This is a genomic window from uncultured Slackia sp., from assembly GCF_934630525.1.
Taxonomy (GTDB): Bacteria; Actinomycetota; Coriobacteriia; order Coriobacteriales; family Eggerthellaceae; genus Slackia.
The window spans coordinates 1-115,343 of the sequence record NZ_CAKTVX010000008.1 but is presented as its reverse complement, the minus strand read 5'-3'; the positions used below and the strand labels follow the sequence as shown (position 1 = coordinate 115,343).

General features: G+C 57.6%; 82 protein-coding genes, 11 tRNA genes, 2 pseudogenes and 1 riboswitch (1 of these 96 running past the window's edge). Of the genes and pseudogenes, 65 read left to right on the top strand and 30 right to left on the bottom strand.

Features of this window, described 5'->3' with window-relative positions:
• Positions 1–493, bottom strand: partial view of a CoA transferase gene (locus Q0D41_RS07670; RefSeq protein WP_294377490.1) — the start only. 746 nt of this gene lie to the left of the window's left edge; the window shows 493 of its 1,239 coding nt (coding positions 1–493); it begins with the start codon at positions 491–493; the stop codon falls past the left edge of the window.
• Between the two features lie 55 nt (positions 494–548).
• Positions 549–1,934, bottom strand: coding sequence for an SLC13 family permease (locus Q0D41_RS07665; RefSeq protein ID WP_294377489.1), 1,386 nt, complete (start codon positions 1,932–1,934; stop codon positions 549–551).
• A 288-nt stretch (positions 1,935–2,222) separates the two neighbouring features.
• Between Q0D41_RS07665 and Q0D41_RS07660 the strand changes: the two genes are divergently transcribed.
• Positions 2,223–5,195, top strand: a complete 2,973-nt coding sequence (locus tag Q0D41_RS07660) for a BTAD domain-containing putative transcriptional regulator (RefSeq protein WP_294377487.1) — start codon at positions 2,223–2,225, stop codon at positions 5,193–5,195.
• A gap of 159 nt (positions 5,196–5,354) precedes the next feature.
• Here the strand turns inward: Q0D41_RS07660 and whiA are convergent.
• A pseudogene (gene whiA / locus Q0D41_RS07655) lies at positions 5,355–5,513 on the bottom strand (DNA-binding protein WhiA); the annotation flags it as partial.
• Positions 5,508–6,028, bottom strand: a pseudogene (locus Q0D41_RS07650) (2-phospho-L-lactate transferase CofD family protein); the annotation flags it as partial. The pseudogenes Q0D41_RS07650 and whiA, both read right to left, overlap by 6 nt.
• A gap of 262 nt (positions 6,029–6,290) precedes the next feature.
• Here Q0D41_RS07650 and Q0D41_RS07645 point away from each other — a divergent pair.
• Complete coding sequence (locus Q0D41_RS07645; RefSeq protein ID WP_294377485.1) at positions 6,291–7,058, top strand: Abi family protein; 768 nt, start codon at positions 6,291–6,293, stop codon at positions 7,056–7,058.
• Positions 7,059–7,229: 171 nt separating this feature from the next.
• Positions 7,230–7,631, top strand: coding sequence for a Fic family protein (locus Q0D41_RS07640; protein ID WP_367113828.1), 402 nt, complete (start codon positions 7,230–7,232; stop codon positions 7,629–7,631).
• 211 nt (positions 7,632–7,842) lie between these two features.
• On the opposite strand, the gene Q0D41_RS07635 is transcribed toward Q0D41_RS07640, so the two are convergent.
• Together Q0D41_RS07635 and Q0D41_RS07630 are read right to left on the bottom strand one after the other, a co-directional pair.
• Positions 7,843–9,552 (bottom strand): FAD-dependent oxidoreductase, encoded by a 1,710-nt coding sequence (locus Q0D41_RS07635; RefSeq protein WP_294377483.1) that lies wholly within the window; start codon positions 9,550–9,552, stop codon positions 7,843–7,845.
• Positions 9,553–9,677: 125 nt separating this feature from the next.
• Positions 9,678–11,150 (bottom strand): helix-turn-helix transcriptional regulator, encoded by a 1,473-nt coding sequence (locus Q0D41_RS07630; protein ID WP_294377481.1) that lies wholly within the window; start codon positions 11,148–11,150, stop codon positions 9,678–9,680.
• 436 nt (positions 11,151–11,586) lie between these two features.
• Here Q0D41_RS07630 and Q0D41_RS07625 point away from each other — a divergent pair.
• Positions 11,587–11,660: transfer RNA gene (locus Q0D41_RS07625), tRNA-Gly, on the top strand.
• A 164-nt stretch (positions 11,661–11,824) separates the two neighbouring features.
• On the opposite strand, the gene Q0D41_RS07620 is transcribed toward Q0D41_RS07625, so the two are convergent.
• From Q0D41_RS07620 to Q0D41_RS07605, 4 genes are all read right to left on the bottom strand, one after another.
• Positions 11,825–11,974, bottom strand: a complete 150-nt coding sequence (locus Q0D41_RS07620; RefSeq protein ID WP_170151664.1) for a DUF5679 domain-containing protein — start codon at positions 11,972–11,974, stop codon at positions 11,825–11,827.
• 193 nt (positions 11,975–12,167) lie between these two features.
• Entirely contained in the window at positions 12,168–15,353 is a 3,186-nt protein-coding gene (locus tag Q0D41_RS07615) for a hypothetical protein (protein WP_294377479.1), read from the bottom strand.
• 63 nt (positions 15,354–15,416) lie between these two features.
• Entirely contained in the window at positions 15,417–16,691 is a 1,275-nt protein-coding gene (locus tag Q0D41_RS07610; RefSeq protein WP_294377477.1) for a hypothetical protein, read from the bottom strand.
• A gap of 4 nt (positions 16,692–16,695) precedes the next feature.
• Entirely contained in the window at positions 16,696–19,719 is a 3,024-nt protein-coding gene (locus tag Q0D41_RS07605; protein WP_294377475.1) for a helicase C-terminal domain-containing protein, read from the bottom strand.
• Positions 19,720–19,786: 67 nt separating this feature from the next.
• Here Q0D41_RS07605 and Q0D41_RS07600 point away from each other — a divergent pair, with 67 nt between their 5' ends.
• Positions 19,787–20,446: a hypothetical protein gene (locus Q0D41_RS07600; protein WP_294377473.1), complete on the top strand. Its 660-nt coding sequence runs from the start codon at positions 19,787–19,789 to the stop codon at positions 20,444–20,446.
• 99 nt (positions 20,447–20,545) lie between these two features.
• Here the strand turns inward: Q0D41_RS07600 and Q0D41_RS07595 are convergent, their stop codons facing one another.
• From Q0D41_RS07595 to rpmH, 10 genes are all read right to left on the bottom strand, one after another.
• Positions 20,546–21,499 (bottom strand): D-alanine--D-alanine ligase, encoded by a 954-nt coding sequence (locus tag Q0D41_RS07595; RefSeq protein ID WP_294377471.1) that lies wholly within the window; start codon positions 21,497–21,499, stop codon positions 20,546–20,548.
• Positions 21,500–21,701: 202 nt separating this feature from the next.
• Positions 21,702–22,733 carry a 23S rRNA (adenine(2503)-C(2))-methyltransferase RlmN gene (gene rlmN, locus Q0D41_RS07590; protein WP_294377469.1) on the bottom strand — a complete coding sequence of 344 codons (1,032 nt, stop codon included), beginning with the start codon at positions 22,731–22,733 and terminating at the stop codon, positions 21,702–21,704.
• Between the two features lie 68 nt (positions 22,734–22,801).
• Positions 22,802–24,166 (bottom strand): ParB/RepB/Spo0J family partition protein, encoded by a 1,365-nt coding sequence (locus tag Q0D41_RS07585; protein WP_294377467.1) that lies wholly within the window; start codon positions 24,164–24,166, stop codon positions 22,802–22,804.
• Positions 24,159–25,196, bottom strand: a complete 1,038-nt coding sequence (locus Q0D41_RS07580; RefSeq protein ID WP_367113824.1) for a ParA family protein — start codon at positions 25,194–25,196, stop codon at positions 24,159–24,161. Before Q0D41_RS07580 ends, Q0D41_RS07585 begins: the two co-directional genes overlap by 8 nt.
• A gap of 381 nt (positions 25,197–25,577) precedes the next feature.
• Positions 25,578–26,330 carry a 16S rRNA (guanine(527)-N(7))-methyltransferase RsmG gene (locus tag Q0D41_RS07575; RefSeq protein ID WP_294377465.1) on the bottom strand — a complete coding sequence of 251 codons (753 nt, stop codon included), beginning with the start codon at positions 26,328–26,330 and terminating at the stop codon, positions 25,578–25,580.
• A 129-nt stretch (positions 26,331–26,459) separates the two neighbouring features.
• Positions 26,460–27,032, bottom strand: a complete 573-nt coding sequence (locus Q0D41_RS07570; RefSeq protein ID WP_294377463.1) for a R3H domain-containing nucleic acid-binding protein — start codon at positions 27,030–27,032, stop codon at positions 26,460–26,462.
• A 63-nt stretch (positions 27,033–27,095) separates the two neighbouring features.
• A complete protein-coding gene (locus tag Q0D41_RS07565; RefSeq protein ID WP_294377460.1) occupies positions 27,096–27,866 on the bottom strand; it encodes a YidC/Oxa1 family membrane protein insertase in 771 nt (256 codons plus the stop codon).
• 14 nt (positions 27,867–27,880) lie between these two features.
• Entirely contained in the window at positions 27,881–28,132 is a 252-nt protein-coding gene (yidD, locus tag Q0D41_RS07560) for a membrane protein insertion efficiency factor YidD (protein WP_123218858.1), read from the bottom strand.
• 37 nt (positions 28,133–28,169) lie between these two features.
• Complete coding sequence (rnpA, locus tag Q0D41_RS07555) at positions 28,170–28,523, bottom strand: ribonuclease P protein component (protein WP_294377457.1); 354 nt, start codon at positions 28,521–28,523, stop codon at positions 28,170–28,172.
• Between the two features lie 17 nt (positions 28,524–28,540).
• Positions 28,541–28,675 carry a 50S ribosomal protein L34 gene (gene rpmH, locus Q0D41_RS07550; protein WP_114615639.1) on the bottom strand — a complete coding sequence of 45 codons (135 nt, stop codon included), beginning with the start codon at positions 28,673–28,675 and terminating at the stop codon, positions 28,541–28,543.
• A gap of 992 nt (positions 28,676–29,667) precedes the next feature.
• Here rpmH and Q0D41_RS07545 point away from each other — a divergent pair.
• The 17 genes from Q0D41_RS07545 to Q0D41_RS07465 all read left to right on the top strand — a co-directional run bounded on the left by Q0D41_RS07545 (position 29,668) and on the right by Q0D41_RS07465 (position 52,518).
• Entirely contained in the window at positions 29,668–30,336 is a 669-nt protein-coding gene (locus Q0D41_RS07545; RefSeq protein ID WP_367113822.1) for an ATP-binding protein, read from the top strand.
• Positions 30,337–30,425: 89 nt separating this feature from the next.
• A complete protein-coding gene (gene dnaA / locus Q0D41_RS07540; protein WP_294377451.1) occupies positions 30,426–32,033 on the top strand; it encodes a chromosomal replication initiator protein DnaA in 1,608 nt (535 codons plus the stop codon).
• A gap of 195 nt (positions 32,034–32,228) precedes the next feature.
• Positions 32,229–33,326 (top strand): DNA polymerase III subunit beta, encoded by a 1,098-nt coding sequence (gene dnaN, locus Q0D41_RS07535; protein WP_294377449.1) that lies wholly within the window; start codon positions 32,229–32,231, stop codon positions 33,324–33,326.
• 13 nt (positions 33,327–33,339) lie between these two features.
• On the top strand, positions 33,340–34,482 hold the full coding sequence (locus tag Q0D41_RS07530; RefSeq protein WP_294377446.1) for a DNA replication/repair protein RecF: 1,143 nt from the start codon (positions 33,340–33,342) through the stop codon (positions 34,480–34,482).
• Entirely contained in the window at positions 34,479–35,153 is a 675-nt protein-coding gene (locus Q0D41_RS07525; protein ID WP_294377444.1) for a DUF721 domain-containing protein, read from the top strand. Before Q0D41_RS07530 ends, Q0D41_RS07525 begins: the two co-directional genes overlap by 4 nt.
• Before the next feature lie 222 nt (positions 35,154–35,375).
• On the top strand, positions 35,376–37,322 hold the full coding sequence (gyrB, locus tag Q0D41_RS07520) for a DNA topoisomerase (ATP-hydrolyzing) subunit B (protein ID WP_294377442.1): 1,947 nt from the start codon (positions 35,376–35,378) through the stop codon (positions 37,320–37,322).
• Positions 37,323–37,351: 29 nt separating this feature from the next.
• The gene (gene gyrA, locus Q0D41_RS07515; protein WP_294377440.1) at positions 37,352–39,955 is read left to right on the top strand and encodes a DNA gyrase subunit A; all 2,604 of its coding nucleotides are present in this window, start codon (positions 37,352–37,354) and stop codon (positions 39,953–39,955) included.
• 123 nt (positions 39,956–40,078) lie between these two features.
• Positions 40,079–40,155 (top strand) — tRNA-Arg (locus tag Q0D41_RS07510).
• 186 nt (positions 40,156–40,341) lie between these two features.
• Entirely contained in the window at positions 40,342–41,691 is a 1,350-nt protein-coding gene (locus Q0D41_RS07505; protein ID WP_294377438.1) for a magnesium transporter, read from the top strand.
• Positions 41,692–43,071, top strand: coding sequence for an Nramp family divalent metal transporter (locus Q0D41_RS07500; protein ID WP_294377436.1), 1,380 nt, complete (start codon positions 41,692–41,694; stop codon positions 43,069–43,071).
• A 457-nt stretch (positions 43,072–43,528) separates the two neighbouring features.
• The gene (serC, locus tag Q0D41_RS07495; protein WP_294377435.1) at positions 43,529–44,629 is read left to right on the top strand and encodes a 3-phosphoserine/phosphohydroxythreonine transaminase; all 1,101 of its coding nucleotides are present in this window, start codon (positions 43,529–43,531) and stop codon (positions 44,627–44,629) included.
• Positions 44,630–44,892: 263 nt separating this feature from the next.
• Positions 44,893–46,056, top strand: a complete 1,164-nt coding sequence (locus Q0D41_RS07490; protein WP_294377433.1) for a phosphoglycerate dehydrogenase — start codon at positions 44,893–44,895, stop codon at positions 46,054–46,056.
• A 299-nt stretch (positions 46,057–46,355) separates the two neighbouring features.
• The gene (locus tag Q0D41_RS07485; protein WP_294377431.1) at positions 46,356–47,636 is read left to right on the top strand and encodes a DUF1015 domain-containing protein; all 1,281 of its coding nucleotides are present in this window, start codon (positions 46,356–46,358) and stop codon (positions 47,634–47,636) included.
• 176 nt (positions 47,637–47,812) lie between these two features.
• Positions 47,813–49,150: a citrate/2-methylcitrate synthase gene (locus Q0D41_RS07480; RefSeq protein WP_294377429.1), complete on the top strand. Its 1,338-nt coding sequence runs from the start codon at positions 47,813–47,815 to the stop codon at positions 49,148–49,150.
• A 269-nt stretch (positions 49,151–49,419) separates the two neighbouring features.
• Entirely contained in the window at positions 49,420–50,592 is a 1,173-nt protein-coding gene (locus tag Q0D41_RS07475; protein ID WP_294377428.1) for a pyridoxal phosphate-dependent aminotransferase, read from the top strand.
• Between the two features lie 144 nt (positions 50,593–50,736).
• The gene (gene galE, locus Q0D41_RS07470; protein ID WP_294377426.1) at positions 50,737–51,804 is read left to right on the top strand and encodes a UDP-glucose 4-epimerase GalE; all 1,068 of its coding nucleotides are present in this window, start codon (positions 50,737–50,739) and stop codon (positions 51,802–51,804) included.
• Between the two features lie 240 nt (positions 51,805–52,044).
• Complete coding sequence (locus Q0D41_RS07465) at positions 52,045–52,518, top strand: DUF3516 domain-containing protein (RefSeq protein WP_294377424.1); 474 nt, start codon at positions 52,045–52,047, stop codon at positions 52,516–52,518.
• Here Q0D41_RS07465 and Q0D41_RS10085 read toward each other — a convergent pair.
• A complete protein-coding gene (locus tag Q0D41_RS10085; protein WP_367113826.1) occupies positions 52,482–52,712 on the bottom strand; it encodes a response regulator transcription factor in 231 nt (76 codons plus the stop codon). The two genes, Q0D41_RS07465 and Q0D41_RS10085, sit on opposite strands and share 37 nt — an antisense overlap.
• Positions 52,713–54,263: 1,551 nt before the next feature.
• Here Q0D41_RS10085 and Q0D41_RS07460 point away from each other — a divergent pair.
• Entirely contained in the window at positions 54,264–55,928 is a 1,665-nt protein-coding gene (locus Q0D41_RS07460; protein WP_294377423.1) for an FAD-binding protein, read from the top strand.
• Positions 55,929–56,111: 183 nt separating this feature from the next.
• On the opposite strand, the gene Q0D41_RS07455 is transcribed toward Q0D41_RS07460, so the two are convergent.
• Complete coding sequence (locus Q0D41_RS07455) at positions 56,112–59,438, bottom strand: ABC transporter ATP-binding protein/permease (RefSeq protein WP_294377421.1); 3,327 nt, start codon at positions 59,436–59,438, stop codon at positions 56,112–56,114.
• 262 nt (positions 59,439–59,700) lie between these two features.
• On the opposite strand from Q0D41_RS07455, the gene Q0D41_RS07450 reads away from it, so the two are divergent.
• Positions 59,701–59,776 (top strand) — tRNA-Arg (locus Q0D41_RS07450).
• A 105-nt stretch (positions 59,777–59,881) separates the two neighbouring features.
• Here Q0D41_RS07450 and Q0D41_RS07445 read toward each other — a convergent pair.
• The gene (locus Q0D41_RS07445; protein WP_294377418.1) at positions 59,882–61,018 is read right to left on the bottom strand and encodes an amidohydrolase; all 1,137 of its coding nucleotides are present in this window, start codon (positions 61,016–61,018) and stop codon (positions 59,882–59,884) included.
• 87 nt (positions 61,019–61,105) lie between these two features.
• Positions 61,106–61,272: riboswitch (Lysine riboswitch) on the top strand.
• A gap of 134 nt (positions 61,273–61,406) precedes the next feature.
• On the opposite strand from Q0D41_RS07445, the gene Q0D41_RS07440 reads away from it, so the two are divergent.
• From Q0D41_RS07440 to Q0D41_RS07420, 5 genes are all read left to right on the top strand, one after another.
• Positions 61,407–62,705: a diaminopimelate decarboxylase gene (locus Q0D41_RS07440; protein ID WP_294377416.1), complete on the top strand. Its 1,299-nt coding sequence runs from the start codon at positions 61,407–61,409 to the stop codon at positions 62,703–62,705.
• A 185-nt stretch (positions 62,706–62,890) separates the two neighbouring features.
• Positions 62,891–63,772, top strand: coding sequence for a 4-hydroxy-tetrahydrodipicolinate synthase (gene dapA / locus Q0D41_RS07435; RefSeq protein ID WP_367113825.1), 882 nt, complete (start codon positions 62,891–62,893; stop codon positions 63,770–63,772).
• Between the two features lie 37 nt (positions 63,773–63,809).
• Positions 63,810–64,526: a 4-hydroxy-tetrahydrodipicolinate reductase gene (gene dapB, locus Q0D41_RS07430; protein WP_294377411.1), complete on the top strand. Its 717-nt coding sequence runs from the start codon at positions 63,810–63,812 to the stop codon at positions 64,524–64,526.
• Positions 64,527–64,716: 190 nt separating this feature from the next.
• Positions 64,717–65,436, top strand: a complete 720-nt coding sequence (gene dapD, locus Q0D41_RS07425) for a 2,3,4,5-tetrahydropyridine-2,6-dicarboxylate N-acetyltransferase (RefSeq protein ID WP_294377409.1) — start codon at positions 64,717–64,719, stop codon at positions 65,434–65,436.
• Between the two features lie 329 nt (positions 65,437–65,765).
• Positions 65,766–67,562, top strand: coding sequence for an FAD-binding protein (locus Q0D41_RS07420; protein ID WP_294377407.1), 1,797 nt, complete (start codon positions 65,766–65,768; stop codon positions 67,560–67,562).
• Positions 67,563–67,715: 153 nt separating this feature from the next.
• Here the strand turns inward: Q0D41_RS07420 and Q0D41_RS07415 are convergent, their stop codons facing one another.
• The 3 genes from Q0D41_RS07415 to Q0D41_RS07405 form a co-directional block, all read right to left on the bottom strand.
• Positions 67,716–67,940 (bottom strand): DUF1653 domain-containing protein, encoded by a 225-nt coding sequence (locus Q0D41_RS07415; protein ID WP_294377405.1) that lies wholly within the window; start codon positions 67,938–67,940, stop codon positions 67,716–67,718.
• Between the two features lie 234 nt (positions 67,941–68,174).
• Positions 68,175–68,262: transfer RNA gene (locus Q0D41_RS07410), tRNA-Ser, on the bottom strand.
• A 241-nt stretch (positions 68,263–68,503) separates the two neighbouring features.
• Complete coding sequence (locus Q0D41_RS07405) at positions 68,504–70,423, bottom strand: MDR family MFS transporter (protein WP_294377403.1); 1,920 nt, start codon at positions 70,421–70,423, stop codon at positions 68,504–68,506.
• A gap of 336 nt (positions 70,424–70,759) precedes the next feature.
• Between Q0D41_RS07405 and tadA the strand changes: the two genes are divergently transcribed.
• The 3 genes from tadA to Q0D41_RS07390 all read left to right on the top strand — a co-directional run bounded on the left by tadA (position 70,760) and on the right by Q0D41_RS07390 (position 73,107).
• Positions 70,760–71,278 carry a tRNA adenosine(34) deaminase TadA gene (gene tadA, locus Q0D41_RS07400; protein WP_294377401.1) on the top strand — a complete coding sequence of 173 codons (519 nt, stop codon included), beginning with the start codon at positions 70,760–70,762 and terminating at the stop codon, positions 71,276–71,278.
• Between the two features lie 12 nt (positions 71,279–71,290).
• Positions 71,291–72,283 (top strand): 4-(cytidine 5'-diphospho)-2-C-methyl-D-erythritol kinase, encoded by a 993-nt coding sequence (locus tag Q0D41_RS07395; protein WP_294377400.1) that lies wholly within the window; start codon positions 71,291–71,293, stop codon positions 72,281–72,283.
• Between the two features lie 275 nt (positions 72,284–72,558).
• Positions 72,559–73,107 carry a LemA family protein gene (locus Q0D41_RS07390; protein ID WP_281668545.1) on the top strand — a complete coding sequence of 183 codons (549 nt, stop codon included), beginning with the start codon at positions 72,559–72,561 and terminating at the stop codon, positions 73,105–73,107.
• Between the two features lie 253 nt (positions 73,108–73,360).
• Here the strand turns inward: Q0D41_RS07390 and Q0D41_RS07385 are convergent.
• The 3 genes from Q0D41_RS07385 to Q0D41_RS07375 all read right to left on the bottom strand — a co-directional run bounded on the left by Q0D41_RS07385 (position 73,361) and on the right by Q0D41_RS07375 (position 74,171).
• A tRNA-Ser gene (locus tag Q0D41_RS07385) sits at positions 73,361–73,453 on the bottom strand.
• A gap of 60 nt (positions 73,454–73,513) precedes the next feature.
• Positions 73,514–73,605: transfer RNA gene (locus tag Q0D41_RS07380), tRNA-Ser, on the bottom strand.
• 83 nt (positions 73,606–73,688) lie between these two features.
• Entirely contained in the window at positions 73,689–74,171 is a 483-nt protein-coding gene (locus Q0D41_RS07375) for a hypothetical protein (protein WP_294377397.1), read from the bottom strand.
• A gap of 480 nt (positions 74,172–74,651) precedes the next feature.
• Here Q0D41_RS07375 and rpsF point away from each other — a divergent pair, with 480 nt between their 5' ends.
• The 25 genes from rpsF (at position 74,652) to Q0D41_RS07250 (ending at position 103,059) form a co-directional block, all read left to right on the top strand.
• A complete protein-coding gene (gene rpsF / locus Q0D41_RS07370; RefSeq protein ID WP_294377395.1) occupies positions 74,652–74,945 on the top strand; it encodes a 30S ribosomal protein S6 in 294 nt (97 codons plus the stop codon).
• 62 nt (positions 74,946–75,007) lie between these two features.
• Positions 75,008–75,454 carry a single-stranded DNA-binding protein gene (locus Q0D41_RS07365; protein ID WP_114616438.1) on the top strand — a complete coding sequence of 149 codons (447 nt, stop codon included), beginning with the start codon at positions 75,008–75,010 and terminating at the stop codon, positions 75,452–75,454.
• A 48-nt stretch (positions 75,455–75,502) separates the two neighbouring features.
• Positions 75,503–75,763 (top strand): 30S ribosomal protein S18, encoded by a 261-nt coding sequence (gene rpsR, locus Q0D41_RS07360; protein WP_288482829.1) that lies wholly within the window; start codon positions 75,503–75,505, stop codon positions 75,761–75,763.
• A 9-nt stretch (positions 75,764–75,772) separates the two neighbouring features.
• Positions 75,773–76,294, top strand: coding sequence for a 50S ribosomal protein L9 (gene rplI, locus Q0D41_RS07355; RefSeq protein ID WP_294377389.1), 522 nt, complete (start codon positions 75,773–75,775; stop codon positions 76,292–76,294).
• 211 nt (positions 76,295–76,505) lie between these two features.
• Positions 76,506–77,912: a replicative DNA helicase gene (gene dnaB, locus Q0D41_RS07350; RefSeq protein WP_288482827.1), complete on the top strand. Its 1,407-nt coding sequence runs from the start codon at positions 76,506–76,508 to the stop codon at positions 77,910–77,912.
• A 276-nt stretch (positions 77,913–78,188) separates the two neighbouring features.
• Positions 78,189–79,454, top strand: a complete 1,266-nt coding sequence (locus tag Q0D41_RS07345) for a DNA repair exonuclease (protein ID WP_294377387.1) — start codon at positions 78,189–78,191, stop codon at positions 79,452–79,454.
• Positions 79,451–81,742 carry an ATP-binding protein gene (locus Q0D41_RS07340; protein ID WP_294377385.1) on the top strand — a complete coding sequence of 764 codons (2,292 nt, stop codon included), beginning with the start codon at positions 79,451–79,453 and terminating at the stop codon, positions 81,740–81,742. The genes Q0D41_RS07345 and Q0D41_RS07340 overlap by 4 nt, the downstream gene beginning before the upstream one ends.
• Before the next feature lie 45 nt (positions 81,743–81,787).
• Positions 81,788–83,098 carry an adenylosuccinate synthase gene (locus tag Q0D41_RS07335; protein WP_288482822.1) on the top strand — a complete coding sequence of 437 codons (1,311 nt, stop codon included), beginning with the start codon at positions 81,788–81,790 and terminating at the stop codon, positions 83,096–83,098.
• A gap of 241 nt (positions 83,099–83,339) precedes the next feature.
• Complete coding sequence (gene purD / locus Q0D41_RS07330; RefSeq protein ID WP_294377376.1) at positions 83,340–84,611, top strand: phosphoribosylamine--glycine ligase; 1,272 nt, start codon at positions 83,340–83,342, stop codon at positions 84,609–84,611.
• Positions 84,612–84,614: 3 nt separating this feature from the next.
• Positions 84,615–85,958, top strand: coding sequence for a coproporphyrinogen III oxidase family protein (locus Q0D41_RS07325; RefSeq protein WP_294377374.1), 1,344 nt, complete (start codon positions 84,615–84,617; stop codon positions 85,956–85,958).
• Positions 85,959–86,254: 296 nt separating this feature from the next.
• Positions 86,255–87,178 (top strand): SPFH domain-containing protein, encoded by a 924-nt coding sequence (locus tag Q0D41_RS07320; RefSeq protein WP_294377372.1) that lies wholly within the window; start codon positions 86,255–86,257, stop codon positions 87,176–87,178.
• A 308-nt stretch (positions 87,179–87,486) separates the two neighbouring features.
• A tRNA-Phe gene (locus tag Q0D41_RS07315) sits at positions 87,487–87,562 on the top strand.
• Between the two features lie 362 nt (positions 87,563–87,924).
• On the top strand, positions 87,925–91,809 hold the full coding sequence (locus tag Q0D41_RS07310) for a penicillin-binding Tp47 domain C-containing protein (protein WP_294377370.1): 3,885 nt from the start codon (positions 87,925–87,927) through the stop codon (positions 91,807–91,809).
• Positions 91,810–91,917: 108 nt separating this feature from the next.
• On the top strand, positions 91,918–93,504 hold the full coding sequence (locus Q0D41_RS07305) for an FMN-binding protein (RefSeq protein ID WP_294377369.1): 1,587 nt from the start codon (positions 91,918–91,920) through the stop codon (positions 93,502–93,504).
• Positions 93,497–93,964, top strand: a complete 468-nt coding sequence (locus tag Q0D41_RS07300; RefSeq protein ID WP_294377367.1) for an FMN-binding protein — start codon at positions 93,497–93,499, stop codon at positions 93,962–93,964. The genes Q0D41_RS07305 and Q0D41_RS07300 overlap by 8 nt, the downstream gene beginning before the upstream one ends.
• Positions 93,965–94,996 carry a 4Fe-4S binding protein gene (locus Q0D41_RS07295; RefSeq protein WP_294377365.1) on the top strand — a complete coding sequence of 344 codons (1,032 nt, stop codon included), beginning with the start codon at positions 93,965–93,967 and terminating at the stop codon, positions 94,994–94,996.
• A gap of 123 nt (positions 94,997–95,119) precedes the next feature.
• The gene (locus Q0D41_RS07290) at positions 95,120–96,145 is read left to right on the top strand and encodes an FAD:protein FMN transferase (protein ID WP_294377512.1); all 1,026 of its coding nucleotides are present in this window, start codon (positions 95,120–95,122) and stop codon (positions 96,143–96,145) included.
• Positions 96,146–96,154: 9 nt separating this feature from the next.
• Positions 96,155–96,565: a NusG domain II-containing protein gene (locus Q0D41_RS07285; protein ID WP_294377363.1), complete on the top strand. Its 411-nt coding sequence runs from the start codon at positions 96,155–96,157 to the stop codon at positions 96,563–96,565.
• 6 nt (positions 96,566–96,571) lie between these two features.
• Positions 96,572–98,074, top strand: a complete 1,503-nt coding sequence (locus tag Q0D41_RS07280; protein WP_294377362.1) for a Gx transporter family protein — start codon at positions 96,572–96,574, stop codon at positions 98,072–98,074.
• Between the two features lie 94 nt (positions 98,075–98,168).
• Positions 98,169–98,245, top strand: a tRNA-Ile gene (locus Q0D41_RS07275).
• A 565-nt stretch (positions 98,246–98,810) separates the two neighbouring features.
• Positions 98,811–98,887, top strand: a tRNA-Ile gene (locus Q0D41_RS07270).
• A 59-nt stretch (positions 98,888–98,946) separates the two neighbouring features.
• A tRNA-Ala gene (locus Q0D41_RS07265) sits at positions 98,947–99,022 on the top strand.
• Positions 99,023–99,246: 224 nt separating this feature from the next.
• The gene (locus tag Q0D41_RS07260; protein WP_294377360.1) at positions 99,247–99,783 is read left to right on the top strand and encodes a J domain-containing protein; all 537 of its coding nucleotides are present in this window, start codon (positions 99,247–99,249) and stop codon (positions 99,781–99,783) included.
• Entirely contained in the window at positions 99,784–101,595 is a 1,812-nt protein-coding gene (gene typA, locus Q0D41_RS07255; protein WP_114616336.1) for a translational GTPase TypA, read from the top strand.
• A gap of 282 nt (positions 101,596–101,877) precedes the next feature.
• Entirely contained in the window at positions 101,878–103,059 is a 1,182-nt protein-coding gene (locus Q0D41_RS07250) for a peptidylprolyl isomerase (protein WP_294377357.1), read from the top strand.
• A 329-nt stretch (positions 103,060–103,388) separates the two neighbouring features.
• Here Q0D41_RS07250 and Q0D41_RS07245 read toward each other — a convergent pair.
• A tRNA-Ser gene (locus tag Q0D41_RS07245) sits at positions 103,389–103,479 on the bottom strand.
• Between the two features lie 74 nt (positions 103,480–103,553).
• Between Q0D41_RS07245 and Q0D41_RS07240 the strand changes: the two genes are divergently transcribed.
• From Q0D41_RS07240 to Q0D41_RS07205, 8 genes are all read left to right on the top strand, one after another.
• Positions 103,554–105,551, top strand: coding sequence for a DUF2207 domain-containing protein (locus Q0D41_RS07240; protein ID WP_294377354.1), 1,998 nt, complete (start codon positions 103,554–103,556; stop codon positions 105,549–105,551).
• Positions 105,552–105,690: 139 nt separating this feature from the next.
• Positions 105,691–106,152 (top strand): 5-(carboxyamino)imidazole ribonucleotide mutase, encoded by a 462-nt coding sequence (purE, locus tag Q0D41_RS07235; RefSeq protein WP_123218904.1) that lies wholly within the window; start codon positions 105,691–105,693, stop codon positions 106,150–106,152.
• Complete coding sequence (locus tag Q0D41_RS07230; protein ID WP_294377346.1) at positions 106,152–108,176, top strand: thiamine pyrophosphate-dependent enzyme; 2,025 nt, start codon at positions 106,152–106,154, stop codon at positions 108,174–108,176. Before purE ends, Q0D41_RS07230 begins: the two co-directional genes overlap by 1 nt.
• 149 nt (positions 108,177–108,325) lie before the next feature.
• Entirely contained in the window at positions 108,326–108,940 is a 615-nt protein-coding gene (locus Q0D41_RS07225) for an indolepyruvate oxidoreductase subunit beta (RefSeq protein ID WP_294377344.1), read from the top strand.
• Positions 108,941–109,186: 246 nt separating this feature from the next.
• On the top strand, positions 109,187–109,795 hold the full coding sequence (locus Q0D41_RS07220) for a cytochrome c3 family protein (protein ID WP_294377343.1): 609 nt from the start codon (positions 109,187–109,189) through the stop codon (positions 109,793–109,795).
• Positions 109,788–111,497, top strand: a complete 1,710-nt coding sequence (locus Q0D41_RS07215) for an FAD-binding protein (protein ID WP_294377341.1) — start codon at positions 109,788–109,790, stop codon at positions 111,495–111,497. The genes Q0D41_RS07220 and Q0D41_RS07215 overlap by 8 nt, the downstream gene beginning before the upstream one ends.
• 211 nt (positions 111,498–111,708) lie before the next feature.
• The gene (locus Q0D41_RS07210; protein ID WP_294377339.1) at positions 111,709–113,136 is read left to right on the top strand and encodes a LuxR C-terminal-related transcriptional regulator; all 1,428 of its coding nucleotides are present in this window, start codon (positions 111,709–111,711) and stop codon (positions 113,134–113,136) included.
• Between the two features lie 445 nt (positions 113,137–113,581).
• Positions 113,582–114,817 carry a phenylacetate--CoA ligase family protein gene (locus Q0D41_RS07205; protein ID WP_294377337.1) on the top strand — a complete coding sequence of 412 codons (1,236 nt, stop codon included), beginning with the start codon at positions 113,582–113,584 and terminating at the stop codon, positions 114,815–114,817.
• Positions 114,818–115,343: the final 526 nt, after the last annotated feature.

Sequence of the window (115,343 nt, the reverse complement as noted above, 5' to 3'; positions counted from 1 at the left end):
CGCGCGGAGCCTCGCCCTCCGCATAGTTGGCGTACATCATGCCGCCGAAGGCCTGGGCAATGGGATCGTAGCTGGCGCGGGTCACATAGTCCTCGTCGCCCCACAAGCCGAAGCCGCTGAGGTGGATAATGACCAGCTTGGGATTGGCTTCCCACAGTACCTCGTCGGTCAGGCCCCAACGCTCGTAGGTGCCGCCCTTCGAACCCTCCAGGAAAATATCGACATCAGCCAGAAGCTTGAGGAACACCTCGCGACCTTCCTCGGTGCGGACATCCACTTTCAAGCTGCGCATATTGCGGCGGTCCTGCTCCAAAAACAGCGGTTCGCCAGATCGATCAATGGGATCGAAGGCGGCCGGCTCGATCCATACCACATCGGCACCATGGTCGGCGCACATCGTACCGAAGAAGGGGCCAGCGACCGACACCGCCTGAAATGCGACTTTGACACCGCTCAGCATGCCGAACTCAGGAACATCACTCTTCTTTGCCATTGTTTCCTCCTTGAAACAGTTGACCTACTATCGGAAAGCACGGACTGAACAGTCGTTAGCCGATCAGACCCAGCGCCGTCCACCACGGAACGCTCGCCGCAACAGCAACCATATTGATCAGGATGTAGGCCCAAGCACTGGGCATAACGTCCTTGTGATCCACTTTGCCCTCAGCAATGCCCTCTGCAGCCATCACCGTTGGCAACTGGAAGGGAAGGACGTAGACCATGGCGGCCATAGAGGTCACAAAGGCGATGATGAGGGGGCTCACCGGCGCGGCGGCCAGCAGCGTGACGAACACGGCCGCCGACACGGGGCCCTGCACCAGACCGAACATAAGCAACGTGGTGACAACGCAAATGATAAGCAGCAGTACTACCGGCGTATTCGCAAAGATCAGCACGGCGGGGGCCACCAAGCTCGAAATCCAGGCACCTACGCCAGTCGTTCCGAGGAGGCCAATAAGTCCCAGGGTGCCACCAACCATGATCACAATCGGCCACATGATCTTGCTCATAAAATCGGCAGGAGAGAACAAGCCACAAGCAGACATAACGATCCAGGCAAGCAGTGCCACCGCATAGGTGGGCACGCCGTGCATACTCTCGGTCATCCAGGCCGCCACCGCGACGATAAGAATAACGAGAGCGGCGATTTCCTTCTTCGACATAGGACCGAGATTGTCGGCCATGGCCTTGACCTCAGCCTTGTCGAGCTTCTTGCCCTCGCCCGGCGCGGGCTTGTAGAAGAACAGCGAGAACAGGGCGGCGAGCACCACCACGATGACGCCCCACAGACCGAAGATCTTCAACCAATCGAGCCAGGAGACCGGGTCGGGCGTCAGAGCCAGGATGATGCCCACGACCACACCACCGGTGAGGAACATGCATCCGCCGAAGTTCGTGATGATATTCGTCACGCTGAACAGGCCCGTCATGCCCTTGCTCTTGGGAGCATAGCCCATCTTCTCTCCCACCATGCAGGCCAAGGGAATCAGGATCGTGCTCTTAGCCGTCGTGGAGGGCACCGCCGGGGCGCACACCACACTGGCGAGTGACAGGCCCCACACTTGTCCAGCATAGGTTCCCGGGAACAAGCGCATGACGTTGATAGCCAAACGGTTCAACAGCCCACTGTTGCCAAGCGCCGTGGCCAAACCGAAGGCACCGATGAGCAGCCATACGGTGGCTCCAGCGAAGGAGCCGAAGGCCTCTGCCGTCGTCCCGCAGCCGAAGGCCACGGACAGCACAAGAGCCAGCACGCAGCTCAAAGCGTTGGGGATCAACTCGACAATCATCATCATGACCCACCAGATAAAGATACCGAGGAAGATCATGCCGGTCTTTTCCAGCCCCGGGAACGGCTCGATGAGGCCGAGCGTAACCGAGAGGGCGGTGACGATTGCGAATGCCACCAACTTGATAACATTCTTCTTTTCCATACTTCTCCTTAACTTTTCCCGTTAGATACGGTCGGATTCTCACTCGCCGAAACCCCTTGTGCTTCTCCTCCTTGTCCCTCAGATGACCCCTTGCGAGCCGTTACCGAGTGGTAACCTGAATCCGTGCTTTGAAAATTATCAAAAGGCCTCTAACAATTCATCAACGTTGAGCAGTCCCCAAAACGGGGTTTTCGTGTTCCTTCACACCCAAACGAGAGGCGCGTTAACACTTTGTTAAGGGGAATGTTACTTTGTTAAGGTATGTCGCCCGGAGAAAAGGAGGGCTTCTTGGCCAGCGAACTTTCGATCAACATTCTCGGCGTGCCTACAGTAACCCATGACAGTGACGTCATCGTCGTGGCTCGCGCCCGCGTGCGGGCGCTTCTCTGGCTTCTCGCCGCCGAGGATCGACCCCTCAATCGTGAGCGCCTGGAATACCTCCTGTGGCCCGAAGAGACAACGAAAGTGGCTCACCGCAATCTGAGCACGCACATCTCCTACGCCAAGAAGGCCCTCGGCGCCGAAGCGCTGCTCGTCACGGGAACCACTGTGGCCCTGAGCGATGCCGTGGACACCGACCTGCGCCGCTTCAACGCCTTAGCCGCATCAGAAGCGGCCGACGACGCCCTCGGTGCCCTGCAGTTGGTCTCGGGATCGGTACTGGAGGGCTTCGTCCTGCGCGACAACGAGGTCTATGAGCAATGGCAGACCGCGTTTCGCCTCATGTTCAACCAGCGCGTCGTAAGCTTGACCTTGCGTACAGCGCGCGCACTCATGGATGAGGGACGCGCCGAAACAGCGCAGCGCATCTTGGCCCAAGCTCGCAAAAGCGACCCTTTCAACGAGGAGATCTGCTGCTTGACCATGCGGGCATTGTGCGATCTGGGGCAGCGATCCGAGGCCATCGGGCTATACCACACCCTGGTAGAATCCCTCAGCAGTGAGCTGGGAGTGCCGCCGGCCGACGACACCGTGCGCTGCTACCAGGAGATCATCGGCAGCAACAAGACCTATCTGCCCTCAGTCGAAATGTCACTGGCGGCCGACGACATGCAGGACATGCCCTTTGTGGGCCGAGAACACTCCCTGGAGTTTATCTGTACCCACCAGCAGGCGCAGTTCTTGCTCATTCAGGGAAAGTCGGGCTTCGGCAAGACGCGCCTTGTTCGCGAGTATGTAAACACCTCGGGCGTGCGGGCATTCTTGGTACAGGCCATCTCCCAAGAAGCGGCGCTGCCCTTCGCGCTGGTGCGCTCGATTCTCCGCGCCGCTCTCGCCTCTTCGGCCGAGCCACTTTCCCCCAGCGCCCTCCCCCTCGACGAGCGGGAACTGAAGGCGCTGCGCTTCCTGCTACCCGAGCTGCACACCGCCGGTATCGAGGCCAGCACCGAGCTGACCTCGTCCCATGAGGTCGCCTCGGTGCTGGGCGCCGTCCTCGATATGGTGTGCCGTCACAGGGAGACCGTGCTGCTCATCGATGATATCCACTACGCGGATTCCTCGTCCCTCAAAGCGCTCAAGCACCTCTACGCTCACCAGTCCTTCTGCGTCCCCCGCGTCATCGCCACGATGCGAGCCTCGCTGGCCGGCCCCGAACTGTTGGCGTTCCTCAACGATATGCAGCGGGCCGACCCCACGACTATCCTGGAACTGGGCAAACTGACCAACGAGAGCATGAGCATCCTGCTGTCCTACTACTATCCCGACATCGATCAAGCCACCGCAGCGAAGCTCATCGCCCTGGCCGACGGAAACCCCTACTGGCTCAAGTGCATCATGCAGGGCCTCGACGACGGATACACCGAGTTCTCGGGCGCCAATTCCCTCTTGAACCTGTTCAACCGCTCGCTGCGGGCACTCAGCGATCCGGCCCGGCGCGCCGTGTCGCTGTTGGCGCTTCAGGGCGGGTGCTGCGATTTCGAGCTCTTCGCGCTGTGGTGCGGAGAATCGTACCCCTCCCCGATATTCAACGAGCTGGCCGCGGCCCGCCTCGTCTCGCGCAACGATCTGGGCCAGGTGCTCATCGCCCACTCCAGGATCCTGGACTTCATCGTGGAGAGCCTTAATCCCGGCCAACACGCCACCATGCAGCTCGAATACGAGCTGGCCTGCTCGCTGGCCGCCTACTATGACGGCGCGGGCTCGGCGGCCCTCAACATTGCCGATCACTTCATGAAGAGCAGTCATCCCGAAACATCGCTGCCCTATGCTATCGCTGCGGCCAACTATCTCGTACACGTCGACGACATCGCTGGCGCCATAGGCCACTACAAGATCGCCTATCGCTACGCCGAGCAGGAGGAGAAACTGCGCATCGCCCTCATCCTGATCAAGTGCTATCTGGACACCGGGCAGCTCTACGAGATGAACCTGTACGCCCAAAATGCCCTGGACTACGCCACCGAGCACGGCTTCGAACCCTACATTCTGGCCCTGAGCGCCTCCCTCGCGCTCACCCAAGTGCCCGAGTACCACGAACTGCGCACCTACATCTATCCCAGTTACCGAATCGATCTCGATCCGACAATTCTCGAACGGCTGCTTCGGGCCAAGACCCTTTTGCACTCCACCGACGACAACCGCTGCCTTTCGGCGTTCCTGTCCATCCTCATCGCCTCCTACGCCATTATGGACGGCAATGTGGAGATGGCCAAAAACGAGCTGCGACTCACGGTGAGCGCCATGGTGGGCCTACCCGAGAGAATGCAGCGCTCCTACCTTCCGCTGCTGCACCTCCACAGCGTGGTGCTGCTGGTCACGGCCCTCAACAACACCGACGACAACCAGCTGGCGAGCGCCATACAGGCAGAGCACCATTTCTACGACGATGTGCCCCTCAGCGGATTCGCGCTTCCCCTCATGGAGTCCCAGGCCTTGAGCGCCATTTTAGCCGGCCAACAGGAAGAGGGCGTGACACTCATGGAGCGCGCCATAGCCCTGGCCCGAGAGATGCCATCATTCGGACCGCTGACCACAGCCCTCCTCGTACAGGCCATGCTCGTGCACAAGGAGAACCCGTTGAAGTCCTACACCTTGAACCACGAGGCTTATGGCCTCGCGAAGAAGCATGGGCTGCGCTATTGCCTGGTGCGCGCCTTGGTGGGCCTCATCAAGACGAGCCCCTCGCCAGAAGACGCCCGGGCCTACTACAGCGAGCTAGAGGCGTTCTGCCAGGCGGTTGGCGATCAAGGGCCTTTGCGGAAGGTGAGCAACGAGGGCACTGACTCGGATGCCGAGGTGTCAGATCAGCGAAAGAGCTGAAGTCCTCCCTTCCGAGTTCCCCCGAATTTTCCCTCGCCGGGATGCGAATCCTCCTGCAGCGCGGGCTGTGCCCGCGATTCAACCAGCATCGACCGACTGTTCTCGTTGAGACGCGGGCACAGCCCGCGCTGCGGAGGAGATGCCCGCGCAGGGGCGTCGTCACTCCGGGATTTCGGCGGCCATCGACTCGATGCGGCGGACGCGGTGGTAGACGGCGCTCTTGGAAAGAGGTGGGTTCGCGCGCTCCCCAAGCTCCTTCAGGGACGCCTCGGGATAGGTGACACGCAGGCGGATGAAGTCCTGCAGGGCCGGCGACAGGATCACGTGGTCCAAGGTGGAGGGGCACACATGCCCCTGGGCGTTCACCAGCCGCTCACAGATGGCGATGGCCTCGGGGAACGACCCGGTGGCGTCTTCCAACGCGGTGAGCAGGAGGTTCCCCAGGCGTGGTCGCGGGCCACGGCGAAGCGGTATTTGAGCGCCCGCACGAGCGGGTCGGAGGGGTCCTTCGCGAAGGCGACGAGGCACTTGCGGATGTCGCCGGGGGGCGTGGCGTCGGCCTCCTCGCGCAGCACGCCGGTGCTGCCGCCGTCGTCGGCCATGGCCACCACGGCGCTCGTCTGCACCCCCAGCGACAGCAGGGTGCGGATGGAAACCGGGGCCCCGGTGCCGCCGCCGATGACCACGGCGCGCAGGGTCCGGTCGTGGGCGTCCAGGCCGCCGAGGTGCGGCAGGGCGCTCTTCAGGGCCGAGAAGGCCGCCGTGGCGGCCGGGTCAACCCGAAAGGCGTCGGTTCGTTTGCCGGCTTTATTGGCGTGCGGCCTGCGGGCCAGCTCGCCGTTCCGGCGTGCTTGTCATGCGAAATAACGGCATCCCTCTAATCTTCGCGCCTTGACTCGATACTGCGAGCTAGGTACAATATGCGTTACTAAAGCTGGAAAGCCTCTCTTTGATGCGCAACTCCAGCTCTTTTTATATCCAGAGGGTGAAACATGAAATACGCCAAGAAGTGGATTTTTCATAGATGACCAAGTCGATCTGCTGACGAGGGGCAAGGATCTCGGATGCAATAACGTCGATGATCTCAAAAGATCCTTGGAGACCATCGGCTACTACAGGCTCTCTGCATATTGGTTCCCGTACAAGACCTCCTCGGGCGACGGCAAGACGGTCTTCCGCGAAGGCACTACCTTCGACGAGATAATGCGGACTTACGAATTCGACAGAAGGCTGCGCCTCCTGATGTTCGAGGCGGTCGCGAGAATCGAGGTGTTCCTGAGAAGCCGGCTTGCCTATTTCGCCGCGAAGGAAGACGGGGCGTTCGGGTATCCCGATTCCGCAAGGACCAAGCTATCCCGGGAGTACTCAGCCGCGAAGAAAAGCGAGCAGTACATCAAGCACTTCGCGAATACGTATGGCGACGAGCACGACCTTCCTCCCTACTGGATGATGGTGGAGTGCGCCACCATGGGCACGCTCGAGCTCTTGTTCTCGAAGGTTTCGCTGAGCACGAGAACCGCGGTAGCCTCGGATCTTGGCGTGAAGGTCCCCGTATTCAAGAACTGGCTTTCCGTCCTTCGCGTCACCAGGAACGCATGCTGCCGTCATTCTCGCGTCTGGAACAGGGAGTGGGGCGTTTGCCCCAAAATCCCGAACGCATGGAGCTGGTCCGGAGTTGCAAACGGCAGAACGTTCGCTGTCCTGTCGGTGATTTACCAGCTGCTCGCAAGGATCGGCGATGCGGCCGAGCCATGGAGGGGCGAACTGGAGAGTCTATTCGAGGACTTTCGGGACATCGGTTTGGACAAGGTCGGTGTTCCAAGCGGCTGGCGCGATATGACCCCGTGGTCGCGATCGGAATGACCCCCAAGCGCGACATCCTCCTCGACTGGCGGTTCTGCGGTATCAGGTGAGTCATTCCCAAAATCGCGAATCACCGAGCTGATTCGCCCGAATTGCGCACGAATCAGCCCTTCGGCGACATAGCCTGGCACAACCTGGCACCATACGGGTTCGTTTAATCATTGATGCCGAATCGTTAATTCCTATCTCAAATGCTGCATTTGTGGCCGCCGGGCACACCGACGAGTTCAGGCACGAGATCGCCGCCTGCTCATCTCGACGGGCAGGCCCGTGACGAAATGCTGCAGGGAGCTCGAATTGGCGGAGAATTACCTGTGCGATCTCGAACGCGGTGACTTTATCGAGCGGATGGCGTTCTACATCGCGGAGATAAATGCCCTCCATCCTTTCCGCGAGGGAAACGGAAGAACGCAGCGTATATTTGCGAACCAATTGGCCCGACAAGCGGGCTGGGAACTCAACTTCAAAGCCATCAGCCCTGAGAGACTATGCGAAGCTTATATTTCCTCAATGGTCGACATGAGCGACTTGATCGATCTTCTCAATGATACCGTGAGCCCAAAGGAAAACTGAGACGCTGATTTATCGGCACAGGGCCTTCTCGCTTAAGCGCTGGCGCGATACGCCGGCCAGCGAATAGACGCCTCAGGTGCTGCATTGCACGACCCAGCCTGTTCGGCGGCTCGCTCACGGTATCGCCCTCGCTCCTTATTCCTCTCGGAAACAGCCGTGGCACGGCAGTAAGCCGTGCCACGGAGGGGAGGGTAAGACAAGGAGCGAAACGCTAAGCCTCCATCAAATTTTGCACAGCCAGATAGGCGAACGTGATGGCAGCAGCCCAATCACCGCCATAGACATGATGGGTGTACATACCGCCAGCCCACAGACCACCGGCGCATTCGCCAATCGCGTAGAGACCGGGAATGACATCTCCCTCGGGCGTGACAACTCGGGCGACCTCGTCGGTATGCAAGCCGCTACACGTGCTGAGCAGCGTCGGGCCCTCGTGGATAGCGTAGAACGGCGGCGTATCGAGCGGATAGAGGAACTCCTTCTCAAACAGCGTGTCGACGCCGGCCGCTGCATCGCGCGTGGTGCGCTCGAACGTTTCCTTCAGAGTCGCAGCGTCGACGCCCATCTTCTCCGCGAGCTCCTCCACCGTGTCGGCCTGAATCAAAGCGCCCTTCTCGATCATCTGCCCGATCACCGCCACCGACCCATCGGCGATAGTTGGATCCATGGACAGATAGGCCGTTTTGAGCTGTGCGGCCGCTTGGGGATAATTGGCATCGAGAACCGTCCAGCAACGTCCGTGGGTCTGGTTGATAATGGCGGCGCCTTGCATGCTGACGGGCACCTCCTCGTTCATGAAACGGCGACCCTGTTCGTTCACGCGAATCCAGGGAATGAAGAGGGCCGGGATGCCCATCATATGCGCATCGACTATACCGTAGCTGTTGAGTAGGGCCGAATGGGGCGCGTCGTCTTCCGCGGCTCCTACCGCAAGGCCCATCTCGTGCCCGTCGCCGGTCACACCGACGTTGGCGAATTGCACGGCGGCAATCGTGGCGTAATCGCGCGGGCGCATGTACTTCTTCATGCGCTCCATGTTCGCCGCATAGCCGCCCGTCGCCAACAGGACTCCCTTCGACGCGTTAAGCTGTGTATACGCGCCGTCGCTCCCCTTCACGACAACACCGGTCACTGCACCGTTCTCGTCTTGCACAAGCTGCACGGCAGGCGTGTTGAAGCGAATCTCTGCACCTTGGGCCAAAGCGAGGTCGGCAATGGATTTGTGGACGTCAGCCAGCCGCTGAGTTCGTCCCCCAACCCACGTGATGTTGGCGTTGACGCAGCGCGTCCAACCCTCCATCATGATCCCGGGGAAGGCGGGGAACGTCGGCTCGGCCTCGATGCCCGCCGGCACCAGGGCGTTGTCGTAGAGCCAGTCGAACGCCTCTCCGCTGTGATGATAGAGCGCCGCGAGCTTTGACGCGTTGGCCCGATAGGCACTCGAGGTCATGAGGGCCTCCATGAAGTCCTTGAAGGTCGGACAGGTAAACTGGTGCTGCTTCTGAACCTTCGAGTTGATAGCGAAAATATCCCCGGGATTGGCAGCAGGGGTGCTCATCTTCTCCACCACCAACGTCTTAAGCCCGTTTGCAGACGCATAGGCTGCGGCGGCCGAACCAGCCGCCCCCATGCCGACGATAACCACATCCCAGTCTTCCGTCTGGGCGATGTCAGTCACGGGCTCGGACTCGAACGCTACCTCACCTTGGGGTGGCAACCAGCACTCGTACTCGGCCGTCGGATCCACGGCGCCCGTATCGGGCACGTCCGCAGTCTTGGCCTCTTCCTGCTTATCAGCATTCGGCGCACAGCCGAACATACCCGCGGCACCCAAAAGGGCCGCTGCCGTCATCGATCCTTTCAGGAACGTCCGCCGCTCCATATTCGCCCCATCGATGCCATGCACGTTCGTCTCACTCATGTCGATTCCCCCTCCTTCTCGCCCTCCGTAACGGGCGATCCGATCATTCCCGATTAACCGGGCTGACGGAAACATACGAGGAGGAATCTGACGCGTCATCGCTTGCGCTAGGGGAAATCGACGTATCACCCAGATTTGGGTAGAAGGCTCCCATCAGGCATTTTAATGATTTCAACCAAATCATCGCGGGAATGGATGCCGATCTTGGCATAGATGTGCTTTACATGGGTGCGCACGGTATCCTGCGAGACCATCAGGCGCCGAGCCGCCGCGGGAATGCTCCACCCTTCGCTCAAGCAAGTAAGAACCTCGGTCTCCCGATCGGTCAGCTGGTAGACATCTGCTATGGCCTGACAGCGTTCATGGAGCTCATTCTCGAGGGAGTTAGCCAAAAGCGGCGTCACGGCAATACGCTTCACAGCGAGTGCCTGGGGCTTCTGGAACGACCACGATTCACGAAAGCAGACGATAAAGAACAGATACGAGCAGAGCGAGAGAACCACGAACCGATCGATGTCCCTGTCACCCGACGCATGTATCGCCATCGACGCGGGGGCGATTCCGAGAAAAAACGCGAGGAACACGAGAAGTGCCGCACCCCAGAATCGCAGAGACCGCACACGGGGATCGCCAAGGCACTGGCTGAGCACATAGAACATCATGCTCACGTTGACCGTAAATGCGCCAAGCAGTACAGCGGCAGTCGCTCCCACCAAGGCATCGCCGGCGCATACCAGAAAACAGTAAGCCAATGCCGACAGGACAACGCAGACCTTCGCGTAAGAATAGATGCTCCGTAGGCATCCAAGAGCTGGGGTAATCGTCAAGATGATGGTCAGCGAGAGCAGCGAAAGAATATAGAGCATCGTATAGCTCGCACTCGCCAAACTCGTGGGATTCATTACAATGGGGCAGATCATTCCACCGGCGAACAAAAGCGCGGTCGTCGATCCCAGCACCATGGGAAGCCGACGTCGATCCTCGGCTCCCTCTGGCAATACCGTCTCGTATTCCGTCAAAGAGGAAGAAAGACGTCGATGCGCGATGTACCACACGAGGGAAACCAGGCAGCAGAGGGCGGAACCGGCGAGGGGGAACCTCTCAATGGGAAAGAACACAACAAAGGCGGCGATAAGGGATCCGGGGACGGCATGCTTCCAGAAATCGGTCTCGGAAGTGGCCCGGCAGTAATCGACAATGTACATGAACCCCATGGTCGATGCGACAGATAGAAGCACGGCGGAGGGAATGATCTCAACGAGCCAGAATCCACCCAAAGCTGGCACAATGGCGTGGGCAGCGAAATACCACGCAACACCGGCAAGGAACAGGACGCACGTGCGCAATGGTGAAGCCCAGTTCTCCATGGAAAGCGGGCGCATAACCGTTATCTGCGAGGCTATGCCCAGAACAACGAGCACCGCAACTTGGACGATCGCACAAACGATGAAGACCTGCCCATCTGGTTGTGCGTTGATCCGAGCAGGGATGAACGTGAAACCTGTAAGGATAATGGTCAGATTGGCGCACCAATGGAGAATAACCCAGCCATTCCCCAGCTTATAGGAAGCCGAAGGCTCCTCACGACCATCAGTCATGGCATACCTTCCTCACAGCAACGTTGTCGAAATGCCGCACTGAATCGCAAAAGTCCAGACAGCGAAAACCTCTTCTCCCATGCAAGACGAGATGCCCGACGAGCGGACGGCAAGTAGCGTCTACGGCGAAGAGCGCCTCCCATCATACACGATGTGGACCAGCTTCGCGCTCGGTGCGCGACCTCCCGCTTATTCCAGCGGCTTGTCCGTGCCTGGGGCGTTCTGGATGGTGCGCAGGCCGTTTGACGGCGGCTCGCCAAGGGGGAACCAGTACTTCCACGCCTCGAAGGGATGGCGCCCTCCACCCGGTCCACGTCCCTAAAGGCGTCCTTGGGGACGATGGTGTGCAGCTCGCGGCCGCTTAGCGTGAGACTCGTGGGGATTCCCTGAAATGACCGGGGCGATAAAGGAGGTAGCAGTATAATGATTCATTAATGCGGGCGTGGTTCAATGGTAGAACTTGAGCTTCCCAAGCTTACAACGCGGGTTCGATTCCCGTCGCCCGCTCCATGGAATCCGAAGCCAAGGACATGTTCCTTGGCTTTTTTTGTTTACGAAAACGTAGCGGGACTCGAACCCGTTAAATGCTCGCAAGTCGATTAACGAAACAGCTGAAACGGGCAACCACCCGAGAAGCCATATTAAAAAGCCCCTTACGGGGCTTTGATGATGCTTTATTTTGCAGCGCCAATGCGGCAGATGGTGGTTCCGCAATCGGGGCACTTACCCTTGGTGATCGGCTTACCGTTCTTGGTAACGCCCTCAACAGGATCCTGCATTTCCTTTTTAGCCTTGCATTTCACGCAGTAAGCCTCGATAGCCATAAGTAACCTCCAATGGTTCATTTGGCAAGCGCTCTATGGGCGCTCCTTAACACAACGGCCTTCCACAAGGCCGTTTGAGTACCAGCATATAATACCGTATTTTCTAGCCCCTCACCTCGCGATTCGATGCCGGAGAGAATAGGAATCGCCTGGGGCAACAAAAAAGCCGCCGAATGGCGGCTTTTTTCATAGGCTAGATATTCTTCAGCAGCTCCACAACGAAATCGGCAGCCGCATCGACGCTCTGGGAATCGATGTTTTCCACCATATCGTTCGCTTGAGCGTAGCGAGCCGGCGCATAGCCGTCCATACCAACAAGCGACACGGCTTGCATGCGATGCTTCGCGGCGTAGCTTGCAGGGCTTTCTTTCCAATCGATGGAAGCACTTGCCAACTGCACGCCCGATGCCTGAGACGCCTTCTTAATGAAGCGCTTCATGCGAGGCGAGCATTTAGCCTGAGAGAGGTCGCCTTCATGCTCGAGGTAGGAAAGCGTGCCGCCGCCCAATGCCTCGAGGTTCACAATAACGGCGCCGCGCATTTCGGGCGCATGCTCGGCAAGGAACGCCTTGATGCCGCCATTGTCGGCGAGCTCGGAGCCAAGGGCAACGAACCACACCTCAGTGTTGATGTCACCGGCCGCGAAAGAATAAATCTGCTGAATCTCTTCGGCGGTTTCGATCTTATCGCCCTCAGACGTGGCATGGCGCAGCGCAGCTTCGTACGCCGAAGCGAACGAATCGGACGAAACCGAAGCACCCTGCGACACCGCCGGCGTTGCGGGAGCAGGCGCGGGAGCTTGTTCGGCCGCATCTGCGGAAGCAGCCCCGTTCGCTTCGCCCAAAACGCGCGCACGCATATTCGAGAATGCGCCGCCGTTCCAATCGTCGTCTTCGTCGCGGAAGCTCTCCCAGCCACCGCGGGCTTTTCCAACCTCGCGTGCGTCGAAATCGTCACCCACGCCGAGCCACTCGGAAGCGCTTTCCTCTTCTTCCTTCTTCTTGCGGCGGAATTTGCCGAAGAACTTGCCGACGCGCGACTGGGGCATTTCGACATAGCCGGGGCCAGCGAATGCACCGGTCTCGGTGAAATCGCCCTGGAAAGCGGAATCGTCAGCGTCGTCGATATACATATCTTCTGGCTCGACGCCCTCGAGGAGCTCGTCGCCCACAGGCTCAGCGCCAATGGAGCTAATGGCTGAGAAAGAACCCGTGAGGCTCACGTTGGAGCGCTGCTCTGCAGAAGGCACCTCGTAGGCACCAGCGCCAACAGCAGGCGCGGCGGGCATGGAGGGCATTGCGACGGTGGCGCCCGGTGCCGGAGTTTCGATTTGGGGAACCGACGTCGAAAGCAAGCTCTTCGCGGCTTCGGTGCCGCGATTCTCGGCGGCACTGGCAAGCGGGGCACGCTGGCGCAGTTCATCGAACGAAATAGGCTTCGGTTCAGGCGCTACCATAGGGGGCAGTTCAATACGCGGCAAATCGACCACGGGAATGTTCGCCGAAATGACCTTCGCGGCGGGCTGGACCGGAGCGGCGGCTTCGGCTCCCTCGGAAGCATGAGCGCTTCCAGCGATCGCTGCTTCGTATGCAGCAACGCCCGATTGCTGGGCCGCCACTTTCTCGTCCACTGCGATATCCACAGCTTCAGCAGCCGTCGCTTCGACAATCACGCGAGGCGTGGTCGCACGCTCGGCCTGCACGGCGGAACGATCGGCGGGCGGCTGATAGTACATCATTTGGGGAAGGCGCGTCGTTGCGGCGGCGGGGCTCACGGGAGCCTTGTCGGCAGCGGGCTGCTGCGCTTCAGGAAGAGGTTTTTCCGAAGCGGAGACGGGCGCGGCTTCGATTTCGGTTTGCGTAGGCTGATTCTCCTGGGTGAGCTCCTGCGCAGGATCGGCCGCCGCAATAACAGGTTCGGCGGCAACGGGCTCGGCAGGCTTCACGGCATACATATCGGCGGAAGGCTTGGGGGCTTCAATTTCCTGGGACTCATCAGCGACGGACGCAGTCAAGGGTCCTGCAGCGCGCGCGGCGGGCGCAGCGGGAGCAGCCGGTTCGGATACAACCAGTTCGGAGGCAGCAACAACCGCGGGAGCGGCAGCCTCATCCTGAGCCTTTGCGGGTTCGGCAGCGGCAGTTGCCTGAGCAGCACCCGTCGGGTAGTCGGCAAAGCGAGAACGATACGTATCGTCCGCGGCGGCCTGCTCATTCGATTCGACCATCTTCTCGCGAGCTTTCTCGGTCGCCTTCTTATACCAATCGGGCACCGACGCCGGGCGGCTCGCGGCCGCAGCTGCAGCAGCGCTCGCCGCTTGCGCCTCGGCAATACGTGCAGCCTCGGCGGCTGCGGCCTCTGCCTCGTGGCGGGCGCGCACGCGCTCTTCATATGCGGCGCGCGCATCGGCGGCCGCTTCTTCCTGAGCATGCTTTTCGTTCAATTCGGCAGCCTTCGCGGCAACCTCGGCAAGAGGGCCTTCGGGAGCGCCGGTCAACGCGGCCATAGTTTCCTTGCGCTGCTGCGCGGTATCGGCGACGATGGGACCGTCTTTCAGCTGTACCAGGTTGTCGGAAATGCTCGAAGGCTCACGCTTTTCGGAAACGAAAGAGACATCTTCGCCGGTAGCAATAGGCGCATCGGCCGAAACTTCACCATTGCCAAGGCGACGGGCAACCTCAAGCATAACGGCAACGCCGGAAGCGTTATCGTTTGCGGCTTCCGTGAAGGGGCCGAATTTCTCGAGCAGGGCGAACACGAGCAGGACAGCGCTCGGAATAAGGCATACGCCCGCAAGCACAGCGAGCACCAAAGAAGCAGCGCCTTCGGAAAGCACGACGCCACGCAGAAGCGTGAACACTGCCGCGACAACCATGCCGCCAAGCGCACCATAACGCAGAGGACGCAGCGTGCGAACGAAGACGCCGGCGGTTTCGCGGCGCACCTTGCCGCTGTCGTAGTTAGCAACCACGATAACCTTGCGGCGACGCGAACCCGCAGCGTCGCTCGACTGGGTGGGCTCATATTTCGCGACGATGTTCTGGCTCACGCCCTTCGTGAACGCCTGCGAAAGAATAGGGTGGTCGAGCGCTTCGCAAATGGCAATACCGGCAGCGGCCAGGGCCAGCACGGTAGCCGGAATAGCGATAACGGGCAGAATAATGCCGAGCAACACCGCGACGATTGCCACGCCATAGCAAATGATCGGCGTCATAAGCGCGTTGGAATTACAGGTGAAGTCTTCGATTTGCGCAGATAGATGGGCATCTTTTTGCAGACGCTCGGTAATATAGAGCGCCGCTTGCTGCTCCTCTTCGGTTCCCGCGGGACGCGGCCCAATTTCTTGGGAGAGGTAGGCTATATGATCCATTGGTGTGCTCATGTTGCACCTTTCACAGACTTTATTCGTCATGATGTGGGCATATTCGTTTGAAAGTATACTCCATCAGCCGCGAATGCCGAGATAATCACGAAGAAACGCATCGCACGCAGCCGCTTGGGAGCGTATTTCCATATATTGCTGGCGCGAATCGCCGAGCGATTCGTCGAGCGCCGCCACAATGGGCGCTTCTGTGGTTTTGGGAAGCTTGGCCGCAAGCTCGGCGGCAGCGGCATCGCATTCGTTGTACTTTTCGTTGTTCGAATCGGCGGTCGCCTTATCCTGCACATAAATCGCTTCGTCGGACGCGATGGCATAAGCAATCGACTGCTGCCGCGCTGCAATATAGTCGTCGAACGGGCCATAATCGGCGGGATACAAGGCTTGCGCTTCCTCGAATTGCGACGACGCTTGCGTCAAAAGTTCACGGGCCTGTTCGCATTTCTTCTGGGAAGCGCGCGTGTTTTCCTCATTGGTATCGGTCACCAATTCGGCGGCCTCTCGTAGAAGCGCGTCGGCGCCGAGCACGTTTTCCCAGCACGACGCCATGAGGCTCGAAGCCTGTTTGGCCGCTTGTTCCTCAGTAAGAATCGCCTCGGCGAGTTCGAGCATGGTTTTTCGCGCGTCGGCCGAAGACGCAAGCTGATTGGCGGCCTTCTCGTCGTCGCCCGAAACGCCTTCTTTGGCCGATTCGGCAAACGATTTTGCCGCGGAAAGCTTCACGTTGACGTCGGGAATCTTGCCCACCACATCGGGAATCTTCGACTCGTCGAGGTCGTCGAAAGAAGCCACCACCAATTCATCGGCAGCGAGCACGACCTCATCGGCCGAGGTAAGCTCGCTGAATCCTTGGCTGAGCAGCGATTTGTGCTGCTGGTTGTCTTCGTATGCCGCCGAGAACACGTGCACCGCGAACGCCGAAGCGCCCGCGAACGCTGCGAGCGCAAGCGCAAGGCCCACCGCGCGCCACGCCCGGCGCGCCGTTTTGCGGCGTTTAATTTCAGCCTCGGGGTTCGCAAGCGCACGGTCTCGCGCCTGGGCGCTTCTGTTTCGGCGGTCGGAAATCGACAGAGCAATGCCCGCAACGTCGGCGCCTGTAATGGGCTGCTTTTTCGAGGAAGCGCTCTGCGCACGCTTCGACTTCCCTGAAAAAACGTGGGGCATGGTAAATGAAGGGGAAGTGCCCGAAGCGCCCAGCGACGCGTCTTCTTCGTCTTTTTGCGCGCTGAGGCCGCCGAGCACCGAAAGCGACAGCTCGTTGGACGTTCCCTTGGTATTTCTTTTCAAATGGAGGTTGGCCGCAATGGTGCGGTGCTCCCCAGTATGGGCCTTTTTCTTCATGCCGTTATTGTATCGCAGAGCCCATAACGCCCCGACGCAGCGCCTCAATCGCTTCGGCGCGCGTGCATTTCACGATGTTTTTCGACGGGAGCGAACGCAAGAACACCTTTCCGTAGCCCTTCGTAACCAATCGCTTGTCGGCCAACACGAGCGTGCCGGAATCGGTTTGCGAGCGAATAAGGCGTCCCGCCGCCTGCTTCACCTCGATAACTGCCTGGGGCAGGGTGTAATGCGACCAGGCGCTCGAATCGCGCACCGCGCGCTCGCACGAAAGCGGGTCGGTCGGCTTGGCGAACGGCAGCTTGGGAATAACCACGCCTTTCAATGTGGCGCCAGGGGCATCGAAACCTTCCCAGAAGCTCTTCAGGGCGAACAGCGACAGGTGCTCGTCTTTCAGGAAGTCGTCTCGAAGGCCCTTCGTGGAAACGCCCCATTTTTGACACACGAGGCGCAACCCCGCTTCTTTCAGCGAAGGATCGACCGCGCCGAAACATTCTTCCATTTCGCGGCGATTCGTGAACAGCGTGAGCATGCTTCCGTTTTGCGCGAGATGCGCCTGCGTAAGGAAATCCTCGAGCGTTTCCAAATAACCAGGTTGATTAGGTTCGGGAATATCGGTGAGCACGAGCACCTGCATATTCTTGTTGAAATCGTAGCTCGAGCCCAGCATGCAGGTATTCGCCTGCGACTCCTCGGTCTCACCAAGGCCCATAGCGCCCAGGAAGTTCTTGAAATCGTCTCCCACGGCAATTGTCGCGCTCGCATACACCACGGAATGCGTTTTCTCGTAGAGAGTCTCATCGAGCGTAGCGCCGATATTCACGATAAGGGCCTCGAGGCACTCGGCAACACGTTCAGGCTTGCGCGAAAGCTTCGCGGCATACACGTAGTTTTCGTCGACTTTATTCAGAATAAGGTCGCACGCTTGCAGCATGCCCTTCGCATCGATAACCACCGTGGCAACATCGCGCTGCACATCGGCAACACCGTCGACTCCTTCGAGGAATGCGACGAGCTCACTCGCCGCGGCGACGAGTTTTTCGGCCGATTCCTGGAATTTCTTGCCATATTCGCGCAGACCCGCAAACTGCTGGCTCACGCGCACCTCATCGTTGATCCACAGCTCGATGTTCTCGTAGTTGCGATTCTGGCGATTCGTGTCGCACGCCACCAGGTCTTTCATATGGTGAGAGAACGCGATTGCATCGCCCGAGAACGCGCGGCCCGCCTTGGCGGCCTTTTCAGTGAGCCCATAGAAAAGCGAACTCGCTTCAGGCATCGTCGCCTCATTCATGGGCGCGCGGCGCTCCAGGCGCACGAAGGGGTTGCGCTTCGCATCGGTCGCGGCCAGGCGATTCGCAAGGCGCACGATTTCGGCGGCATCAAGCTTCACAGCGAGCGCGCGACGGGCTTCTGCCTCGGCGCCATGGGCCTCATCGACGACCCAATAGCGCGTCGGAGGCAGCAAGAAGCCCTCGGCGGCGAGGTCGCAGAAGAACAATGAGTGGTTCGTTACGAGCACGTTCGCCGATTCGGCGCGCTTGCGCAAGCCATGCACGAAGCATTGCGGGCCGAAGAAGGGGCATTTGCGCTTCAGGCATTCACGCGACGTGGTGGTAATGGCGTAGCGTGGAAGCACACGGTAATCGAGCTTCAGGCCATCCATGTCGTCATATTCAGTTTGCTCAATATACGAAAGCAGGGCGGCGATTGACGGCGCCTGGCTCACATCTTTGCCCGTCACATTCACCGTGCGCGCGCCATCGCTTACGATATGCGACACTTTTCGCATGCAGGGATAGTGCGAGAAGCCCTTGAGGGCCACGTACGACAAGTCGCCCACGCCGGCATCGGCAAGCGTGCTTTTCAGCAGCGGCAGTTCCTTATAGACAATCTGGTCGAGCAGCGCGTTGGTTTTCGTAGCCACGCCAATACGCGAGCCGCTGCGAAGGGCGCCAAGCGCGGAGGGCAGCAGGTAAGCCATCGACTTGCCGACACCCGTACCCGCTTCAACCACCAAATTCGTGCTCGTAGAGAACGCTTTGAGCACCTCTTTGGCCATTACGACCTGTTCGGCGCGCGGCTCGAAGTCGTTATACAGGCTTCCCACCAGGCCATCGGGGGAAAACGCCGCTTCAATTTCCTCGGCAGCGGGGAATTCCATTGGCAAATCCTGCGATTGCGCATTGGGCGCAGCATTTTCGGAAGTGGGCTTCGGCTGGTTCGCTTGCGAGAAGCGGCCACGACGCATGGCTGAAAGCGAAAACGGGAAGGTTTCCGCCTTCGCGCCCGCCGCCGACATCGCACGGTCTCGCTGCTGAGCCGCGATGAGCGCGAACACCGCACCCGTCGACCATTCTTCAATGGGCGCCAGCTTGGAAATATACTCGACCAAATCGTTCGGCATATCGCTCACGGCGGCCAAAAGAATGCGGTACACCGCACACAGGGCCTCAACGTCGGCATCGGCGCGATGGGTTGAAATGGGCGCGTCGAACGCATGGACCAAATCGATCAGGCGGTGCGACTTCAAGCGCGGAAGCGCAATGCGCGCCAAATCGAGCGAATCGATCCAGAGGTTTTCTTTCAGGCATGCACCGCCCGCGTTTTTCGTCACGAAATGGCGGTCGAACGCGGCGTTGTGCGCGACGAGCGTGGCGTCGCCCACGAATTGCACGAGCTGCTCGCACGCTTCAACGGGCGAAGGGGCGTCGGCGACGTCGGTATCGAAGATATTCGTAAGATGCGAGATTTCATCGGGAATAGGCTTGCCGGGATTCACGAACGTCACGAACCATTCGGTGATTTCACCGCGCTCAAGACGAGCGGCGGCAATTTGCGTGAGCTCATCTTTCCGTTCGGAAACGCCCGTGGTTTCAGTGTCGATAACCACGATATTGCGGTCGAGGTCACCATAATCGGCGTGCAAAGCTTGCGTTTTTAGCGAGGCGTAACGCGCCGCCACATCGGCGGGCGTGCCATCGGTCACAAAGTCGTATACACTCGTGTGTTGATCGTCTATTTGCATTCGTTGCACTTCCGATTCGATTCATTCATCCATATGCGTTTTGAAGCCTACCACGAAAGGACGCCGCATGACCTCTCATAAGCCCGGCGATATATATTATGGCGAGTATGTTCGCTTTTCCACCGCGGATAAAAAAGTAGGAGCTGCGCTCGCGGGCCCCGATAATGCAGTTGGCGACATTGGCACCATCGAATTCGTGCTCGACGACTCCAAGAGGCAAGTCGCATGGCTCAAGAACCCCTACGGGCAATTGGTTGGCTTTTTGAATAACCACGACTCATACAACGCGGCCGTCATGGCGGCAAAAGATTGGGAACTGCATTATGTGCTCAGCTTCACCGCCTACAGCGAAGAGCCCGACCCAGGCGAGTATTGGGGCCAAGTCGCCCTTATTGCCTTCGCTCCGCGCTACGCCGAAGAATTCAACGTTTTCCTGAAAGCGTTCGCGAAGGCCGCCGGCGATGGCTCGCGCCCCGATCCTAAACTCAGCAACGACAGCATTGTTTCCGTGCTCGCCAACCCTGCCGAATGGAAGCCTTCCTCAAAAATCAAAATCCCGCGCGGCGGCGGGCGCACCGCGATTCTAAAGGACCACCGCAGCGTGCACGATTCCATGCTCGATGCGGCGCGCTCCAAAAAGGTCGGCTGCTACATCGTAAGTTGGGCCTTTATCCTGGCCGTTGTAACGCTCGTGGTTTGGGCGCTCCATAAATTCGGCCTTTTCTAAGCCGTTCTAAGACATTTTCAAAGCCTTAGTAGACTAACGAGCCCTGCGGAGGAGAAACACCACCGCAGGGCTCGTTTCATTTGATTTCAGCGATTTGGCCTATTCCAAACCGAGCGCGACGATCTTTTCGCACAGCTCGGGGAAGGTCATTCCAGCGACCTTCGCCGCATCGGGAACAAGTGAGGTTCCCGTCATGCCAGGCAGGGTGTTCGTCTCAAGGAGCCAGCATACGCCACCGGCATCCATCATCACGTCGCTGCGAGAAATGCCACGGCAGCCCAAAACCGAATGCGCCGCAACCGCAAGTTCCTGCACGGCCTCGGTTGCCTCCGCAGAAAGCGGAGCGGGGCACAGGTGCTTGCTGCCGCCTTGGGCGTACTTCGCATGGAAGTTGTAGAACTCGTCTTCGGTGGGCACGATTTGGATAACGGGCAGCGCGCGCGGATCATCGTTGCCGATAACACCCACGGTAAGCTCGGTGCCTTCGATGAACGCTTCGAGCATAGCTTCCTCGTCAACGCTCAGAGCCAAATCAATCGCGCCGCGCAATTCGTCAAACTCATGGACGATCGTCATGCCAAGGGAACTGCCCTCGGTCGTGGGCTTCACCACGCAAGGAATGCCGATTTCAGCGGAAATCTCTTTGAGGTCTTCGTCATCGAGCTCGTCGCCCTTGCCAATAACGGCGGAAGCGGCGACATTCAAGCCCGCAGCGGCATACAGCTCTTTCGCCTTGCCCTTGTTCACAGCCTGAGCGCTCGCAAGAATGCCCGAACCCGTATAAGGAATGCCCACGGTTTCGAGGAACCCTTGAATCGTGCCGTCTTCGCCGCCTTTGCCATGCAGCGCCAAAAACGCGATGTCATAATTGCCGTCGATGAGCTCCTTCAGATCTTCCTTCACCGAGGGGTCGACAAGGTCAACAGTGAAGCCAGCTTCTTTCAACGCATCGGCGCATGCGGCGCCGGAATTCAAAGAAACCTCGCGCTCGCCGCTCGTGCCGCCATACACCACAGCGACGGAATAATCCTTCGGGTTGCCTGAGTACGCCATTTCATTCCTCACTCTTATCGCAGCTTTTCGCGATGGGCTCGCGCCCTCTTAAATTGCCTTCGCCCAATATAACCCATACATGTAAGGCATGCTTGTGTTGGGCGTATTTTCTGCCTACACAACATACGCCGAATCGCATTCGCGGTTACCGACTCCTCGTATTCCGAATGCGGCTCTCGACGTTTTTGATCGAATGTTGCTCCTAGCGTTTTTGATTTTTAAGCTGGCCGCACGCCGCCGCAATGTCGCCGCCTCGCGAATCGCGCATGGTCGCCTCGACGCCCGCGCGCTCAAGCGTCCGAATGAATGCATCGACGCGATGCTTGGAGGCAGGCTGGAAAGGGGAACCCGGAACATTATTGAGGGGCAGCAAATTCACGTGGGCGGAAATGCCCTCGCAGAAATCGACAAGCGCCTGCAGGTGGTCGTCGTCATCGTTGAAGCCTTTAATAAGAAGGTATTCAAGCGAAACTCGACGGCCGCAATCGGCTTGGTATTCCTCAATCGCACGATGCAAGGCGGGAAGTGTTTGATTCTTCACGCGAGACATAAGGGCATCGCGGGTTTCCTGGATGGCGGAATGCAGGGAAACCGCCAAAATGAACTGCTCGGGTTCCGCACCAAACGCTCGAATGCCATCGAGAATGCCGCACGTCGAAACAGTGATGTGGCGGGCGCCAATGTTGAGCCCATCTTTGCCATTCAGGAAACGAAGAGCAGCGAGGGTATTGCCGTAATTCAAAAACGGCTCGCCTTGGCCCATGATAACCACGTTGCTCACACGGGTGCCCATATCGTTCTGAGCAAGAAGCACCTGCTCGACAATTTCTCCAGGGAGCAAATTACGCGTGAATCCCTCTTTGCCCGTGGCGCAGAACGAACACGCCATCGCGCAGCCGACTTGAGAAGAAACGCATACCGTAAGGCGATCGCCCGACGGCATGGCAACCATTTCCGCCGTGCAGCCATCGGCGTATCGAACGATGTATTTCCTCGTGCCGTCTTGAGAAACCTGTCGATCGTCGATTTCCGCACAGTACAGCGGAGCAGCTTCGGCGAGCTTCGCGCGCATATCTTTCGAGAGATTCGTCATTTCATCATACGAAGTGGCTCCTTTTTGGTAGAGCCATTGCTCGATTTGCTTTGCGCGGAATGCAGGCATGCCAGCGCTTTTCATAAACTCGGCAAGGCCTTCTCTCGAATACGCCTTGATGCCCTTTTCGATATCTACCATGTTGTATATCCCTCGTCGAAAGAAAGGGCCTTCGGAATATCACGAAGGCCCTTGGTTGTGTGTCGGCGCTATTCAGCGGAATGCTTCATGAGGTCGTAGAGACGATGCAAGTCTTCTTCGTCCTTGAATTCGATTTCGATCTTATTCTTTCCGTTCACGCTGCGAACCTGAACCTTCGTATCAAACGACTCCGAAAGGTCTTTCGCGGCACGACGGAAGAAGCGGGGCTTCGGCGGTTTTTTCACCGGATTGTTCTTTTGCTTCTCGCGGCCAGCAATCAGGCGAGCGAGCGATTCGGCCTCACGAACCGAGAGCTTTTCTTTGGCAAGCTTTTCGGTGAGCTTTGCGCGACCCTCATCGGAGGGAATGGCCAAAATCGCGCGAGCATGACCAGCCGTGATTTTTTCCTCATACAGCATCTGCTGGGCGTCTTCGGGAAGATCGAGCAAGCGCAAAGCGTTCGCGATGGTCGAGCGGCCTTTCGAAACCGCGCTCGCAACTTCAGACTGCGTGCGATTTCCGCGCTCCATCATGCGCTTGTAGCCATACGCTTCTTCAATGGGGTTCAAATCGCTGCGTTGAAGGTTCTCGATGAGCGCAAGCTCGAGCACCTTCATATCGTCGGCCTCTTTGATGCGAACGGGAACCTTCTTCAAACCAGCAAGCTGAGAGGCCTGCCAACGGCGCTCGCCGGCAATAATCTCGTAGCCCTGAGCATCTTCGCGAACCAAGATAGGCTGCAACAAACCATCTTTCTCAATCGAAAGAGCCAACTCGTCGAGCTCTTCCTTGTTGAAATGCATACGCGGCTGGTTCGGATTCGGATGCACCAATTCGATAGGCACCTCATCCAAATGGTGAGGCGCTGCCTCGGCGGAAGGCTCAGGAGTTCCAGCAGTTTCGGTTTGGGGCTGGGTCTGAGTTGCAACGGCCGCCGCCTGAGGCGCAGGAACCGTTGCTTGAGGAGCGGGCGCAACTTCGCGCTGCATCAAGCGCGCATCAAGAGCGCTCGGGCGATTGGTTTCTTCCATATAACGGGCGGCGGGCGTCGCGGGACGCTCGGTGACGCTTTTGATGGTTACGCCGTCGGGCTCCTCGATGAGTTCCGTCTTCGCCACCACATCCTTCACCGCAATGCGCGAGCTCAACGGCTCGGTTGCAGCGGTCGGCTTCGCATACTGCTTCGGCGCGGAATACTTCTCGCCATCGAGCGTTTCGCGATCTTCGGGAGCGAGGTCTTCCTCACGAATCACTTCGCGTTCGACAACAGGAGCAGGTGCAGCAGGCGCGGGCTCCGCAACCGATGCCGCCTGCTTCTCAACGCGTTCAACCTGACGCTCGGGCGCTACGCGAGCAGGCTCGGCAGGTGCTTCATACCCGCCAAGCAGAGAATTCAAACCACGGCCGAGACCGGCCTTCTTATTTTTAGCCACGCTGGCTCACCTCTCTTGCAAGGGCGCAGTACGCTTCCGCGCCTTTACCAGTCGGGTCGTATTCGTTAATCGGTTGGCCGAAACTCGGCGCTTCAGAGATTTTAACTGTACGGGGAATCACCGTGTCGAAAACCGTGCGACCGAAGAAATTACGCACCTCAGCAGCAACCTGCTTCGAAAGCGTGGTGCGTCCGTCATACATCGTGAGCAGCACGCCGTAGATTTCCAAACCGGGATTCAGAAGGCTCTTCACGCGTTTCATTGAATCTAGCAGCTTCGTCACGCCTTCCAACGCATAGAACTCGCATTGGATAGGAATGAGCAGCTTATCGGCAGCAACAAGCGCATTCACCGTAAGCAGGCCGAGCGAAGGCGGGCAGTCGATGAAAATGTAATCGTATTTGCCGCGCACATGGCCAATCGCTTCCTTCAGGCGTCCTTCGCGAGCCATTTCGGAAACGAGCTCGACTTCGGCACCTGCAAGGTTGATGGTCGCGGGAGCAACATCGAGGCCTTCGCACACATCGGGAATGATGATGTCGGTAAGCTGGGTGTCGCTAATGAGCACATCGTAAATGCATTCATTCAAAAGGTTCTTTTCGATGCCCAAGCCGCTCGAGGTATTGCCTTGCGGATCGAGGTCGATAAGCAGCACCTGTTTCCCCATGGCGCCCAATGCCGCACCAAGGTTGATGGTCGTCGTGGATTTACCGACGCCACCCTTCTGGTTAAGAATCGCGATAACCTTCGTGGTGCCCACGACGTGCCTCACGGGTTTCTTTTCCGCATACGAGCGGAGCGGGGTTGCGGTGTATACCGCCTCAGAAGGAGCGGGTTCATTCGTATATGCATCAGCCTGAAGGTCATCTTGGGTGGAAGAAACGACGGATGTTTCACGTGAAACATTTGGGTCGCGCTCGATAACCGGAGCATTCTCAGGGTTGTAGCCGACCTGTTCGCTTTCGACGGCGTTGCCTTCCTGATTCTTAGGCTTACGACTCTGGTTCTTCAAACCATCAAACAGTCCCACGCGTCCTCCTTCATTGATACTGCGTGTATATGCGAGGCTTATAGCCAATGTAGAGCGAAGATGAAGGATGTTTCACGTGAAACATCGAAACCGACGGTAAAAACGCGAGGCTCAAGCCATTGCGAATCTCGCAGGCGAGCCGTCGAGCGCATTTCTGTCGCTAGGTTGTTCCATTATATATTCAGTAAGGGAATTAGCCGCAGCAATCCACAGCCGTGCCAAAAATTCCTGGTTCGCCAATTTTTGGCACATCGGCAGCTATGATGCGGAAGGACCCAAACACGATATCGACGCTTCCTGAAACAACCCCCGAGACGAGAATATCCAACCGCGTGGGCGACGCTTCTCGTGAGCAGTCTTGAGACGGAGGGGTCGAGTTTGCTATCGACGCTTCTTGTTCTTCTGATTGCTCTTCTGAACGAAATCGGCGGGCGTAAGGGGATTGCGCTGCGCCATGCCGACGCGGCGAGGAAGCGCAATGCGCGGGTTTGCCACCTTCTGGAATACGAAAATACGGCGCGTGGAACCGTCACTGAGCTCATGGCTGTCGTCGCATACGAGTTCGAAGCCAAGCGGTTTCATAATGCCGAAGGCGATTTCAAGCTCCTCTTCGGTCGGCTGCGCCTTATAGCACACCAAGCGACCGCTCTTACGCAAAAGGGGCGAAGCCAGCTCGAGCAGCGACCCGAGAGAGCTCAAAGCACGGGCCGTAAGCACCGAAAACTCCTTCGGGCGTTCAAGGGCGAGGTCTTCGATACGACCGCCATACGTGGAGAGGCGATCGCCAACGCCGAGTTCTTCAGCGACCGGCTCCAAGGCGCGAACCTTCTTCTTAACCGAATCGACGAGCAGAGTTTCGCGGCCCGTAAGCACGCACAGGGGAATGCCGGGGAAACCACCACCGGTACCCAGGTCGCCATACAGGCCAACTGGCGCATCATTCACGTACGGCAAGCCGAGCACGCTGTCTTCCAAATGCAGCACCGCACCATCCTCCTCGGAGAGGATACGCGTAAGGTTCATGGTCTTATTGATTTCCATAATGGCATGCAGGTCGTCAAACAGGAGTTGCTCCTGCTGTTCGGTGATATCAATGCCGTGACGCGTGGCCAATATATCGCGAAGCGTGCCCATGGAAACCTCTCTCGTTGCGCGGTGCGCGTGTTCAATGCCTGCAATTGTACCGTGTTGGCCAAGGCGCGCCATAAAGAAAGGCCCTTCTTCAGAAGAAGGGCCTTAAAAGCATGCATATAAGCTTGTTTCCTAGCGGGGGATAATCACCACGTGGCGGGCAGCACCCTCGCCTTCGGAAGCGGTTTCAACGTCGGGCTCGTTGCGCAGGGCAAGATGAACCAGGCGACGCTCGTAGGGCGTCATGGGGCGCAGCTTCACGCTGCGATGCTGCGACTTCGCGCGACGAGCGGCGGAGTATGCCACCGACTCGATTTTCTGACGCTGGCGATTCTTGTAACCCTCAACGTCAACGATAACCGGGTATCGGAAGCCCATCGTGCGCGTCGTGATGGCAGAAATGATGAACTGCAGCGCGTCAAGCGTTTTGCCGTGACGGCCAATGAGGATAGCCAGGTTGTCGCCCGTGATATCCAGAATAAGCTCGCCTTCGTCGCCTTCGTATTCGTCGATGGTGACCTCGCCCACATCGAAGTGCTCGAGAATGCCCTTCAACGCGGCAATAGCGGTGTCGGCGATTTCGTCGAGCTCCTCTTCACTCACATCGTGCTCTTCGCTGTGCGGCTCATCGCCCTTGAGCTGGTCTTCGGTGGTTTCCTCGACCGCTTCCTCATTAACCTGATCGTCCATGATTTCGTCGGACATGGTTCAATCCTTTCTGTATATGCAAGCGCGCCAGATGTGGCGCGCGGCATGGTCGGATCGATATTAGTGCTTTTTGGTCGGACGCTTCTTCTTGGCCTTGCGCTCGACATCAACCTTGACGGGCTCGACCTCGATGCGGGCAGCCTCGGCTTCGGCCTCAACCTTCTTCAGGTGATGCATGGTAAGCTGCTGCTGCAGAATACCGATAACGGAAGAGGCACCCCAGAACAGCAGAACGCCTGCGGGCGAGCTCCAGGAAATCCAGAGCATGAAGATCGTCATAACGCCGCCCATGATAAGCATCTGATTGCGCTGGGCGGAATCGCTCTTGATGTTCTGCAGAACCATTGGCAAGAACGTGGCCAGAGCGAACACGAGCATGAGCACCAAGTACGGGAAGAACGCGCCGAAACCGTCGGAAATCACGTTTGCAGGCGTTTTCGTAAGGTCGGCAACCATGCCGTAGAAGCTGTACACCTCGTCGGGGTGCGAGTAGCCAATCTCGCGCAGCGTTTGGAACATGGCCAAGAAAATCGGCATCTGAATGAGCATGGGCACGCAGCCGGCCAAGGGGTTGAACTTGGTTTCAGCGTAGAGCTTCTGCATTTCCTCGTTCTGACGAATGGGATCGTCGGCGAACTTCTTCTGGATCTCTTGCATAAGAGGCTGGACCTTCTGCATTTGGAAGGTCGACTTGATTTGCTTGTGCATGATGGGAGCAACAAGCAAACGGAAGATAACCGTGATAACGATGATCGCAAGACCCCAGTCGCCAAGGAAATTGGCGAAGAATGCGATGCAATCGAATATCCAGTCCTTAAACACGTCCCACATACGGCACTGCCTTTCTAGAGCTTGTCGGGAACAGGATCATAGCCGCCCTCATGAAAAGGGTGGCACCTTGCGATGCGTTTTATGGCGAGCCAGCCTCCCTTGCGCAAGCCGAAACGTCGAATCGCCTCGAGCCCGTATTCCGAGCACGTGGGAACATAGCGGCAGCAGGGGCCAAAAATTGGGGAAATGGCAGCACGATAGAATTGAATCGCGAGCAAGGCGGCCCGCTTCGGCAGCGAGCGCACAAACGCAAACACGGCATTCATCGAATATGCCTTCTTCCACAAACTCCCGCCCGGAGCATTATCGCGAAGCAGGATTGATTAAACCGGCCTTTTCAAGGGCCTTTTCGCATGCGTGGCTCACTTTACTATAAGAAGCCTTCAGAATGGTGGAGCGTGCCGAAATTACGACGTCCCAACCCTCCCACGGGCCCCCAAGATCGCACACGATTGCACGGAGCCGGCGTTTCGCGGCATTGCGCCAAACGGCGTTGCCGAGCTTTTTTCCCGCTATAAAAGCAACACGACCATGCAAATCATGGTCGTGTTGCTCAGTTCTCTTCAGCACAAGCACCGTTGCGAACGGCGTGCTGAAGCGTTTTCCCTGCGAAAAAAGCCGCGAAACGTCGGCGCTCGACCTAATTGTCGATTTCACGCCGACCTCCGAGGTTTTTACACGGTCAGACGCTTGCGGCCCTTGGCGCGACGACGAGCGAGAACGGCACGGCCGCCCTTGGTCGCCATGCGTGCGCGGAAACCGTGGGTCTTGGCGCGCTTGCGGTTATTCGGCTGATAGGTGCGCTTCATTTCGACTCCCTTTCACGTTATTGCAGCATGTGTTTCTCAATGAATAGCCGTACAAGTATAACGTAGCGAAATCGGATGTAAACCCCCTTTTCACGCAGTTCATAAAGCATTTTCGAAAGAAATCGGCGCTTTCACGCGAAAAACCGCTACTAGTAGGCTCGCTTGTGTTTTCAACACTATATATAGGTTTCAATTCACGACGAATTCTTCACGAGTGGAAAAAACGAACGGAAAGCAAGGAGTTTTCCAACCGCGGAAAACCACCGAAGCGCGATTCCGGCTCTTTCCACCGCGTAATCGAGGGTTAAATGCACCCTATTGTGGAAAACTAAGCTTATTCACTGTCTAAAAATGTGGAAAATGAGGAAAACCCAGGCATTACGCGGTTTTTCCGGTGGAAAACTACGCGGAAAACCGTGAAACACACTTTGGAAAAATGTTTTCCAGCACCGAGGAAACCGCTTTGCAGAAATCTCAAAAAGCTACTATGACCTGGGCTTTTCAATGTTTCAGCCAATTTTTCCAGCATAAATTCGAAACTTGCTCTGGACTTTTCAGGAAAGCGTACAAAACGTCGCGTTTTTCCATTCTCTCCCCCTTGTTTTCCAGTAAGTCAAGCTGTTTTTCAAGGTTTTCCGCATTGGTTTCCAATCATTTCCACCGTTTTCCACATTCCTTGAATAAAAAGTGGAAAACTCGGAAAACATGAGGTTGTTGGCTATGGAAATTTCCACCATGAGTGGAAAGAGTCTTGAAAAACATGACTTTCCACCTCTAGAATGGTGGAACTCATTCGTGAAAAAGTTTTTACAATTTTCCAAGCGAGTGAAAATTAGCGGAAAACCTGGAATAACTTGGGAAAAGCGTTGGAACCTACACTAAACACAGCACAAAACGCACCCGAGCCCGCATCTGGAGTCAACGAGGATTACTCTCGCGCTATCGCGAGCGCACGAATCGCTTGCTATGACGACTTCCGAAGCGCGCCACGCGTGACTGAAATAGCTCCCACCACCACGGCGGAGTTCATCGAGAATCTTGCCTCCACTATCTACACCCAGGCCCAACAGGCCGGCGGCAGCATTCCCTATACCGCGATTCGCGAAGTCAGCGAGAACTTCATCCATGCCCAATTCAAGGAAATCGTGGTTTCGATTTTCGATAAGGGCAACACGATTCGCTTCACCGACCAAGGCCCCGGCATTCCCCAAAAGGAAAAGGCGCAAATGCCTGGCTTTTCGTCGGCCACAAGCGACATGAAGCGCTACATCCGCGGCGTTGGCAGCGGATTGCCCCTGGTAAAGGAATACCTTTCGTTCTCGCACGGTCGCATCACGATCGAGGACAACATCAAATGCGGCTCCGTGGTTACCATCAGCGTGAAACCCGAGGAAGATTTCGACGCGCCGAAGGGCGCGCCCACACGTGAACAGCGCAAACAAATGGTGCCCGCACTTTCCGACCGCGAGAAAGACGTGCTTTATTTGTTCCTGGACCAGCCAACGCTGCGCGTGACCGACATCGTCGAAGAGCTTGGCCTTGCGGCGAGCAGCGCCCATCGCGCGCTCAAAAAGCTCGAGGAAGCAGGCCTCATTTCCACCGTCGGAAAAATGCGACAGGTCACCGACGAGGGCCTGCGCGTCATCGACGCGTTGTTTTAATTTCCACACCCCGCTGAAGACACCACAATTGGAGGATTGGCCGCTATAATTTCGATACCATCTACGGAGGGAAGGCGGCTTGAATAAATATGGATCCAAACAACCCCTATGAAACTTGGCAAGCCGTTATCGAAAAGGTCAAATCGTATGGCACGGTGAACTCAGCGCAGGTCGATGCGTTTTTAGGGCGCATGCAGCCGCAGGCGTCGAGCGTGGGCTTCCTGCTCGCCACCGTCGATACCGACTTCATTAAAGGCCAAATTGAAAAGCGTTTTCTTTCGCAAATCGAGCAGGCGTTGCGCGATTTGTTCGAAACCGAATATGTAGTAGAAATCGAGGTTGACCCGGGTTCTTCGGCATTCATGCAGCAAATCGCCACGCACAATGCCCAGCAAGCGCCGGCCCACATGCCAGCCGCGCAACCGACGGCAGTCCCTCAGGCGGCGGGAGCACAGACGGGTGCCGCGCCCATCGCGCCCGCACATTCCGAACCCGCAGCACCAACCGCACAGTCGATTCAGCCCCAACCCCAGGTCGCGCCGCAGGTCCAGCCTGCCGCCGCAACGCAGCAAAGCTCGCAGCAGCCCGCGACAACGAGCCACCTCACGGGCAGCCAAATCGCGCGCGCAAATGGTATGGACACGGGAGCGGCCGCGCTTACCTTCGAGAATTTCATCATCGGCGACTCGAACCGTTTAGCCTATTCGATGGCCGTATCGGTAGCGGAATCGCCCGGCAAGTCAACCTTGAATCCCCTGTTCATCTACGGAAAAAGCGGTTTGGGCAAGACACACTTGCTGCGAGCTATCCAGAACTACATCCTGGAAACGCGGCCCGATATGCGTGTGGTGTATATCGACGCGCAGGAGTTCATCACGGAATATTCCATCGCCGCTATCGACCACAGCAAAGACAAGTCGAGCTTCCAGGCGTTCCAGAGCCGCTACCTCGACGCTGACGCGCTGCTCATCGACGACGTGCAATATTTCCAGGGTAAATCAGCCACGGTCAATATCGTGTTCCAGCTGTTCAACCGCCTCACCGACGCCGGCAAGCAAGTCGTGCTTTCGGCCGACCGTTCGCCGAAGAGCATCGATATCGACGAACGATACAAGAGCCGCTTCAATTCGGGCGGTACCTACGACATTCAACCGCCTGAGGTTGAAACGAAACTCGGCATTATCAAGTCGTTCATCGAGGAATACAAGCGCTCCGAGGGCAGCTGGGATTTATATGTTCCCGAAGATATACAAATGTATATCGCCGAAATATCGAGCTCTAACGTGCGTGAGCTCAAAAGCGCCGTAACGAAGGTCATTTCGCAAATGACCGCGTTCGGAAACCCCAACATCACGCTCTCCGACGTAAAATCGCTGCTCGAGAACCACTTCTCAGCCGGCGCGTTGAAGAAAATCACCGTCGAAGCCGTGCAGCACGAAGTCGAGCAGTACTACCAGGTGAGCCATGCCGACCTCATTGGCACGAAGCGATCGCGCAATATCGCTTACGCGCGCCACGTAGCGATCTATTTGTGCCGCCAGATGATCGACATTCCTTACAACGACATCGGAAAGCGGTTCAATCGCGATCACTCGACCATCATGAGCTCCGTCGAGAAGATCGAGAAGAAGACCAAAGAGAGTCGAGAGCTTCAAGAAGAGCTCGAGATTATTATTAAAAACATTCGGGAAAACTAGTCGAAAACTTGAGGAAAGCGGTGGAAAGATAATATAAGCAATAAAAGCAGTGGAAAGCAGATGCAGATTGTCAAACATTCTTCAGTCATCAAAAACAATGATTGAACAGGCATGATGCAACCTTTTCCACTTTTCCACCGTCCTTATTACTACTACAATCATTAATTATTTACTTAAGAGCAGAAGGGCAAAAAAGTGAGATTCAACATCAACAAGAGCGAACTCCTTAATGCATTGACCATCGTGTCCAAGGGCACAGCTTCGCGCTCTACCATCCCTGTGCTTTCTGGCGTCTACATTAAAGCAGAGGGTATGGGGTTGGTTATGGAAACCACCGACCTCGAACGCTCTATTCGTTACAGCGTTCCTGCGCTCGTCGAAGAAGAGGGAACAACCGTTATTCCCGAGAAGCTTCTTCTCGATATTGTAAAGAACCTTCCCGAGGCAGCCGTTGAGTTCCAAACGAACGATTCGACCGTCACGGTATCGTGCGGCAAATCGTCGTTCACGCTCAAAACGCTCGACGCGGCAGACTTTCCTCCTTTCCCCAACGTTGACGTTTCGAGTTCCATCGAGGTGCCGTTCGCGCAATTCTGCTCTATGGTGAAACGTGTGGCGAAGGTTGTTTCGAAGGACCAAAGCCGCGCAGTGCTCACGGGCGTGCTTATTTCTACGTCCGAAGAAGGCTTGCGCATGGTTGCGACCGACTCGTATCGCCTTGCCGTGGCCGATATCGCGCTTGAGGGCGTTCAGGAGAATTTTGAGGCGATTGTTTCTGGCGTGTTCCTCCAAGAGGTTGCCGGTCTGCCGAAGATGGAAGAGAACATCACCATCGGCCTTACGGCGAACCAGATCGTGTTCACCTATCAGAATATGGTGCTCATCAACCGCCGCATCGAGGGCAATTTCCCGAACTATCGTCAGATCATCCCGCAGTCGTGGGCAACGAAGACGTGCTTCACCACGCAAGAGCTCATTACCGCGGTTAAGCGCGTGGGCTTGGTGAGCGCTCTCTCGTCGCCTGTGAAAATCGATATCAATGCCGAAGCGGGCAACGCTATCATCAACGCGGCCACGCAGGACGTCGGTTCGGCCGAGGAAATCGTCGGCTGCGAGGTTGCGGGCGAAAGCATCCAAATCGCCCTGAACCACCAGTACGTGCTCGACGGCCTTATGTCCGTTTCGACCGACCAGGTGTTCTTTGAGACCACGTCGCCCATGAAGCCCGGCATTTTCCGTGCGGGCGCAGGCGAGAACTTCCTGTATCTCGTTATGCCCGTTCGCGTATCTTAAGGACGTGCTCTCCGTGGCAAATGATCTTCGCATTCAGGAAGTGCGCCTGGCAGGTTTTCGCAACTATCGAAGCCTCGCATTGGGCGACATTGGCGGACTCACGATTTTCGTGGGCCCTAATGCCACGGGCAAAAGCAACGTCGTCGAGGGAATCCAGCTTTTGTGCGCCCATGGGTCGTTTCGCTCGGCCCGCGGGCGCGACCTCATTATGTGGGGTGCGCCATTTGCCCGCCTCGAAGCGCGATTTGTATCCGACTCGCGCGACTTGAGCGTTGCGACGGTGATTGAGCCGGCATCGAGGTCGTACACGCTCAATGGGAAACGCCGCGCAGCGCAAGATTTGCAGGGAATTCTGCCCGCCGTGGCGTTCTCTCCCGACGATCTTGAGCTTGCGAAGGGCTCTCAAACGCCAAAGCGTTCTGCAATCGATTTGCTTGGCAGCCAGCTTTCGAAGAACCATCGCGTTATTCGCCGCGATTACGAGAAGCTTCTGCGCAATAAGAACGCGCTTCTGAAAGATGAAGCGACCGATGTGCTTATCGACAGCGTGAACGACGCTCTTATTCCCGTAGCCGCTCGCCTCCATATGTATCGCGTCGCGCTGTTCCGCAATCTGTGTGGCCGCATGGCTCGCGTATATGGCGATATCACCGACGGCGCGGAGGAGCTCTCGTATTCGTACATTCCCTCGTGGCTTTCGGAGGATTTGGCGGAGCTGGCCGAGAGCCGCCCATACGACGTGGAAATGTCGAAAGACGAGGTTCTTGAGGCAACGGCGAATGCGATGTTCTCGCGCCGCCTCGAGGAACGTGCGCGCCACCGTGCGGTCGTGGGCCCGCACGCCGACCATATGGAATTCTTCATCGACGGGCGCAACGCCCGCACGTTTGCTTCGCAGGGCCAACAGCGCTCAATTGCGCTTGCGTGGAAAATCGCCGAGGTTGAATTGGTGAAGAAGATGCTTGGCGTAAAACCTGTGCTGCTGCTCGACGACGTGATGAGCGAACTCGATGCCCGCCGCCGCGGCGCGCTCGTTGATTTGTTGCATGAAGATATCCAGACGTTCATGACCGCTACCGATTTGACGTGTTTCGAAGACGATATCGTCGATCGCGCGTCTGTGCTCGATTTGTCGAAGGCGGGTGTTCGCGCATGAGCAATTCCATGAAATCGTTTTCCATGGCCCTCCAAAAGACTTTGCGTGGGCAGGCATCTTCGGACGTGCTTGCGGCTAAAGCGGCGCGCGCCGCAAAGGTGAAGCGCATGTGGAAGTCGGCGCTTGAAGCGTGCGCCGGCCCCGCCGCCGCAGTAATTCTCGACCACACGAATTCGATTTACATCATTCGCAAGGCTGAAGAGGAAACCGATGTTTCACGTGAAACATCGGAACGGAATGAAACCTCGCGCACGTCGCCCTCCGCGCCCCGTTCGGCAGGTGGCGCGTTCGTTCGTCGAAAGCCGCCCGCGGGCGAGCTCATCGTGTATGTGGAAGATAGCCTTATCGCGGCGGAGGTCGACGCGCGCCGCGAGATGATCAAGTTGAAGTTCCTTGAGCTGTTCGGCGAAGAAATCGACGAGTTCCGCATCCGTGTCTCGCGCGGCAAGTACAAACTCTCTCATCCTTACCGTGAAGAAGCCGAAAAAACGGCCGCTCAAGAGAAAGCGCGGCGTGTGGCGCTTTCTGAGGCGCGTATAGCCCAGATTGACGAGGAGCTGTCCGCGATTCCCGATAAAAAGGTGCGAGAAGCGCTTAAACGCGCCATGATTTCCGATTTAGAGGTAAAAAACGCTGCTGCAGTCGAAAAAGGCGACAATGGGGCCTTGTAGGCCGTGTGGACTATCTTAAATCGCGTGCTGAAGCGCGGTATAAAACCCTGAATATGGTAAAATTCGCTAGTTGGATTGCTTGAGTTTTTACGCACCTCATCCAGCTGGTGCGCTCCTCGGCGTCCTGTTCTATGTGAAATTGGCGGTTGAAACGCTTTATGCCTATGGCGCCGGCGTTTGTCGGCGCATCCCGATTTTCATCGGGACGGAAAGGAGGAGGCCGTGGTCAAAGAAAAGCCCGACCACTACGACGGCTCAGATATTAAGGTCCTCGAGGGCCTTGAGGCTGTTCGTATGCGCCCCGGCATGTATATCGGTTCGACGGGTCCGCGTGGTTTGCATCACCTTGTGTATGAGGTCGTGGACAACGCCGTCGACGAGGCTCTTGCCGGCTATTGCACCAAAATCGATGTCACGATTCATGAAGACAACTCCATTACGGTTGTCGACAACGGCCGCGGCATTCCTATCGACGAGCATCCGAAAGAGAAGATCCCTACGGTTGAGGTCGTTCTTACCATCCTCCATGCGGGCGGTAAATTCGGCGGCGAGGGCTATAAGGTTTCCGGCGGCTTGCACGGCGTCGGCGTTTCGTGCGTGAATGCGCTTTCCACGCGCCTCGAGGTTGTCGTGTGCCGCGATGGCGGTAAGCATGAAATCGCGTTCGAGCGCGGCAAAACGGTCGAGAAGCTCCATCGCATTGGCGACGCCGACCATACGGGCACCATGGTTACCTTCTGGCCCGACCCTGAAATCTTCACCGACACGGTTGTGTATGACTACGATACGCTCGCCGAGCGTTTCCGCGAAATGGCCTTCCTGAACAAGGGTCTTCATATTCAGCTTACCGACGAACGCGAGCGTGAGGAAAACGGCTCGTTTAAGACCGAGTCGTTCCAGTATGCCGGCGGTATCGTCGACTTCGTCACGTGGCTCAATCGCGGCAAGGAAACGCTGAATACCCCGATTTACTTCTCGGCCGAAAGCGCCGAGGGCACGGTGGAAGTTGCCATGCAGTGGTCAACGAGTTACAGCGCTCACGGCGTGCTCGCATTCGCCAACAACATCAACACCCACGAGGGTGGTACGCATCTCGACGGCTTCAAGAATGCGCTCACGCGCACGATCAACGAATACGCCCGCGCCCATGCCATCCTGAAGGAAAAGGACAGCAACCTTTCCGGCGACGACGCCCGCGAGGGCTTGGCGGCTATCGTGAGCGTGAAGCTGCACGACCCGCAGTTTGAGGGTCAGACGAAAACCAAGCTCGGCAACACCGAGATTCGCGGCCTGGTGCAGGGTGCGGTGACGAAGGGCCTCTCTGAATACCTCGAGGAAAACCCCGCGCCGGCGAAACGCATCATCAGCAAGGCGACTCAGGCGCTCAAGGCGCGCGAGGCTGCCCGCAAGGCCCGCGAAATGACGCGCCGCAAGGGCGTGCTCGATTCGTTCAGCATGCCGGGCAAGCTTGCCGACTGCTCGAGCAAAGATGCCTCGCTGTCTGAAATCTTCATCGTCGAGGGCGATTCCGCAGGCGGTTCGGCCAAACAGGCGCGCGACCGCAAATACCAGGCGATTCTGCCCCTGCGCGGTAAGATTTTGAACGTCGAACGCGCTGGTTTGCACCGCGCGCTTTCGAGCGACACCATTTCGAGCCTCATTACGGCAATTGGCACGAACATCGGCGAAGATTACAACGGCGATGCAGCCCGCTACCATCGCATCATCATCATGACCGATGCCGATGTCGACGGCGCGCATATTCGCATTCTGCTGCTGACGTTCTTCTACCGCTATATGCCCGACCTCATCAATCGTGGCTACATCTATATCGCGCAGCCGCCGCTGTACGGTTTGAAGAAGAAGAACTCCAAGTCGGGCAAGATTTTGAAGTACATCTACAACGACGAAGCCAAAGACAAGCTCATGGCCGAACTCGATGACCCCGACAAGTACGACATTCAGCGCTACAAAGGTTTGGGCGAGATGGACCCCGAGCAGCTGTGGGAAACCACCATGGAGCCCGAGACGCGCACGCTTCTTCAGGTGACTATCGAAGATGCCGCCGCGGCCGAGCTTGCGGTTTCCGAGCTCATGGGCGATCAGGTTGAGCCGCGCAAGGAATTCATTCAGAAGCACGCGCTCGACGTTCGCTTCCTTGACATTTAAGATTAAGCCGTTCTTACGAAAGGACAAAAGTGGCTGATCAGGATATTATTGCAAGCTCTGATTCGGGGGCTTCGGGCATCAAATTGGCCGAACTCGGCCATGAGATGCGCTCGTCGTTCCTCGAATACTCGATGAGCGTTATCGTCGCTCGCGCGCTGCCTGATGTGCGCGACGGCTTGAAGCCGGTTCACCGCCGCATTCTGTATGCAATGTACGACAGCGGCATCACGCCCAACCGCCCGCATAGCAAGTCTGCGCGTACGGTTGGCGACGTTATTGGTAAATACCATCCGCATGGCGACTCCGCGGTATACGACACCATGGTTCGCATGGCTCAGGACTTCTCGATGCGCGTGCCCCTGGTCGACGGCCACGGCAACTTCGGCTCCATCGACGGCGACTCTGCTGCAGCTATGCGTTACACCGAGGCTCGTTTGGCCAAGCCCGCCATGGAATTGCTGCGCGACCTCGAAAAGGAAACGGTCGACTGGAATCCCAACTACGACGAAAGCCTGCAAGAGCCTTCTGTGCTCCCCGCGCGCTTCCCTAACCTGTTGGTGAATGGCTCGAACGGCATCGCTGTTGGCATGGCGACGAATATTCCGCCCCACAACTTGGGCGAAACCATCGACGCGACGTGCATGATGCTTGACAACCCCGACTGCATGACTGAAGAACTCATGACCGTGATGCCTGGCCCCGACTTCCCAACCGGCGGCGTCATCATGGGCAAAAAGGGCATTCTCGATGCGTACGAGACCGGCCGCGGCAATCTCACGATTCGTTCGAAGCACGAGATCATCGAGGGCAAGAACGGCAAGCACTCCATCGTGATTACCGAGATTCCTTATCAGGTGAATCGTACGAACCTCATGCAGAAGCTTGGCGAGCTCATTCGCGATAAGAAGCTGCCCGAGATTTCGAATGTGCACGACGGCGCCGACCGCAATTCGCCGGTCGACATCATCATCGAGCTCAAGCAGAATGCGATTCCCCAGGTCGTTCTCAATAAGCTCTACAAGCACACCCAGCTGCAGGTCGGTTGGGGCGTCATTATGCTGGCCCTGGTCGATGGCGTGCCGCGTACGCTTTCTCTGAAGGAAATGCTGCATTACTACATTCTCCATCAGGAAGACGTCGTCACGCGTCGTACCAAGTACGAACTGCGCAAGGCTGAAGAGCGCGCCCATATTCTCGAAGGTTTGCTCGTCGCTCTGGATAACATCGACGAGGTTATCCAGATTATTCGCAGCAGCGAGACCGACAAAGAGGCGTCTGCCCGCCTGACCGAGCGCTTCGGCCTTACCGACGCGCAAACGCAGGCCATTTTGGAAATGCGCCTGCGCCGCCTCACTGGTTTGGAGCGCCACAAGCTCGAGGCCGAGTTGAAGGAACTCAAAGAGAAGATTAATTACTTCAAGCGCATTCTCGCCGACGAGAACCTCATGCGTCAGGTCATCAAGGAAGAGCTGCTCGAGATCAAGGCGAAATACAACACGCCTCGCCGCACGCAGCTTTCCGCCGCCGCCAAAGATATCGATGTCGAAGACCTCATCGCCGAGGAAGACATGGTTATCACGGTGACGAAGGCCGGATACGTGAAGCGCTTGCCCGTTGCGACCTATCGCCAGCAAAAACGCGGCGGCAAGGGCATGCAGGGCGTGAGCTTGAAGGACAACGACTTCGTTGAGCACCTGTTCATTGCGTCGACCCATAGCTATATGCTGTTCTTCTCGACGCGCGGCAAGGTCTATCGCCTGAAGGTTTATGAGATTCCCGAAGCGAGCCGCCAAGCTCGCGGCACGGCGATCGTGAACTTGTTGCCGCTCGAGAAGGGCGAGACCATTTCGGCGATTATCGCGACGAAAGACTTCCCCGAGGACGAATACCTCATGTTCGGCACCGAGCAGGGCATGGTGAAGAAGACCTCCATGAGCCTGTACGATCGCAGCCGCCGCGATGGCCTTATCGCCATCAACCTGAAGGAAGACGATAACCTCATCGCCGTGCGCCGCGTGAAGCAAGGCGAGCGCGTGATGATGGTTTCGAGCGCCGGCAAAGCGATTACCTGGGATGAATCCGAGGTTCGCTCGATGGGCCGCGATACCATGGGCGTGCGCGGCATGACAGTTCCCGCCGGCGTGCGCGTGCTTGGCATGGAAATCGCCCGCCCGGGCACCGAGCTGTTCGTGATTACCGAGAAGGGCTATGGCAAGCGCACCCCCGTTGCCGACTATCCGCTGCACCACCGCGGCGGCCAGGGCGTGTTCACCATTACCATGACGGCGAAGAAGGGCCAGCTTACGGCCATGAAGGTCGTCGAGGAAAGCGATGAGCTCATGATTATCTCGGAGGAAGGCGTCGTGATTCGCACTTCCGTCGAGAGCATTAGCCAGTTGGGACGCTCCGCTCAAGGCGTGCGCGTGATGAACGTTGCCGATTCCGACAAGGTATGCACCTGCGCTATCGCGACCGAGGATAAGAAGAAAGACGGCGACGAAGACGACGATTTCGATGAAGTCGAAACCGCCGATTCGAATGACGTCGACGCCGACGAGGTCGAAGCTGATGTCGATATTGAAGACGAGGCCGATGTCGAAGACGAACTCGACGAAACCGAAGACGACGAATAGTCGCTCGTGAGAATGGCGGCCGATCGGGGCAAACCCGGTCGGCCGCTAATTTTTGAAAAATTTTTCTAAAACCCGTTGACTTCTAGGGTGTATGGGTTATTATTATCGAGCTGCTTATGAAGTGCGCCGTTACCTCAGCTGGATAGAGGGACTGACTACGAATCAGTACGTCGGGGGTTCGAATCCCTCACGGCGCACCACTTTCTCGCCGATTGCAAAATCGGTTCAAAATTAGCCGATAAGCAGTTGCGCCGCGAGAGCGGCTTTTTTATTGTCTAGGAGAAAAGGGCCATTTTGAAGGTTCGAAAACACATAGTTCGCTAACCTTGAGGTCCTCCGCTTTCCTTCGTGGGCCTCAGGCCGCATTGTTCGAGGGGAGGCAAGCATTGCTCTACTTGTCCAACATGCTGGGTAATCCCGTATACGATTCAACGGGAGAAAAGCTCGGTGTTGTGTCTGATCTCGCTATTTCCACGGGCGAGATGTTTCCACGCATTACTTCCTTGGCGTTTAAAGGCCCCGGCCGCACGCCGTTCATGATTAGTTGGCGCAAGTACGTCGACAGCTTTTCCGAAGACGAAGTTCGCCTTAATACCGAGTCGTACAACATTCGCTTCAGTTATCTGCAGCCCGACGAAGTCTTGCTTGCCCGTGATTTGCTTGATCAGCAAATTGTTGACACGCAAGGCCTTAAGCTCGTGCGCGTTAACGACTTGAAGCTCTCCCCTTCTGGCACGCAGCTGCGTCTTCTGGGCGCCGAGGTTGGCGTGCGCGGCATCCTGCGCGGCCTTCATCCGCTTCTCGAGAAAGCCGTTGTGGGCGCGGCGAAGCTCTTCGGCAAGAAAATCGATGAAAAGATTATCGCCTGGAACTATATGGACCTGCTCGATCGCGACTTGTCCAAAGTGCAGCTTTCCGTGACGCACCGCCGTTTGAACGAGATGCACCCTGCCGACGTCGCAGATATTCTGGAGCAGCTCGATCCCAAGCAGCGTGCCGAGGTATTCAAGCACCTTGACGATGCGCGTTCGGCCGAGGTTATCGCCGAGTTGGAAGATGAGTACCAGGCTGAAACGCTCGACGACTTGGGCGACCGCGAGGCTTCCGGCCTTTTGGGCCAAATGGACCCTGACGATGCGGCCGATATTATTCGTGACCTTCCTTATGAAAAGGCTGAAACGCTGCTTCGCCTGATGGGCGTCGAAGACGCGGCCGAGATTCGTTCCTTGCTCGGCTACAAAGACGACACTGCCGGCGGCATGATGACCACCCAGTTCGTCGCTATGAAAGAAACCGATACCGTGCTCGATACGGTTGAAGTGCTCCGCGCCCTCGATGAGGACTTCCCGACCGTTCACTTCGTGTACGTGCTCGAGGAAGACTCCGAGAAGCTCGTCGGCGTGCTGTCGATGCGCACGCTGGTGCTGGCGCATCGCGAATCGCAGCTCAAAGACATCATGTATACCGAGATCATCTCTGTGCCGCCCGATGAGGATGAAGAAGAGGTTGCGGCCGATATCTCGAAATACGACATGGTCGCGTTGCCCGTCGTTGACGAATCGGGACGCATGCTTGGCCTGGTTACCGTCGACGACGCCATGGAAGTCATGGAAGAAAGCACCGAGAGCGAGAAGAATACGTCTCGCGCCCTTACGGTGGTCGCCGGCATTATCGGCGGCGCGGCGGCTCTTGCCGTGTATACGCTCATCGTGCTCGAAATCGCGGGGGTGCTGTAAATGGCCGTCATACGTCGCGATGCGACGTATGACGAGGTCATGCAGGAACGCCGCGAGGCTGAATACGTCGCGCGCAAGGCGGGAAAGCCGGAGCTTGCGGAAACCGTTTCCGATTCCCCCGCCACGGAGGGGTCGGCCGACGAGAAGAAGAAGCCGTTCTTCCTGCTCGTGCTTGCAGCTATGGGTCCTGGCGTCGTAAGCGCCATGGCCGGCAACGATGCTGGCGGCATTTCGACGTATTCCACAGCAGGTGCCGATTTCGGCTATGCCGCGCTTTGGGTTATCCCCGTGATGTGCGTGCTGTTGCTCGTTGTGCAAATGACCGCTGCCCGTATGGGCGCGGTAACGGGCAAAGGTTTCGCTGCACTTATTCGTGAACGTTTCGGCATTCGCCTTACTGCTTTCGCCATGTGCGCGCTGCTAATTGGCAACGTCGCCACGACGTTCAGCGAATTTGCCGGTATTGCATCGGGCATGGGGCTTTTCGGCGTGCCTACCTGGGTGAGCGTGCCTATTTCCGCTGTGATTGTGTGGCTGCTCGTGGTGAAGGGAAGCTATAAAAGCGTCGAGAAAATCTTCCTCGCGATTTCCCTCGTGTTCGTGACGTATATCGTCGCCGCTTTTTTGGCTGGTCCCAACTGGGGCGATGTTGCCTATGCGACCGTGGTGCCGCAGATTCCCGCGAACGTGCATTTCGTTTCGCTCGTTATTTCGATGATTGGTACCACCATCGCGCCGTGGATGATGTTCTTCGCACAAAGCAACGTCGTCGATAAGGGCGTTGGAACCGACCACGAGGAAATGTTCCTGCAGAAGGTCGATGTGACGGCTGGCACGGTTGTCGCCTGCTTGGTCGCCTGGTTCATCATTGTTACCACGGGCGCAGTGCTCTATCCGCAGGGCATTTCGATCGATTCCGCGCAGGACGCCGCTACCGCGCTTGCTCCGTTTGCGGGCGAATACGCGCAAATCCTGTTCGCGGCTGGCCTTACCGCCGCGAGTTTCTTGGCTGCGTGCGTGCTGCCGCTCACGACATCGTTCGTTATTTGCGAAGCGTTTGGTTGGGAGGCCGGCGTCGACTTCACCTGGAAGGAAGCGCCCATGTTCAAGGGTATTTTCACTTCCGTCATCGTGTTCTCGGCGATCGTGGTGCTTATTCCGGGCCTCAACCTTATGAACATCATGCTCACCGCCCAGTTCATCAACGGTGTTGTTCTGCCGGTGCTGCTCGTGTTCATGGCTCTTATCGCTGCCGACAAGCGCATCATGGGCAAATATGCGAGCGGAATCGTCGGACGGGGAATCATTTGGTTTACCGTCGCTATCGTTACGATACTCACCGTTGCGCTGCTTGTGATGCAGGTGCTTGGAATCGAATAGGTCTGATCGGTCGCCCCTGGAAATCCGGGGGCGATTTCTTTTGGATGGTTCTGGGGATGCGACCCAAACTTGCATCCCGCTCTTGCGAAATCGGCACAAGCGCTTATTGCGGTGTGATGAAAAGCTTTGGGATGGACTTTCCTTCCGCCCATTCGTCGCTTTGTGCCACCCATTCCCCTGTTCCTCCCGGCTGTCAGACGCCGCGCCGAAGGGGACGGTTCGCTACCGTTCGCCTTCGGCTCACTATGCGCTCACCTCGCTGCGTTTCGTTTTGAAATGAAGAGCAAGGATGAACGCAGAGCCGCATCGGCGCGGCGTCTGCCAGCCGGGAGGAACGGGATGATTCGGTGAATTCTTCACTCTAGTCAAATAAAGTGCACTGTTTCGCTCGCATTTGAACTACAATATCGTACTTAGACGCTAAAAATCTCTCGTTGAAGAAAAGGGGGTCATCGACATGGGTAGGGTTTACAACTTCTCCGCGGGTCCCGCGGTGCTGCCCGAGAGCGTGCTTCGCGAAGCTGCCGAAGAAATGCTCGATTATCGCGGTTGCGGTATGTCGGTAATGGAGATGAGCCACCGATCTTCAGCTTTCAAGGCGATTATTGAAGAGGCCGAAGCCGATTTGCGCGACCTCATGGGCATTCCTAGCAACTATAAGGTGCTGTTCTTGCAGGGCGGTGGCTCTACGCAGTTCGCCATGGTGCCTCTGAACCTGATGAGCGGCGGTTTTGCCGAATATATCGTGAGCGGCTCTTGGAGTAAAAAGGCCTACCAGGAGGCGAAGCGCTTCGGCGATGCTCGCATTCTGGGCGATTCTTCCGACGACAATTTCAGCTACGTGCCTAATATGGCCGAGTTGCAGGTGAATCCGAACGCCGATTACGTCTACATTTGCGAAAACGAGACCATCTATGGCACTAAATATCATGCGCTGCCCGAAACGGGCGACGTGCCGCTGGTGTCCGATGTCTCATCGTGCTTTTTGAGCGAGCCCATCGATGTGGCCAAGTATGGCCTTATTTATGGTGGCGCTCAGAAGAACGTGGGTCCTGCGGGCGTCACGATTGCTATCGTTCGCGATGACCTTATTCCTACCGATGATCTGCCCAGCGTTCCCACCATGCTGCAATACAAAACGCATGTCGACGGTGGCAGTATGTATAACACGCCGCCGTGCTACGCGATTTATGTATGCGGAAAAGTCTTCAAGTGGATTAAGGCCCAAGGCGGTCTCGAAGGTATGCGCGACATCAATGTCGCCAAAGCCCAGCTGCTTTATAACGCGCTTGACGAAAGTGATGTGTTCCATGGCACCGCACGCGAGGAGGACCGTTCGCTTATGAACGTGCCGTTCGTTACGGGCGACGCTGAACTTGATGCAAAATTCATTGTGGAAGCCGATGCTGCCGGTCTGAAGAATATCAAGGGCCACCGCAGCGTGGGCGGCATGCGTGCGAGCATTTACAACGCCATGCCTATCGAGGGCGTGCAGGCGCTCGTTGACTTCATGCGCGACTTCGAATTGCGCAACCCCGCGGGTTCGCGATCTATCTAGGGCGAGATCTCGCCCCAAATTCATTTTCTTTTCAAGCGTGGCGTCGCCAGGCTTGATTCGCACACCCGCGTACGCCTCTTGGCGCACGCCCGCCGCCTTTTGGCTGGTCGGGCGTTCAGTGGGTGGTTAGCTCGACCATATAATCATTGTTGCAATACGAACCTTGAATCTGCCGGGGAATCGACGGGTCGCCACGGCCTTCGAGAATCGAAGGCTTCCGTTAGATTCGGCATATGGGTTCGATAATCTAAAAGGAGATTTCCATGCGCTATATCAAAACCATCGACGACATCACGAAAGACGGCCAGGTTACCTTTGGCGACGGCTACGAGTTCGTGCCCGAAGCTGAAAAGGCCGATGCGATTCTCATGCGCTCGACCGACCTACACGGCTATGAGCTGCCTGAAGGCATTCGCGCTATCGCGCGTTGCGGCGCCGGCGTGAACAATATTCCCATCGAGGAATATGCCAAGAAGGGCGTCGTGGTATTCAATTCGCCGGGCGCGAACTCCAATGCCGTGAAAGAGCTCGTTTTGGCGATGCTCGTGCTTTCGAGCCGTGGCGTTGTGCAATCGATGAATTGGGTGCGCGAAAATGCTGCCGACCCCGATATTTTCGTGAACGCGGAAAAGGCGAAGAAGGCGTTCGTCGGCCGCGAGTTGAAGGGCAAGAGCATTGCTGTTATCGGTTTGGGCAACGTTGGCTCGAAGGTCGCCAACGCCTGCGCCGATCTGGGAATGGACGTGTATGGCTACGATCCGTTTATCTCGGTCGAGCATGCGTGGGCACTTTCCCAAAAAGTTCAGCGCGTATCGACGCTCGAAGACGCGTGCCGCGACCGCGATTACCTCACGCTGCATGTGCCCTCGAAGGCCGACACGATTCATATGATTGGCGAGGAGCAGTTGAATCTGCTTGCCCCGAATGCCGTGCTCATCAACTATTCTCGCGAGACCATCGTTGACGAGGATGCCGTCGATGCCGCCCTGCGTGCCGGCAAAATCGCATGGTTCGCGACCGACTTCGCGACTCAGAAAACCGTGCTTATGCCGAACACGTTCATTACCACCCACTCGGGTGCTGGCACGGGCGAGGCTGAAGCGAATTGCGCCGATATGGCCATTTCTGAGCTCAAGGATTACTTGGAAAACGGCAATATCGCCAATTCGGTGAACTACCCCACCTGCTCCATGGGCAAGGCGCGCGCGGCGAGCCGTGTCGCGTGCCTGCATGCGAATGTACCGAATATGATCGGCCAAATTACGGCAGTGCTCGCCCGAGACAACGCCAATGTGCAGCGTATGACGAACGAAAGCGCTGGCGAGAATGCCTACACCATGTTCGACACCGATGAGCATCTCGACGACGAGACCATCGAAGCCCTGAAGCAGATTCCGAGCATTTATCGCGTGCGCGTTATTAAGTAGGTTGCGTCGTTCTGCCGAACGACGCAAGTGCTCGACGCTGCGCCGGGTTCTGACGGCGCACTTCGGGCGGTGATGGCCCAGCTAAGCTGGGCGGCGCCCGCTCGTGCTCAGAAGTTTGGGATTGAATATGCCATGAGGCGTATTAAACAGCTCACGTACCGAAGTATGCTTCGCCTCGGCCGCGCCCGAATTGCACTCGCCAGAACCCAAGCTCGCTGATTTTCGTTTGTCCAGCGTTTTAATGCAACTATAGATCGGAGGACTGTCCTCCGATCCATTTGAGGCAAGGGAGTTTTCCTATGATTGTTAAACCGTTTGCTGCTGTTCGACCAACTGCAAGTGTCGTCGATCAGGTCGCGGCGCTTCCTTATGACGTGTACGACCGAGCCGAGGCCGTCGCCGCCGTTGATGGTGAGCCGCTTTCTTTCCTGAATATCGATCGCCCTGAAACGCAATTTCCGGCCGATGCCGATATGTATGCCCCCGAGGTGTATGCGAAAGCTCGTGAGCTCTTCGATGCACGCCGCGCCGATGGCACGTTCGTGACCGAGCCTGCGCCGTGCTTCTATTTGTATGAGCTCACGATGAACGGGCGCTCGCAAACGGGTGTCGTTGCGTGCTGCGCGATTGATGATTACCTCGAGAATGTTATCAAGAAGCATGAGAACACGCTCGAGAAGAAGGAGCTCGACCGCATTCGCCACATCGATGCCCTCGATGCGCAAACGGGCCCTATTTTCCTGACGTATCGCGATTCCGATGCGATCGATATTTTGGTCGCGGCCGTGAAGAAAACCGCGCCGCTCTACGATTTCACCGGTGAAGATGGCGTCACGCATCGCGTATGGCGCATGGCTGCAGCGTCGGAGGAAGTCGCCTGCTCTCAAGCGTATGCTGGTTTGGTTGCGGCGTTTGCCAAGGTGCCGTGCGCGTATATTGCCGACGGCCATCATCGAGCGGCGTCAGCCGTGAAAGTCGGCTTGGCGCGCCGTGAGGCGAATCCGGGTTACGACGGAACCGAAGAATTCAATTACTTCATGAGCGTGCTCTTCCCTGCGTCGCAGCTTTCGATTCTTGCCTACAACCGCGTGGTGCGCGACCTCAACGGCCTCACCAAGGATGAATTCCTGAATGCCCTCGCTGGCGAAAACGGCCCGTTCGAGATTATCCATACGCAAGAATCCCAGCTCGAGCCAATCGATAAGGGCGCAGTGGGAATGTATCTCGACCGCGAGTGGTACGGCCTTGGCGTGAAGCCCGAATTCGAGAGCAGCGACCCCGTTGACGGCCTCGATGTTTCGATTCTTCAGAAAAAGGTGCTCGCGCCCATTCTGGGAATCGGCGACCCTCGTACCGACGAGCGCATTGAGTTCGTGGGCGGAATTCGTGGCCTGCGCGAGCTCGAACGCAAGGTGAACCGCATCGATGCGCGCGGCGATGGCCCCGCTGTGGCGTTCGCAATGTTCCCCACGTCGATTGACGAGCTGCTCAATGTGGCCGACGCCGATCGCCTCATGCCGCCGAAGTCGACGTGGTTTGAACCGAAGCTTCGCAGCGGTCTGTTCGCTCATTTGATTTAAACGTGGCGAGACGACTCGCCGCCGCTTTCCCATTCGTGGGGTCAAGCGGTGGCGCACCGCTACGTTACAAGTGTATTTCGTTTACCGATATGCCGTCTGAACTGCGCTAAGCTCGTCATACACTTTTCTTTCGCAGTAAATTGTGGGCGCTTCTGGCGCCGGGAGGGTTGATGCTCATGAAGGAAAGCTTGCCGCTTTACACCGACTTTGAGAAATGCCATTCAATCGATCCGTGTTATTACACCACTTACGATATCAAGCGAGGCTTGCGCAATGCCGACGGCACGGGCGTTGTGGTTGGCGTTACAAATATCTCGAACGTGCATGGCTACGTTGTTTCCGAGGGCGATAAAGTTCCCGACCGCGGACGTTTGTCATATCGCGGCTACAGCATTTCCGATTTGGTCGACCATGCTGTTGCTGAAAACCGTTTCGGCTTCGAGGAAACGGCGTACCTGCTTATGGCGGGCGAGCTTCCTACGGCCGAGCAATTGAAAACCTTCAACGACCTTATCGCCGCCCAGCGCGACCTGCCCGATGGCTTCACGGCGAATTACATCATGAAGCCGCCCACGCGCGATTTGATGAACGCTATGAGCCGCGCGGTGCTGCAGCTGTACGCCTTCGATGATGAAGCGGAAAACCGCAGCTCGGAGCATGAAATCGACACGGCTATCATGCTGCTTTCGCGCCTTCCGCGCATCATGGTGCTTTCCTATCATGTGATGCGCGACAAATTCTTCGGCGACTCCATGTTCATCCATCATTACATTCCGGGCCAGTCGACCGCTGAGACCATTCTGTCGATGCTTCGTCCCGATCGGCAGTTCACCGATACTGAGGCGAAAACGCTCGACATTATGCTCATGCTGCATGCTGAGCACGGCGGCGGCAATAATTCGACGTTTACCTGCCGCGCTGTTACGAGCGCCGATACCGATCCATATTCCGCTTACGCTGCGGCAATCGGTAGCTTGAAAGGTGCGCGCCATGGCGGTGCGAACAATCGCACGCTTCGCATGACCGACGACATCAAGCAGCACGTCGCCGACATTACCGACGAAGGTCAGGTGGCCGATTACCTGCGCAAAATCGTGCGCAAGGAAGCTTACGATCGCACGGGCCTTATCTATGGCATGGGCCATGCGGTGTATACGCTTTCCGACCCGCGCGCCGAGTTGCTCCATAAATATGCGGAACGCTTGGTTGCGGGCACTGAGCACGAAGCGGAATTCCGCTTGCTTGAGATTATCGAGCGCCTGGCGCCGCAGCTGCTCGCCGAGGCTGGCAAGAGCAAAGATATTTGCGCGAACGTCGACCTTTATAGTGGCTGCGTGTACTCTACGCTGGGCATTCCCCGCGAATTGCTCACGCCGATGTTCGCAAGCGCTCGTATGGCAGGTTGGAGCGCGCACCGTTTTGAGGAAATCGTCTCGGGCAAGCGCATCATGCGCCCCGCGTTTAAGAAGACGGGCCACGCACGCGAGTATGTCGACATCGCTGACCGAAATTAGTCCCGTTTTGCTGAATTTTGGCACGAATTTGCGGTTGTGAACGATTCAAGCGCTCGATATAGCGGGTGTTCTGAAAAGCATTTCGCATAACCCCAGGTCAAACCAGTGTTGCTATTTAAGGAGAATGCGAGAGCGCCAAAACAACCGTTCACAACCGCAATTCTCTGCCAGAAAGGCCGCTTCGGCGGCCTATTTCTTTCTTAAGGCTTCGTCGCGTCTGCGGAAAGGGCGCGTACAATGCTGGAAGATGTGCGTACGGAAGGAATCTTATGGCCCTGACCACCAATACCGCGCTTGCGCAGCTGCAACCTTCGGGTATTCGCCGCATTACGGCGTTTGCGAAGCAGACGCCTGGGTGCATTTTGCTTACGCTCGGCGAACCCGACGGCAATACCGCCGATGCCGTGAAGGAGGAAGTTGCGAAGTCCCTTGCCGCAAACGAAACGCACTATCCGCCCAACAACGGTACGGTGGAATTGAGGCGTGCGATTTCGGCTCATATGGAAAAGCGCAATCTCGCTTACGGCGAAGACGAAATCGTCGTGACTTGCGGTGCAACCGAAGCGTTGTTCGCGGCTCTTTCGAGCATTCTGAATTCTGGCGATGAGGTAATTGTTCCCACGCCTGCGTTTGGCTTATATGAGTCAATCATCGCGGTGAATCGTGCGACGTTCGTTCCTGTCGATACGCGCCCAACGAAATTCCAGCTCACGTTGGAGCAGCTCGAGGCAGTCGCTACCGATTGCACGAAGGCAATCGTGCTTACGTCCCCGAACAATCCCACAGGCTGTGTGCTCAACCCGCGTTCCTTGGATGCGGTTGCGAAATTCGCCAAGGCGCACGACGTGTTCGTTATCTGCGACGATGTGTACACGAGCCTTGTCTATGAGGGTGTATACAAGAGTGACGAAGGCATACACCTTGGCCTTGCGAGCTGCTATGGCGAACTGCGCGATCGCATCATCGTGTGCGACAGTTTTTCGAAGCCTTACGCCATGACCGGCTGGCGTCTTGGTTGGGTTGCGGCCGATGCTCCGATTTCGGCGCAAATCGCGAAAATGCACCAGTACATGGTGTCGTCGGTTCCTTCGTTCGTGCAGCGCGCGGCGATTCGGGCGTTGAAAGAAGACGTTGCGCCGGCGCGGGAAGTGTATCGCGGCCGCCGTAACTACGTGCTCGCGCGCTTGAAGGAAATCGGCTTGGATGTCGTCGAGCCTGATGGCGCCTTCTATGTGTTCCCCTCTATCGAGAAATTCGGCATGTCTTCGGATGAATTCTGCACGCGCCTCATCGCGGAGAAGGGCGTTGCGCTTGTGCCGGGCTCTTGCTTTGCCGCCGAAGGATTTGTGCGCCTGTCGTATTGTTGCAGCATGGAGAATCTCGAAGAAGGCCTGAACCGCTTGGCGGCCTTTGTCCAAACCTTGGAACAGCGTTCCGCATAGTGGAACGGGTTTCCCGTGGATAGGGGTCGCTCCCTCAAATGCGGTGTAGAATAACGTCGTTCACAATCTCGCGTATCGAGGTGGTTGTGCGTAATGCCGTCGCGCGGTTTCGCTCGGCGGTTTCCAACCAAGAAGGGGACATATATGTCTGATATTAAGAACATCCTGGTCACCGGCGGCGCTGGCTTCATTGGCAGCCATACGTGCGTTGAGCTGCTCCAGGCTGGCTATGGCGTGGTCATTATCGACGACCTGTCGAATTCCTGCGAGAAGGCCGTTAATCGCATCGCTCAAATTGTGAAGCAGGCGGAAGCTGACGGCAAAGCTCCGGCGGGTGCTTCCGAGCGCATGAAGTTCTATGAGGACAACGTGCTCAATCGCGACGCGCTCGAGCGCATCTTCGCTGAAAACGATATTTACGGCGTTATTCACTTCGCGGGCTTCAAGGCTGTGGGCGAGAGCGTCGAAAAGCCGCTCGAGTATTACTACAACAACATCACCAACACGCTCATTCTGTGCGACGTTATGCGCAAGCATGACTGCAAGCGCATTGTGTTCAGCTCGAGCGCAACGGTGTATGGCGAGCCCGATAGCGTGCCTTTGAGCGAAGCTGCGGAAAAGAAGCCGGCCACCAACCCTTACGGTTGGACGAAGTGGATGATCGAGCAGATTCTTACCGACTTGCACACCGCCGACCTCGAATGGGATGTCGTGTTGCTTCGTTACTTCAATCCCATTGGCGCGCACGAAAGCGGCCTTATCGGTGAAGACCCGAAGGGTATCCCCAACAACCTCGTGCCGTATGTCGCACAGGTCGCGATTGGCAAAATGAAGGCCGTTCGCGTGTTTGGCAATGACTATCCCACGCCCGATGGCACGGGCGTGCGCGATTACATCCATGTAGTCGACCTGGCACGCGGCCATGTTGCGGCGCTCAACTGGATGGATGGCAAGACGGGCGTCGAAGTCGTGAACCTCGGCACTGGTAAAGGTTCGAGCGTGCTCGATGTGGTGGCCGCGTTCAGTCGTGCGTGCGGTCGAGAGCTCCCGGTCGATATTCAGCCGCGCCGCGCTGGCGATGTTGCGGAAAATTACGCCGACCCGCAGAAGGCCAAAGACGTGTTCGGTTGGGTTGCGGAATACGACCTCGATCGCATGTGCGCCGATTCGTGGCGTTGGCAGTTGATGAACCCGAACGGGTATGCCGACTAAACGATGCGCCATTATACTTAACGGGCTCATATGGGGCGCGGCGAAAATGAGCGCTATGGGGTGGCTGGGTAATCTGCCACCCTTTCTTATTGAGCGGGAATAGATAGCGATACAATAACGTATCGGTTTGTGACAAACAGAACCCTCCTGAAAACACCAGCTCAAGAGGGTTCTCCTTTTGGTTTTACGCTCAAATAAACTGCTTGTATTACAGAAAAATGGCGTCATCGACGACAAAGAATGTCACCAAGAAACAACGCGGTTTGCAAGTGTTTCGCATCTTTTACCTGCGGAAACGCTTTCTGTTCGATTATTCCTCATGCCACGGGGCGCACCGCCTACTACACCGCCCCCATCAAGGCGCTCTTCGCCCGCGTGCGCCTGGCCGCCCTGGAACACACCCGCGAGCTGGGGAACCTGGACGAGAACTGGGGCCACGGCGAGCGCGCCTGGGAGGCGGCGCTCGACGACTACTTCGCCGAGCACAACGAGAGTCGCCTGGACGGTGACGCGCGGTCGGCCGCCTACCTCTCCATCGACGAGAGCCCCGAAGCCGAACAGCACCTCTGGCATGTGCGCCAGATCTTCCTGGACGAGAACGCCGACGGCGACTTCCGCATCGAGGCTGACGTGAACCTGGACGCCACCCAGGAGGAAGGCGAGGTCATCTTCAAGAACTACCGCGTGGGCTTCGTGGAGGATTTGGCGGAATAGGATAGGTTTTCCAGGCCAAGAAACTGGTACAGCTCCTGTTTGCTGTGGACATCCAGTTTTTTATAAATGTTGTGAGTGTGGGTCTTCACCGTAGCGAGGCCTACCACCAGATAGTCGCTAATTTGCGCTAACGTTTTTCTCTGGGCGAGGAGAAGGAGTACGTCTCCCTCGCGCTTAGTCAGAGAGCACTGCATGGCGACCGATGTGCAGGTTTCGGCGAGTATGGTGTAATAACGTGCCGGATCGACGTACTGCGCCTTTGCTGGATCGGTGCTCCTCTCGAGACTTCCATCTCTGAGAGGAGAAAGATAGACGAACGCAATGGCTCCTAATCCTGCGAGTAGGACGAGGGGCAACGCATGCACGCCAGGCCCTATCATGCCCGAGAAAGCTTCTCCTAGAAAAGCGGCGAGTTGCTCTGCAAGATAGGCAAGCGAGAAAACAAAGACTGGGTTTTCCTCTTCTTTGGCAGAGATTGCACAGTATGGTGAAGAAGAATGTCGAAAAAGTCATATAGGAGGCATCGAGAAGAATCGAAGCAATTTCGTAGGAACACCCAGCTCCTATAGCGAAAACTATGATTGCCAATTCCAGAATGGCGAGCGATGCGTCATAGAGCTGCTTGATGCGAACGATTCTTCCGTTTACCGCGAGGGCGATTGAGGTAACCGCAATGGCGATAAAGAGCCCGAAGTAGGAAACACTAGCTACGGGCGTGGGGGCAAAGCCTTGTAGCGTTTGAATGGTGAAGATGATAAGCGAATAAATGAGCAGCAAGCGCGCAATGAGAAAGAAACTGCGCGGCTCAATTTTGCCGGCCTCTTCTGAGGGCGAAGTAGCCGTAGGGTTTTCGCGCTAGAGCGCAATAGAGGTTTTTCTCGTGAGGCAGAGGGCGATTGCGAGGGGCGCAATACAGGATATGGCAAGTGGCGGAAGCAAAGTGGAGAGTGCCCGCAGTATGCCTACAAAAAAACTGCCAAGCAATGAGCGTTAAAAGGCAGTCGACGAGGGGGAGCCCCGCAAGCGCCTTGAGGCACGAGATGAGCAGAGAGGCTCGGCAGAGCGCCGTTACGCAAAGACAAGCGAAGGGTAGAACTCCCTGGAAAGTTTCCGGCTGCAATGAGCACGCCCAGGCGCCAAAAAAACCGAGAAAGCACAGTGAGCAGGAGGCAACAACGAACGCTTTACTGCTGAGGAAAGTGCTGGCTTGGCGGTGAAACAGGGCCAAGACGCCGAATGCGAGCGACGTTACAAGGAGATGGGAATATTGGGAAAAGGATACGAGTGAAGCGAATCCTGCCGGAATTGCAGCAGAAGGGTCGAGCATCCAAGCGCAAGCAAAAGCCAGAGCGAGAGCAAAAGGCACGTTGCGAATCTGATTTACCGTCACCGCCTTGGCCACGCTCGACCCCCCCGAATGGTTTCGCATCATAGAACTGCCTCTCGGTCTATTTTATACCGATTAAGCCTGGAAAACCCGAGGTAATCGCACTTTGAGGAAGTGGAGTGCGGAGGCGAGGAATAGCTTGAAGTGCGCAATGCGCTTCATCAACCGTTTTTTCAATCCTTCCTTGCCTGCAATCAACCTCAATCTGCATCCTCAAAATCCAATACCTGCGTTTTCATACGTAAGTGCGATTTCGAATAGGCGCCGTCAACGTTTTGTCGATAGACGAGTTGGGCGATGGTCCATGAGCCCAAAATCGCACATGCAATAACTCAGTTAGGAAAGAGGAGGATCAAAAATGGACAAGGCGATATCGCGCAGAGATTTTATTGTTGGGGGTGGAGTATTTGGTGCGAGCATGGCAGCAGTCGGCCTCGCGGGATGCGCTCCTTCAAATGGTGGCCTGCCGTCGACTGATACCGACGCATCGGGCACCAGTACGCATAAGGGCGCAGATCGCCCTCTTTCTTCGCGGCTTGTCGAAGTGGATGAAGGGGATGTGGTCCGCACGGAGGAGTGCGATGTCGTAGTGTGCGGCTCAGGATCCGCTGGAACCTATGCCGCCATTAGAGCAGCTGAGCTTGGTGCTCGTGTAATCTGGCTTGAGAAGACAAGTCTCAAGGGAGGAACTTCAACGATAACGGAGGGTACGCTTGCGTACAACACTCAAGAGCAGCTTGATGCGCAGGGGCCCACAGACTTGCAGACCGAGTTCGAAACTTACATGCAGTGGCACAATTGGGGTGCTTATGCACCAGGGATTTGGTGCTACCTGGACAATTCTGGAGAAGCCCTCGATTGGGCCATAAGCCATGGGGCTTCGATGTCAACTGGTGGCCAGGGTGCCCTTCTGAGCTGCTTTGACGAGGCAGGCAATTGGGTAAACAACGGCGAGGGTATGCTCAAGCCGCTTTGGGCCTATGGGGAGACGCTCGATAATTTGGATTTTCGCCTAGAGTCTCCTGCCGTGAATATCATTCTCGACAATGAGGGAGTTGGGGGTGTCTACGCAAAAAGCGGCGGCGATCTCGTGCGCATTAATGCCAAAGCGACGGTGCTCGCTACGGGTGGATTCGGGAAAAACCCGGAAATGTGCGCCGAGCGGCTTCGCGTTCCTAGTGAACGAGTTGTATTTCTGGGGTTCGATGGTCAAGATGGCGACGGAATCAATATGGCGCTGACGGCAGGCGCGCTTCCCCAGGCGCCGTCTGCGGTAATGTACGGACTTTCGAAGGCGTGCGGAGAAAGTTGGAGTAGCATGCTGTCGATTTTCACTCAGTGGCCGCCCTCTTATCGGTATCCGCTAGAAATAGGCAAAACGCTCCCCATGGTCAATCAGAGCGGCGTGCGCTTTTATAACGAGACACTTGCAGAAGACGCCGACACCTCCCGCCTCAACACGGCAATCGCTTCTCAGTCGAAGGTCTTTACCTTGTTCGATGAGGCGCATGTTGAAGCCTACGAGGGCGAGGATAAACTCAATGAGTTCGTTGCCTTCATGGGTGTTGGGAGCGGAGAGTTCCGATCCTTGGTTGAAGGCAGCGACTTTGTTTGGAAGGCCGATAGCTTCGAGGAGCTTGCCGAGCTTATGGGGGTTGACTCGGAAGCATTGGCTGCAACGATGGAAGATTACAATAATAGAGCGAAGGGGGACGGCTCTCATGACCCCTTTGGAGCCGACCCCGCGCTCATGACTCCTCTAGAAAAGAAGCCATTTTATGCGGTTCAGGTCGAGGCTTGCGCCTATAGCACCTGTGGCGGCGTGCGAGGAGATCATGAGGCGCGGGCGATCGGACACGACGATCTCCCCATCAAAGGCTTGTTTGTGTGCGGCATCGATAACGGTTCCATGCAGTTTAACGACTATCCCTATGGGCTGCATGGAGGATCGGGGCAGGGTGCTGCTTGCACGACGGGATATGTTGCTGCGAACGCAGCTTGCAAGGATCTGGGTCTTGCCTAGTGATCATTTAACAGACGACCCTCGATCCCCTTCTGCAGCAACAAGGGGATTGAGGGTCGTCTTAAAGCGCACGAAGCAGGGTTATCGCACCTTCTCTTTCAAATAGTCGCTAGGAAGCTCGCAGCTGTGGTAGTTACGAGCTTCTTGCTTTTAGCGGTTGTTGGGGAAGCCCCCGTCGCTTCCTTATTCGCTTCTCAGAGCTTCGACCGGGTCTTTTTTCGCCGCTGCGCTTGAAGGAATGAGGCCTGCCAAGAATGTGAGCAGCACGCTTATGCCAACCAGGGCAATTGCGGCCTGCCACGGCAGAATCGCGACGTTTTCCACGTCAAATAACGAGTACACAATTGCATTTGCGGGAATGCAGGCCAAGGCTGTAAGAGCGATGCCGATAATGCCCGCGGTGAAGCCGACGATAAAGGTTTCGGCGTTGAATATGCGGCTGACATCGCCCTTGCTCGCACCAATGGAGCGCAAAATGCCAATTTCTTTCTTGCGTTCAAGCACGCTGATGTAGGTGATGATGCCAATCATAATTGAGCTCACCACGAGGGAAATCGCGACGAACGCCACCAACACGTAGCTGATCATATTCACGATTGTGGTCACGCTGCTCATGAGCGCGCCTACGATGTCGGTATAGCTCACGACTTTATCTTCGTCGCCGGCGGCATTCATCTTGTCGTTGTAGCCGTCGAGGATATCAATCACGCTTTGCTTGCTTTCGAAATCCTTCGGGTAAATGTCGATGCTTGCCGGCTTCGAGTAATCGGCCCAGCCGAATTTCTTCATGTTGTTATCGTAGCTGCTCTGCTCGGTCGACATGAGGCTCGCCATGAGTTCGGAAAGCTCCTGCTCGCTCATGTTCATTTGGAATGCGTCGGCGAAGGCGCTTTCGTTAATGCCCATAGCTTTTGACATATTTGCCGAAAGGGTGGACATATAGGCGGTCATCGCGGATGAGACTTGGTTTTGAATCGCTGTTCCGTATTGCATCATGACCTGCGTCATTGCTGTTTGCATATACGACTGCATAGCGGCGGAAAGTTGCTCTTGCAGCTGCTGCGAAATAGCTGCAGAAAGTGCGGGCAAAAGCTGTGCTTGCAGTTGTTGTGAAAGCTGCTCTTGCAGCTGCTGTTGGATTTGCTCGCTCACGCCGCTGAAATCGATGCTGTCGGCAATGACCTTCTGCATGGCGGCTTTCGTGGCGGGGTCTGCGAGGTATGCCTCGACTGCCGCATTTTGATTGGTATCGTATTCGGGGTGGTCCTTGATTTGCTCCTGGAGCCAAGAGGGGTACGCCTCCATGATATTCATAATGCCCTGGGTAAGAACGTCGATTTTAATATCGGGCTGGGCGCCATCGAGGTTGAGCTTGATGTTGCTGAAGTCCAAATTCAGCTGGCTCATGTCAATCTTGCTCGGGTCGATTTGAATGCCCGAAGCGTCAAAGGCCGGCATGCTTGACAAGTCGATATTGGCCCCCGACAAATCCATGCTGCTCGAGAGGTCGGCGTTCGAGAGGCCTGCGGCCAGCGCGCTTTCGTCAAATGTGAACGCACTCTGTAGCTTTTCGCCGTCAATTGTGAACAGGCTCGACATATCGAACCCATTGCCATCTTTCGCTTCATCCTCTTCTTCAGCGAACGATTTGCCTGTAATCACATTGGTTGTGGGGTTTGCCTGCTGGTCTTTTACGATTTGCTTATCGCCCGCCTCGTCAATGAGGTGGTTGATCAAATCGTTCGAGTAATACAGGCCTGTTGAAAGCGAAGTAATCTTCTGGCCCTCTTTCGGCTTCACCACGCCGCACACCTTTAGCGTTTCGCCATTGTCAACCAAGCTTTTCATATAGTCGGCATCGCCGCTCTTGTCTTTCCAAACCTGGTAATCGCTGTCGTACTGATAAAAATCGGCGCCATTAACGAGCTTGAACTCCACGTTCGTAAGATCGTCGTAGTCGAGGTCGAGTGTGCCGTCGGGTACCTGCACTTCTTCCTCGTTAGCGAATTCGCGTACCATTTCTTCGAGTTCCTTATGGTCGCGCAAGCCCATGGAGTACAGCATAAAATCGCTCACGTTGCCGTTCGGCGTGAGCACTGCCACGACCTCGTTGTAATTTTCGGGCCAGTGGCCTGCGACGACGTCATATTGGCTATCGACCTGGTTCATGTTCGCGGGCAGCTTGTAGAAGATATTCGTGCTCATCATCGACGACATGATGCCGTTGCTCGATGCGCCTAATCCCACGCTCGCGAACGATTTATCGGGGTTTACCTGGTGTACGCCGTCGTCGGTGTTTGAATTGAAAATCTGCGGAGTAACGCTATAGCCGTATTCGATTGAATTCACGTAGTTGCCGATGTCGGTGCCGCCGTTGTCGAAATATTCCTTCAGCGATGCGAGGTCATTGCTCCCGATGCTCGAGAACATGCGCGTGATCATCTTTGACTCATGCACCGGCTTGTCTGAATTGCCCGCAGCGTCCGCGTCTCTCGTTTGCGCGTCGGTGGTGGCGGCAGAATCGTCGGCGCCCGCGCCGCCCATGCCCATCGTCATCATGCTGGTCATGTCGAAGCCCTGGTCTTGGATTTGCAGCGGGTATTCCGAAAGCGTGTTTTCTTCGACGTTCGCGATGTATTGGTTCACGCCGTTCGCGAGTGACAAGATGGCGGCGATGCCGATGATGCCGATGCTGCCGGCAAAGGCGGTCATGAGCGTGCGGCCCTTTTTCGTGAGCAAATTCTTGAGTGAAAGCGAAAGCGCCGTGAAAAACGACATGCTCGTTTGGCGTGCGGCTTTGGCTTCGCGGCGAGGCTCGTTGCTTGCGTCGGGGTCGAAGGGGCGCGTGTCGCTTTTGATAACGCCGTCGGCAAGGTTCACGATGCGCGTAGCGTATTGTTCGGCCAGTTCAGGGTTGTGCGTCACCATGATTACCAGGCGGTCGCCGGCGATTTCGGTGAGCAGATCCATGATTTGCACGCTTGTTTTCGAGTCGAGGGCACCCGTAGGCTCATCGGCCAGAATGATTTCCGGCTCGTTGACCAGGGCGCGCGCGATGGCGACGCGCTGCATTTGGCCGCCGGAAAGCTGGCTGGGCTTTTTGTTGACGTGCTCGCCAAGGCCGACGCGTTTAAGGGCCGCGCATGCTCGCCCGCGTCGCTCTGCACGCGACACGCCTGAAAGCGTGAGGGCCAGTTCCACGTTTTCCAGAATGGTTTGGTGGGGAATGAGGTTGTATGCCTGGAAGACGAAACCGATTCGATTGTTTCGATAGGTGTCCCAGTCGTGATCTCGATATTGCTTGGTGGAAATGCCGTCGATGAGCAAATCGCCCGAATCGTAATGGTCGAGCCCGCCGATGATATTGAGCATGGTCGTTTTGCCCGAACCAGAAGGGCCTAAGATGGCGACAAATTCATTATCGCGGAAAGCAAGCGACACATGGTCGAGCGCGACTTGCGTGAAGTCGGCCGTAGTGTATGACTTGCACACGTCTTTAAGCTGCAGCATACAACGCCTTTCATAATTGTTTATGAATCTAAAACAATTATGAACAATTATGCGCTTGCGGCAGGAGGAACACCCTTTCGTTTTCTAAGCGTAAACCAGAAACATCCATCTACCCTAGATCGTCGACTATGTCTCGCCTGATGATATGACGGCCTGCCTTTAACTTCAATTTTCCCTGAATGGGACTGTAGTTTTCGACTGCGTTGGTAAGGGCTGAGTCCTATTCTGTGTAAGACATGCTAGAATAACAAAGTTTTCAAACGCCTCCGTAGCTCAGGGGATAGAGCACCGCTCTCCTAAAGCGGGTGTCGACGGTTCGAATCCGCCCGGGGGCACCATGATATTTTGAAGGCCAGGCGCCGTTGCTGCCTGGCCTTTTCCTTTGCATGGTATGCGGTCGCAATGAGTTGCTGGGCCGCTGGGTAGCAGCCTGTTCGATTCGCTTACGGAATGCGAATCAGCTTTTTGTAGGTTTCCAGGCCGGCCATGAGCACTTCTTCATCGAAATCAAAAGTATCGGCGTGCAGGGGAATGCCCGTGCCCGTTCCCAGCAGCAGGAACACGCCCGGCAAGTGGCGCTGGTAGAACGCGAAATCCTCCGCGATGAGCAGCGGCTTGGGCAGCTCGGCCACGTCGATGTGGCGTGAGGCGAGCTCGAACAGTTCCTCGTTGTTCACGACCGGCGGGTAGCCTTCGCTGAAATCGACGTCGACCGTGCAGCCCGCTTCGGCGGCACGACGCTCGGCGATCTCGCGCAGCGCCTCTTTCGCTTCGGCTCCCATTTTCTCACTGAATGTACGCAGCGTGCCTTCGATGTACGTGCGCGAAGAAATCACGTTGCGCGCCTGGCCACTTTCGAGCAGGCCGCACTTGAATGTGCAGGGTTCTTCCTGTGCGCGCTTTGCCATGTAGTCGTACGCCTCGAGAATGAAGCGCATGCCCGCTTCCATGGAATCGGCGCCATCTTCGGCCTTGGCGATGTGCGTGGCCTTGCCGAAGAACGTGAATGTGCTTTCGCTCGTGGCGGCGAGCAGCGCGCCGGGGCGGCTCGCGATGTGGCCCTTCGGCAAATCGGGCCACAAGTGGAAGCCGAAAATGCGATCGACGTGGTATTTCTCGAATGTGCCCGATTCGCAGATGAGCTGCGCGCCGCCGGTCGTTTCCTCAGCGGGCTGGAACACGATGAGCACGCTGCGCTCGAGTTCGTCGAGATGCGCCGCAATGTGGCGCGCGAGGCCGAGCGCCATGGCCATGTGTCCGTCATGGCCGCATGCGTGCATCTGCCCGGCATGCGTGGAGCAGAACGGCACACCCGATTTTTCGGTCACGGGCAGCGCATCCATATCGGTGCGAATGGCGGTAGTGTGCTCGCTTCCGCGGTCGAAAAATGCGCACACGGTTGAGCGGCACGGCTCGAACACTTCGCATGGCAGCTCGTCAATAACCGAATGCACGTACGCGATGGTTTTCGGCAAATCGAAGTCAACTTCAGGAATTTGATGCAGGTCGCGGCGGTATTGCGTGAGGTCGGCCAGCGTGGGTTCGGCAAACGCGCCGCTGCAAGGTTCGCATTCGTTCATAGTGCCTCTTCGTCTAAAAGTTCCTTGAATTCTCGCGCATTATAGCCTTCGTGCTTTGACTTTAGCGCACTAAAGTGATAGTTTCATTCGAACGATAGAGGCGCGGGTGCGATGGGCCTTGGGGGAGTCGGCGGGCGTTGATCCCAAAGCGAGGCAAACCCGCCGAATTCGCTTTGCCGGGCACGGCGCGCGAATGGGTTTGCGGGGAACACCCGCAAGACTGTCTGCGAAATCGCAGGTGCGCTATCTTGCTGTGAAATGTTTTGCGCTGGTGTATGCCGCGCATGCGACGCCAGTGAGGCCGTGCCTTGCTGGCGTTTTTTTATTATGCGGTTCGGGAGGGTTCTTCCCGCCGAGTCGCGCGCAGGTTTTCAGAAAGGCGACGCGCATGAACAAACAACCCTTCGTTTCGAAGGCCCAGCTCGATGAGATTATCGAGCATTACCCTACGCCGTTCCACCTCTATGACGAAGTGGGCATTCGCCGCAACATGGAGGCCGTGCGCGACGCGTTTGCGTGGAACCCAGGCTTCAAAGAATATTTCGCGGTAAAGGCCACGCCGAACCCGTTCCTTATCAATATCCTGCGCGATTATGGGTGCGGATGCGACTGCTCTTCGGCGACCGAGCTGCAGCTTTGCGATGCTATGGGCATTTCGGGCCACGACATTATGTTCTCGTCGAACGAAACCCCCGCGGCCGACTACGAGGCGGCTGCGAAGCTGGGCGCCATCATCAACCTCGACGATATTTCGCATATCGATTTCCTCGAGCAAACGATTGGCGGCATTCCGGAAACCATCAGCTGCCGCTACAACCCCGGCGGGCTTTTCGAAATCTCGAACGGCATTATGGACAACCCGGGCGATGCCAAATACGGCATGACGACTGAGCAGCTGTTCGAGGCATTCCGCACGCTCAAAGCCAAGGGTGCCAAACATTTCGGCATCCATGCCTTCCTGTGCAGCAATACCGTGACGAACGATTATTACCCCGAGCTCGCCGCCGTGCTGTTCAAGCTTGCCGTTCAGTTGCAGCAAGAAACGGGCGCGCATGTCGAGTTCATCAACCTGTCGGGCGGCGTGGGCATTCCTTACGAGCCTGACCAGACGCCGAACGATATTCGCGCGATTGGAGAAGGCGTTCGCCGCGTGTACGAGGAAATCCTCGTGCCTGCTGGCATGGGCGATGTGGCGATTTTTACGGAAATGGGCCGCTTTATGATGGGCCCGTACGGCTGCTTGGTTACCACGGCTATCCACCACAAGCATATTTATAAGGAATATATCGGCGTCGATGCGTGTGCGGCGAACCTCATGCGCCCGGCGCTGTACGGTTCCTACCATCACATTACCGTGGCGGGCAAGGAAGATGCGCCGTGCGATCACGTGTACGACGTGGTGGGCGGCTTGTGCGAGAACAACGACAAATTCGCGATCGACCGCGCGCTGCCTGAAATCGAAGACGGCGACGTGCTCGTGATTCACGATACCGGCGCGCATGGCCACTCCATGGGCTATAACTACAACGGTAAGTTGCGCAGCGCTGAGCTGCTGCTTCGGGAAAACGGCAGCGTGAAGCTCATTCGCCGCGCCGAGACGCCGGCCGACTACTTCGCGACGCTGTATGGTTGCGATGAGTTGCTGGACGGCGCCCCTTATGATGAGGAGAAACTTAAAGGGAAATAAGCGTTGCCCGACTGGCGAAGGCCAGCGAGAGGCCGCCCGGTGTTTCGAAGAGCCCCGCCGCGCGGCAAGCGTACTTCGATGCGTGAGGGTAAGCGCATAAGGGGCTAGGCGAAGCGACCGGTGGTCTCGCATCCCCGAGCGCTTCGTCGTTTCCTAAAACGACGAAAGGAAAGAACATGGCAGATATGAAAGGCTTGAGCGGCTCCATCGTGGCGCTCGTCACGCCGTTCGCTGAAGACGGCAGCGTCGACTTCGAGGCGCTTGGCCGCCTGGTCGATTTCCATCTGGCAAACGGGACCGACGCCCTGCTCACGCTGGGCACTACGGGCGAATCGTCGACCATGTCGCACGAGGAAGACGACGAGGTGTGCAAGTTCGTCGTCGACCGCGTTGCGGGACGCGTGCCTGTTATCGCAGGCAGCGGTTCGAACAGCACGCAGACCATGCTCGAAAAGAGCCTGAGCTTCCAGAAGATGGGCGCCGATGGCTTGCTGCTCATCACGCCGTACTACAACAAGTCGAACGAGGAAGGCATCTACCGTCACTTCACTACGGTGCTCGATGCGGTCGATATTCCCTGCATTCTGTACAACGTGCCTGGTCGCACGGGGTGCTCTATTTCCGAGAAGAATGTCGCGCGCTTGGCGAAGCACCCCAATGCTTTCGGCATCAAAGAGGCTTCGGGCAATATTGGCTATGCGACGAAAATCGCGCGCTACCTGTCTGACGACTTCTGCATGTTCTCGGGCAACGACGATATCGTTGTGCCCATGATGGCGTTGGGTAGCCGCGGCGTTATTTCGGTTTGGGCGAATGTGCAGCCGAAGGAAGTGCACGACATGTGCCATGCGTGGCTTGCGGGCGATCATGCCGCTGCGTTGAAAACCCAGCTTGCGGGCATTGAGCTCGTCGATTCGCTGTTCTGCGAAGTGAACCCCATTCCGGTGAAATATGCGTTGGAGCTCATGGGCTTCGGCAAGGCGGTGTATCGTCAGCCGCTGTGCGAGCCGAGCGACGCGGCGAAGGCGACGATTGCCGCCGCCATGAAGAATGCCGGCATTATCTAGGCCGCCCGCCGCTTTTGATTATTGAAGAGGAACGAATATGACCAAAGTACTTGTTATCGGCGATGGCCGTATGGGAACCATCATTCGCGAGCTTGTTGAAGCCGATGAATCGCTCGAACTTGCGGGCGTTATCGGCATCGACAACAAGGATGAGCTTGCCGACACCACCCCCGCGGCCGATGTCGCGATTGATTTCTCGCATAAGAGCATGCTCGGCTTGGTCGAGGCTTATGTGAATCGCACAGGTGCGGCGCTTGTGAGCGGTACTACCGGTTACGACGAAGCCGAAATGGGTCGCATTCGCGCGCTCGGCGAGAAAGCGCCTGTCATCCATAGCGCGAATTATTCGCTTGGCGTGGCGGTGTTGCGCCGCCTCGCCGCCGAGGCCGCAAAAGCGCTGCCCGGTTTCGATATCGAAATCGTCGAGACCCATCACAATCAGAAGGTCGACGCTCCGAGCGGCACCGCGAAACTGTTGCTCTCGGCCGTGAATCCCGAGGACGCCTGCGATGTGGTGTATGGCCGCGAAGGCATGTGCGGCAAGCGCCCCGCTCGAGAAATCGGCGTGCATGCTTTGCGTGGCGGCACGGTTGCCGGCACCCACACGGTGCACTTCTTCGGCGAAGATGAAGAGGTCGCCCTTACGCATCGCGCCACGAGCCGCCGCATTTTCGCGTCGGGCGCTGTGGCTGCGGCGAAAAAGCTGGTCGAACGTGAGCCTGGGTTCTACGGTTTCGACGAGCTGATGTTTTAACGACGGCGGCGATGCCGAATGTCGCCCGGAGTCGCGCAAGACCACACCGGACTACCGTTCGCTATCGCTCACTATGCGCCCGCTTGGCGGCGCTTAACTAAGGAACAAGAGCAAGTTTGAGCGCCGACGGTCTAGCGCGACCCCAGGCGGCATTCGGCATCGTATGGTGTCGAGAATCGAAAGGATCAACATGAACGCTGAAGAAATCATCAATTTCATCGCTACGTCCGAAAAGAAAACCCCGGTAAAGGTGTATGTTCGCGAGAAACCTGGCCAGAAAATCAACTATAAGGCCAACGCCACGAAGAGCGAAGTGAAGGTGTTCGGCGGCCGCAAGGGCAAAATCGTGTTCGGCGACTGGGCCGACATCAAGCCCGTGCTCGAGGCCAATGCCGATGCGTTCGATTACTACGAAGTCGAGAACGATTGCCGCAATTCCGCTGTACCCATGCTCGATATGAAGGAAATCAACGCCCGCATCGAGCCGGGCGCGATTATTCGTGATCAGGTTGAGATTGGCGATAACGCCGTCATCATGATGGGCGCGGTTATTAATATTGGCGCGGTTATCGGCGAAGGCACCATGATCGATATGGGCGTGGTGCTGGGCGGTCGTGCCATTGTCGGCAAGCATTGCCACATTGGCGCAGGCACGGTGCTGGCCGGCGTGGTTGAGCCTGCGAGCGCAACCCCCGTTATCGTTGAGGACAATGTCATGATTGGCGCGAACGCCGTGGTGCTCGAGGGTTGCCGCGTGGGCGAGGGCGCTGTTGTCGCCGCGGGCGCCGTCGTGGTGAATGATGTTCCCGCGGGCGCGGTTGTCGCCGGCGTTCCCGCGAAGGTCATCAAGATGAAGGATGCGAAAACCGAGGGCAAAACTGCTCTGGTCGACGCGCTTCGCACGCTTTAGCTTTTCGGTGCAGTGGGGGTTCGCTCCTTCGCTGAACATGCGTGGCCCAATGGCAAAGAGACGGTAAAATCCATCATCATCCATAAGTGTTGAGCCTTTTTACCTGGGTAAACAATAAAATCAACACATTTGGTCCATATCTTGAAACACTCGCCATCCCCCCTGATTCAACCATGGGGGATGGTTCTTTTTTCGGCAAAACTTTCCATAATGCAATGCATCGGTTCGAGGTGCAGGAGGCGCCACGAACCATAAGCAAGGCCCATAGGGGCCGCATGGTTAAGGCGCAGCCAGAGGGGGCTGCACAATCCAAAGGGAGGATTAACACCATGAGCATTGAGAATGGTATGAGCCGTCGTAACTTCTTGTCCGGCGCTGCTGTCGCGGGTGCTGCGATTGCTGGCATGGCTGGCTTGAGCGCTTGCTCGCCGTCTGCTTCCAGCTCCAAGAGCGACGCCAAGGCCGACACCAAGGCCGCCGCTACGGGCGAGACCACGATGGGCTTCGACGGCACGGGCGCTATGCCCTGGCTCGGCGAGAAGCCGGAAATCGCTGACGCCGACGTTGAAGAGACCGTCGACGCCGACGTTGTCGTTGTTGGCCTGGGCGCCGCTGGCGTTCCCGCCACTCGTGCCGCCGCTGAGGCTGGCGCGAAGGTTGTCGCGCTCGAGTCTTCGCCGAAGCTCAACTCCGTTGCTTCCGACATGGCTATTTTCGGTGGCGAGACGCAGGCCAAGTGGGGCCGCGGCGACGGCTTCCTCGATAAGAAGATGGTCGTCAACATGCATATGGAAGAGTGCAGCCACCATGTGAACCAGTCCATCATTTCCACCTACTACGACAAGTCGGGCGAAGCCCTCGACTGGTTCGTGGCCGGTTCCAAGGATCTCTACATCGCCCCCGAAAGCTATGCCGAGATTCCCGAGGCGAGCCAGAAGAACTACATGTTCCCTTATATGTATCCCGTGCCCGAGACCTATGACTACACCAAGGAAGACCTGCCCTGCTACCCGACGTCTGTTGGTTTCAGCAGCCTGGCGACCGTCATGCAGGACAACCTGCAGTGCGCTATCGACGCAGGTGCCGATGTTCGCTATGAAACCAAGGGCATCGAGCTCATTCAGGACGCCGACGGCACCGTGACCGGCGTTTTCGCTCAGAAGACCAGTTCTGAGAAGTACATCAAGATTAACGCGAAGGCCGTCATTATCGCGACCGGCGACTACTTGGGCAACGAGGACATGATGAAGTTCTACGCTCCTCAGTGCGTTGAGAACGGCGTTCAGATTCTGTCCCTCGATATGGACTCCGCGGGCAACTACACCAACATCGGCGAAGGCCACAAGATGGGCGCATGGGCTGGTGCCCATATCGAGCAGTGGCATGCTCCCGTCATTCACCACATGGGTGGCGGCGCTGGCCCCGACGGCCGTGGCGTTATTGGCAACAACGGCTACCTGTGGCTGAACCTGCGCGGCAAGCGCTTCATGAACGAAGACATTCCTGGTCAGCAGCTTGAGAATCAGGTTGAGCTTCAGCCCGAGCGCAAGGCTTACCAGTTCTTCGACGCCAACTGGCCTGAGCAGCTCAAGTACTTCCCGGCTGCCCACGGTGTTGCATGCATCTATCGCGAAGAGGAGCTTCCCGAGTACACCGCCTCTGGCCTGCGCATCAATGTGCGTACTCAGAAGGACATCGACGACGCTGTCGCTGACGGCCGTTGCCTGAAGGCCGATACCATCGACGAGCTGCTTTCCAAGATCGAGGGCATCGACGTCGACGAGGCCAAGAAGTCCATCGAGCGTTACAACGAGCTGTGCAAGGCTGGCGAAGACACCGACTTCTTCAAGAGCTCTCAGCGCCTGTTCGCCCTGGAGAATGGCCCGTTCTACGCTGCCGAGTGCGGTTGCGCCCTTACCCTGGGCAACCTGGGCGGCTTCGATTCCGACGACGAGTGCCATGTGTACGACAACGATCGCAAGATCATCAAGGGTCTGTACGCTTGCGGCGCTCCGCAGGGCGGTCGTTTCGCGGTCCAGTACCCCATCTCGCTCAAGGGCCTTTCTTGCGGCATGTGCATGGTGTACGGCAAGATCGCTGGCGAAAACGCTGCTGCCGGCAAATAATGAGCTGGTGCTGACGTTTCGCAGCGCGGCAACACGATAATCCGTGAGGGCCGATTCCACCCCTCCACCTTCCCTTCAAGGAATCGGCCCCTTTTTAGAAAAGGCTCGAGCTTTGCGGCTCGAGCCTTTTGTGGTTGGGGAAGAAGATGGGGGCTATGCTTTCTCGAATCGGTATCGTTGCTTGGCATCGGGATATTTATCGTGGTCGACTTCGCCCGCAAACATGTCGAGCGGTCGCGCCCAAAGGCCGCGTTCGCCATAGAGCGCGCGGTAAATGACCAAGGGTTCTTCGGTCTCTGAGTGTTTCGCCACGCCAATGACTTCGTATTCGTTTCCTTTGAAGTGGCGATATACGCCTGGAACAATATCGCGCTCCATGGTTCCTCCTACCAACGCTCCAGCCTTCGTGCCTTCGACTTTTTTAACGTTCCATTCACGCCATATGTTAGCGAATGTGGGCCTGGTGAGCCGATATTGCCCGAAGCCCAGGTGTCGTGTACTGCAAGTGCGCAAGCCGAAGGCTGAGCGCGAAATCGGCCGCCGGGCTCACGCGCGGCGTTTGGATGCTTCAAACGAAAAAGCGCCGTCCGGAGGGACGGCGCAATAATTCAATGGCGGAGGAAGTAGGATTTGAACCCACGGTACCTTGCGGCACAACAGTTTTCAAGACTGCCGCCTTCAACCACTCGGCCATTCCTCCAAAGCTCTGAAAGCATACCACAAAGCTCGTTGCCTTCAAGAAAATGCGTTGACGTTTCTTGAAATTGCGTGAGTGCGCGGCGCATGCATGGCGCACACACGCTTGTGGGGTTTCCTCGCGGCGCTTTCTCGCGGGGCCTTTTTCTGGGGCACCCGCTGCGGACGTGCAGCATTGTTGCGGCCGCAGCGGGTGCCCCAGAACGCTTGTTTTGGTGCCGTGCCCGTGGCTCCACTCGGAGCCGTTATGCCGTCGCGGCGGTTTGGCCGAGCTCCGATTCGTTTTGCTCCAAGTATTTGCGCATGGAGTAGTGTGCGATGTCGCTTCGGTTGATGACGCCTACGAGCTGGCCTTCGTCGGTCACGGGGACCTTCTTCAAGTGGTTCTCGCCCAATATGCGGCACACCTCGCGAATGTCGGTGTGAACGTCAATCGAAATCACGCCATGCGTCGCGATGTCGTACGCGCGCATCTTCATGATTTTCGCGGCCTTCACGGCGAAGTCGTCGCTGCTCGATTCGGTGAGCATAATGAGCGCCACCGGGTCGGTGTAGGTGCTGTGGCGCTTCGAGAGGAAGCGGGCCACGTCGCCGTCCGAGACGAATGCGATGGGCTTGCCGTTGCCGTCCACGATGGGCGCCGCCGAAATATGACGGTCGACCAGCAGTTTCACTGCATCGAAAACCGTTGCATTCTCAGGCAGGGTGAACACGTCGCGCTTCATGATGCTTTCGAGCACAGAACGCTTGGCGTTGTCGGGGTCGGCTTCGGCTGCATCGCTCGGTTTGTCTTTCACGAAAATCACGGTAAGCACGAAACCGATAAGGCACAACACCGTGGCGCCCGCGAACGCCATATTCACGCCGAAAATACCCGCATGCACGGGGTCGGTCGCGCCCGCGCTCATGTTCGTCGCGATAGAAGAGATAGAGACGAGCAGCGCCGTGCCGAACGAGCCTGCCACCTGGCGCAGGGTATTGTTTACCGAGGTGCCGTGGTTCATGAGGCTATTGTCGAGCGCATTCATGGCCCATGTGGTAATGGGCATGTTCACGAGAGAAAGCGAGAACATGCGCACCGTGTACAGAATGGTGAGGTAAATCAATCCCGTCGAGTCGCCCAGGAATGCGAATGCGAGCGTCGAGAGAGTGAGCACGCTCGTACCAATGAGGCTCAGCGCGCGCGGGCCATGCTTGTCGAAAAGGCGTCCGGCAATGGGGCCCATCGCGCCCATCACGATGGCGCCCGGCAGAATGACCAGGCCTGAAATGGTCGCCGAATAACCCAGATAGCTCTGCAGGTAGATAGGCATCAGAATGCCTGCCGCCAAAAGCGCGCCCTGCACGAGCATACCAATAATGGTGCCCACCAGGAATTTCTTGTTCGCAAGCACGCGCACCTCGAGCATGGGGCGATCCATCTTCAACTGGCGACGGAAGAACAGCACCACCACAATGGCGCCGACGAGCGTGATCGCAGCATCGGCGATGTTAAGCCCGTTCGAGCCGATGGTCGAAAAGCCATACAGAAGGCCGCCGAAACCGATGGTCGAAAGCGCGACCGAAGGCTTATCGAGCGGCAGGTTCTTCGACTCATTCTTCGGTGTGCTTTTCAGCGCGAACCAGGCGCAGATAATGCCTACCGCCGAAAGCGCCACCACAATCCAGAACAGCACGTGCCAGTTGTAGACATCGATCACGAAACCGGCCGCCGAAGGGCCAATGGCGGGTGCGAATGCGATGACGATGCCGAACAGGCCCATGGCTGAGCCGCGGCGTTCGGGCAGGAAGGTGAGCATGAGCACCGTCATGACCATAGGCATCAAAATGCCCGCGCCGGCTGCTTGCAGCAAACGGCCGGCGAGCAGCACGGGGAAATTGAGGCCCCAACCCGCGAGCGCCGAACCGGCGGTGAAAATGAGCATCGACACCGTGAATAGGTTGCGTGTGGAATAGCGGTCGATCAGGTAGGCGGTAATGGGAATCATGATGGCGTTGACCAGGGTGAAGCCCGTGGTGAGCCATTGCGCCGTTGCCGCATCGACGTTCATTTCCGTCATGATGGAAGGCAAGGCGGGCGTGACCAGCGTTTGGTTCAGCACGGTCACGAATGTGCCGAAGATCATGACGACAAGCATAATTATTTGATGTCGAGCCAATTTCAAGTTAAAAGCTCCCCTCCGCGGCGTGTGCCGCAACGTTTTTGGGCCGGTTGTAGCGCTCCGGCGAAGCGATTTGGATTGAGCGCACACGAAGCTAGAGGCGCAGTCGCCCTCAATACACATGCTGTTCCAAAGAAAAATGCCTCCAAGCGGGAGGCGAGACCCCTTCATTATAGGAACGCCTCGAAACCGACTCGCCCGTCGCGCGCGATTTTGCGGAAAGGCGGCACCGTAGATTCACGCCACGTTCACAGCTTGGTGGTCGATTCACGAAAACCTCCGCAGCGCGCGGGCATGCTCTACAATGCACACTGCATATATATGAAGGAAGGGGCTTGCATGGCATGGAGCTATGAGGGCATGTCGCTCGCCGAAGCGTGGCGGTCGGCCGACGATGTTGCCGAAGATGACGAGCGCTTCATGCGTGCAGCTCTTGAGCAGGCAAAACGCGCGGCATGCGAGGGCGAGGTGCCCATAGGCGCCGTGGTGGTGTGCCAAGGTGAGGTTATCGCCGAGGCCCGCAACCATAGGGAAGCCGACGCCGACCCCTCGGCGCATGCGGAGTTTTCCGCCATCATGCAGGCGTCGCGCGAGCTCGAACGCTGGCGTCTTCCCGACTGCACGGTGTATGTCACGCTCGAGCCGTGCATTATGTGCGCGGGCCTTATGCACCAAGCGCGCATTGGTCGATGCGTGTACGGCGCGCCCGACGCCAAGGCGGGCGCATTGGGGTCGCTGTATTCGATACACGCCGACGAACGGCTCAACCATACGTTCGAGGTTCAGTCGGGCGTGCTTGCGAGTGAGTGCGTCGCCGTGCTTTCGGAATTCTTCGAAGCGCGCCGCGGCGAGAAATAGGAAGGCAATGACATGAAACAGACTCTCACGGTGTTTTCCCCTGCGAAGGTGAATTTGCAGCTCGAAATTGGCGAGCGCCGCGCCGACGGTTTCCATCAGGCGAAATCGATTATGCAGGCGTTGACGCTGCACGATATGGTCACGGTTGTTCTCGACGATGGCGTGGATGCGTATTTGAATCCTGATGGCTTCAGCGATTTCGCGATCGACGTGACGTGCACGACGTTCGAGGGCATTCCCGAATTGGATGTGGCTCCTGAAAGCAATATTGCCTACAAGGCTGCGGCGGCGCTTGCTGAAAAGCTCGGCCATGAACAGGGGCATATTTCCATCCATATCGAAAAACATATTCCGTTCGAGGCCGGCCTTGGTGGCGGCTCGTCGAATGCGGCGGCCGTTATCGCCGGGCTGTGCCGCGCTTGGGGCGAAGATGCCGCGAGCGAGGCCGCGCTTGACGTGGCGCGCGCATTGGGCGCCGACGTGGCGTTTTTCCTTCATGGCGGCTGTGTGCAGCTGGGGGAGAAGGGCGATGTGCTCGAGCGTACGTTTGAGCCTACGCGCGGCACGGTGGTCCTCGTGAAGATTGATGAGGGTGTGTCTACGAAAGCCGCATATGCCGCATTCGACGAGCTGGCGGCTGTGCAGCATGCCGAATCGACCGACGCAATTGAGTCGGCTGCTGAATTGCCGTTGTTCAATAATCTTGCTGCGGCGTCTGAGCAGGTGCTTCCCGCCCTTGCCGAGGCGCGCGAGTGGCTCTCGTCCCAGCCGGGCGTTGCGCATGATGCGGCGGGCAAGGCCGAGGTGCTTTTGTGCGGAAGCGGTTCTGCGACGTTTGCGGTTGTGGAAGACGGCGATTCGATTCGCAAGGCAGCCGATATTGTGGCCGCGGCGAAACTGAAGGGCATGTGGGCGCGCAGCTGCTCGTTTGCCCCCATTGGTGTGCGCGTGCTCGATGGGCAAGGCACAGGTTCGAACCTCGGTGCTCCGCGCAAGATCTGGTAGCGACGGCGAGCGGCGAACCTTGCTCGTTCGGGATTGCGCGGCGCATAGGGAAGCGATGCGAGAATTATCGTCCTCGTTTGGGGCTTCGGGACTTGGGACTTGGGCTTTGGGGCTCGGGTTCTGGCGTCGGCTTTTCGGGGGTGGTCGCTTGCCGGCGCGCCAACGCAACGCTTGGGTGAACGTTGCTTGCGTAGGCGTTGCGCGAACGTCCGATTCCGTATAATGATGACACACGGCGCGCAGGGCGCCGAAACTTCCGTCTGAAAGGCGAAATCATGGTACTTGGAATTATTCTCGCGATTATCGTCGTGCTCGTTATTGCGGCGATTATGCTGTACAACAACCTCGTGAAAATGCGCAATATGGTCGACAACGCCTGGGCGCAAATCGACGTGCAGCTGCAGCGACGCTGCGATCTTATTCCCAATCTGGTCGAAACGGTGAAAGGCTACGCCGCGCATGAGTCGGGCACGCTTGAGAAGGTGATTGCCGCACGTTCGGCCGTTACCAATGCAACGACTCCCGAAGCGAAAATGGAAGCCGACAACGCTCTGAGCGGCACGTTGAAGTCGCTGTTCGCAGTTTCTGAGGCTTATCCCGAGCTGAAGGCGAATGCGAACTTCCAGCAACTCCAGTCGCAGCTGGCTGATACGGAAGACAAGATCAGCTACATGCGCCAGAGCTTCAACGATACGGTCATGAAGTACAATACGGCCATTCAGACGTTCCCCGCCGTGTTGTTCGCCGGCATGTTCGGCTTCAAAGAGCGTTCGAGCTTCGATGCCCAGGCTGGTGCGGAGGTTGCTCCGAAGGTGACCTTCTAAATCGTCGTTGCATAACCAAACAGGAAAGCGTCCGTTTCTGCGGACGCTTTTTTCATGCCCATGTTTAGCGATTCATTCGCACGAAGGGCAGCGAGCGGCATTCCGGGCGAGCAGATTGCCTTGAAGGAGAAGCGAAGCGTACTTCGGTACGCGAGCGACGACTGAAAGGCAAGGTGCCGTCCTGAATGCCGCACAGCGTCAGGTCGGCTCAAAAGAAAAAACGCCGTTCGTTAGAACGGCGTAAATAAACAACTGGCGGAGGAGGGGGGATTCGAACCCCCGTGACCCGGGTTGCGGGCCAAACGGTTTTCGAGACCGCCGCATTCAACCACTCTGCCACCCCTCCGAGGGTGCGACCAAGAAGGTCGTATGAAAAAGCGCCGTGCGAAACGGCGCTTAGGTTATCTGGCGGAGAGATGGGGATTCGAACCCCAGATACGCTTTTGGCGCATACACGATTTCCAATCGTGCTCCTTCGGCCAGCTCGGACATCTCTCCATTGCGTCGATTGCTATGCGTATTGCGCGTAGCGAAAAAGGAGTATACCAAAAAAGTCGCAAAGGTAAACAGATTTTTTAAAATTATTCCCCGTCGACTTCTTCGTCTTCAATAATTGCAGGAACTTCCTCGTCTCCAGCCAGGAAATTCGGCGCTTCGGCGAGATACACGACTTCTTCGTCAAACGTCAGAACGTCGTTGCCCTCTTCGTACATAAGGCACACGGCAACGCCCTTGCCGCCGTCGGCCGTGCCGCCCTCGGCGATGATTGCATCTTTGCGGCCGGCATCGGTGTCGATGTAGCCGTCGTAGCACAGCACGTATGCGCGAGCGCCCGTAGCGGCTTCGACGGTTTTGCGCGCCGACTCGAAGCATTCTTCGGTCGTGCCGGTGTGGGTGTCTTCCGTCACGGTTTCGCCGTTGAGCAGTGCCGTGAACGGCACGACCTCAGAACCCGCCTCCATGCGGTCCTGGGCTTCCTCGATTGCCTGCAGCAGCAGGATCTCAAGGGTTTCGTCAATCTGGGGAACGCCGAGCTCGTCGCTCTCAACGTTGCGGTCAGCCATGGTTTGCTCCTCTCTGTCGCCCGCGCGCGAGCGTGTTGGGAAACTCAATGCGCCTTTAGCGCTTTGCAAATCGTGCCGAATCATAGCAAAAGGCGCCTCTCGAGCTGCGATATTGCAACGTTTCGGTTGAAAACACACGTTGCATGACAGGTATTCATTGGATCGAGAGATGCTTTTCGTGAGGGAAATGAAGTGAAGTGCAAAGGAAAACGCGTGGAAAACTCGTTTGATTTGACGCAATCTGACGGCTTTTCCAGGGGAAAACGCCGCGAATCGGGCAAGGTCTCGACAAGATTCGCGCGCTAATCTACCTAATACGTGCATGCTTCGTAGGGAATTGTGGCGCACGCGTGGAGTTGAGGCAAAGGCGCAAAACAACAATTGCCCTGATTGGATTTGGCTGTTATCATAGCCAGGTTTCCTGTCCCGGGCAGCGCCTTCATATGCCCCGGGACCGTTAAGTCCAGAGGAGGTGACACAATGAAGGCTTATGAATTGCTGTTCTTCGTCGCGCCCACCATCAGCGACGAAACCCGTCTCGCCGTTATGAAGCGTATCGAGGCTACCATCGCCGAGGGCGAAGGCAAGATCGACAACGTTGAGGAGTGGGGCAAGCGCAAGCTCGCCTACGAGATCAACGGCCTGACCGAGGGCGACTACACCCTCATCGATTTCCACGCAGACCCCGCCAACATCGCGGAGCTCGATCGCGTGCTGCGCATCACCGACGCGGTGGTCCGCCACAAGATCGTTGTTCGCACCGACCGCGAGTAATCTCGGTCAACCAGTAGGCAGGGAGCAGCTGCTCTCAAACTTCAAGAATTGAGGATTTTGTCATGAGCATCAACAAAGTGGTTATCACGGGCAATCTTACGCGCGACCCCGAGCTTCGCGAAACCCCGAGCGGTTTCCAGGTCCTTTCGTTCGGCGTGGCTGTCAATGACCGCCGCCGCAACCCTCAGACCCAGCAGTGGGAAGATTACGCGAACTTCGTAGATTGCACGATGTTCGGCAACCGCGCCGCAAGCGTGTCTCGTTTCTTGAGCAAGGGCAGCAAGGTCGCTATCGAGGGCAAATTGCGCTGGTCCCAGTGGCAAGCGCAAGATGGCAGCAAGCGTAGCAAGCTTGAAGTCGTTGTCGACGAGCTCGAATTCATGACGAGCCGCGACGGCGGACAGGCTGCCCCGCGCATGCAGGCCGCGCCCGCTCAATCGTATGCTCCGGCACCCGCTGCCGCGCCTGCGATCGATACGTCCGTTTACGACGACGACATTCCGTTCTAGTCTGCTCCCGTCAATCAATTATTGACACAGTTCTGAAAGAGGAAATCAATGGCTGAATACACCAAGCAGCCTCGCCGCAAGTACTGCCAGTTCTGCAAGGACGACACGCAGTACGTCGACTACAAAGACACGGCTATGCTGCGCAAATACGTTACCGACCGCGGCAAAATCAAGCCCCGTCGCGTGACTGGCGCCTGCATGCAGCACCAGCGCGACATCGCTTGCGCGATCAAGAACGCTCGCGAGATGGCTCTCATGCCCTACACGGTTCCGGCCGTGAGCGGCCGCGGCGACCGCCGCAATCGCTAGGAGGCACCAATGAAGGTTATCCTGCTTACCGAGGTCCAGGGCAAGGGCGGCGAAGGCGACGTCGTCGAAGTTGCTCGTGGCTTCTTCAACAACTATCTCGGCCCTCAGAAGAAGGCCGTGCTGGCTACCGCTGGCAATCTCAAGCAGCTCGAGCAGCGCCGTGGCAACATTGCCAAGCGCGAGGAGAAGCGTATCGCCGACGCTGAGGCCCTGAAGGCTTCGCTCGAGGGCAAGAAGATTTTCGTCGACGCCAAGGTCGGCGAAGAGGGCGTGCTGTTCGGTTCCGTCACCGCTTCCATGATCGCTGATGCGGTTCTGGCTGAGACTGGCGTCGAAATCGACCGCAAGCGTCTCGATGTCCGCAAGGCCATCAAGACCGCTGGCGAGCACACCGTTGCTCTCAACATCTATCGCGACATTCATGTTGACCTTCAGCTGATGGTCGGCGTGAAGGCCGTTGAAGAGGTTGAAGAGGCCGTCGTCGAGGCTGAGGCTGTCGAAGCCGAGGCCACCGAAGAGGCCGCCGAGTAGTTTTCGTTTCGCGAAACTCAATGGCTATTGAAAAGGGAGCGTTCGCGCTCCCTTTTTTCATGGGCTGAAAAGCGCCTTTACCGATCCATTAAAAGGACGCCCCCTCAATCTCTGTATGTTTTGATGAGTTGAAGCGACAACTTTTCTTGGGTTGGCCGCGATCGCCTTGCGGCTTCTATAATATGGGCGAGATAGACGAAAGGGCGAAATCATGCCAGACAGGAACAACCGTAACCAGAACGAGCGAAGCGATCAGGCGCCACAGCTGCAAAGCACGACGGGCCGGCCGCTTCCGAATAATATTGAAGCCGAGAAATCGGTTCTTGCTGCATGCATGCTCAACCCCGATGCGGTTGACGAGATTGCGACCAAGCTCGTGCCCGAGAATTTCTTCCGCCCCGCCCATCAGCTTATCTATACGGGCATCCTTGAGCTCAACACGCGCCATATTCCCATCGACCAAATTTCGCTTGCCGATCGCTTGGCTGCCGAAGGCCAGCTCGAGGCAGTGGGCGGCCGGCCATATTTGGTCGAATTGGCTAACAATACGCTCGCTCTTACCAACTGGAAGAACCATACCGAAATCGTGAAGCGCAACAGCGTGCTGCGCGATTTGGTGTACGCATCAACCAATATCAACGCCCTAGCGTACGACGCACCCGACGATACCAACGAAGTTATCGAGGACGCGGAAAAGATGCTGTTCGAGGTTACGCAGAAGCGCGTTTCCTCTTCGTTCCAAAACATCACCGACTTGCTCACGCAGGCTTTCGACGAAATCGACGAGCTCGTGAACAACAAGAACCAAATGGCGGGCACGCCGACCGGCTTCACTGACGTCGACAAGCTATTCTGGGGTTTGCGCGGCGGCGACTTGCTTATTTTGGCCGCACGACCTGGTGTTGGTAAAACATCGTTTGCCTTGAACCTCGCTACGAACGCCGCGAAAGCCGGCGCCGCGGTTGCCTTGTTCAGCTTGGAGATGGGCGCCAATCAGCTCGTGCAGCGTATTTTGTGCGCTGAGGCGCGCGTGAATTTGGGCCAGTTGCGTGCAGGCAATTTGCAGGAAGGCGACTGGAACGCCATCATGAACGCTGCGGCTACCCTTTCGGGGCTCGAACTGTATATCGACGATACCCCGGGCCTCTCGTTGCTCGAAATGCGCGCGAAGGCTCGTCGTCAGCTGCGCGACAAGAAGAAGGGCCTCATCATCGTCGACTACTTGCAGCTTATGCAGCCGCCGTCGAACCGCCGCGATGGCAACCGCGCCGTCGAGGTCGCCGAAATCTCTCGTGGTCTGAAGGTGCTCGCGAAGGAAATGGACATGCCGTTGCTTGCGCTTTCCCAGCTTTCTCGTGCCGTTGAGATGCGTGGCAGCAAGCGCCCCATGCTTTCCGACCTTCGTGAATCGGGCTCCATCGAGCAGGACGCTGACATCGTTATGTTCATCGACCGCTCCATGGACGAAATGGAGGCCGAGACCGACGGCCGCCCCGATTGGGGAACCGCCGAACTCATCGTTGCTAAGCACCGTAACGGCGCCACCCGCGATATCACCCTGTCGTTTAATCCCGAATACACCAAGTTCGGCAACTATATCGACGCATCTCAAATATAGGGTTACGCCGTTCTACGAACGGCGTAACGACTCGACGCTGCGCAGGCTTCTGGCGGCACGCTTCGGGCTAATGCCGCGACTCGCGTACCGAAGTACGCTTCGCCACGGCAACGCCCGAATCGCACTCGCCGGAAGCCTTGCTCGCTGACTTTTGGTGCGAATGCAGCTTTTGGCTGAAAAGGACTCTTTTCTGTTTGGAATAGCTGTCCATCGTGTTTTCGCCGAGCTTGTTTGAACTCCGCGGCATTTCTTTGTTTGTTGGGCTAAACTCGGCGTATGACAAACCGTATTACATTCATTCATTCGGGCGACATCCATTTGGGTGCGCCTTTTCGCGGTTTGCGCGACCTTTCCCCGAAATGGGCCGACCGACTCACGCGCGCGATTCCCGAGGCGTACGACCGTGTGGTTGATGCGGCAATCGAGCGCGGGGTCGATTTCGTGCTGTTTGCGGGCGACGAATTCGACACCGACAAGCCAAGCTACGCCCATTATCGTCATTTCTTGCAGGGCCTCGAACGCTTACGCGATGCGCAGATCCCCGTATACCTCATTGCGGGCAATCACGACCCTTATGCGACGTGGGCGGGTTTGCGCGACCAGCTTCCCGAAAACGTGCATATGTTCGGCTCCGATGAGCCGGGCTATGTCGTCTATGAGCGCGATGGCGAACCTGTCGCGATTATTGCCGCGCGCGGCTTTTCGAATCAGGCGCCTGAAAGCGATATCGCTGCGGGCATGACGCGCGCTGCGGCCGAAGCGGCGTGCGGCGTGCAGGTGCCGTTTGTCGTCGGCATGTTGCACACGGGGTTGTGGATGGATCCGTACAAGGCCCCTACCAGCGAAGATGTCCTGTATGCGTCGGGCATGGACTATTGGGCGCTGGGGCACATCCATAAAAACTTCCGCTTTCCTAAAAACGCCGCCGAGACCAAAATCGCTTTCTGCGGCTGCGCGCAGGGCCGCGACATTAAAGAAGTCGGCGACCGCGGTTGCTATGCGGTGACGCTCGAGGAAGGCGTGCCCAACCAACTTGAATTCATCGCGTGCGAATCGGTCGAGTGGGAGCAGCTGCGCGTCGACGTATCTGCCTGCGCAGGTGCGGAGGATGTGCTTGGCGCTTGCGTTCGAGCTATGTTCGATGCAAATTCCCAGGTGATATGCGAGGAAATGATCGCGCGCGTCACGCTCGTGGGAGCAACGCCCCTGCACGGCATGCTCGCGACTCCGGGGTATATCGATGAAATGCGCGACGAACTCAACGAACGCTATCCGTCGTTTTTCTGCGACGCGCTTATCGACGAGACAACTTCCCCTCTCGACAGGGATGCGATGCGCGCTGCGGGCCTTTTCGAGGCTTCGCTTCTTCGCGAATCGGCGAAGCTCGCCTCAAACAAACAGGAAACCATCGAATACTTGCAGCGCGAATTTGCCGCTCGCGGCCTCACGTTGTCGGCGGGCATCGACCGAGCGCTCGAAGGTGCGTGTGCACGCGCCGAAGATATGGCCCTTGAGCTTTTGGAAGGGCGTGAGCAGCTATGACGGCGAAGCATGTGGCTCAACATTCGAAGAAGAAAGCGCCCGCGCAGTCGAGCATTGACGCGTCGCGCGATTTGATGCAATCGGAAAGCGCCCACGCGCCTGAGGACCCTCAAGCGGAAAGCCATGCGGGCATATACCTTCAGCGAGCCCATATGGCGGCGTTCGGGCGTTTCATCGACCGAGCGCTTGGGCCTTTCAAGCCGGGTCTCAATGTGGTGTATGGCCCCAACGAGGCGGGCAAAACCACCGCTCGCGCATTCGTGGGCGGCGTGCTGTTCGGCTGGCCCGAAGCGCGCGGCTCGCGCAATGCATACAAGCCTCGCGCCGCTTCGCGCGAAGGTTCGCTTCTGTTCTGCGACGCATCAACGGGTGAAGTGGGCCGCGTTTCGCGCGCCCGCAATGCGGAAGGCCTCATTGGCGACGAAGCGTGGCTTGCGGCGGTGTGCGGCGACATCGATCGCGAAACGTTCCAAACGCTTTTCTCGCTCGATGCTGATGAGCTTCGATCGCTCGAGGCGGCGCCCGACATCTCGGCGAAATTGCTCACGGCTGGCTCAGGAACCAAGGAAAGTCCCGCCCATGTGGCTTCCGCCCTGGACGCGCGTATCGCGGCGCTTATGAGTCGTGCGGCTTCCGAGACCGAATCGTTCCCCAATTTGAAGCGCGAGCTCGAAGGCGTGAAAGAGCGCTTGCTGGAAACGCGCGCCCAAGCTGACGAGCTGAAGGCGGAAGACGTTGAGTTGCGCTCGCTGCTTGACGATCGCGAGCAATTGCAACGCGAGCTCTCGGTGCTCGATTCCAAAATCGAAGCGCTGGCGGCGTGCAAAGGCGAGCTTTCGCGCATCGATTCGGCGCGCCACCGCCTGCGTGAAGAAATAACCAGCGCGCAGGCTGAGTTGCGCGCATGCGAGGCCGACGCGCAGGCGGAGCGCGCCGCTTATGCTGCGACTCCGCGCGTTTCGGCGGAGGAGGAAGCGCACTTGCGCGCTTCGCTCGAATTGCTGTCCGAGCAGGAAGACGCTGCGGCGCAGCGCTTGTCGGCGGCGCGCGAGGCGTATGAGCACGCGCGCGGTTTTTGGGAGGCTCGTCGCGATGCGGCGGCGCAAGCCGAAAAGGCGCCGGAGGCCCGCGCTTCGCGCACGGCGCCTATCGCGGCATTTTGTGCAGCCGGGTTGCTTGCTGTGGCGGCGTTCGCGCTGGCTCTTGCCGCGCCCGATGCCCTGCCCGTGGCGATTTTCGCCATGGTCGCGAGCGTGTGCTGCGTAGGCGTGGGTGCTCTGCTTATTGCCAAGGCGAAGCCCGCGCCGCCTTCCTCAAAAGTCGACATCGATTCGGCTCGCGCCACCATGGTTGCGTGCAAATCGACGTACGACTCGCGTGAGGGCGAGGTCATGGTCGTGGCCGATCAGGTGCGCGCATCGCTCGCGCAGCTCGGGTTTCCCCCTCGTGTCGTTACGGCCCGCGCGGCATTGCGCGAGCTTGACGTCATGCACGATGCTCGTGAAGCCCAGCTTCGCGCCGATCGTGCGCGCCGCCAAGCGCAAACGGGGCTCGACGATGCAAGCGAAGAACTCGCAAGGTGCGAAGGGTATCGCTGCGAGTGCCTTGGATCCGTCGGCCTTGCCGGTGATTTGTCGCTCGACGATGTTGAGACGGCGGCGTTTGAGCTTGCGCGGAAGCGCGCGAACCTCGACGAACGGCTTGAGGGCATGATTTCGCGCGTGGGCCAGCTGCGGCAAATTCTTTCCGATGGGGAACGCGCGTCCGAGCTCGATTTGCTGAAAACCCAGCGCGCCCAAATCGTCACGCGTCAAACCGACTCGGCACATGAGCTCGTGAGGCTTCTGCTCGCCAAACGCATGGTGTCGGGCGCCATCGAGGCGTGGGGAACCGAAAGCCAGCCCAAGGTATATGAGCGGGCATCACATCTCATGGGGCTTATGACCGCGGGAGCCTGGGTGGGCGTCGCGTCGAGCGGTTCCGATGTGTGTGCTATCGATTCATTCGGCGCTCAATTTCCGCCGCGATTGCTCTCGCTTGGCACGTGCCAGCAGCTCTACTTGGCGCTGCGCATCGCTCTGCTCGAATGTGCACCCGAGGTTGGCACCGCCATTCCCGTGCTCGCCGACGACATTCTGGTGAATTTCGACGACGACCGCCGTGCTGGCGCGGCTCGCGCTTTGGCCGAGCTCGCCGAAAGCCGACAGGTCATCGTTTTCACCTGTCATAAGGAGGTCGTGAGCACATTTACCGAACAGGCTCAGAACGTGCATGTTTTAGATATATAATCATTTAGTTCTGCTTTATTTGAATCGGCAAACGAAAGGACCATTATGCCGAACGTCGTGTTGGTCGGAGCCCAGTGGGGCGACGAAGGAAAAGGTAAGGTCACCGACCTCATCGCTCGTGACTTCGACTATGTGGTGCGCTATCAGGGCGGAAACAATGCCGGCCATACTGTTATCCACGGCGACAAAAAGCTCGCTTTGCACCTCATTCCATCAGGCATTATGTATGAAAAGGCCGTGCCGGTCATCGGCAACGGCGTTGTGGTGAACCCGCAGGTTCTCGTTGAGGAAATGCGCATGCTCGAAGGCGAAGGCCTTTCGTGCGAGCGCCTGAAGATCTCGTGCGATGCTCACGTGATCATGCCCTATCACATCGAGCTCGACAAGGCGTCCGAGTTCCGTTTGGGCAAAAACGAAATCGGCACCACCAACCGCGGCATCGGCCCGTGCTACCAGGACAAGGCCGCTCGCAGCGGCATTCGCATCCAGGACCTGCTCGACGAGCATGTGTTCCGCATGAAGGTCGAGGCTGCCCTCGAGGTGAAGAATGCCATTCTCGAGAAGGTGTACGGCAAGCGTACGTTCACCGTCGACGAGATTTGCGATGCCTACCTGCCCTTCGCCGAAATCATTCGTCCTCATATGGCCGAAACCGCTCAGCTGCTCAACGATGCGCTGCGCGAGGGCAAGCATATTCTGTTCGAGGGCGCGCAGGGCACGCTGCTCGACATCGACCACGGCACCTATCCGTTTGTCACGAGCTCTTCGTGCTGCGCGGGTGGCGCTGCTACTGGTTCGGGCGTTGGCCCCACGGCCATCGATCGCGTGCTCGGCATTCAGAAGGCCTATGTCACGCGCGTTGGCGCCGGTCCGTTCCCCACGGAACTCGTGTATCCCGAAAACGGCGGCGAGGGCCAAGATGCTATCGATGGCGATTTGCTGTGCGCCGAGGGCCACGAATATGGCGTGACCACGGGCCGCAAGCGTCGCTGCGGTTGGTTCGACGCGGTTATCGCGCGTTATGCGGCCGAGGTCAATGGCCTCACCGACATCGCGCTCACTAAGCTCGACGTGCTCTCCGCTTTCGACGAGCTCAAGATTTGCGTCGCCTACGAGTGCGACGGTAAAACGTACGATTATTTCCCCATGCAGCAAAGCGTGCTGTTCCATGCCAAGCCGGTGTACAAGACCATGCCTGGCTGGAAGGGCGAAGATATCACGAAGGCCAAGAGCTTCGAAGACCTGCCGGCAAACGCGCAGGCCTACATCGAGGAGCTTGAGCGCCTCTCGGGCGTGAAGGCCACCATTATTTCGGTTGGTCCCGACCGCGATCAGACCTTTACCAGGGGTTGGTAGTCACAGTGCGCCGGCTTTTTGGCCGGCGTGCGTGTTTGATGCGATGGCGCCTTCGGGCGGTTGTTTTGCCTTACGGCTTTCGCTCAATCGGTTCGGCTGCGTGCCGTTTCATATGGGAAGCGGCGTGTTGTCGTCGCCTTCGCTGACAAGTTTCGGCCTGTATAGGGGCCGCAATTGCGATACGTACCCGAGCGCCGCATGACGGCGTTCGGGTTTATGCATATCTAGGAAAGGAACATTCTTGAACGTTTTGGTGCTTGGTTCGGGCGGCCGCGAGCATGCCCTGGCATGGGCCATTGCGAAATCGCCTCGCCTCGATTCGCTGTTCGTTGCCCCCGGCAATGGCGGCACGGCGACTATTGCGAAAAACGTCCCTCTCGACATGAACGACGCCGATGCCGTTATCGGCTTCGCGCGCAGCGAGAACATCGACCTCGTGGTTATTGGCCCCGAGGCTCCGCTGGTCGCCGGCGTCGCCGACGCCATTCGTGCGGCGGGCATCGCGGTGTTCGGTCCGGGCGCGCAGGGTGCGCGTCTCGAAGGCTCCAAAAGCTTCTCGAAGGAATTCATGCTGGCCCATGGCCTTCCCACGGCGCGCTACAAAAAGTGCACGTCGCAGGATGAGGCTATGGATTACCTGCACGAGGTGGGCGCTCCCATCGTCGTGAAGGCCGACGGCCTTGCTGCCGGCAAGGGCGTCGTGGTTGCTGAAGATATGGAAGAAGCCGAAGAGGCCGTTCGCGATTGCTTCGCGGGCGACTTCGGCGAAGCGGGCAGCGTGGTGGTTATCGAGGAAATGCTCGAAGGCCCCGAGTGCAGCATGCTCGCGTTCCTTTCCGAGGGCAAGGCTCTTGCCATGCCTTGCGCGCAAGACCACAAGCGCGCTTTTGATGGCGACTTGGGCCCAAACACGGGTGGCATGGGCGTGTACTCTCCGGTGCCGTGCGTAACTCCCGAGCTCGAAGCCGCAATGCAGGAAATCATGCAGAATGCCGCCGCCGCCACGGCGAAGGAATTCGACGACGCCTACACGGGCGTGCTCTACGGCGGCTTCATGCTTACCGCCGAAGGCCCCAAGCTGCTCGAGTTCAACGCGCGTTTCGGCGATCCCGAAACCCAGGTCATCATGCCGCGCTTGGAATCTGACGCGCTTGAGGCGTTCTACATGGTTGCCACGGGCAAGCTTGATGCGCTCGATCTGCGCTGGACCGACCAGGTTGCTGTGTGCGTGGTGCTCGCAAGCGATGGCTACCCGGGCAGCTATGAAAAGGGCAAGGTCATCTTGGGCATTGAAGAGGCCGAAGAGCTCGACGGCGTCACGGTGTTCCATGCGGGCACGGCGTTCAACCAAGACGACGAGCTCGTGACCAATGGCGGCCGCGTGCTCAATGTGGTCGCGCTTGCCGACACGTTCGAAGATGCCCGTGAGCTTGCTTACGAGGCGTGCGACAAAATCAACTTCGAGGGCAAGCAATATCGCCACGACATCGCGCTTCGTGCGCTGGAGGCGTAATTCATGCTGAGTGAACGCATGCTTACCACTGCCGTGCGCTCTTGCGCTACGCGGTTTATGAACATCAAGCCGTGCACCGAACCCCGCATTCCCGGGCCGAACGCTGGCCAGCGCTACATGCTGTACGCGCATATTCCGTTCTGCGAACGCCTGTGCCCGTACTGCAGCTTCAACCGCTTTCCGTTTTCCGAGAAGCGCGCGGTGCCGTACTTCAAGAACCTGCGTGCCGAGCTCATGATGGTGAAGGAACTTGGCTACGACTTCGACTCGCTCTACATCGGTGGTGGCACGCCCACTATCATGATCGACGAGCTGTGCGATTTCATCGATTTGGCCAAGCGCGAGTTTTCGATCAAAGAAGTTTCGTGCGAAACCAACCCGAACCATCTTATTCCGTCGTATCTCGATAAGCTGCAGGGGCGCGTCGACCGCTTGAGCGTGGGCGTTCAGAGCTTTGACAACGGCCTTCTTAAGCAGATGGACCGCTACGATAAATACGGCTCGGGCGAGAGCATTCTTGAATCCATCAAGGTTGCTGCGCCGTATTTCAAGTCGCTCAACGTCGACATGATCTTCAACTTCCCGGCTCAGACTGAAGAAATCTTGCGTCGCGATTTGGAAATGGTCATCGAAGGCGGCAGCGGCCAAACCACGTTCTATCCGCTTATGGCGTCGCCTTCGGTTGAAAAATCGCTCGCACGCACGGTCGGCAAGGTCGACTACGAGCGCGAGCAGCGTTTCTACGAGATTATCTCAGAGACGCTCGCCGGCGGCGCGAATTCGCCTTACGTGCATGGCAGCGCGTGGACGTTCAATAAGCGTGAAGACGAGACGCCTGCGGCAAAAACGCCGGGCGATGGCCAAATGATCGATGAGTACATCGTCGATTACGAGGAATACCCGGCTATTGGTTCTGGCGGCATGACGTATTTGGGCCATACGCAGTACGTGAATACGTTCAGCGTGCGCGAATACAACAAGGCCATCGAATCGGGTCGTATGTCGCTCATGGGCAAGGCCGAGTTCAGCAAGCGCAACCGCATGCGCTACCGCTTTATGATGCAGCTGTTCGGTTTGCGTCTCGACAAAAAGCAGTGGGAGCGCGATTTCGGCTGCAGCGTCGCGGCGGGCTTGCCTGCTGAGTATCTGTTCATGAAGATGAGCGGTGCGTTCGATGTGGACAACGATGAGGAAATCACGCTCACGCCGAAGGGCCGCTACCTCATGGTCGTCATGATGCGCCAGTTCTTCATTGGCGTGAACAACCTACGCGATCAGGCTCGCAGCGTGCTTCCCAAAGAGGAGCGCGACTTGCTTTTCGGGGCCGGCTGCGCGATGAAGGAATAACGAGGGCGCCACTCTTTTGAACTGGGCGCCTCGTGCTGGACCCGGAATGAATCTTCATTCCGGGTCTTTTTGCGTTAAGGCGCAATGTGGAGCGCAGGGAACCGATCGCCGGGGCTGCCGGCCTATTCCGCGAACATTGGGGATGCGGGTCGTTGCCTTTCGGCTCGGCGTGAGACGCCGCGCTCGCCTGTTTCGTTTGGTCGCGCTTGTCGCGATATTTCGCGTGCTCTTGATGCGGCGTGGGTGCCGTCGCCTGCTAGAATGGTGGCATCGTCTCCTAAGAGGAAGGTGCCACCATGGTTGGCGGTCTTGTGTTCTTCATCATTTTCATTTTGGTTATCGCGGCCATCATCAAAGACGGCCTGTTCATCGTGAAGCAGCAGCATGCGGTGATCATTGAGCGCCTGGGCAAATTCAGCAGGTTCGTTGGTGCCGGCTTCCACGTAAAGATTCCTTTCTTCGAGCGTAAGGCTACGACCGTGAGCCTTCGAACCATGAAGAACGGTTTCAGCATCGATGTGAAAACCGAGGACAACGTTACTATCGGGCTTGATATTTCCGCCCAGTATCACGTTGATTATTCGCTGGGCAACAATCCCATGGAATCGGGCATCTTCAAGAGCTACTACATGCTGCAGGAGCCCGTCGAACAGATGAAAGACTTCATCACCGACGCGCTGCGCTCGAGCATTCCGACGTATTCGCTCGACGAGGTGTTCGCCAAAAAGGACGACATCGCAAAAGACGTGAACGCGACGGTGAGCGAGCAGATGGCCGCCTACGGCTTCACGCTGGTGAGCACGCTTATCACGCGTATTTCGCTTCCAAAGGAAGTCGAAGACTCTATGAACCAGATCAACTCCGCCCAGCGCGTGCGCCTGGCTGCGCAGGATTTGGCAGAAGCCGATCGTATTAAGAAGGTCACCGAGGCGCTCGCTGAGGCCGAAAGCATGGAAAAGGCCGGCGAGGGCATCGCGAATCAGCGCAAGGCTATTGCGCAAGGCATCAAAGATTCTCTCGAGACCATTAAGGAATCGGGCGTGACGCCCCAGGAGGCAAACGAGCTGTTCATGTTCACCCAGTGGGCCGACATGATGGGACGCTTTGCGGAATCGGGCAAAGGGGCGACCGTCGTGCTGCCGAACGATTTCAAATCGACGGCCAGCATGTTCGAGCAGATGCTCGCCGCAGGCGCCGCCAACGACGAGTCGGCGAAATAGCCGAGCCTCGTGATCTAATAGTCACATCCGATGCCGAAACCTGCTAAACGCTCGTAGCGTTTAGCAGGTTTCTTGGTTTATGGGACGGCTTGGGTTTTTGCGCGATGCGTGCCTGGAATGCCATTCGTAGCAGATTGTGCCAGGCGCGATATGATTGAGGTTCGGCCTCGATCGGTCCAAAACCTGTTAAATGCTCGCAGCGTTTAGCAGATTAGTCCAGGTGAGGGCCTTACTTTAAAAATATCGAAAAAAGTTCTTGCATTCGGGTTGTTCGGTCTGTAATATATGTACCTGCGTTTGACGCAACCGGTCAGGTAGCTCAGTCGGTAGAGCAGGGGATTGAAAATCCCCGTGTCGGGGGTTCAAGTCCCTCTCTGACCACCACTCGAATTCAAAAGCCGCTCGAAAGAGCGGCTTTTTTCATGCTCAGCCACGTGGCTGGCAATTGGATTCGACGAAGCGGGCGTCGCATTTCGTGCGTCTTATCTCGATCGTTTTAGCATGATGGACTTTCCTAGGCTGTCGCGTCTTCCATGGATTCAATCGTGGTTTTAAAATGTTTTCCAAGGCTAACCGATACCCTTGGCTATCTTTTTTCTTGAAGTTTCATTCGGCTTACAATAATCTTGCGATATTGCAATTGGCGAAGAGCATCTCGAGAAGGTCGACGCAAAACGACCCTCTCGAGAGTTTGCAGTGGGCATACCGAAGTGCCCGCGTTCTTCAAATCGAACGAAAGGGTTTCTATGACCGAACGAAATGTTGTTCGGCAGTACCTTCAGCGCGCGGGCAGCGGGGCCACAAAGGCCGGTCTTGCCGCAACGCTGGTGCTGTCGATGTCGCCCGCGTTGGCGATTGCCCAGGAAGAGGGCGATAAAAACGCACAAGAGGCAGCCGCGATCACTGCTACCAACACCGACGCGACTGCCTCCGAAGCGAGCAAAGATGCGCAAACATCCAGCTCAATTGAGCAATATACCATGGATGACGCCCAGGTTCAAAGCGTGGCCGCGCAGGCCAATGCTTCGTTGGGCTACGATTTGGCCAAAATCGCAGACGGCACGTACACGGGCACTGCTACGGCCGACTCGAATGATCCCGCTGTGGGCGATAACGAATGGGACGTTGATAACTACGAGATTAAAGTAGCCGTAGAGGTCGCCTCGGGCAAGATTGCCTCCGTCAAGGTCGCCGATGAAACCTACGATGCGCTGACCGGCGAGAGCTGGGACTATCTCGACAAAGCCGAACACGGTAATGCCCGCAAGCACGTCACTGGTATGGCGGACAAGATCGTCGAGGCGAACGGAACAAGCGTTGATGCCGTCTCCACTGCCACCGTCTCGTCCAACGCCATCAAGGCGGCCGTCGATAACGCCCTCCAGACCGCTTACGACGAGCAGAACCCGTCGACTCCCGCGACCGACGAGTATACCTATGGCTACGCTGGCCTGACCTGGGCCGAGTATTGGGCGGGCGAAAATGCCTACAACGCGACCAATACTTCTTCCTCCAGCGAGGCCGATCGAGATGCGGGCAACGGCGTCTACGAATACGATCGTGGCGGCTACGACGTGGTGACCCGCGCGACCTTTAACCACGGCCTGCATCGCGGCAGCTACCAGTGCACCGACGTGATTAAGACCGCCGAGGGCAAGGACATCTACCCCTCGTACTATCCCGACAGCAAGTCCTTTGTCGATGTCGACGGCAACACCTTCTCCATCGACGGCAGGGCCAAGACCGTGACGGCAGCCGACGGCACGGTGTACACCATGACCGGCCACGAGGTCACCGGTCTCAAGTACGTGCCCGTCAAAATCAAAACCAGCGATCTTGAGGCCTTTAAGGCGCGCCACAGCTTTGTCGCCAACGGCGAGACGCTTGCCGGCGGCTATGGCGAGCAAAACCTTCAGGCTTACTCCGGCCTGGTCGCAGCCGTCGACGCTGACACCAACGGCCTTAAGACTGTGACGAACAACAACGGCGCCTTTAGCTTCTCGGCTGCCGTCACCGGCACCGACTCGGGCATCGAGGGCCAAGAACTCAAGACCGCCACGGGTATTGAGCCCGCGGTTAAGGACGCAAGCGGCTCCTACGGCGAGTTCCTGCGCGTGGACCTTAACGGCGACTACGGCGACCTGGGCGCCAACATGCAAAGCGTCACCTGGACCTACTACGGCGACGACGCGACCTACACCAACGCCCTTGCCACCTATGGCACCAAGTTCGCGGCCGACAACTGGATGCACAAGTCCATGGGCATTCAGCTGGGCCTCACCAAGTCCGAGCGCTGCCAGTTGCCCGAGGGCACCAACGGCACCGGCTACTGGAAGCTCACCGTCCACGCCCTGGGCTACAACGATTACACTTACGAGTTCCAGGCGACCGACGACAACATCGTGGGCGCCAAGGAGCCGGTAACCGAGGAGACCAAGGCTCAGCTTCAGGACCTCTACGACAAGGCAGCCGCCCTCGATAAGTCCAAGTACACCGAGGACTCTTGGACCGCTTCGGCCATCGAGGCCGAGACCGCCGAGACCAAGGACCTCCTGGCCAAGAAGAACCTGGGCGAGTCCGAGGCCGCCGAGCAGATCACCCACCTGCAGGCCGCACTCGATGCCCTCGTGAGCTTGTATCCCGAGGCCGGCGACTACGTGCTTATGAACATCCCTTACGCCGACTTCTATGCTGCCGAGAGCAACAACGCCGGCACCGATGTCGTCACCTCCGCCACCAAGCAAAAGACGCGCTCCACGCTGGCAAGCGGCTCCTACCACGTCAACTCCGACGGTACGGATATCTCGGGCGTCACGTTTGCCGTCAAGGTGGGCGAAGGCGACATCGATTGGTCCAAGTTCACCCGCGTGACCGACGACAGCTCCGTTACGATCACCACCTCGATCAAGGGCAAGGAGTCCACGACAACCTACACGGGCAAGAGCGCCCTGTTTGAGTCTGCGAGCTACTCTTACTACATGCTGTCCGCCGGCGAGGTTCCGACCAATTACAAGGAGCTCACCTCCGATTCCGAGGGCAACCTGAGCTTTGGCGCTGTCGAGGGCAAGGAAACCACCGAACTTGCAAACGTCACCGCCAACTTTAAGACCTCCAGCAAGTACGGCGACTACGAGATTGACTTTAAGAACCTGCGCGAGCAGATGGTCGACGCCGACGGCAACCAGGCGACCGTATACGGTGCCGTGGTCAACGCCGCCGATGCGGACGGCACCATCGAGGGCTATGGCATGCGCGCCGTCGAGAACATCTGGAAGGGCAAGGAGATTGCCTGGAGCTGTGGCCTGGTCAAGGAGTCTCACGGCAGCCCGCTGAGCTCGCGGTACTACACGTCCATGATGGGCAAGACCATCAAGAGCGTGACGTTCTACACCTCCATGGGCACCTACACCGTTGCCATGGACCAGTACGTCCCCGTCAAGGATGCCGACGCCGCCATCAAGGCCGAGGATGCCTCGCTTGACGGCGCCAACGCCACCGTCAATGCCGATGTCACCTTGCCTGAAGGCTTTGACGCCGCATACCAGATCGACGGTCAGGATGTCGAGCCGCTCGCCAGCAACGCGCGCAGCTCCGCAACCGTCACGTTTGACGCCTCGGCTCTTAAGCCCGGCAGCCACACGCTGACTGCCATCGACAAGAAGGGCAAGTTCGCCGATATCAGTACGAGCTTTACGGCAACCACCTCCAAGCTCGTCGCCAGCTTTGACGCCGCAAACCTTAAGCTCATCGCCACCAACGATGCCACGGACGATGATGTTGCCAACTACGTCGGCAACATCACCAAGGTCACCGTTAACAGTACCGAGTACAGTGCGCAGGGTCGCGGTGCGGTGAAGATCTTCAACGCTGACGGCTCGCTCAACCTGGCAGCCGCCAAGCAGGATAATTCGCTGGTGTTCGACGCCAACGGTGATTACCAGATCGAGATCGAGGCCACCGGTTACACCACCAATCTGGGCTTCACTTACACGAAGTCGGCCGATAAGACGGCGCTCAACGCCGCGGTCGAGGCTGCTGCCAAGCTGAGCAACGACAAAGGTGCCTACACTGCCGCTTCTTGGGCCGCATTCCAGAATGCGCTAACTGCTGCCCAGGGCGTTAACGAAAGCGTCGCTGCCACCGACGACGAAGTCGCCAATGCCCTTTCGGCGCTCCAGAATGCTCAGGCGGCGCTCGCGGCAACGCCGACTTCCGATCAGCTGAGCGACCTGCGCGCCGAAATCGAAGCGGGCGCAAATCTCAATAAGTCCGATTACACCGCGGAAAGCTGGGCTGCCTATCAGAAGGCCCTTGAAGCCGCCAACGCGCTTTTCGGTAGCGATGAGGCTTCCGCGACCGATGTCGAGAGGGCAACGCAGGCACTTAAAGATGCTCGCAACGCCCTCGCCAAGCCAACCGCCAATTCCGCAGCGAACCAATCGGGGATCCAATCTGGTGCCCAGGATGGTTCGAATCAGGGCAATTCCAACAACCAGGACAAGAATTCGGGCGCATTCGTCCAGACGAATGACTCCACGCCGTTCTTTGCCGCTGCGGCCGGAGTCGCCGCTTTTGCCGCGGCCGTCGTCGGCGCTTTTGCCGCTGCGCGCCGTCGCCTGATCGGCAGATAGCTCGTTCATGTGGGCCACGGGACTCGCTCCTTTGGCCCACGGGCAAATCTTACGGGCCAAAGGGGGTCTCCTTTGGCCCGTTTTATATGGAAAGGAGCCATAGCCAGCATGGCAAAAAAAGTTGGCAAACACGCCCGTGTGGTGGCATCTATTGCCCCCGTGAGCTTCCTTATGCCTTCAATGGCTGTGGGCGCTTGCATTGCTGGCGTGGTCTCGAATTACGAACCGCTCACTTTCGATGCTTCGCAGTTTCCGGCGCCGCAGCAAACGCAAACCGCTCTGCTTGCGAGCATCGATACGTCAGAGGTTGAGCGTGCAGCGGCCGAACCTTCGACCGGTGTCGAATACAGCGCGGCGGATTATGGCATCGATGCCACGAACCTCAAAGATGGGACGTATACCGGATCGGGGCAGGGCTTTAAGAGCACGATTACCGTGCAGGTCGTGATTTCCGGCGGCAAAATAGCGTCGATTTCGGTGCTTTCCGAGGCGGACGATACGGAATACTTCGCACGCGCCAGGGGCGTGATTACCTCGGTGCTTTCGCGGCAATCGACCTCGGTCGACACTGTGTCGGGCGCGACGTATTCCTCAAAGGGTATTCTCATGGCGATTCGTAACGCCCTTGCGCAGGCGGCCGGAGGCGAAGCGGAATCGGTTTCTACGACGGCGCCTACGCAGGTTACGAAGCCCGATGTTTCCCTGAATCCAATTGTTTCTCTTGGGAGCGATTATGCCGATGGAACCTTCGTTGGAACGGGCCTCGGCTTCAACGGCGATGTGGTGATTGCCGCGACCATGCAGGACGGCAAGCTGGTTTCGCTTGCGGTGGTGCAAACCGACGACGATGAGGAGTATTTCTCGCGAGCCGAGTCGTTGCTTTCTGCCGTTATGCTGAAGCAGTCCACTTCGGTCGACACCGTGTCTGGTGCGACGTATTCCTCAAAGGGCATTCTTGCCGCAATTGAGGATGCGCTTGCGAAATCGAAAGCTGCGAAAACAGAGGAGTCGGCGGGCGGCGAGGAGAGCCCTTCGACGCCCGGCGGCTCGACTCAAGCGCCGGGAACCGAGCCTGAAAACCCTTCTGCGCCTGACGCTTCTGGTGGTTCTGGCGCCGATGCCGAGAAGCCTAACTACTTAGACGGCGAATATACCGCCGCCGTGAAATGCGAAAACGAAAAGAATCCGAGTGCCTTCGAGCCGTACTACCTCATGCTCACGGTGGTTGTGAAAGACGGCGAAGTTTCCGAAATCAAGGACATCCATGGCTCCGCTGAGGGCCTTGAAGGCGATAACCCGCTTGGGGTTTACGATGACGAAAACGATGAATATATCGATCGAAGCGTGAATGGATACACTCGTCGCGGGGTATTCTATCGCGGCGTTCTGGCGCAGTTGCTTGAAGATAACGTTTCGGCCGCAAAGGTGACCGTGGTCTCGAGCGCGACGTATTCGTCGAAGGCGTTTGCCATGGCGTACGAAAAGGCGCTCGCGGCCTCGGCGGCGGCATATGAAAAGGCGCATTCGACAAAAGCCGATCTCGATTCGGGACAGGGGTCGAACTCTTCAGGTGTGACGGGCGATGCCGATCAGGGAAGTTCGAAAGACTCGTCGGGAGAGGGAAGCGTCCTTCAGGGCTCTTTGGATGGCGAGGAAAGCGAATCGGTTGCTGCGCGAGGAGCCTCCCATGTCTAGCATCGTGGGCACCGCGCGCAATTTCGTCATCAAGGCGGCAAACGTCGCCGTGGTTGTGGGTCTCATCGCGTGGTTCAGCATGTGGGCGGCGCAAACGCAGGAGGCCGACGCGGCCGTTCAGAAGCAAATGCAGGAAGCCGAGCGCGCAGCGAATCGAGGCCCCTATGTGACTGACGGCGCTTTTTTGGGAACCGCGCAAGGCTATGGCGGTGCCGTTACTGTGCGCGTGACTATCGAGAATGGCTACATCGATTCGGTCGAAATCGTGAGCGCCGAAAACGAGGACGCTCCCTATCTCGACCAAACGAGGCGGCTTCTGACCGATGTCGTGAATGCGAACACTTCGGCAGTCGACGTGGTATCAGGCGCGACCTTTACTTCGGCGGGCATTCTGAATGGCGCCACCGAGGCGCTGCAAAAGAGCAACGCCGGCCAAAGTCCCGATGGCGAGGTGGCGTAAATGGCGCAGGTGGATAAGGAAAAGCAGGCGGCGCAGCCGTCGGAAGGCGTTGTTTCGAGAATCGTCGCCTATTTCAAGCCTCAATCAAAAGCCCTTGGCCGTCAGCGTCTTATGCGTTGGCATCGCACCGTTCGTTTGGCGGCGCAAATCGCCTTCTTTCTTATTGCGCCCGCGATATTCAGCGCGGCATTCAATGGCGTGAAGTATATTTTCACGCAGTTCGGTGCGCGCGAGGCCGTCGAGCCTGGCTCGTTTGTAGTGCTGCTGGCGGCGATTTTGGCGTTTACCGTGGTGTTCGGGCGGTTCTTTTGCGGGTACGCGTGCGCATTCGGAACGCTGGGCGATGTGGTATATGCGCTGTTCGCGCCCTTAAGGAAAGTGCTGCGTATTCCAGCCCGCCCGTTGCCCAGCGGTCTTCAGCGTATGGCGCAAATGGTGAAATTCGCCGTACTTGCGGCGATATGCGGCCTATGCTTTACGGGTATGTGGTCGCAAGTTTCGGGGTACAGCCCATGGACGGCTTTCGCCGCGATAATCGCGGGGTCGGTTGATGGCGTGGCGGTAGGCGCGCTGTGCGTTCTTGGGGCCATCGTGGTAGGCATGGCTCTCGTCGAGCGCTTCTTCTGTCAGTTCCTCTGCCCCCTCGGCGCGCTGTTCGCCCTTATGCCCGTCTTGCCGTTTTCTATGTTTTCGCGCACGAAACGTCGCTGCGCGAAAAATTGCGGGTTATGCAAAAAGGGCTGTCCGGTGGCTGTGTTCCCCGATCGCGATGCGTTTGCGGCGGGGGAATGCATCGCGTGCGGTCGCTGCGCTGACGGGTGCCCATTAGAGAACGTCGCTCTTGTGCGCGCGGGTACGACTGTTGATGGGCGCGGCCGCGAGAGGTCGCGCATCAGAATTAAGGGGACGGGCCTTGCTGCGGTGCTCGTGAAATCGGCGCTCTTGCTTGCCGTTTTATGGATTGCGGGCGCCATTGCTGGAATTCCCACGTTTTCAGAGATAACCGGGGTTGACTTCCCTTGGCAAAGTTAACCTAGGCAAATAAAATATAAGCGGATGCGCGGCAAATGCCGCGTGTTTGCTTTTCGACATATTTCGCTATTCAGGATTGGTTGACGTATGCCCGTTGCTTATACCAGAAGAAGTTTCGTGAGAATGGCGTGCGCCGCGGCGCTCGCTTTATCTGCGCCCGTCGCGCTTTCGGCGTGCACGAAAGGCGGCGAAGGCGCGCAGGGCGACCCGAGCGCTTCCGAGGGAGCCGATTCGCAATCGTTCGACGTGCAATCGCGTACGCTTTTCGTGTTCGATACGGTGGTGCAGCTTTCTGCGCAATGCGCGCCCGAGACAATGGATGCCCTGGCGCAACGCTGCACTTATTTCGAGAACAAATTCTCCCGCACTGTTGAGGGCAGCGATATTTGGAACATCAATCATGCCGCAGGCGCGCCTGTGGAGGTGTGCGAAGAAACGGCTCGGGTCATTCGGGCGTCGTTGGAATACTCCAAGGCATCGAACGGGCTGTTCGATATCACCATCGGCACGGTGTCGAGCTTGTGGGATTTCGTGGAAGGCGTCAAGCCCGCCGACGAGGCCATCGCCGCCGCGCTTCCACATATTGGCTATGGCACCATTTCGGTCGACGGCACCACCGTTACGCTTTCCGACCCTGAAACTATGCTCGATTTAGGAGGTATCGCGAAAGGCTTCATTACCGACGATTTGGTGAGCATGCTGCGCGATGCTGGTTGCGAAAATGCTTCACTGTCGCTTGGCGGCAACGTGTATGTGATGGGCGAAAGCTACGATGGCGATGCTTGGAATGTGGGCGTGCAAGATCCCAACGGCACCGCCAACGATGTGATAGCGAGCATTCCTGCACGCGACGCATCGCTTGTGACCAGCGGATTATACGAACGAAGCTTCGAAGAGAACGGCGTTTTGTATTATCACATCCTCGACCCGAAGACGGGCTACCCGGTTCAAACTGACCTCGCGAGCGCATCGATTAAATCTGACTCCTCGACCGATGGCGATGCGTATTCCACCATTCTGTTCCTGCTCGGACACGACGCCGCGCTTGACCTCGTCAACGGCGATTCGCGTTTTGATGCCCTGCTCGTCGATGACGCCGATGTGGCCACGCAATCGAACGGGTCGCAATTCAAGATTCTGAACGCGTAAGGAAGCCCCATGTCGAACAGGAAAACTGTTGCCGCCGGTAATAAGGCGGGCATTATCGTCGTCGTTGTTCTTGTCGCGCTTGTGGCGGCGGGCGCCGCAGCAACATATATATTTGGCGCTGCGACCGACGCGCGCGCGGCGCATATTCAAGATGCCGATGGAAATACCTACGATATGCCGCTGAATGAAAACGCCACGCTTGTGGTGGATTCAAGCGCGGGCGAAAACACGGTTGTGGTCGAAGACGGAACCGTGCGCGTGAGCGAAGCCGATTGTCCGAATCAAGATTGCGTTCACCAGGGCAGGATCTGCAACGCCGGCCAACAAATCGTATGCCTTCCGCATAAGCTCGTCGTGAGTATTGTCGATGGCTCGGGCGACGATTCAGGTGACGCGCCGTACGATGTCGTGGGGTCGTAGGCTTTCGTGAAACAGACTCCTACAAGAATAGACCGACTTGCGAAAATCGGCTTGCTTTCGTCGCTTGCTTTGGTGCTCAGTTATCTTGAGACCATGGTTCCCTTGCCTGTCGCTTTGCCGGGCGTGAAGCTTGGGCTCGCGAATGTTGCCGTGGTGGTCGCCCTGTTTACGCTCGATTGGAAGAGCGCCGCTGCGGTTGCTGCGACGAAGGTCATGGCGTCGGGGCTGCTGTTCGGCTCGCCTGTCATGCTCGCTTATAGCTTGGGCGGCATGGCGCTCGCCTTTTCGGGCATGCTTGCGCTGCGTGCGATTCCTGGCGTGGGCGCGGTTGCGGTAAGCATGGTGGCGGCCGTGTTGCACAATGCTGGTCAGCTCGCCGTGGCGGCAATCATGCTTAAGACGCCTGCGGTCATGATTAACCTGGCGCCGCTCAGCGTCGCGGCGCTCGTGACAGGATTGCTTACGGGGGTTGTTGCTGCTCAGGCGATAGGGTCGGTTTCGCCGCATCGACGCCCCAATGTGATGCCGGCCTTCGCGCAGCGGTTCGTGGCTAACCTTTTATATGGACAAAAGGAAGACCCGCGGGTGCTGGATCGGAATTGGGGTTGTGGTGCACGCATGGCGTGGCGCGGAGGAAGAGCGCCGTGCACGAAAGCGACGCACGGCGGTGCGTGCGGACGGAATGCGTATGCGCCGCAAAAAACCAACGGTTGCGCCTCGCAGGGAGCCTTCTCGTTCGGCGTGTATCGACCTGGTGAATCGTTCATGCATGGTCTTGATCCGCGAGCAAAAATCATACTCGCCCTGTTCTATATGATCGCATCATTCGCAGCCTCGGGCGCGTTTGGCATGTTGCTCATTCTCGCATGCGCCATCGCCGCCCCTATGCTTTCCGGGCTCAGCTTGCGCGAGGCGCATCGAGCCCTCAAGCCATTTGCATGGCTCATTGCTTTTATACTGGCGTTCGATAGCCTGTTCGTGAATTCCGGCGATATTCTTTTCGCGTGGGGCATCGTGTGCGTGAGCTCGGGTGGCGTGGCGTTTGCGCTTGAATCGTGCGTGCGTTTCGCGTGCATGCTTCTCGCGACGTCTACGCTCATGGCAACAACGTCGCCAACGGCTCTCACCGATGCATTCGCGTTCTTGCTTGCTCCCTTGCGGCATATTGGGGTTCGTGTCGACGATGCCGCGCTTGTAATGGGAATCACGTTGCGGTTCATTCCAACGTTTTCCAGCGAGCTTTCCCGAATCAAGAACGCCCAGGTTGCACGCTGCGCATGTTTCGAAAGCGGTTCGTGGGTGGCAAGGGTCGCGCGTTTGGCGACGCTTTCGACTCCTTTGCTCGCGAGCGCCTTGCGTAGGTCGAGTACGCTTGCCCTGTCAATAGCGAGTCGAGCCTACGGTTCGAGGAGGGCGAGAGCATGTGCGCGCATATATCGCATGGACGCAAAAGACTGGGGCGCGATTGCCGCGTCGGTCGTTTTGGTTGTTGCTTGCTTGAGCCTGTAGAATTGTGGTGACTTTGTGCCGCAAGGGGCTTCGTCGGAATCAATGTTGGAAAACAGGGGAGTCTTGCCGTATTATGAACGAACGCTTTTAGCGCGGGCCTGTAGCTCAGTTGGTCAGAGCGCACGACTGATAATCGTGAGGTCACAAGTTCGAACCTTGTCAGGCCCACCACCGAACATTGAAGCTCGTCCTTTCTGGACGGGCTTTTTTCATATGTGGCGTTAGTCGCGCGACCGCTTTTGGCGGGAAATGCGGTTAGGGGGCCTCGTTGCATCCCTTTTTTGCGATAGTTTGCGTGGGCCTCTTTTTGTAACGTGGCGTTGACCTGGCATTACGAATTGCGTCCATACTGCGAAGACGCCTGAAGGCGACCTAAAAAAGGCCCCGTCGTTTCGATTCTTGCCATAGAAAACTCGATTTGTTGCAATCGGGCCCCATTCGGGCATTTCCCGCCAATCGATTTTTGTTGGTACCGATGGATGCCTTCTTTGCGGTTGGGCGTTGCGCGGATGTGGGTTGTGCAGGCCGTGCGAGGCTTGCGCGGTCTATGCAAAGTTCGTCTTGGTTTGTTTTGCTAGACGTCGATCGATTGTGCGGTCTCGTGGAACGGATGCCGCACCTGTTTTCGCGTAGAACGGGTCCAATCGCTGCATTCGGGGCGACTTCGAAAAAAGTTGAAAAAAGTTGTTGCAAAGTTGTTTCGAGTCGTTGTAATATAGCCAAGCGCTTTTAGCGCGGGCCTGTAGCTCAGTTGGTCAGAGCGCACGACTGATAATCGTGAGGTCACAAGTTCGAACCTTGTCAGGCCCACCACCTTTGCTTAATAAACGCCCCACCGTGAGCCACGAGCCGGTGGAGCGTTTATTAGATACGGGGAATTAGCTCAGCTGGGAGAGCGCGGGCTTTGCAAGCCTGAGGTCAGGGGTTCGATCCCCCTATTCTCCACCACATTCAATACGCCGTCCTTCGGGGCGGCGTTTTTCGTATCTCGTCCTCATCGCGCTGCGCTTGTGCCATGCGTGAGGAGCATCCTTCGCGCCGGAATCATATGACCGCCTGCGGGCGCTGCTATGCAGGTTCTTTGTAAGCGTTTTGCGCGTTTATCTGCAGCGTTGCTATGCCTGCTATAATTCTCGCCCGTATGTTTCCGCTTTGTCGACGAAAGGGTTTGCGTGAATCGTACTGAAGCGCTCAACATCCTTGGACTCGACGACGACGCGTCGGCGGCCGACATCAAATCGGCTTATCGTGAGTGCGTGCAGATATTGCACCCCGATCGCTTCGCGAATAACAAGAAGCTGCAAGATCGCGCGACTGAGCAATTCAAGCGCCTGCAAGACGCCTACGAATACCTCACGAGCGATCGCGCGGCGTCGAAACAGAGCCGCTCGTCTTCTCGCCCTCGCCAAGCCTACACGGCGCGCGAGGCGAAAATCGCGGGTTTGGAAGCCGCGCGCACGCAGCTCATCGCACAACACGATGCTCTGTGCGACGAGCGCCGCAATTCCATCATCATGATTGCGGCCGGCGTCATTATCGCGCTGTTTTTGCGACGCGTTGTATGGGCGGCGGGCCTTGCGGGAACGTTGGTAATTTGGGGTATCGTCACGCTCACAGGAGCGTGCAAGAATATCGCGACGCTCAATGAGCACCTCGGCGAAATTGAGATGCAGAAGCGCCAATTGGAAGAGAACTGGGAAGAAGACTAAATGAAGCAAGAAAACCTTCGCAACGTGGCAATCATCGCGCACGTCGACCATGGTAAAACCACGATGGTCGACCGCCTTCTGGGTGCAGCCCACGTGTTCCGCGAGAATCAGCAGGTCGAGGAGCGCGTGCTCGACTCGAATGATCAGGAACGTGAGCGCGGCATCACCATTCTGTCGAAGAACATCTCCATCAACTACAAGGGCGTGAAGATCAACGTCATCGACACCCCGGGCCACGCCGACTTCGGCGGCGAGGTCGAGCGCGTGCTGAACATGGCCGACGGCGCTCTGCTCATCGTCGACGCATATGAGGGTCCCAAGCCTCAGACGCGTTTCGTGCTTTCGCACGCTCTCGAGGCCGGTCTGCGTATCGTGGTTGTCGTGAACAAAATCGACCGCCCCAACGCCGACCCCGAAGCCGCCGTTGACAAGGTATTCGACCTCATGGTCGAGCTTGGCGCTTCCGACGAGCAGCTCGATTTCCCGGTTGTCTACGCTTCTGCCGTGAATGGCTACGCTCGTTATGAATACGACGACGGCAATATGGACATGATTCCGCTGCTCGATACCATTTTGAAGGAAATCCCCGCGCCCGACGTCGACGCTGATGGCCCGGTCGCGATGCAGGTGTGCACCGTCGATCACAGCAGCTACGAAGGCCGCATCGGCATTGGCCGTTTGCACAGCGGCACCATTCACGAGAAAGACCTCGTGCTCGTGGTTCCTTCCGAGGGAGAGCCCTACAATGCCCAGATCCGCAAGGTGTACACCTTCGAGAACCTTGGCAAGGTTGAGGTTCCCGAGGCCCACGCAGGTGACATCGTTGCCGTTATCGGCATTGAGGCTGCCGACATCGGAGATGTGATTACCGATCGCGAGAACCCGGTCGAAATGAAGCCCATCGCCGTCGAAGAGCCCACCATGGCCGTTGTGTTCGAAGCTTCGACGAGCCCCATCGTGGGCCGCGAGGGCGACATCGTTGGCGCCCGCCAACTCAAAGAGCGCCTCATGCGCGAAAAGGAATCCAACATTTCCATGCGCATCGACGAGACGGAAGACAAGAGCGGCGTTCGCGTCGCCGGCCGTGGCGTTCTGCATCTGTCGGTTCTTATGGAGACGATGCGCCGCGAAGGCTTCGAGTTCCAGGTTGGCCGCCCTCAGGTCGTGTACAAGACCGACGAGCACGGCAATAAGCTCGAGCCCATCGAGGAGGCAACGCTCGACGTTCCCAACGATTACTCGGGCAAGGCCATCGAGGTCATGGGCACCGCTGGCGGCATCATGGAAGACATGGCTTCCGATGAGACCATGACGCACCTCGTGTTCCGCATTCCGTCGCGCGGCACCATGGGCCTGAAGACGCGCATCCTCAACGTGACCCACGGCGAGGGCGTGCTGTTCCACCACTTCCGCGAGTACGGCCCGTACACCGGTGAGATGCAGGGTCGCAAGAATGGCGGCATGATCGCCATGAGCACCGACAAGGCCGTTGCGTACGCTCTTGACACGCTGCAGCAGCGCGGTCGCCTGTTCGTGAAGCCGGGCGACGAGTGCTATGAAGGCATGATCGTTGGCGAGTCTGCCAAGGAAGGCGACATGGTCGTGAACGTGTCGAAGACCAAGAACCTGGGCAACCAGCGTTCTTCGACCGCCGATAAGGCCATCCAGCTCACCCCGCCGGTGACGTTCACCCTCGAAGAGGCTCTGGAGTACATCGAGGACGACGAGCTCGTCGAGGTTACGCCGCAGTCCATTCGTATGCGCAAGCGCCTGCTTTCCGCAACCGACCGTCGCAAGGCCAACAAGAACTAGCGAATTTCATTTCGCCGCTTTGAGACCCGCCCTCATATATGGGCGGGTCTTTGTATATACGCGCGTTTATTCGCATGCGCCGAAATGCCCAATTTGCCGTATATGGCCGTGCATTTTGGGCGTTCGCGTGGTGTGCGTGTGGGTGTATTGTGACGGCGTTAAACCCGTTTTTCGCCTGTGGGAAAATACTGGCCCGTACACAAAGGGCAAAAGCGAATGCGGCATGGGGAGAGTTTAGGTCGCGTTCCGTTTGCCCTTGCCCATAGGAGAAGGTAGGGCTTAATGAAGAAGATGAACTTCTTGAAAATCGCCTGCGCTGCGGCGCTTTCCGCCGCATGCTGTTTTGCCGCCGTTGGCTGCAGCCAGACGAAAAGCGATTCCGGCGACGTGTCGGTGAACGATACGTCCGAAGGCGTTGCCGCCACGGTCAATGGCACGGAAATCGGCGAGAAGGCTGTGACGTCGTACATCGCAAACTTCCGCAGCATGTCGAATCTTGAGTCCGACGCCGACTGGGCGCAGTGGCTCGTCGACAATAATTACACCGCGGCCGATATTCGCGAGGAAGTCATCAACTATTACGCGAGCCAGGAGCTTATTCGCCAGGCTGCCGAAGAAAACGACATTAAGGTCGAGTCTTCCGAAATCGATTCCCAGGTGCAGCAGATGCGCTCTTACTACGATTCCGATGAAGATTGGGAAAACGCGCTGAAGCAGATTGGCACTACCGAGTCGCAGTATCGCTCGCTGCTCGAGATTTCCATGCTTCAGCAGGCCCTTCAGGAAAAGGTCGCCCAGCCGGAAGACCCCACCGATGAAGAGCTTCTGCAGTACGCGCAGATGTATGCCACTTACTACAACGGTGCAAAGAAATCGAGCCACATTCTGTTCAGCTCCGATGATGAAGCTACCGCGCAGGAAGTGCTCGACAAGATCAACTCTGGCGAGCTCGACTTCGCCCAAGCCGCTCAAGAGTATTCTCAGGATGAAGGCAGCAAGGAAGACGGCGGCAATGTTGGCTGGGATAAGCTGACGTCGTTTGTCGATGAGTACCAAACTGCCCTTGATGGCCTTGAAGAAGGTCAGGTTTCCGGCCTGGTAACCTCGAGCTACGGCATCCATATCATCAAGTGCACCCAGGTGTTCAACGCTCCCGAGGAAGTTACGTCGACCGACCAACTTCCGTCTGAGTTCATGGATTCCATCAAGTCCACGCTTGAGGCTTCCGCCAAGCAGCAGGCTTATTCGCAGTGGTACCAGGATTACAAGAGCAATGCCGACATTCAGATCAACGATATGCCGAGCGGCCTTGCCTACGACGTAAGCCTTGACGGCATTGAGCCTTCGAGCACGACTACTTCGACGGAGTCTGATGCAAGCGCTTCCGCCGACTCTTCGACTGAATCTTCGACCGAGAACGCCTCGACTGAGTCTTCTCAGCCCGCCGAGACAAAGACCAACTAGGTGCAACAACGCACTCAATTAAGAAACCCGCTTCGGCGGGTTTCTTTGTTTTACGCAAGAAAGAGATGGCGATTTCCCTCACGGCTCTGCGGGCGAGGCGTGTCGCCGAGAACCACGGTTCGCTACCGCTCGCTTTGCTCGCTATGCGCTCACCTCGCTGCGCTTAACTAAAGAAATGAAGAGCAAGAATGAGCGCAGAGGGTTTCTCGGTGGCGCGCCTCGCCCGCCACGCAGCGTCAGGACGCCTCATACGAGAAAAGCCCGTTCGTCAGAACGGGCTTTCAAAAAGAAAAACAGGCACGGTTTTCCGTGCCTGTAAGCATTCAAACTGGCGGAGAAGTGGGGATTCGAACCCCAGATACCCTTGTGGGGTATACTCACTTAGCAGGCGAGCACCTTCGGCCTCTCGGTCACTTCTCCGCTCATGACGCACATTTTTGCGCGTGCAGGGGTGTATGATACCGTGACACCTATCCAAATGCAAGGGAGACTTGATGACTTCATCGCTGAATCACCACAGAGCTTCGCAAAAACGCGTTGCATATACCTTCATTTTGCAATTCTTTATTATCGTGGCCGCTGCCGTTGTCGTGCTTTCATGCGCGCCATCGCACGCGTACGCCAAATCGTACACATGCCCAAGCGTCACGATCGACGCCCAAGCGAACGCCGACGGCTCGCTTGATGTCACCGAAACGCGCACATTCGATTTCTCCGGCAATTTCACGGCGGTGTGGTGGTCCTTTGACAACATGCCGACTAAGGAAAGCATGCTTTCGGTGAAATCGGTGTCGCTCACCAATGAGTCCACGGGCGAGACCCAGACGCTTTCCCCCGTAGAATTTCAGCGTGCGTGGCGCGAGGCTGGCGGCGCGGGATACCCGTCGTATTCCATCGACGAGGATGAGAACACCGTGTATGTGTTCTTCGACGAATCCGATTCCGAAGTTTCGATGACCCTCACGTACTCCATTTCGAATTTCGTTCAGGTTTACGACGACGTCGCCGAGGTGTATTGGCAATATATCGGCCATGGTTGGGCGGTCGACAGCGACCATGTAACCACGACGCTCACGGTTCCGGTTCCTGCGGGCACGCAGGTTCGCGCGGGCGACAATGTGCGTGCATGGGGCCATGGTCCGCTCGATGGAAGCCTGTCCATTGGCGATGATGGCGCGATTTATGCGCAGGTTTCTTCGGTAAGCGCGGGCGGCTATGCTGAAATCCACTCGGTATTCCCTGCGGAATGGATGAACGTTTCGGGCTCGGCGGCCAACAAGCATATGGGCAATCGACTCGACTCCGTGCTCGAAGATGAAGCCCAGCTTGCGAACAAGGCGAACGCCTCCCGACTGCAGTCGCTTCTCTTCATTGTCGTGTGCCTGGTTGCCGCCATCGGCATTATCGTGTGGGCGGTGTTCATGTTCTTCCGCCATGGTCGCGAGTATAAGCCCCAATTCCAGGATACATACTGGCGCGATGTGCCTGCAAAGGGTCTCTCGCCCGCAGTTATCGGGCGACTGTGGCGCTTCGATGCCGAATCTCCCAATGACCTTATAGCGACGCTCATGCATCTGTCCCATATCGGCGCAATTCGCCTCGATGCCGGCAGCTACGAAGCGCCCAACAAGGGGCTTTTTGGCATGGGCGGCAGCAAAACGGTGAACGATTACTACATCACGCGCCTTCCTGGCTGGGAAGAAAAGGTCGTCGACCCCATCGATAAAAAAACGATGGACCTCGTATTCAAGAAAATTGCCAAGGGTGCCGATTCCTTGTGGTTTGGCACTATCCAGCAGTTCGGAACCGATTACCCTGAGTCGTTCAACGACGCTATGGAAAGCTGGCAGGGCGTGGTTTCGGCTGAAACGAACAAGTGCAACTTCTTTGAGGAAAAAGGTTCGCACTATCGCGTGGTTTTCTTCGTGCTCGCAGTGCTGCTGGGCCTCGTGGGCGTCTTCTCGCTTTTCGTGACCGACGAATTCACGTTGTTCTTGGCGTTCATTCCGCCCGTGGTGGTGCTCGCGGTGCTTTCGAAGTTCATGCAACGCCGCAGCCGCGAGGCGGTTGAGATTCATGCCAAGTGCGTCGGCCTGCGCAACTGGCTCAAAGATTTCAGCGCGCTCGACGAACGCTTGCCCACCGATGTGAAAGTGTGGGGCGAAATGATGGTGTACGCCTACGTGTTTGGCGTCGCCGAAGAGGCTATGAAAGCGCTGCAGATGAAGCTGCCTCAGGTCATCCAAGACGAAGGCTTCGCGACATCGACGGGCTATTGGCTCATGCCTCACTATTACGGCATGCCGGGTGGTGCGGCCGCTCCCGTTGCGAGCCCCGCCGAAATGTTCCAAACCATGCAGACCAACACGATGCAGACGGTTTCCGAAGCGCTCAGCGCTGCGTCGAGCAGCGACGGCTCCGGTGGCGGCTTCTCGGGTGGCAGCGATTTTGGCGGAGGCGGCTTCGGCGGAGGAGGCGGTGGCGCAAGGTAGCCGCTCGTTTCCGCACGTTGTCTCGCGGTCCTTTCGCGCCACGTATCATTTAGTTATCCTGCGCCTCTTTCATTCCGACGCTTTTTACACGCTATACTTTAGCGAGAAAAAGCGTTCGCGAGTGGAAGAGGCGATTTTCATGGCCGAAGAAAAGGCGTTGGTCGGAATCATCATGGGCAGCGAAAGCGACATGCCCAATATGGAGCCGTGCATGAAGCAGCTCGAGGAGTTCGGCATTCCTTACGAAGTGAAGGTTGCCAGCGCGCATCGCAAACCGGCTGAGGTGCATGAATGGGCCTCGGGCGCCGAGGAGCGCGGCATGCGCGTTATCGTTGCCGCTGCTGGCAAGGCCGCTCACCTTGGTGGTGTGGTTGCTGCCTATACTCCGTTGCCGGTTATTGCCGTGCCTATGAAAACGAGCGACTTGGGCGGTCTTGATTCGCTTCTCTCTATGGTTCAAATGCCTTCTGGCGTGCCCGTTGCATGCGTTGCCATCAATGGCGCGAAAAACGCCGCCATTCTCGCGGTGCAAATGCTCGGCACGGGCTGCGATGAATGCCGCAAGAAGATTTCCGATTTCAAAGCGAAGATGGCTGAATAATGACGAAGAAATTGCTCATGGGCAACGAGGCCTTCGCGCATGCCGCGCTCGAGGCGGGCGTTGCCGTGGTCGCGGGTTATCCGGGCACGCCCTCGAGCGAGCTTATCGAAACCGTCGCGAAGCGCGTGCAGGCGGGTGCTGCCGAAAACGTGCATGTTGAATGGTCGACCAATGAAAAAGCGGCGCTCGAGTTGCTCGCCGGCGCATCGTATGCTGGCGCACGCACGCTGTTCACCTGCAAGCAAGTCGGCCTCAACGTCGCGAGCGACCCGCTCATGAGCTTGAACTATGTGGGCGTCGAGGGCGGCTGCGTCATATATGTGGCCGACGATCCTGGCCCCATTTCGTCGCAAACCGAACAAGATACGCGTCGTTTTGCGTCGTTCGCGAAGATTCCCGTGTTCGATCCGTCGAGCGTTGAACAGGGCGTTGAAATGCTCCCGTGCGCCTTCGCGCTTTCTGAGCGTTATCGAACGCCGGTTATCGTGCGCCCAACGACGCGTGTATGCCACTCGTCAACGTTCGTCGATGTGGCGGAAAAAACGCAGGGCGCCCCCGTGAAAGGCTTCTCCAAAGACGATTCGCGATGGGTTATTTTCCCTGCGCGAGCATATCGCGGTCATAAAGAAATCAACGATCGATTGGCGAAGATCGCCGATGAGTTCTCGGGCGCATGCGCTTCCGAGACGCCGAGCGGTTTGGCGTCGGAAGACCTTTCGCGTTTCAACCCCATTGAAAACCACGGCGATGCGCCGAAAATTGGCATCGCGTGCGGCGGCGTGTCGGCCGCGTATGCGAAAGAGGCGCTTTCGGTTCTTGAGCATGCGGCAAAACAGGCGGCTTTTGTGGCTGGTGCTGCTGGTGGCGAGTGCGACGAAGCCCTTCCGAGCTATCGTTTTATGCAAATTGGAACTCCGTTCCCGTTCCCCGAGGCGCGTGTGGATGAATTCCTCGATGGCCTCGATGCCGTGATCGTGTTCGAGGAGCTGGATTCGGTTATTGAAGACGGCCTCGTTCATGTGGCCGGCTTGCGCGCGGCGCGAGGCAAGAGCGCGCCTCGGGTTCTTGGCCGCGCATCGGGCGCGTGCCGCGATGCCGGCGAGAACGATGCCGACGATATTGCCGAGCGTTTGAGCGGGTTCTTTGATGAGGCCTTGCTGCGTCGCGCGGGCGTTTCGGGCGATGAGCTTGCGCGCAAAATTGAAGAACGTGCCAATGCGCGAGCTCGCGCGCGCGAAGCCGCAGCGCCCAAGCTCGATATCGAACTCCCCGCGCGCCCACCGGTGTTGTGCGCAGGCTGCCCTCATCGCGGTTCGTTCTACGCATGCAAGCAAGCGCTCAAGAAAATGCGCGTTCGCGGTATCTTCTCGGGCGATATCGGCTGTTACACCTTGGGTAATGCCAAGCCGCTCGATGCCGTGGATACCTGCTTGTGCATGGGCGCGGGCATTACGATGGCGCAAGGCCTCGGCGTTGCCGATCCTACGGCGAAACAGCTCGCTTTCGTGGGCGATTCGACGTTTTTCGCGAGTGGCATTACGGGCGTTGCCAATGCCGTATACAACCAGCACGACATCACGGTGTGCGTGCTCGACAATTCCACCACGGCTATGACGGGCGGGCAGCCTCACCCCGGCACGGGCAACACGCTCATGGGGCCGAAAAGCGCGCCGCTTTCTATCGAGGGCGTCCTCGAGGCGCTTGACGTGGAATGCATCGAGTTTGCCAACCCCCATCATCTTGATGAGAGCGTCGATGCGGTCACGAAGGCGGTTTCTTTCGAGGGGCCTTCGGCGGTTATCTTCCGTGCGCCGTGCGTGAACCTCGTCAAACCCGAGGCTCCTGTCTCGATTGCCGCGGAAACATGCACGGGCTGCAAGAAGTGCATCACGGCGATAGGATGTCCCGCCATTGGATTCAATGGCGAAGTTGCCACGATTGATAAAACGCTGTGCACGGGCTGCGGTTTGTGCACGCAGGTTTGCCCGTTTGGAGCCATCGCGCCAGCGTGCCAACCCTCGTAGGCGCCGCTGTCGACTGGGCGGCTCGTGTGTCGTTGTCGCTTCTGGCTTTCTGGCGCCTCAAGGCGCACCGTTTGCCGCATCCTGGTTGAAGGGCGCGAGGCTCACGCTTGCTGACTTTTGTAAGACCATGATTATTGGAGTGTTGTCCAATGAAAAACGTAGTGCTCACCGGCATTGGCGGACAGGGTACCGTGCTTGCCGCGAAGATACTCGCCCAGGCTGCGCAAGCGCGCGGCTGGCATGTGCGCACCGCCGAGACAATCGGCATGGCGCAGCGAGGTGGAAGCGTGACGAGCCATGTTCGCATGGGCAACGAAGGCGAGCATGTTGCTTCGCCGCTCGTGGGCGCCGCCGCGGCAGATATGCTCATCGCCTTCGAGCCTGGTGAGGCCGCACGCATGCTCGGGCTTCTCTCTGCGCAGGGCGTGCTTGTCACGGCGTCGAGCGTGAAGCAGCCCGTCACGGCGTCGCTGTCGAAAACGGTGTATGCCGCCGCGCCAGTGCTTGAGGCGCTCGAAAAGCGCGAGGGCGCAACCGTCGTGGTCGACGAGTCGGCGCTCCTTGAACTCGTCGGCAATTCGAAGGCTCTCAACATCATTCTTCTGACGGTCGCCATCTCCCAGCGCGATGCTCAAGGAAACCCCCTTTTGGGCATTTCGCTCGACGAATTCAAGGAAGCAATTCGCGTATGCGTGAAGCCGAAATTCGTCGATATGAACCTTGCCGCGGTCGATGCCGTGTGCAAAGAATTGGGATTGCAGTAATTTCGTCTCGACGAGCGAAGCGCGACACGCGTCTTCCCTTTCGTTTTCTCGGGCGTATCCCTCTTTCGAGTCTTTTGAATCCAAGAAATCCCGCAAGTGTTGCGTGCTTGCGGGATTTCTGCGTTTATCAGGCAAAATGCAAAGATTACCCTGCGGGGGTAATAGGCGCGCGTGGGAATTTCGGCCATTGTGGGTAGCGTCGAAGCCGCAAAGCGCGGCAAAGCCGAGAACGAAGAAGGGGGACCAATGACCGAGGAAAACGAAGGCCAGCGCACCGTTGCGCCGGTCGACGCGGATCACGCGCCCAAAGGGAAGAACAAGAAGAAGCCGGCCATTGTGGCTGGCACCGTCGCCGTTGTGTTGGTGCTCGCTGGTGCTGGTTTCTGGGTGTGGCATGAGCAACCGAGCTTCTGCAACGCCATTTGCCACAGTCCGATGGACAATTACGTCGAGAGCTATTCGTCGGGCGACGCGGGCATGCTTGTGACGCAACATGCCGAGGCGGGCAAGAACTGCCTCGACTGCCACAATCCGGTTATCACCGAGCAGCTTACCGAGGTATGCGCATGGGTGGCTGATGACTATCCCATGACCGACGATGGCATGCTGAATACGGGCAAGGAAATCGCGACCGAGGAGTTCTGCACCAACGATGGCTGCCACAACATGACCGATGTTGTGAACGCTACGTGGGGCTTTGAGGGCAACGATGCCAAATTCAACCCGCATTCCAGCCACCAGGACAATCAGCTCGAATGCGGCGATTGCCATAAATCGCATGAGACGAGCACCCTGTACTGCGCTAAATGCCACGACTTGAACCTGCCCGAGGGCTGGGAGGCCGCCAATGAGTAATGTATCTCGCCGTAATTTCTTCAAGGGCGCTGGCGCCGCCGCCCTGGTTGCCGCCACCGCTGGTTCCCTTTCGGGTTGCGGGAACGGCTACGAAAGCAACGAGTCCATCAAGAACGACACCACCCAGCGTCCGTCCGGTCCGAGCTGGCTTGGCGAAGCCCCTCAAATCGACGAGGCCGAAATCACCGAAACGCTCGATTATGAAGTCGTGGTCGTGGGCTTGCGCACTGGCGGCCTGCCCGCCCTTATGTCCGCTGCCGAAAATGGCGCGCGCGTGCTCGGCATTGAGCAAATGAGCAAAATCGCCGAGCCTCGCGAAGACCTTGGCGCCGTCAATTCGCGTTACCAGCTCGAATCGTTCAGCGAATTTCCTCAGTTCGAGATCGATAAGATGGAAATCATGGAAGACATCGTGCGCTATGCGAATGGCTTCGTGAATTACGATCTTATTAAGCTGTGGGTCGATGAATCGGGCGACATGATTAACTGGCTGTCCGATATCATCGAACGCGACGGGAAATTCAAGATGTGGTTCGAGGGCTCTGTTGGCACCGAAGGCCAGGGCGCCCGCGATAAGGCATGGGCTACGGGCCATAGCCCCCAAAAGCTCGTTGACGATAAAGAGATTACGTTCGGCAGCACCATGCGCGATTACGCTATCGAAAACGGCGCCGAGATTCGTTACGACACCATGCTCGTGAAATGCGAGCAGGATGAATCGGGCCGCGTGACCGGCATTATTTGCCGCGATGGCAACGACCTGCACTATATTCGCGTGAATGCCTCCAAGGGCGTAATTCTGGCAACGGGCGGTTATGTGGCGAACACCGAAATGGTTGAGGCTCGCCAGGCATGGAACAATCGCCTCAAGATCAATATTCCCATTGGTGGCAGCTGCACGGGAGACGGCATTAAGGCCGCTATGTGGTGCGGTGCGACCATCGACCCCTTGGGCTGCGCCGTCACGTTCAATCGCGCATGCTGCAAGCCCGATGAGGTTGCTGGCAGCGACCTGGTTGGCAAGTGGTTCTGGTTCGGCGAACAGCCGTTCCTTAAGGTGAACCTGCAGGGCAAACGCTTCTGCAACGAAAGCGGCCCGTACGACTACATGCTGCACTCCGCGTTCATGCAGCCCTACCACACCTACGTCGACATTTGGGATTCCGATTATGTCGAGCAGGTCAAGCAGCTCAACGAGGTCGGTTGCTGCCGTTTGTACCCCTTCGATAACGGCGCTCCGTCGAACAAGGATATTTCTGCCATGCAGAGCAACTTCGACCAACTCGAGGAGGCTGGCTATATCCAGAAAGCCGACACCATGGAGGAGCTTGCAGCCAAGCTGAATCTTCCCGTCGAGGCAACCGTTGCCACTTGGGAGCGCTATAACAAATTCGCCGAACAGGGCAAAGACGAGGACTACAACAAAGAGCCGTATCGTCTCACGTCGCTTACGCATCCGCCGTATTACGGCGTGCGCACGGGCGCGTGGTTCCTGGCTACGATTGATGGCTGCCCCATCAACACCAATATGCACCCGGTAAACGAAGCGGGCGAGCAAATCGACGGTCTGTACCTGGTCGGCAACGACTCGGGCGGCTTCTTCAGCGTGAGCTATCCGAATCTTATGACTGGTCTTGCCGCGGGTCGCACCATGACGTTTGGCCGTCGTGCTGGCATGCTTGCCGCAACGGGCCAGGCGTAAACTCCCGGGCTCCGCGCTTCGCTCGATTGGCGCGGGGCCCTGCAAGCCATCTTTCTTAAAAACTTCTTGAGCCCTCGCGTTTCCCCTTATGCGCGAGCGTGCACTTCCCCTCTGGCGCCACGGGGCGCCCGCCCGATGCCCTCCCTCTCTGAGGCATCGGGCTTTTGCTACAATGGCACGGTTCATCAGGGAAACCATCTGGAGGGCAGCCATGGGCGAGCGTATTCACGATGCAGCGTTTTGGCGCACAACGGCGGCGCTCTGCCTTGTGCTTGCGAATTCAAGCTTCATGAATATTTCGGCGTTTCCTTTGTTCGACCATGTGTTCACATATGCGCGAGATATATCGGTTCTCGCGAACGCGGCGTGTTTGGTTGCCGTTGCCCTGGTGGCTTCTTTCCGCTCTTCCTTGCTCGATTCTCATATCGTCAATATTGCAGCGCTTGCATTTTTGGTTTTTGGATCAACGGGCATCGCGGTGTCGTTCGCGATGCAATCGTCTTGGCTGCTCGTGTTCTCTTCGTGCTTAGTTGCTGCCGCGCGTGGATGGGTGAGCGTCGTTGTGGGGGTATCGCTTCTGCGTTTTCCCATTTCCGATATCGCCCAAAGCGTCACGCTGGCTTTTCTGGGCAATTGCGCGTTTAGCTATGCTGCCTGGCTCTTGCCTTCAAGCGTTGGTTTGCTGGCATTTTTCGTGGCTCCTCTGGCGGCTTTATTGCTTACGCGTGGCGTCGCAAATCCCGTGCTTGCTGAAGTTGCGGCATCCGATTCGCCGGCCGACATCGCCATCACGCAGCCCTCGTCGTTCCTGGCATTGGGTTCCCAATTGTTTGTGTGCTTGTTCTTCTTTCGCGTGGCGTTTGGTTTCTCGCTTCGTTTTGGGGAGGTGGATGGCGCGCCTTTGGCAGATTTCTTCTCTATCGTGCCGATTGGCTTTTTGGCTTTATATACCGTCGCCTCGTCAGGCAAGCTTGTAAAGGGCGACCTGCTTGCGCAGGTGTCGGTGCTCTTCGTGCTTGCCGGTTTTTTCGCAACCACGATTTCGGCTCCGTGGGCGTATGCGGCGAGTGCGTCGCTTCTCTCGTGTGGCAACGCACTGTTTGACGTGGTTGGCTGGGTGGTGCTCGCCGCAGTTGGCGCGCGTAACACGCGTGCGTCGGTTGCGACCATCGCATGGGGACGTGGCGTGTCGGCACTTGGCAGTATCGTTGGCGCGGCAATCGGCGTATGGGCGAGCGCGACGTCGTTGACGCACCCCATCGCTGTGCAGCTGGCAACGGGCGCACTCGTTGTCGGGTTCGCGGCATACGCGCTTATTGGCCTGAAGAATTTCAGTTTCATCGATACCATCAATGGTGTGACCGAAGTTGTCGACGCGCAGCCGACCAATATCGAAGAGGCATCGCACGCGACGCTCGAACAAGCATGCTCGGCCATTGCCGATCGGGCCTCGCTTACCCCTCGCGAGAGGGAGGTGTTCGAGATGCTCGCTCGTGGTCGCGACAGCTTTTATATTCAGGAGCAGCTCACGGTTTCACGCAACACGGTGAAGGCGCATGTCAAGCATATCTACGCGAAGCTCGATATCCACACCCATCAGGATTTGCTCGATATCGTTGAATCCGAAATGGCATCGTGAGGCAGTGCGGCATGCTTGCGTTTTAGTGGGGGCTTGTCGCTCGCGGTTGAATTGCGGCGCGGTCGAGTCGGCGTATTCAAACGTCTCGTCCTCGACGTCCTCATCGAAAGGTTGCGTCCTTGGCGTCGACACGCGCAAAGACCGATGCGTGCGAGGTTGTCGTGCGCCGGGCGCCCGTTCGCGGAATCTTTTATTCCGCATCTTGCCCATTGGGCGCTTTAGCGTACAATAGTGCCCATGATGAATGCACTCGACATACAATCCCTCAAAGCCGCGCGTACCGCGTTGGCTGGTCGATGGCTCTAGCTTCAAGTTTGCTCAGCGAGCTTGAGGCGCCTTTTTCGTGCACCTGAATGACGAAACGGCGTAAAGCCCTGATTTTTCGCAGGCTTGAAGCGTCTCCAATTTCCGCACAATATTTCAGACACGCGCGAAAGGCAGTGCCATGCAGCTCACCGATGAACAGTTCAACCTTATTAAAGAGCAATTCAAAACTCTGAAAGATCGCTCTCCCTTCTATGCGAAGAAGTTCGAGGGCATCGATTTGTCCGACGTGCAAACCCAGGCCGACTTCGAGAAGCTGCCCTTTTCGGAAAAGGCCGACTTGCGCGAAGCCTATCCGTTGGGAATTCAAGCCGTACCCGACGAGGAAGTTGTGCGCATCCACAGCTCTTCGGGCACGACGGGCACGCCGGTCATTATTCCTTACACCGCGCAGGATGTTGCCGATTGGGCCGAAATGTTCGCGCGTTGCTATCGCACGGCGGGTATTACCAATAAAGATCGCATTCAAATTACCCCCGGTTATGGTTTGTGGACTGCCGGTATCGGCTTCCAGCTTGGCTGCGAGCGCTTGGGTGCCATGGCTATTCCCATGGGCCCCGGCAATACCGAGAAGCAGCTGCAAATGATGCAAGACCTGCACAGCACGGTTATCACGGGCACGAGCAGCTATGCGCTTTTGCTCGCTGAGGAAATCTCGAAGCGAGGCTTGCGCGATAAGCTCGACCTGCGCAAAGGCGTTATTGGATCGGAGCGTTGGGGCGAAAAGATGCGCCACCGCATCGAAAACGAGCTCGGCGTTGAGATTTTCGACATCTATGGCCTGACCGAGATTTATGGCCCCGGCATTGGCATTTCGTGCAGCGAGCACCATGGCATGCATATTTGGAGCGACTACGTATATTGCGAAATCGTCGACCCGAAGACTGGCGAGCCCGTGCCCGACGGCGAAATGGGCGAGCTTGTGCTTACCACTCTGCGCAAGCAGGGCGCGCCGCTTATTCGCTATCGCACGCACGATCTTACGCGCATCATTCCCGGCGATTGCGCTTGCGGCTTGAAGCATCCCCGCATCGACACCCTTACTGGTCGTACCGATGACATGGTGAAGGTGAAGGGCTGCAACATGTTCCCCGCGCAAATTGAGGAAGTCATTGCGTTTACGGACGGCGCGAGCTCTGAGTATCAGGTCATGATTGAGGCGATTGATGGTCGCGACGTGCTCACGGTGCTGTTCGAGACTCCGCTTGAAGGCGACGATAAGGCCAAGTGCGAGCAGGAGCTTGCGCTGCTCTTCAAGGCGAAAATCGGCTGCACGCCTGAAGCGAAGGGCGTTCCCATGGGCGAGTTGCCGCGTTCCGTGAAGAAGACTAAGCGCATTTTCGACAGCCGCTACTAAACATATCTATATATAGATATAGAGAGAATCGACCAGAGACGGTCGCCGAGGGGCGGCCCGCGCGTAAGGCGGGCGGGCTCCGGAGGCGCCCGTCCTTCTTTTTCGGGGGTGTCCCCGAAGGCGGGAACCGTGCGGCCCCGCGCGCCGGTCGGGCGGGCGCCTGAACGGAGGCGGCCAAGCCGGCCGCCCCGGAGGGCCGTGGCGCGCAAGCGCCGCGCCTCCGGGGTTGTTCCATATATGGACCGAGGCGAAGCGCCGGGACTGCGGGTCGGCTCCGCATGCGGACCGAGCCGAAACGCTGGGCGCCCGGTGCGATTGTGTCTATGGGCCGAGGAGAAACGCCAGACCGGGGCGCCCTCCCGCCGGGAATCCCCTCCGTCCCCCTCCGCTCCACCGCGCTGGAGTTGTCGGCATCCTGTGTGCGGGAGGGTTTCCCGCCCGCGCCGCGCCGGGGGAGCGTATAATACCGAACTCGTCGCCGCGAAGGGCAGGAGCCCTGAGAGCGACGGCGCCCCGCGGCCCGCGG

Coding starts and splice junctions, on each gene's coding strand:
- Q0D41_RS07665 (WP_294377489.1), bottom strand. CDS start 1,934: ATGGAAAAGAAGAATGTTATCAAGTTGGTGGCATTCGCAATCGTCACC.
- Q0D41_RS07635 (WP_294377483.1), bottom strand. CDS start 9,552: ATGAGTGAGACGAACGTGCATGGCATCGATGGGGCGAATATGGAGCGG.
- Q0D41_RS07630 (WP_294377481.1), bottom strand. CDS start 11,150: ATGACTGATGGTCGTGAGGAGCCTTCGGCTTCCTATAAGCTGGGGAAT.
- Q0D41_RS07620 (WP_170151664.1), bottom strand. CDS start 11,974: ATGGCTATCGAGGCTTACTGCGTGAAATGCAAGGCTAAAAAGGAAATG.
- Q0D41_RS07615 (WP_294377479.1), bottom strand. CDS start 15,353: ATGAGCACACCAATGGATCATATAGCCTACCTCTCCCAAGAAATTGGG.
- Q0D41_RS07610 (WP_294377477.1), bottom strand. CDS start 16,691: ATGAAGAAAAAGGCCCATACTGGGGAGCACCGCACCATTGCGGCCAAC.
- Q0D41_RS07605 (WP_294377475.1), bottom strand. CDS start 19,719: ATGCAAATAGACGATCAACACACGAGTGTATACGACTTTGTGACCGAT.
- Q0D41_RS07600 (WP_294377473.1), top strand. CDS start 19,787: ATGACCTCTCATAAGCCCGGCGATATATATTATGGCGAGTATGTTCGC.
- Q0D41_RS07595 (WP_294377471.1), bottom strand. CDS start 21,499: ATGGCGTACTCAGGCAACCCGAAGGATTATTCCGTCGCTGTGGTGTAT.
- rlmN (WP_294377469.1), bottom strand. CDS start 22,733: ATGGTAGATATCGAAAAGGGCATCAAGGCGTATTCGAGAGAAGGCCTT.
- Q0D41_RS07575 (WP_294377465.1), bottom strand. CDS start 26,330: ATGGGCACGCTTCGCGATATATTGGCCACGCGTCACGGCATTGATATC.
- Q0D41_RS07570 (WP_294377463.1), bottom strand. CDS start 27,032: ATGTCCGACGAAATCATGGACGATCAGGTTAATGAGGAAGCGGTCGAG.
- Q0D41_RS07565 (WP_294377460.1), bottom strand. CDS start 27,866: ATGTGGGACGTGTTTAAGGACTGGATATTCGATTGCATCGCATTCTTC.
- yidD (WP_123218858.1), bottom strand. CDS start 28,132: ATGAATGCCGTGTTTGCGTTTGTGCGCTCGCTGCCGAAGCGGGCCGCC.
- rpmH (WP_114615639.1), bottom strand. CDS start 28,675: ATGAAGCGCACCTATCAGCCGAATAACCGCAAGCGCGCCAAGACCCAC.
- dnaA (WP_294377451.1), top strand. CDS start 30,426: ATGGATCCAAACAACCCCTATGAAACTTGGCAAGCCGTTATCGAAAAG.
- Q0D41_RS07525 (WP_294377444.1), top strand. CDS start 34,479: ATGAGCAATTCCATGAAATCGTTTTCCATGGCCCTCCAAAAGACTTTG.
- Q0D41_RS07500 (WP_294377436.1), top strand. CDS start 41,692: ATGGCCGTCATACGTCGCGATGCGACGTATGACGAGGTCATGCAGGAA.
- serC (WP_294377435.1), top strand. CDS start 43,529: ATGGGTAGGGTTTACAACTTCTCCGCGGGTCCCGCGGTGCTGCCCGAG.
- Q0D41_RS07490 (WP_294377433.1), top strand. CDS start 44,893: ATGCGCTATATCAAAACCATCGACGACATCACGAAAGACGGCCAGGTT.
- Q0D41_RS07485 (WP_294377431.1), top strand. CDS start 46,356: ATGATTGTTAAACCGTTTGCTGCTGTTCGACCAACTGCAAGTGTCGTC.
- Q0D41_RS07480 (WP_294377429.1), top strand. CDS start 47,813: ATGAAGGAAAGCTTGCCGCTTTACACCGACTTTGAGAAATGCCATTCA.
- Q0D41_RS07475 (WP_294377428.1), top strand. CDS start 49,420: ATGGCCCTGACCACCAATACCGCGCTTGCGCAGCTGCAACCTTCGGGT.
- galE (WP_294377426.1), top strand. CDS start 50,737: ATGTCTGATATTAAGAACATCCTGGTCACCGGCGGCGCTGGCTTCATT.
- Q0D41_RS07465 (WP_294377424.1), top strand. CDS start 52,045: ATGTCACCAAGAAACAACGCGGTTTGCAAGTGTTTCGCATCTTTTACC.
- Q0D41_RS10085 (WP_367113826.1), bottom strand. CDS start 52,712: ATGCAGTGCTCTCTGACTAAGCGCGAGGGAGACGTACTCCTTCTCCTC.
- Q0D41_RS07460 (WP_294377423.1), top strand. CDS start 54,264: ATGGACAAGGCGATATCGCGCAGAGATTTTATTGTTGGGGGTGGAGTA.
- Q0D41_RS07455 (WP_294377421.1), bottom strand. CDS start 59,438: ATGCTGCAGCTTAAAGACGTGTGCAAGTCATACACTACGGCCGACTTC.
- Q0D41_RS07445 (WP_294377418.1), bottom strand. CDS start 61,018: ATGAACGAATGCGAACCTTGCAGCGGCGCGTTTGCCGAACCCACGCTG.
- Q0D41_RS07440 (WP_294377416.1), top strand. CDS start 61,407: ATGAACAAACAACCCTTCGTTTCGAAGGCCCAGCTCGATGAGATTATC.
- dapA (WP_367113825.1), top strand. CDS start 62,891: ATGAAAGGCTTGAGCGGCTCCATCGTGGCGCTCGTCACGCCGTTCGCT.
- dapB (WP_294377411.1), top strand. CDS start 63,810: ATGACCAAAGTACTTGTTATCGGCGATGGCCGTATGGGAACCATCATT.
- dapD (WP_294377409.1), top strand. CDS start 64,717: ATGAACGCTGAAGAAATCATCAATTTCATCGCTACGTCCGAAAAGAAA.
- Q0D41_RS07420 (WP_294377407.1), top strand. CDS start 65,766: ATGAGCATTGAGAATGGTATGAGCCGTCGTAACTTCTTGTCCGGCGCT.
- Q0D41_RS07415 (WP_294377405.1), bottom strand. CDS start 67,940: ATGGAGCGCGATATTGTTCCAGGCGTATATCGCCACTTCAAAGGAAAC.
- tadA (WP_294377401.1), top strand. CDS start 70,760: ATGGCATGGAGCTATGAGGGCATGTCGCTCGCCGAAGCGTGGCGGTCG.
- Q0D41_RS07395 (WP_294377400.1), top strand. CDS start 71,291: ATGAAACAGACTCTCACGGTGTTTTCCCCTGCGAAGGTGAATTTGCAG.
- Q0D41_RS07390 (WP_281668545.1), top strand. CDS start 72,559: ATGGTACTTGGAATTATTCTCGCGATTATCGTCGTGCTCGTTATTGCG.
- Q0D41_RS07375 (WP_294377397.1), bottom strand. CDS start 74,171: ATGGCTGACCGCAACGTTGAGAGCGACGAGCTCGGCGTTCCCCAGATT.
- rpsF (WP_294377395.1), top strand. CDS start 74,652: ATGAAGGCTTATGAATTGCTGTTCTTCGTCGCGCCCACCATCAGCGAC.
- Q0D41_RS07365 (WP_114616438.1), top strand. CDS start 75,008: ATGAGCATCAACAAAGTGGTTATCACGGGCAATCTTACGCGCGACCCC.
- rpsR (WP_288482829.1), top strand. CDS start 75,503: ATGGCTGAATACACCAAGCAGCCTCGCCGCAAGTACTGCCAGTTCTGC.
- rplI (WP_294377389.1), top strand. CDS start 75,773: ATGAAGGTTATCCTGCTTACCGAGGTCCAGGGCAAGGGCGGCGAAGGC.
- dnaB (WP_288482827.1), top strand. CDS start 76,506: ATGCCAGACAGGAACAACCGTAACCAGAACGAGCGAAGCGATCAGGCG.
- Q0D41_RS07345 (WP_294377387.1), top strand. CDS start 78,189: ATGACAAACCGTATTACATTCATTCATTCGGGCGACATCCATTTGGGT.
- Q0D41_RS07340 (WP_294377385.1), top strand. CDS start 79,451: ATGACGGCGAAGCATGTGGCTCAACATTCGAAGAAGAAAGCGCCCGCG.
- Q0D41_RS07335 (WP_288482822.1), top strand. CDS start 81,788: ATGCCGAACGTCGTGTTGGTCGGAGCCCAGTGGGGCGACGAAGGAAAA.
- Q0D41_RS07325 (WP_294377374.1), top strand. CDS start 84,615: ATGCTGAGTGAACGCATGCTTACCACTGCCGTGCGCTCTTGCGCTACG.
- Q0D41_RS07320 (WP_294377372.1), top strand. CDS start 86,255: ATGGTTGGCGGTCTTGTGTTCTTCATCATTTTCATTTTGGTTATCGCG.
- Q0D41_RS07310 (WP_294377370.1), top strand. CDS start 87,925: ATGACCGAACGAAATGTTGTTCGGCAGTACCTTCAGCGCGCGGGCAGC.
- Q0D41_RS07305 (WP_294377369.1), top strand. CDS start 91,918: ATGGCAAAAAAAGTTGGCAAACACGCCCGTGTGGTGGCATCTATTGCC.
- Q0D41_RS07300 (WP_294377367.1), top strand. CDS start 93,497: ATGTCTAGCATCGTGGGCACCGCGCGCAATTTCGTCATCAAGGCGGCA.
- Q0D41_RS07295 (WP_294377365.1), top strand. CDS start 93,965: ATGGCGCAGGTGGATAAGGAAAAGCAGGCGGCGCAGCCGTCGGAAGGC.
- Q0D41_RS07290 (WP_294377512.1), top strand. CDS start 95,120: ATGGCGTGCGCCGCGGCGCTCGCTTTATCTGCGCCCGTCGCGCTTTCG.
- Q0D41_RS07285 (WP_294377363.1), top strand. CDS start 96,155: ATGTCGAACAGGAAAACTGTTGCCGCCGGTAATAAGGCGGGCATTATC.
- typA (WP_114616336.1), top strand. CDS start 99,784: ATGAAGCAAGAAAACCTTCGCAACGTGGCAATCATCGCGCACGTCGAC.
- Q0D41_RS07250 (WP_294377357.1), top strand. CDS start 101,878: ATGAAGAAGATGAACTTCTTGAAAATCGCCTGCGCTGCGGCGCTTTCC.
- Q0D41_RS07240 (WP_294377354.1), top strand. CDS start 103,554: ATGACTTCATCGCTGAATCACCACAGAGCTTCGCAAAAACGCGTTGCA.
- purE (WP_123218904.1), top strand. CDS start 105,691: ATGGCCGAAGAAAAGGCGTTGGTCGGAATCATCATGGGCAGCGAAAGC.
- Q0D41_RS07230 (WP_294377346.1), top strand. CDS start 106,152: ATGACGAAGAAATTGCTCATGGGCAACGAGGCCTTCGCGCATGCCGCG.
- Q0D41_RS07225 (WP_294377344.1), top strand. CDS start 108,326: ATGAAAAACGTAGTGCTCACCGGCATTGGCGGACAGGGTACCGTGCTT.
- Q0D41_RS07220 (WP_294377343.1), top strand. CDS start 109,187: ATGACCGAGGAAAACGAAGGCCAGCGCACCGTTGCGCCGGTCGACGCG.
- Q0D41_RS07215 (WP_294377341.1), top strand. CDS start 109,788: ATGAGTAATGTATCTCGCCGTAATTTCTTCAAGGGCGCTGGCGCCGCC.
- Q0D41_RS07210 (WP_294377339.1), top strand. CDS start 111,709: ATGGGCGAGCGTATTCACGATGCAGCGTTTTGGCGCACAACGGCGGCG.
- Q0D41_RS07205 (WP_294377337.1), top strand. CDS start 113,582: ATGCAGCTCACCGATGAACAGTTCAACCTTATTAAAGAGCAATTCAAA.